At 71.7% G+C, this 114,896-nt stretch carries 97 protein-coding genes and 1 pseudogene (1 of these 98 running past the window's edge); 42 read left to right on the plus strand and 56 right to left on the minus strand.

Annotation, left to right across the window (positions count from 1 at the left end; translation table 11 throughout):
• The coding region (locus tag ACZ4UU_RS33280) for an ABC transporter permease (protein WP_471907101.1) at positions 1-480 on the plus strand (480 nt) is incomplete at its 5' end.
• A gap of 5 nt (positions 481-485) precedes the next feature.
• Entirely contained in the window at positions 486-1,226 is a 741-nt protein-coding gene (locus ACZ4UU_RS33285) for a sirohydrochlorin chelatase (protein WP_471907102.1), read from the plus strand.
• Positions 1,227-1,372: 146 nt separating this feature from the next.
• Here ACZ4UU_RS33285 and ACZ4UU_RS33290 read toward each other — a convergent pair whose 3' ends face one another.
• Positions 1,373-2,389, minus strand: a complete 1,017-nt coding sequence (locus ACZ4UU_RS33290; RefSeq protein ID WP_471907103.1) for a ketopantoate reductase family protein — start codon at positions 2,387-2,389, stop codon at positions 1,373-1,375.
• 67 nt (positions 2,390-2,456) lie between these two features.
• Here ACZ4UU_RS33290 and ACZ4UU_RS33295 point away from each other — a divergent pair, with 67 nt between their 5' ends.
• The gene (locus ACZ4UU_RS33295; RefSeq protein ID WP_471907104.1) at positions 2,457-3,323 is read left to right on the plus strand and encodes a transglutaminase-like domain-containing protein; all 867 of its coding nucleotides are present in this window, start codon (positions 2,457-2,459) and stop codon (positions 3,321-3,323) included.
• Here the strand turns inward: ACZ4UU_RS33295 and ACZ4UU_RS33300 are convergent.
• Together ACZ4UU_RS33300 and ACZ4UU_RS33305 are read right to left on the minus strand one after the other, a co-directional pair.
• Positions 3,304-3,687, minus strand: a complete 384-nt coding sequence (locus ACZ4UU_RS33300; protein WP_471907105.1) for a nuclear transport factor 2 family protein — start codon at positions 3,685-3,687, stop codon at positions 3,304-3,306. The two genes, ACZ4UU_RS33295 and ACZ4UU_RS33300, sit on opposite strands and share 20 nt — an antisense overlap.
• Complete coding sequence (locus tag ACZ4UU_RS33305) at positions 3,680-4,228, minus strand: DUF1697 domain-containing protein (RefSeq protein WP_471907106.1); 549 nt, start codon at positions 4,226-4,228, stop codon at positions 3,680-3,682. Before ACZ4UU_RS33305 ends, ACZ4UU_RS33300 begins: the two co-directional genes overlap by 8 nt.
• A 307-nt stretch (positions 4,229-4,535) precedes the next feature.
• Between ACZ4UU_RS33305 and ACZ4UU_RS33310 the strand changes: the two genes are divergently transcribed.
• Positions 4,536-6,803: an MMPL family transporter gene (locus ACZ4UU_RS33310; protein WP_471907107.1), complete on the plus strand. Its 2,268-nt coding sequence runs from the start codon at positions 4,536-4,538 to the stop codon at positions 6,801-6,803.
• Positions 6,804-6,866: 63 nt separating this feature from the next.
• Here ACZ4UU_RS33310 and ACZ4UU_RS33315 read toward each other — a convergent pair whose 3' ends face one another.
• Entirely contained in the window at positions 6,867-8,075 is a 1,209-nt protein-coding gene (locus ACZ4UU_RS33315; RefSeq protein WP_471907108.1) for an acyltransferase family protein, read from the minus strand.
• Positions 8,076-8,225: 150 nt separating this feature from the next.
• On the opposite strand from ACZ4UU_RS33315, the gene ACZ4UU_RS33320 reads away from it, so the two are divergent.
• Positions 8,226-11,894 carry an nSTAND1 domain-containing NTPase gene (locus ACZ4UU_RS33320; RefSeq protein ID WP_471907109.1) on the plus strand — a complete coding sequence of 1,223 codons (3,669 nt, stop codon included), beginning with the start codon at positions 8,226-8,228 and terminating at the stop codon, positions 11,892-11,894.
• Here the strand turns inward: ACZ4UU_RS33320 and mgt are convergent.
• The 5 genes and pseudogenes from mgt to ACZ4UU_RS33345 form a co-directional block, all read right to left on the minus strand.
• Positions 11,864-13,172, minus strand: a pseudogene (gene mgt / locus ACZ4UU_RS33325) (macrolide-inactivating glycosyltransferase). The gene ACZ4UU_RS33320 and the pseudogene mgt sit on opposite strands and share 31 nt — an antisense overlap.
• Positions 13,169-13,948: an ErmE/ErmH/ErmO/ErmR family 23S rRNA (adenine(2058)-N(6))-methyltransferase gene (erm, locus tag ACZ4UU_RS33330; RefSeq protein WP_471907110.1), complete on the minus strand. Its 780-nt coding sequence runs from the start codon at positions 13,946-13,948 to the stop codon at positions 13,169-13,171. The pseudogene mgt and the gene erm overlap by 4 nt, the downstream one beginning before the upstream one ends.
• Positions 13,949-14,218: 270 nt before the next feature.
• The gene (locus ACZ4UU_RS33335) at positions 14,219-15,502 is read right to left on the minus strand and encodes an ABC transporter substrate-binding protein (protein ID WP_471907111.1); all 1,284 of its coding nucleotides are present in this window, start codon (positions 15,500-15,502) and stop codon (positions 14,219-14,221) included.
• On the minus strand, positions 15,502-16,335 hold the full coding sequence (locus tag ACZ4UU_RS33340; RefSeq protein ID WP_471907112.1) for a carbohydrate ABC transporter permease: 834 nt from the start codon (positions 16,333-16,335) through the stop codon (positions 15,502-15,504). The genes ACZ4UU_RS33335 and ACZ4UU_RS33340 overlap by 1 nt, the downstream gene beginning before the upstream one ends.
• Positions 16,332-17,267, minus strand: a complete 936-nt coding sequence (locus ACZ4UU_RS33345; protein ID WP_471907113.1) for a carbohydrate ABC transporter permease — start codon at positions 17,265-17,267, stop codon at positions 16,332-16,334. The genes ACZ4UU_RS33340 and ACZ4UU_RS33345 overlap by 4 nt, the downstream gene beginning before the upstream one ends.
• A 217-nt stretch (positions 17,268-17,484) precedes the next feature.
• Here ACZ4UU_RS33345 and ACZ4UU_RS33350 point away from each other — a divergent pair, with 217 nt between their 5' ends.
• Positions 17,485-18,348: an aminoglycoside phosphotransferase family protein gene (locus tag ACZ4UU_RS33350; protein WP_471907114.1), complete on the plus strand. Its 864-nt coding sequence runs from the start codon at positions 17,485-17,487 to the stop codon at positions 18,346-18,348.
• Between the two features lie 26 nt (positions 18,349-18,374).
• Here the strand turns inward: ACZ4UU_RS33350 and ACZ4UU_RS33355 are convergent, their stop codons facing one another.
• The gene (locus ACZ4UU_RS33355; RefSeq protein ID WP_471907115.1) at positions 18,375-19,064 is read right to left on the minus strand and encodes a DNA alkylation repair protein; all 690 of its coding nucleotides are present in this window, start codon (positions 19,062-19,064) and stop codon (positions 18,375-18,377) included.
• A gap of 69 nt (positions 19,065-19,133) precedes the next feature.
• The gene (locus ACZ4UU_RS33360) at positions 19,134-20,039 is read right to left on the minus strand and encodes a LysR family transcriptional regulator (protein ID WP_471907116.1); all 906 of its coding nucleotides are present in this window, start codon (positions 20,037-20,039) and stop codon (positions 19,134-19,136) included.
• A 92-nt stretch (positions 20,040-20,131) separates the two neighbouring features.
• On the opposite strand from ACZ4UU_RS33360, the gene ACZ4UU_RS33365 reads away from it, so the two are divergent.
• The gene (locus ACZ4UU_RS33365; RefSeq protein WP_471907117.1) at positions 20,132-21,112 is read left to right on the plus strand and encodes a DMT family transporter; all 981 of its coding nucleotides are present in this window, start codon (positions 20,132-20,134) and stop codon (positions 21,110-21,112) included.
• A complete protein-coding gene (locus ACZ4UU_RS33370; RefSeq protein WP_471907118.1) occupies positions 21,073-21,579 on the plus strand; it encodes a YbaK/EbsC family protein in 507 nt (168 codons plus the stop codon). The genes ACZ4UU_RS33365 and ACZ4UU_RS33370 overlap by 40 nt, the downstream gene beginning before the upstream one ends.
• A gap of 41 nt (positions 21,580-21,620) precedes the next feature.
• Here ACZ4UU_RS33370 and ACZ4UU_RS33375 read toward each other — a convergent pair whose 3' ends face one another.
• The 4 genes from ACZ4UU_RS33375 to ACZ4UU_RS33390 form a co-directional block, all read right to left on the minus strand.
• The gene (locus tag ACZ4UU_RS33375; protein ID WP_471907119.1) at positions 21,621-22,358 is read right to left on the minus strand and encodes an exonuclease domain-containing protein; all 738 of its coding nucleotides are present in this window, start codon (positions 22,356-22,358) and stop codon (positions 21,621-21,623) included.
• Between the two features lie 102 nt (positions 22,359-22,460).
• Positions 22,461-23,729, minus strand: a complete 1,269-nt coding sequence (locus tag ACZ4UU_RS33380) for an SAV2148 family HEPN domain-containing protein (RefSeq protein ID WP_383447089.1) — start codon at positions 23,727-23,729, stop codon at positions 22,461-22,463.
• A 72-nt stretch (positions 23,730-23,801) separates the two neighbouring features.
• Positions 23,802-25,130 (minus strand): copper amine oxidase, encoded by a 1,329-nt coding sequence (locus ACZ4UU_RS33385; RefSeq protein WP_471907120.1) that lies wholly within the window; start codon positions 25,128-25,130, stop codon positions 23,802-23,804.
• Positions 25,131-25,186: 56 nt separating this feature from the next.
• On the minus strand, positions 25,187-25,999 hold the full coding sequence (locus ACZ4UU_RS33390) for a Tat pathway signal sequence domain protein (RefSeq protein WP_471907121.1): 813 nt from the start codon (positions 25,997-25,999) through the stop codon (positions 25,187-25,189).
• 181 nt (positions 26,000-26,180) lie between these two features.
• Here ACZ4UU_RS33390 and glgX point away from each other — a divergent pair, with 181 nt between their 5' ends.
• Positions 26,181-28,310: a glycogen debranching protein GlgX gene (glgX, locus tag ACZ4UU_RS33395; RefSeq protein ID WP_471907122.1), complete on the plus strand. Its 2,130-nt coding sequence runs from the start codon at positions 26,181-26,183 to the stop codon at positions 28,308-28,310.
• Positions 28,311-28,316: 6 nt separating this feature from the next.
• Here glgX and ACZ4UU_RS33400 read toward each other — a convergent pair whose 3' ends face one another.
• Positions 28,317-29,645, minus strand: a complete 1,329-nt coding sequence (locus tag ACZ4UU_RS33400; RefSeq protein ID WP_471907123.1) for an MFS transporter — start codon at positions 29,643-29,645, stop codon at positions 28,317-28,319.
• 81 nt (positions 29,646-29,726) lie between these two features.
• Here ACZ4UU_RS33400 and treY point away from each other — a divergent pair, with 81 nt between their 5' ends.
• Entirely contained in the window at positions 29,727-32,090 is a 2,364-nt protein-coding gene (gene treY, locus ACZ4UU_RS33405; RefSeq protein WP_471907124.1) for a malto-oligosyltrehalose synthase, read from the plus strand.
• A gap of 343 nt (positions 32,091-32,433) precedes the next feature.
• Complete coding sequence (locus ACZ4UU_RS33410; RefSeq protein ID WP_471907125.1) at positions 32,434-33,684, plus strand: M14 family zinc carboxypeptidase; 1,251 nt, start codon at positions 32,434-32,436, stop codon at positions 33,682-33,684.
• Between the two features lie 76 nt (positions 33,685-33,760).
• Here the strand turns inward: ACZ4UU_RS33410 and ACZ4UU_RS33415 are convergent, their stop codons facing one another.
• From ACZ4UU_RS33415 to ACZ4UU_RS33425, 3 genes are all read right to left on the minus strand, one after another.
• Positions 33,761-34,180 carry an SSI family serine proteinase inhibitor gene (locus ACZ4UU_RS33415; protein ID WP_471907126.1) on the minus strand — a complete coding sequence of 140 codons (420 nt, stop codon included), beginning with the start codon at positions 34,178-34,180 and terminating at the stop codon, positions 33,761-33,763.
• On the minus strand, positions 34,177-35,547 hold the full coding sequence (locus ACZ4UU_RS33420) for a M14 family zinc carboxypeptidase (RefSeq protein WP_471907127.1): 1,371 nt from the start codon (positions 35,545-35,547) through the stop codon (positions 34,177-34,179). The genes ACZ4UU_RS33415 and ACZ4UU_RS33420 overlap by 4 nt, the downstream gene beginning before the upstream one ends.
• 138 nt (positions 35,548-35,685) lie before the next feature.
• The gene (locus ACZ4UU_RS33425) at positions 35,686-36,237 is read right to left on the minus strand and encodes an FHA domain-containing protein (protein WP_471907128.1); all 552 of its coding nucleotides are present in this window, start codon (positions 36,235-36,237) and stop codon (positions 35,686-35,688) included.
• Between the two features lie 185 nt (positions 36,238-36,422).
• Between ACZ4UU_RS33425 and treZ the strand changes: the two genes are divergently transcribed.
• The gene (treZ, locus tag ACZ4UU_RS33430) at positions 36,423-38,168 is read left to right on the plus strand and encodes a malto-oligosyltrehalose trehalohydrolase (RefSeq protein ID WP_471907129.1); all 1,746 of its coding nucleotides are present in this window, start codon (positions 36,423-36,425) and stop codon (positions 38,166-38,168) included.
• Between the two features lie 106 nt (positions 38,169-38,274).
• On the opposite strand, the gene ACZ4UU_RS33435 is transcribed toward treZ, so the two are convergent.
• Complete coding sequence (locus ACZ4UU_RS33435) at positions 38,275-39,132, minus strand: hypothetical protein (protein ID WP_471907130.1); 858 nt, start codon at positions 39,130-39,132, stop codon at positions 38,275-38,277.
• 452 nt (positions 39,133-39,584) lie between these two features.
• Between ACZ4UU_RS33435 and ACZ4UU_RS33440 the strand changes: the two genes are divergently transcribed.
• Positions 39,585-40,271: a hypothetical protein gene (locus ACZ4UU_RS33440; protein WP_471907131.1), complete on the plus strand. Its 687-nt coding sequence runs from the start codon at positions 39,585-39,587 to the stop codon at positions 40,269-40,271.
• Between the two features lie 173 nt (positions 40,272-40,444).
• Here ACZ4UU_RS33440 and ACZ4UU_RS33445 read toward each other — a convergent pair whose 3' ends face one another.
• From ACZ4UU_RS33445 to phsA, 5 genes are all read right to left on the minus strand, one after another.
• Positions 40,445-41,392, minus strand: a complete 948-nt coding sequence (locus ACZ4UU_RS33445; protein WP_471907132.1) for an aminoglycoside phosphotransferase family protein — start codon at positions 41,390-41,392, stop codon at positions 40,445-40,447.
• 61 nt (positions 41,393-41,453) lie between these two features.
• A complete protein-coding gene (locus ACZ4UU_RS33450; protein ID WP_471907133.1) occupies positions 41,454-42,617 on the minus strand; it encodes a M24 family metallopeptidase in 1,164 nt (387 codons plus the stop codon).
• A 119-nt stretch (positions 42,618-42,736) separates the two neighbouring features.
• Entirely contained in the window at positions 42,737-43,375 is a 639-nt protein-coding gene (locus ACZ4UU_RS33455) for a LysE family translocator (RefSeq protein WP_471907134.1), read from the minus strand.
• Positions 43,376-43,448: 73 nt separating this feature from the next.
• Positions 43,449-44,054 carry a PDZ domain-containing protein gene (locus tag ACZ4UU_RS33460; protein ID WP_471907135.1) on the minus strand — a complete coding sequence of 202 codons (606 nt, stop codon included), beginning with the start codon at positions 44,052-44,054 and terminating at the stop codon, positions 43,449-43,451.
• Positions 44,055-44,403: 349 nt separating this feature from the next.
• The gene (gene phsA, locus ACZ4UU_RS33465; RefSeq protein WP_471907136.1) at positions 44,404-46,290 is read right to left on the minus strand and encodes an O-aminophenol oxidase PhsA; all 1,887 of its coding nucleotides are present in this window, start codon (positions 46,288-46,290) and stop codon (positions 44,404-44,406) included.
• Between the two features lie 134 nt (positions 46,291-46,424).
• Between phsA and ACZ4UU_RS33470 the strand changes: the two genes are divergently transcribed.
• A complete protein-coding gene (locus ACZ4UU_RS33470; RefSeq protein WP_471907137.1) occupies positions 46,425-46,856 on the plus strand; it encodes a hypothetical protein in 432 nt (143 codons plus the stop codon).
• Here ACZ4UU_RS33470 and cyc2 read toward each other — a convergent pair.
• The 5 genes from cyc2 to ACZ4UU_RS33495 form a co-directional block, all read right to left on the minus strand.
• Positions 46,849-49,008 carry a germacradienol/geosmin synthase Cyc2 gene (gene cyc2 / locus ACZ4UU_RS33475; protein WP_471907138.1) on the minus strand — a complete coding sequence of 720 codons (2,160 nt, stop codon included), beginning with the start codon at positions 49,006-49,008 and terminating at the stop codon, positions 46,849-46,851. The genes ACZ4UU_RS33470 and cyc2 overlap by 8 nt on opposite strands.
• A gap of 163 nt (positions 49,009-49,171) precedes the next feature.
• A complete protein-coding gene (locus tag ACZ4UU_RS33480; RefSeq protein ID WP_471907139.1) occupies positions 49,172-49,921 on the minus strand; it encodes an ABC transporter ATP-binding protein in 750 nt (249 codons plus the stop codon).
• A gap of 37 nt (positions 49,922-49,958) precedes the next feature.
• A complete protein-coding gene (locus ACZ4UU_RS33485; protein ID WP_471907140.1) occupies positions 49,959-50,918 on the minus strand; it encodes an ABC transporter permease in 960 nt (319 codons plus the stop codon).
• A 368-nt stretch (positions 50,919-51,286) separates the two neighbouring features.
• Entirely contained in the window at positions 51,287-52,072 is a 786-nt protein-coding gene (locus tag ACZ4UU_RS33490) for an ABC transporter permease (RefSeq protein WP_471907141.1), read from the minus strand.
• 53 nt (positions 52,073-52,125) lie between these two features.
• On the minus strand, positions 52,126-53,103 hold the full coding sequence (locus tag ACZ4UU_RS33495) for an ABC transporter substrate-binding protein (RefSeq protein WP_471907142.1): 978 nt from the start codon (positions 53,101-53,103) through the stop codon (positions 52,126-52,128).
• Positions 53,104-53,329: 226 nt separating this feature from the next.
• Between ACZ4UU_RS33495 and ACZ4UU_RS33500 the strand changes: the two genes are divergently transcribed.
• A complete protein-coding gene (locus ACZ4UU_RS33500) occupies positions 53,330-54,592 on the plus strand; it encodes a cytochrome P450 (RefSeq protein WP_471907143.1) in 1,263 nt (420 codons plus the stop codon).
• A 48-nt stretch (positions 54,593-54,640) separates the two neighbouring features.
• On the opposite strand, the gene ACZ4UU_RS33505 is transcribed toward ACZ4UU_RS33500, so the two are convergent.
• The 3 genes from ACZ4UU_RS33505 to ACZ4UU_RS33515 all read right to left on the minus strand — a co-directional run bounded on the left by ACZ4UU_RS33505 (position 54,641) and on the right by ACZ4UU_RS33515 (position 57,514).
• Positions 54,641-55,828 (minus strand): damage-control phosphatase ARMT1 family protein, encoded by a 1,188-nt coding sequence (locus ACZ4UU_RS33505; protein WP_471907144.1) that lies wholly within the window; start codon positions 55,826-55,828, stop codon positions 54,641-54,643.
• Between the two features lie 31 nt (positions 55,829-55,859).
• On the minus strand, positions 55,860-56,507 hold the full coding sequence (locus ACZ4UU_RS33510) for a ScbR family autoregulator-binding transcription factor (protein WP_471907145.1): 648 nt from the start codon (positions 56,505-56,507) through the stop codon (positions 55,860-55,862).
• Positions 56,508-56,575: 68 nt separating this feature from the next.
• Positions 56,576-57,514: a ScbA/BarX family gamma-butyrolactone biosynthesis protein gene (locus tag ACZ4UU_RS33515; RefSeq protein ID WP_471907146.1), complete on the minus strand. Its 939-nt coding sequence runs from the start codon at positions 57,512-57,514 to the stop codon at positions 56,576-56,578.
• Between the two features lie 180 nt (positions 57,515-57,694).
• Between ACZ4UU_RS33515 and ACZ4UU_RS33520 the strand changes: the two genes are divergently transcribed.
• Positions 57,695-58,381, plus strand: a complete 687-nt coding sequence (locus tag ACZ4UU_RS33520; protein ID WP_471907147.1) for a ScbR family autoregulator-binding transcription factor — start codon at positions 57,695-57,697, stop codon at positions 58,379-58,381.
• A 196-nt stretch (positions 58,382-58,577) separates the two neighbouring features.
• On the opposite strand, the gene ACZ4UU_RS33525 is transcribed toward ACZ4UU_RS33520, so the two are convergent.
• Positions 58,578-60,389: a S8 family peptidase gene (locus ACZ4UU_RS33525; RefSeq protein WP_471907148.1), complete on the minus strand. Its 1,812-nt coding sequence runs from the start codon at positions 60,387-60,389 to the stop codon at positions 58,578-58,580.
• 408 nt (positions 60,390-60,797) lie between these two features.
• On the opposite strand from ACZ4UU_RS33525, the gene ACZ4UU_RS33530 reads away from it, so the two are divergent.
• Positions 60,798-61,772 (plus strand): lytic polysaccharide monooxygenase auxiliary activity family 9 protein, encoded by a 975-nt coding sequence (locus tag ACZ4UU_RS33530; RefSeq protein WP_471907309.1) that lies wholly within the window; start codon positions 60,798-60,800, stop codon positions 61,770-61,772.
• Between the two features lie 18 nt (positions 61,773-61,790).
• On the opposite strand, the gene ACZ4UU_RS33535 is transcribed toward ACZ4UU_RS33530, so the two are convergent.
• Complete coding sequence (locus tag ACZ4UU_RS33535; RefSeq protein WP_471907149.1) at positions 61,791-62,444, minus strand: Tat pathway signal sequence domain protein; 654 nt, start codon at positions 62,442-62,444, stop codon at positions 61,791-61,793.
• A gap of 622 nt (positions 62,445-63,066) precedes the next feature.
• Here ACZ4UU_RS33535 and ACZ4UU_RS33540 point away from each other — a divergent pair.
• The 9 genes from ACZ4UU_RS33540 to ACZ4UU_RS33580 all read left to right on the plus strand — a co-directional run bounded on the left by ACZ4UU_RS33540 (position 63,067) and on the right by ACZ4UU_RS33580 (position 72,298).
• On the plus strand, positions 63,067-63,735 hold the full coding sequence (locus ACZ4UU_RS33540) for a DUF6230 family protein (protein WP_471907150.1): 669 nt from the start codon (positions 63,067-63,069) through the stop codon (positions 63,733-63,735).
• A complete protein-coding gene (locus ACZ4UU_RS33545; RefSeq protein ID WP_471907151.1) occupies positions 63,735-64,175 on the plus strand; it encodes a DUF6114 domain-containing protein in 441 nt (146 codons plus the stop codon). Before ACZ4UU_RS33540 ends, ACZ4UU_RS33545 begins: the two co-directional genes overlap by 1 nt.
• 644 nt (positions 64,176-64,819) lie before the next feature.
• Positions 64,820-65,623, plus strand: coding sequence for an SAM-dependent methyltransferase (locus ACZ4UU_RS33550; RefSeq protein ID WP_471907152.1), 804 nt, complete (start codon positions 64,820-64,822; stop codon positions 65,621-65,623).
• 230 nt (positions 65,624-65,853) lie between these two features.
• Positions 65,854-66,849: a substrate-binding domain-containing protein gene (locus tag ACZ4UU_RS33555; protein ID WP_471907153.1), complete on the plus strand. Its 996-nt coding sequence runs from the start codon at positions 65,854-65,856 to the stop codon at positions 66,847-66,849.
• 182 nt (positions 66,850-67,031) lie between these two features.
• Positions 67,032-69,422: a sensor histidine kinase gene (locus tag ACZ4UU_RS33560; protein WP_471907154.1), complete on the plus strand. Its 2,391-nt coding sequence runs from the start codon at positions 67,032-67,034 to the stop codon at positions 69,420-69,422.
• Positions 69,423-69,433: 11 nt separating this feature from the next.
• Positions 69,434-69,853 (plus strand): roadblock/LC7 domain-containing protein, encoded by a 420-nt coding sequence (locus ACZ4UU_RS33565; RefSeq protein ID WP_048586515.1) that lies wholly within the window; start codon positions 69,434-69,436, stop codon positions 69,851-69,853.
• On the plus strand, positions 69,834-70,214 hold the full coding sequence (locus ACZ4UU_RS33570) for a DUF742 domain-containing protein (RefSeq protein WP_471907155.1): 381 nt from the start codon (positions 69,834-69,836) through the stop codon (positions 70,212-70,214). Before ACZ4UU_RS33565 ends, ACZ4UU_RS33570 begins: the two co-directional genes overlap by 20 nt.
• The gene (locus ACZ4UU_RS33575; protein ID WP_471907156.1) at positions 70,201-70,788 is read left to right on the plus strand and encodes a GTP-binding protein; all 588 of its coding nucleotides are present in this window, start codon (positions 70,201-70,203) and stop codon (positions 70,786-70,788) included. The genes ACZ4UU_RS33570 and ACZ4UU_RS33575 overlap by 14 nt, the downstream gene beginning before the upstream one ends.
• Positions 70,789-70,918: 130 nt before the next feature.
• Complete coding sequence (locus ACZ4UU_RS33580) at positions 70,919-72,298, plus strand: glycoside hydrolase family 43 protein (RefSeq protein ID WP_471907157.1); 1,380 nt, start codon at positions 70,919-70,921, stop codon at positions 72,296-72,298.
• Between the two features lie 70 nt (positions 72,299-72,368).
• Here ACZ4UU_RS33580 and ACZ4UU_RS33585 read toward each other — a convergent pair whose 3' ends face one another.
• Positions 72,369-73,325, minus strand: a complete 957-nt coding sequence (locus ACZ4UU_RS33585) for an ABC transporter substrate-binding protein (RefSeq protein WP_471907158.1) — start codon at positions 73,323-73,325, stop codon at positions 72,369-72,371.
• 307 nt (positions 73,326-73,632) lie between these two features.
• Between ACZ4UU_RS33585 and ACZ4UU_RS33590 the strand changes: the two genes are divergently transcribed.
• The 5 genes from ACZ4UU_RS33590 to ACZ4UU_RS33610 are packed head-to-tail and all read left to right on the plus strand — an operon-like array spanning position 73,633 to position 78,091.
• On the plus strand, positions 73,633-76,122 hold the full coding sequence (locus tag ACZ4UU_RS33590; RefSeq protein WP_471907159.1) for a sensor histidine kinase: 2,490 nt from the start codon (positions 73,633-73,635) through the stop codon (positions 76,120-76,122).
• Positions 76,119-76,595 carry a roadblock/LC7 domain-containing protein gene (locus tag ACZ4UU_RS33595; RefSeq protein WP_062719686.1) on the plus strand — a complete coding sequence of 159 codons (477 nt, stop codon included), beginning with the start codon at positions 76,119-76,121 and terminating at the stop codon, positions 76,593-76,595. The genes ACZ4UU_RS33590 and ACZ4UU_RS33595 overlap by 4 nt, the downstream gene beginning before the upstream one ends.
• 23 nt (positions 76,596-76,618) lie before the next feature.
• Positions 76,619-77,059, plus strand: coding sequence for a DUF742 domain-containing protein (locus ACZ4UU_RS33600; protein ID WP_471907160.1), 441 nt, complete (start codon positions 76,619-76,621; stop codon positions 77,057-77,059).
• The gene (locus tag ACZ4UU_RS33605) at positions 77,056-77,631 is read left to right on the plus strand and encodes a GTP-binding protein (RefSeq protein ID WP_471907161.1); all 576 of its coding nucleotides are present in this window, start codon (positions 77,056-77,058) and stop codon (positions 77,629-77,631) included. The genes ACZ4UU_RS33600 and ACZ4UU_RS33605 overlap by 4 nt, the downstream gene beginning before the upstream one ends.
• Before the next feature lie 55 nt (positions 77,632-77,686).
• Positions 77,687-78,091, plus strand: a complete 405-nt coding sequence (locus tag ACZ4UU_RS33610; RefSeq protein WP_471907162.1) for a RidA family protein — start codon at positions 77,687-77,689, stop codon at positions 78,089-78,091.
• A gap of 61 nt (positions 78,092-78,152) precedes the next feature.
• On the opposite strand, the gene ACZ4UU_RS33615 is transcribed toward ACZ4UU_RS33610, so the two are convergent.
• The 5 genes from ACZ4UU_RS33615 to ACZ4UU_RS33635 form a co-directional block, all read right to left on the minus strand.
• The gene (locus tag ACZ4UU_RS33615; RefSeq protein WP_471907163.1) at positions 78,153-78,821 is read right to left on the minus strand and encodes an ABC transporter permease; all 669 of its coding nucleotides are present in this window, start codon (positions 78,819-78,821) and stop codon (positions 78,153-78,155) included.
• Complete coding sequence (locus tag ACZ4UU_RS33620; RefSeq protein WP_471907164.1) at positions 78,818-79,507, minus strand: ABC transporter permease; 690 nt, start codon at positions 79,505-79,507, stop codon at positions 78,818-78,820. The genes ACZ4UU_RS33615 and ACZ4UU_RS33620 overlap by 4 nt, the downstream gene beginning before the upstream one ends.
• Positions 79,504-80,673 (minus strand): ABC transporter ATP-binding protein, encoded by a 1,170-nt coding sequence (locus tag ACZ4UU_RS33625; RefSeq protein ID WP_471907165.1) that lies wholly within the window; start codon positions 80,671-80,673, stop codon positions 79,504-79,506. The genes ACZ4UU_RS33620 and ACZ4UU_RS33625 overlap by 4 nt, the downstream gene beginning before the upstream one ends.
• A gap of 72 nt (positions 80,674-80,745) precedes the next feature.
• Entirely contained in the window at positions 80,746-82,221 is a 1,476-nt protein-coding gene (locus ACZ4UU_RS33630; RefSeq protein WP_471907166.1) for a sensor histidine kinase, read from the minus strand.
• The gene (locus ACZ4UU_RS33635) at positions 82,218-82,907 is read right to left on the minus strand and encodes a response regulator transcription factor (protein WP_234763633.1); all 690 of its coding nucleotides are present in this window, start codon (positions 82,905-82,907) and stop codon (positions 82,218-82,220) included. The genes ACZ4UU_RS33630 and ACZ4UU_RS33635 overlap by 4 nt, the downstream gene beginning before the upstream one ends.
• 205 nt (positions 82,908-83,112) lie before the next feature.
• Here ACZ4UU_RS33635 and ACZ4UU_RS33640 point away from each other — a divergent pair, with 205 nt between their 5' ends.
• The 3 genes from ACZ4UU_RS33640 to ACZ4UU_RS33650 are packed head-to-tail and all read left to right on the plus strand — an operon-like array spanning position 83,113 to position 85,874.
• Complete coding sequence (locus ACZ4UU_RS33640; RefSeq protein ID WP_471907310.1) at positions 83,113-84,399, plus strand: ferredoxin reductase family protein; 1,287 nt, start codon at positions 83,113-83,115, stop codon at positions 84,397-84,399.
• Between the two features lie 19 nt (positions 84,400-84,418).
• Positions 84,419-85,114 carry an FMN-binding protein gene (locus ACZ4UU_RS33645; RefSeq protein ID WP_471907167.1) on the plus strand — a complete coding sequence of 232 codons (696 nt, stop codon included), beginning with the start codon at positions 84,419-84,421 and terminating at the stop codon, positions 85,112-85,114.
• A 1-nt stretch (position 85,115) separates the two neighbouring features.
• Positions 85,116-85,874, plus strand: a complete 759-nt coding sequence (locus tag ACZ4UU_RS33650) for an FAD:protein FMN transferase (RefSeq protein ID WP_471907168.1) — start codon at positions 85,116-85,118, stop codon at positions 85,872-85,874.
• Between the two features lie 12 nt (positions 85,875-85,886).
• Here ACZ4UU_RS33650 and ACZ4UU_RS33655 read toward each other — a convergent pair whose 3' ends face one another.
• Positions 85,887-86,738 carry a hypothetical protein gene (locus ACZ4UU_RS33655; RefSeq protein ID WP_471907169.1) on the minus strand — a complete coding sequence of 284 codons (852 nt, stop codon included), beginning with the start codon at positions 86,736-86,738 and terminating at the stop codon, positions 85,887-85,889.
• The gene (locus ACZ4UU_RS33660) at positions 86,735-87,127 is read right to left on the minus strand and encodes a hypothetical protein (protein ID WP_471907311.1); all 393 of its coding nucleotides are present in this window, start codon (positions 87,125-87,127) and stop codon (positions 86,735-86,737) included. Before ACZ4UU_RS33660 ends, ACZ4UU_RS33655 begins: the two co-directional genes overlap by 4 nt.
• 330 nt (positions 87,128-87,457) lie before the next feature.
• On the opposite strand from ACZ4UU_RS33660, the gene ACZ4UU_RS33665 reads away from it, so the two are divergent.
• A complete protein-coding gene (locus ACZ4UU_RS33665; RefSeq protein WP_471907170.1) occupies positions 87,458-88,384 on the plus strand; it encodes a hypothetical protein in 927 nt (308 codons plus the stop codon).
• A 57-nt stretch (positions 88,385-88,441) separates the two neighbouring features.
• The gene (locus tag ACZ4UU_RS33670; protein WP_471907171.1) at positions 88,442-89,149 is read left to right on the plus strand and encodes a DUF2470 domain-containing protein; all 708 of its coding nucleotides are present in this window, start codon (positions 88,442-88,444) and stop codon (positions 89,147-89,149) included.
• 84 nt (positions 89,150-89,233) lie between these two features.
• Here ACZ4UU_RS33670 and ACZ4UU_RS33675 read toward each other — a convergent pair whose 3' ends face one another.
• Genes ACZ4UU_RS33675 through ACZ4UU_RS33720 form a run of 10 tightly spaced genes read right to left on the minus strand, consistent with a single transcriptional unit; the run spans position 89,234 to position 100,408 of the window.
• A complete protein-coding gene (locus ACZ4UU_RS33675) occupies positions 89,234-90,784 on the minus strand; it encodes an ABC transporter ATP-binding protein (RefSeq protein ID WP_471907172.1) in 1,551 nt (516 codons plus the stop codon).
• The gene (locus ACZ4UU_RS33680) at positions 90,781-91,611 is read right to left on the minus strand and encodes an ABC transporter permease (RefSeq protein ID WP_471907173.1); all 831 of its coding nucleotides are present in this window, start codon (positions 91,609-91,611) and stop codon (positions 90,781-90,783) included. The genes ACZ4UU_RS33675 and ACZ4UU_RS33680 overlap by 4 nt, the downstream gene beginning before the upstream one ends.
• The gene (locus tag ACZ4UU_RS33685; protein WP_471907312.1) at positions 91,608-92,594 is read right to left on the minus strand and encodes an ABC transporter permease; all 987 of its coding nucleotides are present in this window, start codon (positions 92,592-92,594) and stop codon (positions 91,608-91,610) included. Before ACZ4UU_RS33685 ends, ACZ4UU_RS33680 begins: the two co-directional genes overlap by 4 nt.
• A 41-nt stretch (positions 92,595-92,635) precedes the next feature.
• Complete coding sequence (locus tag ACZ4UU_RS33690; protein ID WP_471907174.1) at positions 92,636-94,207, minus strand: ABC transporter substrate-binding protein; 1,572 nt, start codon at positions 94,205-94,207, stop codon at positions 92,636-92,638.
• Positions 94,208-94,222: 15 nt separating this feature from the next.
• Entirely contained in the window at positions 94,223-95,005 is a 783-nt protein-coding gene (locus tag ACZ4UU_RS33695; RefSeq protein ID WP_471907175.1) for a class I SAM-dependent methyltransferase, read from the minus strand.
• Positions 95,002-96,204 (minus strand): MFS transporter, encoded by a 1,203-nt coding sequence (locus ACZ4UU_RS33700; protein WP_471907176.1) that lies wholly within the window; start codon positions 96,202-96,204, stop codon positions 95,002-95,004. Before ACZ4UU_RS33700 ends, ACZ4UU_RS33695 begins: the two co-directional genes overlap by 4 nt.
• Positions 96,188-97,237 (minus strand): dipeptide epimerase, encoded by a 1,050-nt coding sequence (locus ACZ4UU_RS33705; protein WP_471907177.1) that lies wholly within the window; start codon positions 97,235-97,237, stop codon positions 96,188-96,190. The genes ACZ4UU_RS33700 and ACZ4UU_RS33705 overlap by 17 nt, the downstream gene beginning before the upstream one ends.
• A complete protein-coding gene (locus ACZ4UU_RS33710; RefSeq protein WP_471907178.1) occupies positions 97,234-98,310 on the minus strand; it encodes a PLP-dependent cysteine synthase family protein in 1,077 nt (358 codons plus the stop codon). The genes ACZ4UU_RS33705 and ACZ4UU_RS33710 overlap by 4 nt, the downstream gene beginning before the upstream one ends.
• A complete protein-coding gene (locus ACZ4UU_RS33715; protein WP_471907179.1) occupies positions 98,307-99,155 on the minus strand; it encodes a Rossmann-like domain-containing protein in 849 nt (282 codons plus the stop codon). Before ACZ4UU_RS33715 ends, ACZ4UU_RS33710 begins: the two co-directional genes overlap by 4 nt.
• The gene (locus ACZ4UU_RS33720) at positions 99,152-100,408 is read right to left on the minus strand and encodes an ATP-grasp domain-containing protein (RefSeq protein ID WP_471907180.1); all 1,257 of its coding nucleotides are present in this window, start codon (positions 100,406-100,408) and stop codon (positions 99,152-99,154) included. Before ACZ4UU_RS33720 ends, ACZ4UU_RS33715 begins: the two co-directional genes overlap by 4 nt.
• A 143-nt stretch (positions 100,409-100,551) precedes the next feature.
• Here ACZ4UU_RS33720 and ACZ4UU_RS33725 point away from each other — a divergent pair, with 143 nt between their 5' ends.
• Complete coding sequence (locus ACZ4UU_RS33725; protein ID WP_471907181.1) at positions 100,552-102,057, plus strand: alpha/beta fold hydrolase; 1,506 nt, start codon at positions 100,552-100,554, stop codon at positions 102,055-102,057.
• Between the two features lie 26 nt (positions 102,058-102,083).
• On the opposite strand, the gene ACZ4UU_RS33730 is transcribed toward ACZ4UU_RS33725, so the two are convergent.
• Positions 102,084-104,990: a SpoIIE family protein phosphatase gene (locus ACZ4UU_RS33730; RefSeq protein ID WP_471907182.1), complete on the minus strand. Its 2,907-nt coding sequence runs from the start codon at positions 104,988-104,990 to the stop codon at positions 102,084-102,086.
• A gap of 172 nt (positions 104,991-105,162) precedes the next feature.
• On the opposite strand from ACZ4UU_RS33730, the gene ACZ4UU_RS33735 reads away from it, so the two are divergent.
• A complete protein-coding gene (locus ACZ4UU_RS33735; protein WP_471907183.1) occupies positions 105,163-106,218 on the plus strand; it encodes an alpha/beta hydrolase family protein in 1,056 nt (351 codons plus the stop codon).
• A 119-nt stretch (positions 106,219-106,337) separates the two neighbouring features.
• Positions 106,338-107,087: a DUF4142 domain-containing protein gene (locus tag ACZ4UU_RS33740; RefSeq protein ID WP_471907184.1), complete on the plus strand. Its 750-nt coding sequence runs from the start codon at positions 106,338-106,340 to the stop codon at positions 107,085-107,087.
• A 38-nt stretch (positions 107,088-107,125) separates the two neighbouring features.
• Here the strand turns inward: ACZ4UU_RS33740 and ACZ4UU_RS33745 are convergent, their stop codons facing one another.
• Entirely contained in the window at positions 107,126-107,707 is a 582-nt protein-coding gene (locus ACZ4UU_RS33745; RefSeq protein ID WP_471907185.1) for an Rv1733c family protein, read from the minus strand.
• Between the two features lie 128 nt (positions 107,708-107,835).
• On the opposite strand from ACZ4UU_RS33745, the gene ACZ4UU_RS33750 reads away from it, so the two are divergent.
• On the plus strand, positions 107,836-110,994 hold the full coding sequence (locus ACZ4UU_RS33750) for a beta-N-acetylglucosaminidase domain-containing protein (protein WP_471907186.1): 3,159 nt from the start codon (positions 107,836-107,838) through the stop codon (positions 110,992-110,994).
• Here the strand turns inward: ACZ4UU_RS33750 and ACZ4UU_RS33755 are convergent, their stop codons facing one another.
• Positions 110,995-111,759 carry a sugar isomerase domain-containing protein gene (locus ACZ4UU_RS33755; protein ID WP_471907187.1) on the minus strand — a complete coding sequence of 255 codons (765 nt, stop codon included), beginning with the start codon at positions 111,757-111,759 and terminating at the stop codon, positions 110,995-110,997. It abuts the gene before it with no gap.
• A gap of 193 nt (positions 111,760-111,952) precedes the next feature.
• Here ACZ4UU_RS33755 and ACZ4UU_RS33760 point away from each other — a divergent pair, with 193 nt between their 5' ends.
• Complete coding sequence (locus tag ACZ4UU_RS33760; RefSeq protein ID WP_062719650.1) at positions 111,953-112,837, plus strand: MurR/RpiR family transcriptional regulator; 885 nt, start codon at positions 111,953-111,955, stop codon at positions 112,835-112,837.
• A gap of 109 nt (positions 112,838-112,946) precedes the next feature.
• On the plus strand, positions 112,947-114,896 hold the 5' portion of the coding sequence (locus ACZ4UU_RS33765; RefSeq protein ID WP_471907188.1) for a glycoside hydrolase family 38 N-terminal domain-containing protein. The gene runs 2,295 nt beyond the window's last position; only the first 1,950 of its 4,245 coding nucleotides appear in the window; it begins with the start codon at positions 112,947-112,949; the stop codon falls past the right edge of the window.

Consider the following 114,896-nt stretch of genomic DNA (forward strand, 5'->3'; position numbering starts at 1 on the left):
TCCCTGCCGTCGGTGGCCTGGGTGCCGCCGGCCGTGATCTGGCTGGGCCTCAACGACTCGATGATGTACGCGGTGATCCTGCTCGGCGCCGTCCCGTCCATCGCCAACGGCCTGGTGTCGGGCGTCGACCAGGTGCCGCCGCTGTTCCTGCGGGCGGGCCGCACGCTGGGCGCGACGGGGCTCAAGGGCACCTGGCACATCGTGATGCCGGCCGCGCTGCCCGGCTATCTGGCCGGTCTGAAGCAGGGCTGGGCCTTCTCGTGGCGGTCCCTGATGGCCGCCGAGATCATCGCCACCTCCCCCGACCTCGGCATCGGGCTGGGGCAACTCCTCGAACAAGGCCGCACCAACAGCAGCATGTCCCAGGTGTTCCTCGCCATCTTCCTGATCCTCGTCGTCGGCATCGCGATCGACCTGCTGATCTTCAGCCCGCTGGAGCGGTGGGTGCTGCGCAGTCGCGGCCTGCTGGCAAGGAGCTGAGTCCTGTGTTCAAGAAGCCGGTTCTTCTCGTCATCGCCCACGGCAGCCGCGACCCGCGGCATGCCGCGACCGTGCATGCCCTGGTACGCCGGGTGCGCTCGCTGCGCCCGGACGTACGGGTGGAGACCGGCTTCCTGGACTTCAACATCCCGTCGGTGCAGGGCGTGCTGGAGTCGCTGGCCGCGGAGGGCGTCCGTGACGTCGTCGCCCTCCCGCTGCTGCTGACGCGCGCCTTCCATGCGAAGGCGGACATCCCGGCGGTGCTGCGGGACGCGCCGCCGCAGCTCCGGATCCGCCAGGCGGAGGTGCTGGGTCCGTCCCCGCTGCTCCTGACCGCTCTGGAACGGCGCCTGTACGAGGCGGGTCTGAGCCCCGCCGGCAAGTCCTCGACCGGGGTCGTCCTGGCCTCGGCGGGGTCCTCCGACCCGGAGGCGAACGCAGTGATCGCAGCAATCGCGCGGGAGTGGCGGCACACCGGTTGGTGCGCCGTGCGACCTGCGTTCGCCTCCGCATCCCTTCCCCGCACCGAGGACGCGGTGCGGGAACTGCGGGAACTCGGCTGCGATCGGGTGGCCGTCGCGCCGTACGTCCTCGCTCCCGGTTTCCTCCCGGACCGCATCGCTCGGGGGGCGGCCGGGGCGGATGTATTGGGGGATGTGCTTGGGGCGGCGCCTGAGGTGGCGCGGGTGTTGGTGGAGCGGTACGAGGCGGCTCGGGTGCCGGTGCTGGCTGCGGTCGGGGCGTGAGCCTCCGACGGTTGGGCGGGGTGCCTGCGGCGGCCCGTTGAGGTGGGTGGGGTTCGCGTAGCGCCTTGCGGTTCGTCGCGGGTCGGGGCCGTGGGCGAGTGCGGGTGTGGGGGGGGGCGCCACGGCGGCATCGGGACTCCTTGCTGTCAGTGCTCGAGGCTCATGGCCTGTTCGGCCAGTCTCAGGAGTTCGGCCACCGGCATCGACCCCGCCGCCCGCCTCTCCCTCGCGAAGGTGTTGGCGAGGCGCTGGAGGAGGTCGTTCAGAGGTGTGGGTACGCCGTGGAGGCGGCCCAGGAGGGTGATCTCGCCGTTGAGGTAGTCGGCCTCGATGGTGCCGGTGCCCCGGGTGAGGGACTGCCAGGAGGAGCCGCCGCCGCGTGGGGTGCCGGGGAGGGGGACGAGGGTGACCTTGTCGCCGCGTACCGCGCGTTGTTCCTCGGCACCGGCGTAGGCGATCCCGGCGGCGTCCAGCACGGTGGCGCCCTCGGCACGCACCCGCTGGAACAGTGCCGCGGCCTCCTCGCTGTCGACGGGGCCGGACACGGCCTCCAGGGCGTTGCCGAGGTTGGCCAGCAGCTTGGCGTACTGCCAGCGGGCCACGTCCGCCACGACCGGTGCCTCGAAGTGCGACTTCTCCAGGTCGGCGGCGATGAGGCGGGCCGTCTCGTCGGTGCCGTGCGGGTGGCGGCCGAGGTGGAGGATGCCGGTGAGAGGGCTGCCGGCCGCGGAGACGACACCGGGTTCGACGTACGTCGACGGGAGCCAGACGCAGACGCCGTAGACCTGTCGGAAGAGGCGCAGGGCGAGGCGCTGGCTCTCTACGCCGTTCTGCGCGCAGACGAGCGGGAGCCGCTCGGCGGCCGTACCGCCGCCCGCGACCGGGGCCGGGCCCCACGTCTGTAGCGCGGCCGCACTGTCCTGGGTCTTGACGGCCAGGACGAGTACGTCGTCGGGGCGGAGCTCCCCGAGGGCGGCGGGGCTTTCGACGACCGGTGGCCGGTAGGTCAGCTCGCCCTCCGGCACCCTGAGCCGCAGCCCGTGGTCCCGTAGGGCCTCGAAGTGCGCGCCACGCGCGACCAGTACGACCTCGTGCCCCGAACCGGCGAGCCGCCCACCGATGACACCGCCGACCGCTCCTGCCCCGATGATGATGTAGCGCATACGACGAGCCTCGCACACCGGTCCACCGGGTTGACCTTGCCCCTGGGGCAGGCTTGAGGGTCCCCGCATGGACGACGACTTCTACTTGCGGCAGACGCCTTACAGCGATCCGGGGGAACTGGACGTCAGTGGGCTGCCGAGCGATCCGCGTCAACTCGCCCGTGTGGTACGGGATGTGATCATCCACCAGGGGGACGGAGCGCGCTTGGGATACGTCATCCCCGAGCGACGGCTGCGCGAGGACGCCGAGTCCCGGTACGTCACCGAGATCCTGCGGATCCTGCGCGAGCGGCGGAACGCCCCGTTGACCGAGGCTCGGCAGCCGGAGGAGCGGTTCGTGGGGACGTGCCGGGACTTCGCGCTGTTGCATGTGTCGCTGTTGCGGGCCACGGGAACGCCCGCCCGAATCCGGGGCGGCTTCGCCACCTACTTCGTGGACGGTTTCCACGAGGACCACTGGGTCAGCGAATACCGGCTTCCGGACGGGAGTTGGCGACTGGTCGACCCCCAGGTCCTGCATCCGGCCTACGGCGATCTCGGCTTCGATCCGCTGGACGTGCCCCGCGACCGGTTTCTCGTGGCGGGCGACGCGTGGCGGGCCTGCCGGGGCGGGGAGGCGGATCCGGAGACCTTCGGGTTCTGGAGTGAGGGGGCGCTGCGCGGGATGTGGTTCGTCCGGGGCAGTCTCGTCCTCGACCTCGCGTGCCGGGGTGGCGTGGAGACACTGCCCTGGGACGGCTGGGAACCACTTGCGGGCTTCGGTGACGTGTCGCTGTCGGACGACGATCTCGCGCTCCTGGACGCCGTGGCCGCCGCGCACACCGACGACGACGTGCGGCGTCTGTGCGCGCGGTCGCGGCTGGCGCCGCCGCGCGAGATCCTCTCCAAGTCGCCCTCCTTCGGTCTGCGCAGGGTCACGCTTCCTCGGGGCTGAACGGTGTCCCCTGGTGGAAGTACATCCGCCATCCGTCGGCCGTCCGGCGCCACAGCGAGCTGCGGTGGGCGTGCCGGCCGCCGTACTCCGTGTCGAAGGTCAGGTGGACGACGTCGGGGGCGAGCCGGACGCCCCGGATCTCGGAGCTGACGACGTAGCGGTCCGCGGGATCCTCCGGATCGGTGTCCGCCGGCAGTCGGGCCATGGTCGACGCCCGGTCCCAGCGCCTCCCCGAGGAACCGAACTCGTGGAAGTCGGGGTGCAGCAGCGCCCCGAGCAGTTCGGCCGAGCTGCGGACTTCGGGGTCCAGCAGCCTCAACTCGCCCTCGATGGCCGCGTGCACGGCGGAGTCATGTTCAGTCACCTGTCATCTCCACGAGCTTCACGACGGTGTTCCAGTTGCGGCTGGTGGCGATCAACCCCTTGTTCAGCCGGGGTCGCGACAGGACTTCGGCGAGCTTGGAGCGGCCCAGGCCGTTCGGGGCGTAGAGGTACAGCGCGCGGTCGCCGAGGCGGAACTCCTCCGGGAGGTGGGCGGGCTGGTCGATCTCGGCGAAGCGGTCGGCGTCGACCGGGGCGGAGAAGTAGGTGACATGGAGCTGCTTGGGCTCCAACTCGGCTGCGGGGAAAGGGCAGTTGTCGGCGACGGCCCGGAGGTAGGCGTGGTCGCGCACGATGACGTCCACGGCGAAGCCGAAGTGCTTGTCGATGGCCGACGTGAGCTCGGCGGCCAGGGAGTCCTCGTCGCCGTGGTCGGTGGTGAAGACCGCCTGGCCGCTCTGGAGGTAGGTGCGTACGCCGCCGTGGCCGAGGCCGGTCAGGAGGGTGCGCAGGTCGGCCATCGGGACTTTTCTGCTGCCGCCCACGTTGATTCCACGCAGCAGCGCCGCATACGTCGTCGTCATCCGGCCACCTTAAGGCGGCCCACTGACAGTGACCGGGCTGTCGTGGCCGTCGTGCCCCGTGGGGGTGGGCACGACGGCCCGGAGCCGTAAGTTACTCACCGGTCAGCACGGAGCACAACCTCGTCGCCCCGATAGATGTAAGGGACCTTCATCCTCCCCAGTGGGGAGAGGGCGGTGCCCGAGCGGATGAGTTACGGCCGTCTCAGTTCACCGGGAAGCACGACGAGATGGCTTTATCCGGCCCATACCTTCGAAACGAAAGGGGGCGGCAGGGGGCCGCCACCGCAATCAAGGGGGCAAGCCCGTCATGGGGAACGGAGACACGCGAGTGCGGGGACTCGCCGCCCGCGCAGGCGGCTGGAGCGCCCGCCATCGATGGGCTGCCGTCGGCATCTGGGTGCTGTTCGTCGTCCTGGCGATGGGGCTCGGTTCGGCGGCGGGCCGGGTCGACGTCAAGGACAGCGACCAGCTGAAGGGCGAGACGCACACCGCCGCCAAGATCGTCGAGGACGCCGGGATCGACGAGCCGGCCGGTGAGACCGTCCTGATCCAGGCGAAGGACGGTGGCCTCAAGGCCACGGACGCCGAGTTCAGGTCTGCGGTCGCCGCGGTCGTGAAGGCGGTCGAGGGCACCGGCGAGGTCACGGACGTGACGTCGCCGTACGACACGCGGACCATCTCGAAGGACGAGCGCAGCGCGCTCGTGCAGTTCGACATGCGCGGCGAGGCGGACACCGCGGGTGAGCGCGTGGAGCCCGTGCTGAAGGCCGTCCAGGACGTCCAGAAGGACCACGAGTCGCTGCGGATCGAGGAGATCGGCGGCGCGAGCATGATGAAGACGTTCGACGACGCGTTCGGGGACGACTTCCAGAAGGCCGAGTACTCGGCGGTGCCGGTGGCCCTCGGCATTCTGCTCATCGCCTTCGGCGCGCTGGTGGCGGCCCTGCTGCCGGTGCTTCTCGCGGTCACCGCGATCATGGCGACGATGGGCCTGATGGGCATCGTCAGCCACGTCATGCCGATGAGCGACACCGCCAACTCCGTGATGCTGCTGGTCGGTCTGGCCGTCGGCGTCGACTACTGCCTGTTCTATCTGCGCCGTGAGCGGGAGGAGCGGGAGGCGGGACGCGATGCGCAGACGGCTCTGCGGGTCGCCGCCGCCACCAGCGGCCGCGCGATCATCGTCTCCGGGGTCACGGTGTGCGTGGCGATGGCGGGCATGCTGTTCACGGGGCTCGCCGAGTTCGAGGCGATGGGCCTGGCCTCGCTGATGGTCGTCGCGGTCGCGATGGTCGGTTCGGTGACCGTCCTGCCGGCGCTGCTGTCGATGCTGGGCGAGCGGGTCGAGAAGGGCAAGATCCCCTTCCTGCACCCGCAGAGCAAGCTCCGTCGCAACCGGGGGCGCGGCAACCGCGAGAGCCGGTTCTGGACGGCCGTACTGAAGGGCGTGCTCGCCCGGCCGGTCGTCTCGGTCGCCGTCGCGGCCGGTGCGCTGCTCGCCATCGCGGCTCCCGCGCTCGGCATGAAGACCGAGCAGCTCACCCTGGACAAGGAGTTCGGCGACTCGCTGCCGATCGTGCAGACGTACAACCGGCTCAACGAGGCCTTCCCCGGGGGTTCCGAGCCGGCCGAGGTGGTCGTCAAGGCGGACGACATCAACGCGCCCGGGGTGAAGTCCGCGCTGGCCGACTTCCGTGAGCGGGCGATCAGTTCGGGTGCCTCGCGCGGCCCGGTGGAGATCAAGCTGCACGACGAGCAGAACATCGCCTTCGTGTACGTCCCGCTGGTCGGCGGCTCCGACCTCGACAAGGCGGGTGTGAGCCTGGACAAGCTGCGCGACGAGGTACGGCCGGCCACGCTCGGCAAGGTCGACGGTGTCGAGGCGCCGATCACCGGGCAGGTCGCCGGTTCGAAGGACTTCAACGACCAGCTGGCCGGAGCCGTCATCCCGGTCTTCGCGTTCGTCGTCGTCTTCGCCTTCGGCCTGATGCTGCTGTCGTTCCGCTCACTGACGGTCGCCGTCACCTCGATCGTGCTGAACCTGCTGTCGGTGGGCGCCGCGTACGGCATCCTCGTCGCGGTCTTCCAGCACGGCTGGGGCGCTTCGCTGGTGGGCGCGGAGGGCGTCGGCGCGATCGTCACCTGGCTGCCGCTGTTCCTCTTCGTGATCCTGTTCGGCCTGTCGATGGACTACCACGTGTTCGTGGTCTCGCGGATCCGCGAGGCGCGGCTGCGGGGCCGTTCGACGAAGGACGCGATCCAGCACGGTGTGGTCACCACGGCCGGGGTCGTCACCAGTGCCGCGGTCATCATGGTCGCCGTGTTCGCGATCTTCGGCACGCTGTCCATGCAGTCCATGAAGCAGATGGGCGTCGGACTCGCGGCGGCTGTGCTGATCGACGCGACGATCATCCGGGGCGTGCTGCTCCCCGCGGTGATGGCGCTGCTGGGCGAGCGCAACTGGTATCTGCCGAAGTGGCTGCACCGGCTGCCGGACCTGACGCACGACGAGGCGCCGGAGGCCGTGACGCCGAAGGCGGCCCGGGACGACGAGGGCGAGCGGGTGCCCGTCTGACCCGTCCGCCCGACGAGCGGGGCCCGTCGACTCCCCCGGGGTCGGCGGGCCCCGCCGCGCATGTCACGGTGGCCGCACGCGGCGCGCCAACCTGCGCCCCCAAGTCTGGCCCGGTACTTCGACGTAGCGGTGGGTCAGCACGCTGAGTGGCAACAGCGCGGCGAAGAAGGCCACTTCGAGCGCGAGATCATCCTGGGGTCGGCGGCCGAGCGTGCTGTCGATCACCGCCAGCAGCACCGGATGCGTCAGATAGACCGAGTAGCTGATCGTGCCCAGTCCGCTCAGCATCCGCGGTATGCGGCGGTGACGCGCCGCCAGTCCGGCGCCGAAGGTCAGCACGGCCAGCAGGAACGCGACGATCCAGCCGCGCCGCGTGAAGTGGCCGCCCTCGCCGTACCGATAGGCGCTGCCCACGGCACAGGCGACCACCACGACCGCCGTGCCCGCCGCGCACCGCCAGGTGCTCTGGCCGTTCACGGCCCGGTGGACGGCTGTGCCGAGGAACATCACCGCGAGGATCACCAGGCCTTCCCAGAGCGGGACCGTGCCGTTGAACGGGACCAGGAAGAGCGCGGTGACCCCACCCAGCACGCCGCCGAACACCCGCAGTACGGGTGACGTGGTGCTCGCACAGCAGAGTGCGACCGCCATGGCCGTCGAGGCGAACGCGATCAGCGGGCCGGTGCCGACCAGTCCGGACAGGGCCGAGGGCGGCATCACGACCCCGGCCGCCACGCTCACGGCGGCGAGCACGGCAAGGAGGACGGCCGTCGCCGCGGACCGACGGTGCAGGCGGACCGTGAACAGAGCGACGACCAGCAGGTAGAAGGACATCTCGTACGAGAGCGTCCACAGGACGAGCAGCAGATTGGGTGTGCCCAACAGCTCCTGAAGCATCGTGGCGTGGGCGACCGCCACCATGACGGGGCTCTGCTGACCGAAGTCGCGCGACTCCGCGACGCCCAGGAGGTCGGCGGCGAGGAGCGCGGCGACGACGGCCGCCCACAGCGGGTACACACGGAAGAGCCGTCCGATCCAGAACGTCCGGACGCAGCCCCGGCGCTCCAGCGAGGCGGGCACGATGTAGCCGCTCACCAGGAAGAACACCATGATGCCGTAGCGGCTGGTGCTGAACTGCGGCATCAGCTCCCGCCGGAAGTCCGCCATGAAGGTGTACGACGAGTGGTCGAACACCACGACGAGTGCGGCGATGCCGCGCAGCGCGTCCAGCCAGCCCAGGCGGGCGGCGGAGACGAGGGGTGGGGATTCCATGCGCGGGCGCGGTCCTGTTCCGTGCGGGCGGGTGCCGGGTTCGGCGTGGGGCGTCTCCGAGTTCAGCGGCCGGCGAATTGTTCGGCAGTACCGTTCTGGCGGCCGAACAATGGCGGGGTACGAACAGGGGTGGCTGGAGGGGGTGCGGGGGTGGCGGGTCGTCGGGAGGCGCCGGTGGATCCGGCGGCGGGGCCGGTGCAGCGGTTCGCGTTCGAGTTGCGCAAGCTGCGGGCGGAGGCGGGCGGGGTCACCTACCGGACGCTGGCCCGGCGGGCGGGCTACTCGGTGACGACGCTGTCGCAGGCCGCGGCGGGCGAGCGGTTGCCGACGCTGCCGGTGGCCCTGGCCTATGCGCAGGCGTGCGGCGCGGATCTGGCGCAGTGGGAGGCGCGGTGGAAGGAGGCGGTGGCGGAGTCCGCCGACGACGGTTCCCGGGACGACGACGGATCAGTGGCTCCGTACCGTGGGCTGGCCCGGTTCGAGACCGGGGACAGCGCCTTGTTCTTCGGCCGGGAACAACTCACCTCGGACCTGGTCGACCTGCTGCGCCGGCGACGGTTCGCGGCGGTCTTCGGCCCCTCCGGCAGCGGCAAGTCCTCGCTGCTGCGCGCCGGACTGGTCCCGGTGCTCCGACAGACCCGGGAGCCGGATTTACGTCCGGCCGGGATCCGGATCCTGACGCCGGGCGCACATCCCGCCCGCACCCATGCGTCCCTCCTCACGCCCGCGGCCCCCGGCGAGGACGGCGCCGGGGCCGACACGTTCGTGATCGTCGACCAGTTCGAGGAGCTCTTCACCCTCTGCCGCGATCCCGCCGAACGGACCCGCTTCCTCGACCTGCTGCTGGCCGCCCGACGGCCGGAGAGCCGATTACGGGTGCTCGTGGCCGTACGCGGCGACTTCTACGGCCGCTGCGCCGAGCACCGCGAACTGGCCGACGCACTGCGCGATGCCAACCTCCTGGCCGGTGCGATGACTTCGGCGGAACTGCGCGACGCCGTCGTCAAGCCGGCCACGGCCGCCGGGCTGATCGTGGAGCGAGCCCTCACCGCCCGGCTGGTCGAGGAGGTCGCCGACGCCCCGGGCGGACTGCCGCTGCTGTCCCACGCGCTGCTGGAGACCTGGCGCCGCCGCCGCGGCAAGACCCTGACGCTGGCGGGCTACGAGGCGGCCGGCCGTCTGGACGGCGCGATCTCGAAAACCGCCGAGGAGGTCTACGGCCGCTTCCCCGAGGCCCGGGCGGCCGCCGCCCGCAGGGTGTTGCTGCGCCTGGTCGCCCCTGGTGACGGCACCCCCGACACCCGCCGTCCCGTGGAGCGCGCGGAACTGTCCGGCATCGGCCGGGAGGACACCTCCGAGGTGCTGGAGGCGTTCGCGGGGGCACGGCTGCTCACCCTCGACGGCGACACCGTCGAGATGGCCCACGAGGCCCTGATCACGGCCTGGCCCCGGCTGCGCGGGTGGATCGAGGACGACCGCGAACGCCTGCGGGTGCACCGGAAGCTGACGGAGGCGGCGCATGCCTGGCGGGAACTGGGCCGGGAGAAGGGCGCGTTGTACCGGGGCAGCCGCCTGGCCGCCGCCCGGGAACACTTCGGCGGGGCGGCCCGCGAGGACCTGACCGACCTGGAGCGTGCCTTCCTGGACGCCGGCCGCGACCACGAGCTGAGGGGCCGTCGCCGGTACCGGCTGACGCTCACCGCGGTCACGACGGCCCTGTGTCTCGCCCTCGTCGCGGCGGGCCTCGCCGTGCGGCAGTGGCAGAGCGCGGTCACCGCCCAGGAGCTGGCGCGGTCCCGGCAACTGGCCGCCCAGTCCGGCGCACGGCTGGAGATCGACCCCGACCGAGCCGCCCTGCTGGCCGTCCAGGCCTACCGCACCAGCCCGACCCGCGAGGCCACCACCGCCCTGTACGCCGCCGCGGCCCTCCCGCTGCGCATGCGCCTGGTCAGTGGCACCGACCCCGTGCACTCCATCGCCCTCAGCCCGGACGGGCGCACCCTCGCCGCGCACGGCGGGGACGGCACCGTGCGGATCTGGGACCTGCCCGAAGGCCGGCTCCGGCACACGTTCGCCGGCCGCGACGTCCGCGAGGTCATGGAGTTCAGCCCCGACGGACGGATGCTCGCTGTCGCCGGCTCGGTCGGCTCGGGTGCGGTGCTGGGCCTGTGGGATCCGGTCACCGGCAGGAAGGTCAGCAGCCTCACCGTGCCCGACGGTTCGGTACGGGGGGTGGACTTCAGCCCCGACGCTCGTATGGTGGCCGTCTCCTCGCTGTCGGCCGTGCGGGTGTGGGAGGTGGCCACAGGTCGCGAGCGGCACACCTTCACCGGCCTCCCCGACCTGGAGGACGTCGCCTTCGGCCCCGACGGACGTACCGTCGCCGCGGTGAGTTTCGACGGGCGGGTGCGGGTGTGGGACATGGCCACCGGCCGCACCCGGAGCACCCATGACAGCCGAGCCGAGGGTGATGCGGTGGTCTTCAGCCCGGACGGACGGACTTACGCGGCTGTCCGCAGCGACGGCTCGGTGCGACTGCGGGAGGTGGCCGACGGCGTCGTCCGGCGCACGATCAAGGACGGACCCAGCAGGTGGGACCAGCCGGCCTTCTCCCCTGACGGGCGGACCCTCGCCGTCCCGGGTCCTCAGGACACGGTGCGCCTGTGGGACACCGTCTCCGGCGCCGCACGGGCCACGGTGACCGCCGGTCACCGCGGACGCGGGGCCATGACGGTGGCCCTCGGCCCGGACGGCCGCACCCTGGTCACCAGCGGCAACCTGGACCCCGCCGTACGCGTGCACCGTCCGACCGGCGATCAGCCGCGGACCACTCTGCGAGGCGGTGCCGGAAGCTCTGTCGCCGATATCGCCTTCAGCCCGGACGGACACACGGTGGCGACGATGGGCCATGATCCGTCCGCCCGCGAGTCGGTGGAGCTCTGGGACGCCGGGACCGGCGGTCGCGAAGCCGCACTGGCACCCGGCACCGACCTGACGTCCCGGGTGGAGGGAATGCCCATCGCGGTGTCCCGCCCCAGGGACGTGGGATTCGCCCCGACCGGGCGTGCCCTGGCCGCCAGGACGGGCAGGAAGGGAGTGATCGAGGTCCGGGACGTCGCCACGGGCCGCCTGCGCCAGAGCCGTGCGTGGGGCGGCGTCGAGGAGGTGGTCCTCAGCCCCGACGGGACGCGGCTGGCCCTCGTCGGCGGCGCGGGGTCGGTGCGGATCTGGCACCTTGCGACCGGCGCGGTCGACACCGTCCGCACCGGCGACGGAAACCCCGTCAGAACGGTGGCGTTCAGCCCGGACGGCCGCACACTCGCCGTAGTGACCATCGAGGGCGGCGACGAACCGGTCACTCTCCTCGACGCCGCGACCGGCCGCACCCAGCACACCATCCGGCCGAGCGCCCGAGGCCCGCTGTCCCTCGTGTTCAGCCCGGACGGGACCACCATGGCCACCACGAGCGGCGGATCCGTGAAGGCGTGGGACGTGCGCACCGGAGACCTCCGGGACGGCTTCACCGCCGGCACGGAGGTCGGGTCGCCGACCTTCAGTCCTGATGGGCGTACCTTGGCCGCGGCCGGCTCCGGAGGTGTGCGCCTCTGGGACCTCGCCACCGGCCGGGCCAGGATCAGCCTGCCGGGCCGGTCACCCGCGGCGGTGGTGTTCAGCCCGGACGGTCGGACCCTTGCCGTCGGCACGGGCGGCTCCGTCGAGTTGTGGGACGTCTACCTGCCGGACCCGGCTCGCGCGATCCGCGCCATCGAGGCGGCCGTCGGCACCACTCACCGGGCGTCCCCCCGCGCCGCAGGTTGAGCCGTCAGCTCGGCCTCGACGAGGTCGGCGGCCCGGCGCGTCCCGCCCTCCCCGGCCATCTCGGCCTGGATGTCCTTCAGACGCCCGGCGACCTCGGGGTCGTCGACCAGCGCGAGGGCCGTCTCGCGCAGGAGCTCGGCGGTGGCCTCGTCCGTCGGGACGTGGCGGGCGACGCCGAGTGCCTGGAGCATGTCGGCGTTGCCGAACTGGTCCGCGGCCTGGGGTACGGCGATCATCGGGGTGGCCGTGGCGAGACCCTCCTGGCTGCCGCCGGCGCCGGCGTGGGTGACGAACAGGTCGGCCTGCTTCAGGATCGTCAACTGCGGGACCCAGGAACGCACTTCGACGTTGGCCGGTAGGTCTCCGAGCTCGGCGGGGTCGACGTGTCGGCCGACCTGGAGGACCAGGTGCCAGCCCGGCAGGTCGCCGAAGGCCCGCACGCACTCCCGGTAGAAGGCCGGCTGCTTGGTGAAGGCCGACCCGAGGGAGACGAGCACGACCTTCTCGGCGCCGGCCGGGCGCTGCCAGTCGCCTTCGGCGGTGCGGTCGGCCTGGCAGGCGCCGACGAAGGAGTACACGGTTTCGTCGACGCGGTCGGCGTTCGGCTGGAGCGCCTTCGGGATCAGGACGAGGGAGCGGTCGGGGCGTCCGGCTGGGGGTCCCCCCTCTGGGGGAGGATCGGGGTGCTGGGTGATGCCGTTCTCCTCCAGCCATGCCTGGAAGCGCTCGTAGTAGGCCCGCCCGCGTTCCGTCTTCTTCGGCTCCTCCCACATCGGCTCGGCCACCTCCTGCTCGTATCCCTCCCAGGCGACCATGCACGGCGAGAGCGAGATCGCGGGGACGCCCCAGCGGTGGGCGAGGACGCGGGCCGGGTACGAGGCGATGTCGTGCAGGACGAGGTCCGGCTCGTCTCCGTCGTACGCCTCGACCAGCTGCGGCAGTGCCTGGATCGCGTCGGCCAGGAACGGCTCGACGTTGTCCAGCAGGGTGCTCCCCCAGGCCTCCGGGTCCGCGTCGGGGCCGGGCAGCGTGGAGTTCCAGAGCTTCGGTTCGGCGCCGGTGCCGGCGACCTTCTCGGCGAAGGCCGGTGGAATCGCGTACGTGACCCGGTGCCCACGCGCCACGAGCTCGCGGATCACTTCGAGGCTGGGGTTCACGTGGCCGTGGGCGGCGATGGAGAACATGGCGATGTGAGCGGGGGTGGTCATGGGAACGACACTAAGCGAGACGATACGTCTCGTGCAAGTTGCTTTCGCGGTGCCGGTCCCCGTGTTTCACGGCGCCAGCACCCCGTGCAGTGCCAGCCACGCCCCCGGCGGCACCTCACCGACCAGCACCCTCGGGTCGAGGCCTGCCGCGCGGAACGCCGCGTCGACCCGCCGCCGCGGGTGGACCCGGCGCAACGACGCGTGCAGGGATCCGCCCACGCCCGAGAACCCCAGCTCCACCAGCTGCCGCCAGCTCGCGTACGCGGCGGTGTCGAGCAGCGGGGTGCGGCGCCGCTCGATCCGTACGATCCCCGCGTCCACGCGCGGCACGGGCCGGAAGCTGTGCCGCCCGACCCGGCCGAGCATCCGCCACTCGTATCGCGGCCAGGTCAGGACGGTCAGCCGGGTCCAGCTGCCGTAGTCGCCCGTGCGTTTGCGGGCGTACTCCAGCTGGGTGAGGAGGGTGGCGTCGGTGAGGGCGGGCGCCCGCAGGCACCAGTCGACGATGGCCGCGGTGCGGGAGAAGGGGACGTTGCCGACGACGGAGAACGGGGTGCTCGGCGGACGTGCGGTGAGGAAGTCCTCGCCGATGACGCGGACTTGGGGGGTGCGCGAGAAACGTGAGCGCAGGGCGGGAAGGAGGCGGGGGTCGATCTCGTATGCGAGGAGGCGTTGGCAGCGCGGGGCGAGGAGCTCGGTCAACGCGCCCTTCCCGGCGCCGACTTCGAGCAGCACAGGCGCCTGGCGCCCCTGCGGTACTGCGAGGCGGGCGAGTCGTCCCGCGGCGGTGCGGTCGGCGAGGAAGTTCTGCGAGAGCGCGCGGGATACGCGGGTGGGGCGGGCCATGGCCTGCGGTCCTTGTCTTCCGTGGAGAGGGAAAGGGCAGACGAAGGCCCTGACCGGAAGACGGGAGAAAAGATGGGGAGCAGTGGCTCCGCGTGGGATCAGCGGGCGTGGTTCCCCGGGCCGGTCAGGGCTCCGGGGCCGCGGCGCATCCGTACGGAGTGCGCGTAGCCCCGGCCGTGACCGGAGATGCAGATCGCGTTGTTCGCTGCCACGGACGGCACGTTAGGCGTGGCCGGGTGCCCCGGACAACCGAATTACCTGGGCCTCGCGTCAGCGCTGGTAGCGGGCGAGCACCAGGTTCCCGTCGTCCTCCAGGCGCTCACGCAGCTCGCGCAGCCCGATGGCTCCGCTGTAGTACTCCTGGAACGCGGGTGTGGCGACCTTGTCCTTCCATTCCGGGTAGCCGCGTACCGACTGGGCGGGTGCCGAGCGCAGGTGTGCGGCGAGGGCGGTACCGGTGGCCCAGTCGTTCTCGGTGGTGTGCAGGGCCGGATCCTTCAGGGCCTGAATGCCGGTGGGCAGCATCCAGTCGCCCAGCGCCAGCCGGACCATGTTCTCGGGGCGCAGCAGGAAGTCGATGAATTCGGCGGCCTCCGCCTGGTGCGGGCTGTCCTCGGCGATGGACAGGGTCTGCGGGCTGACGCCCTGGGTGAGGCCGTCGGCGCCCGCCGGGGCGGGCAGCACCTGCCAGTCGAAGCCCTTCGGCGCCTGCTGCACGATCTGCTGCCGGTAGGAGAAGCCGAGCGGGACCATCGCGTAGCGGCCGCCGAAGAACCCGGGCAGGGTGTCCGAGCCGCCGCTGCCCAGGGTCGTGGGCGACGCGCTGCGGTCGGCGTTGACCTGGTCGTGGACGGTGCGCGGCATCACCTCGTCGGCCGACTCGAAGCGGACGGTGACCTTGCCGTCGGCGCCGCGGTGGAAGAGCTGCCCGCCGGCCGACAGGGACAGGTTGAGGGAGGCGGAGACGGGTTCCTTGAGCGGCCAGGCGACACCGTACTTCCCGTCCCCGCTCAGCTGTTCGGTGACCTTGCGGAACTCCGGCCAGCTCCACGGCCGTTCGGGGGTCGGGATGCGTACGTCCGCCTCTTTCAGCCACTTCGCGTTGGCGATGAGCACCCGCGGCTCCTGGAGGAACGGCACGCCGTAGATCCGGCCGTCGAAGGTCGCCGTGTCCCAACTGCGCTGCGGGATGTCGGACTTGAGCCGCTGCGGCAGCAGGTCGGTCAGGTCCGCGAGGTAGCCGCCGTACGCGAAGTCCGCGAGGTCGTCAGAGGCGTCGTGGATGATGTCCGGGGCCTCACCGCCCTCGAAGGAGGTGAGCAGCTGGTCGTGGACGCTGTCCCAACTGCCCTGGACATACTCGACCTTGACGTCGGGATGGGTCGCGTTCCACTCCGCCACCAGCTCCTTGTTGGCCTCGACGGACTCCTCCTGCCAGGCCAGTGACTGGAAGCGCAGGGTGACGGGTCCGCCGGAACGGCCGTCGTCGCCGCTGCATCCGGCGAGCAGCAGGGCGAGGACGGCCACCAGGGCCGGCAGCATTCTCGTACGCATCAGCTCTTCACCGCCCCGGCGAGCATGCCGCCCGTGATCCGCCGCTGGATGACCGCGAAGACCACCAGCGAGGGCAGCGTCGCGAGGAACGCGGCGGCGGCCAGCGGGCCGAGATCCGCGACGCCTTCCGCGCCGATGAAGTGGGTGAGGACCACCGGCAGGGTCTGCTTCTCGGGGGTCTTCAGCAGCACGAGCGCGAAGAAGAACTCGTTCCAGGCCGTGACGAACGCGAACAGCGCCGTCGCCACGATCCCCGGTGCGAGCAGCGGCGCCGTCACAGACACCAGCGTCCGCACCCGCCCGGCCCCATCGACGGCGGCCGCCTCCTCCAACTCGGGCGGCACCGCGCGGACGTACCCGACGAGCATCCACAGCGCGAACGGCAGTGCCCACACGACGTACACCATGACCAGCCCCGGCACCGAGTTGATCAGCCGCAGGTTCTTCAGGACCAGGAACAGCGGGATGATCACCAGGACGAGCGGGAACGCCTGGCTGACGACCACCCAGCCGGTCGCCGCGCGCGCGAGCCGGGTGCGGTGGCGGGCCATGACGTAGGCCAGCGGCGTCGCGAGGAGTACGGCGATCAGGGCGGCGCCGAGTGCGGCGACCAGGGAGTTGAGGGCGGCGTGCAGCAGGGGCTGTTCGTCGAAGGCCTGGCGGAAGTTGGCGAGGGTGGGGTCCTTCGGGATCCAGGTGGGGTGCAGGCTGCCCAGTTCGCGCGGCGGTTTGAAGGCGGTGGAGATCAGCCAGAGGAAGGGGAAGGCGAGGAAGAGGAGGTAGGCGAGGAGGGCGGCGTACTGGCCGACACGGCCCGCGGCGCTGGTCCTCATGACCGGTCACCTCCCCTGAGCCGGCCGACGAGGACGACGGAGAGGAGGATCGAGATCACCGCGACCATCACGCATCCCATCGCGGCCGCGTAGCCGAACTGCCCGTAGCGGAAGGCCTCTTCGTAGGCGAAGAGCATCGGCAGGCGGGTGCGGCCACCGGGGCCGCCGCTGGTGAGGACGTAGACCAGGGCGAAGGAGTTGAAGTTCCAGATGAGGTTGAGGGCCGTGATGGACAGGGCGACGGGGCGCAGGGCGGGCCAGGTGACCGTGCGAAAGCGGCGCCAGGCGCCGGCGCCGTCCACGGCGGCCGCCTCGTGCAGTTCGCGCGGGGTGTTCTGGAGGCCGGCGAGCAGGGCGACGGTCGTGGTCGGCATCCCCGCCCAGATACCGACCACGATGACGGCGGGCAGGGCGGTGCCCAGCCCGCTGAGCCAGTCGCGGCCGTCGCCGAGGCCGAGGTCGCGGAGTGTCTCGTTGAGGATGCCCGCGTCGGGGTTGTAGACCAGCCGCCACATGACGCCGACGACGACCTCGGGCATGGCCCAGGGGACGATCGCCAGGGCGCGGGCCAGCCAGCGCAGCCGCAGGTCCTGGTTGAGGAGGAGGGCGAGGCCGAGCGCGAGCAGGAACTGTGGCACGGTGACGCCGACGGCCCAGACCAGGCCGATCCGGAACGACTCCCAGAACAGCGTGTCCTGCAGCAGGTCCCGGAAGTTGAGACCGCCGATCCACTGGGTGGGCTGGGTCCGTCCGGACTGGGCGTCGGTGAAGGACAGCAGGATGCCGTAGAGCAGCGGTCCCACGCTCAGGATCAGGATCGGGATCAGCGCGGGGAGGACGAGGAACCAGGCGCCGTGATCCGTGACCCGCCGCTGGTTCCGGTCTTCCGGCGTGCGTCTCACCGACCTCTCCGCCTCGGTCACCGATGTCACGGAATCAGCCCCTTTGCGCGGCTCGGGTGGGCCCCGTCATGGTCGTGAAGGCGCCGTACCCCGTCAAGACCGCGCGCACGCGGTCCGACCTGTGGAAATGCGAGACTGACCGGCGGGTGGCGAGAACTCGACGCCACCGGTACGGATCAACGACACCGTCGATGCGGATCGATCCGTATGGATATGGGACAGGCCGGGCGGGACACGGAGGCGGACGATGGACGAGGCACGGGCGCGGGACGTACTGACCGGCGCGGGAGTCCTGTCCGGCCCGGCGCGGGACGCGCGCCTGCTCGCCCTGGGTGAGAACGCGGTGTTCGCCGCCGGTGACCTGGTCGTCAAGGTGGGCCGCGACGCCCAACTCCTGGACCGGGCCCGGCGCGAACTGGACATCGCGATGTGGCTGGCGGAGGCGGACGTTCCGGCGGTGCGGGCCGCCGAGGCGAAGCCGCTGCTGGTGGAAGGGCACCCGGTCACCGTGTGGTACCGCCTGCCCGACGCCGTACGGCCCGCCGAGCCCCGGGATTTGGCCGAACTGCTACGGGTCGTGCACGCCCTGCCCGCGCCCTCCTTCGCGCTGCCGCCCCGTGAGTTGCTGGGGGGTGTGGAGCGCTGGCTGCGGCTGGCGGGGGACGCGATCGACGCGGCGGACGCGGCGTATCTGCGGCAGCGCCGGGACGGCTTCGCGGCGGCCTCGGCCGCCCTGCCTCCGCATCTGCCGCCGGGTCCGATCCATGGGGACGCGCTGCCGCGCAACGTCCACATCGGGCCGGACGGGCCGGTCCTGGTGGATCTGGAGACCTTCTCGGCCGATCTGCGCGAGCACGACCTGGTGGTCATGGCGCTCTCCCGCGACCGGTACGGGTTGCCCGAGGCGTCCTACCGGTCGTTCGTCGAGGCGTACGGCTGGGATGTGCGGGAGTGGGAGGGGTGCTCGGTGCTGCGGGGGGCGCGGGAGACGGCGAGTTGCGCGTGGGTGGCTCAGCACGCGCCGAGCAATCCGAAGGCGTTGGCCGAGTTCGAGCGGCGGGTGGCGTCGTTGCGGGACGGGGACGAGACGGTGCGGTGGTATCCGTTCTGAGCGTCGGCGCTCCGGCGCGTCGATCCCTAGGTCCTGTCGTTCTTCCGGCGCACCATCTCGGTGATCCAGACCGGCGCGAACGGTGACGTGCAGCCGGGGGACGTCGGGTAGTCCTTGAGCACCTCCAGACGCTCACCGATGGCGAGGGCCCGGGTGCGGTACTCGGCGTGTTCGATCCCGATCTGCGCCAGGCAGTGGTTCATCGCCCACTGGAGCCGGTCCGGGGCGTCCTTCATCTCCGCCTCGACGGTGTCGAGCAGTCCGGGGAGGTCGAGGCCCTCGGGCTTCTTCGCCACGCGTTCCGTGGTCAGCGCCCAGCCGGCGCTCGCGACGACGGGATCGGGGTCGGCGAACCAGGCCACGCGCAGCTCCTCGGCGTGCGGGCTCTTCTTCACCACGTAGTTCACGAGCCAGTCGTGCACCTTGGGGGTGCCCGCGTCGCGCACCATCGTGTCCAGCTCGTCGCGCTCGAACGCCTTCGGGCGGCAGATCAGCAGCGCCAGCAGTCTGGCCGCGGTGTCCTCGGTCGCCCAGAGCCGGCGCGCGAGCTCCTGCTGGGTCTTCAGCCGCTTGGCGAGCGCGCGCAGCTTGCCGAGGTTCACGCCGTGATCGTCGCCGTGCTTCTCGTTCACCGCGCGGATCCTGGGGTCGTCGAGCTCGGCCAGTTCGGCCAGCACCTCGTCCACCGTCGTCTCGGTCAGCGCCGTCTCGGCCACCTCGGTCTCCTGTCCCTCATGCGCGGGATTCAGCCTACGGCGGAAAGCGCCGGCCGCCTCGTGCGGTTCTCATGGCCGCGCGTTCCGGATGGTGCGCGCGGCGTGACGCAGTTCGGTGAGGACGGTACGGACGGCTGTGCGGGCCGTGCGTTCGGGGCGGTAGAGCGCGTCGATGTGGCGCCTGGCCTGGACTCCGCTCAGTGGCTTCAGGACCAGCGCCGGATGCGGGCGCATCGTCCAGCGCGGGATCAGTGCGAGGCCGCCCCCGGCCGCCACGGCCTCGGCCACCACCGCGAACTCGTTGATGCGGTGGGCTAGGTGGGGGCGGCGTCCGGCCGCCGCGGCGATGGCCTCGATGACGGCGAGCACCGGGAAACCGTCGTGCACGGTGATCCATGGTTCGTCGGCCACGTCACGCGGGGTGACTCGGCGCCGCGCGGCCAGCGGATGGTCGGCGGGCATGGCCACATCGAGCGGCTCGCGCAGCAGCGTCGTCGTGGCCACCGTGTCCGGCCAGGGCGGGGCGTGGTCCAGACGGTGGGCGAGAACGACGTCGTATTCCCTGGTCAGGCGTGGGAAGTCCTCCTGCGGTACGTCCTCGTCGGCGAGCCGTGGTACCGGCCGGCCCGGCCCGGCGAGCGCGCGGAGCAGCAGCGGGAAGAAGGCGGAGCCCGCGCTGTGGAACGCCGCCACCGACACCTCCGCGTCCGGCCGCCCGAGGAACTCCTCCACGGTGTGCCGCGCCCGCGCGAGCGCCGTCTCCACCTCCACGGCCGCGCCGGCCAGCGCCTGTCCGGCGTCGGTGAGCACCAGCCGACGGCCCTGCCGCTCGGTGAGCGGCACCGGGATCGCGCGCTGGAGCAGCCGTAGCTGCTGGGAGATCGCCGACGGTGTCACCAGCAGCGCCTCGGCGACGGCCGTGACACTCCCCAGTTCACCGAGCTCCCGCAGGATCCGCAGCTGCCGTTCGTCCATGGCGTCAGTGTAGGGACGATGTAGTGGCGCTAAATGATCGTTTTAGAAAGTGGTACTGGGCTTCATGGATGCATCCGGTGCACCGTAGGCGGGTGTCCGACGTCCGCCGTACCGATGCGGTACTCCTCCTTGTCGCGCTCGTCTGGGGTTCCAGCTATCTGTCCGCCCAGACGGCGACGGCCGCGCTGCCCGTCCTGCTGGTGCTGTTCGTCCGCTACGCCCTCTCCGCGCTCGCCTGTCTCGGTCTGGTCGCCTCCCGGCGGGGCGGGTCGCGCCGGTGGACGCGCGACGAGCTGCGGGCCGGTGTGCCCCTGGGTGTGACCCAGGCGGCGGTCCTGGTCGTGGAGACGTACGGCGTCGCCCACACCAGCGCCGCCAACGCCGGTCTCATCATCAGCCTGACCATCGTCCTCACCCCGCTCCTCGACCGCGGTGGCCACCGCGGCGCGCCGCCTGCCGCGTTCTTCGCCGCGACCGGCCTGTGCGTCCTGGCCGTCGGGCTGCTGATGTCCGGCAACGGCTTCCACGCGCCGCGCCTCGGTGATCTGCTGATGCTCGGCGCCGCGGTGATCCGGGCCGGGCATGTCGTCCTGGTCGGCCGTTTGACCGCCGGCCGGGCGGTCCGCCCGCTCCAGCTGACCACGGTGCAGACCCTCGTCGGCACGGCCCTGTTCCTGCCGCTCGCCGCCCTCGACCTGCCGACGCTGGTCCACGCGGCCCCGGCGACCTGGGCCCAACTGGTCTATCTCGCCCTGTTCTGCAGTGTGTTCGCCTTCCTGGCGCAGACCTGGGCGGTGCAGCGCACGTCCGCCAGCCGCGCCAGTCTGCTACTGGGCACCGAGCCGGTGTGGGCCGTCGCGGTCGGCGTGGCCCTCGGCGGCGACCACCTCACCGCGCCGACCGGTCTCGGAGCGGCTCTGATGGTCGCCGGCACGTACTGGGGGCAGGCGGTGGAACGGGCGCACCGAGCCGCACCCGGATCACAGCTCCCCTCGCCCCGAGCCCTCGACAAAGACGATGCCAAGGACACCGCATGCCAGAGCACACCCATCACGACACCTACGAGCACCTGATCTTGCTGCTCGACTCCTCCTCCGTCGACCACCGCCTCATCGACCACGAGCCCGAAGGCGCCACCGAGGCCGTCTGCGCGCTGCGCGGGCACCCGGCCTCCGAGGCCGCGAAATGCATCGTGCTGCGGGTCAAGCCGGACCGGCGCACGACACGTCACGTCCTCGCGGTAGTCCCCGGGGACCGGCGAGTGGACCTGGACGCGGTCCGGGCGCTGTTCGGCGCGCGCTACGTCGGCTTCAGCGATGCGCAGACCGCCGAGCGGCTGGCCCGTGCGGTCCCCGGCACCGTCCTGCCGTTCAGCTTCGACCCCGACCTCGAACTGGTCGCCGACCCGGACGTCGTGGCCCAGCCGAAGCTGTACTTCAACGCGGCCCGCCTGGACCGCTCCCTGCTCATCTCGGGAGCGGACTACGAGCGGCTGGCCAAGCCCCGCATCGAGCGCATCGCAACACCGGCGTCGGTGTGACTGCCCGGCGGGAGGGCCTGAACCTGCCCGCCCGTCGCTCCTCAGACCGACTCGCCCGCCACCGTCTCTCCGGCCGGCTCCCTCAGCGGCCACGTGCCGTCGACCACCGCCGTCGCGTCGCCCTTGCGGCGCAGGAAGTTCTGGAAGTCCGCCGCCCACTCGGCGTACCACTCGATCTGGCGCAGGTGCAGCTCCGCCGGGCCGAGGGCCGCGATCTTGGGGTGGCGGCCACCTATCGCACAGGCGAGCCGGGCCGCGGCGAGGGCGTCGGCGGAGGCGTCGTGGGCGGCGTCGAGTGCGATGCCGTACTCCCGGCAGACCGCTTCGAGGTTGCGCTTGCCGCGACGGTAGCGGTCGGCCCAGCGGTCGATGGTGTACGGGTCGATGACCGGCGCGGGGTCCAGGCCGCCCAGCCGGTCGCGCAGGGACGGCAGTCCGTACCGCCGCAGTTCGGCGGAGAGCAGGCTCAGGTCGAAGGCCGCGTTGTAGGCGACGACGGGCACGCCCGTCTTCCAGTAGGTCACGAGGACGTCCGCGACGGCGTCCGCGACCTGGTCGGCGGGGCGGCCCTCGGCGGCCGCGCGTTCGTTACTGATGCCGTGGACCGCGACCGCGTCCGCCGGGATCTCGACTCCCGGATCGGCCAGCCACTCCTTGCGCCCTATGGGCTGCCCGTCCCGGACCTCGATCACGGCGGCGGTCACGATGCGCGCCTCGCGCGGATCGGTCCCGGTCGTCTCCAGGTCGAAGCCGATCAGCAGCTCACGGTGCCAGCCCATGGGCGGTCCCCCTTCTTGGTGGTGCGTTCCCCCAGTGGTCTCCACCTTCCCATGGGCCACTGACAATCAGAGGACCGCGTTCCGCTTCGCCCGCGGGACGGTTCAGGACACCGGTCGCGAATCCGCCCACATGAGCTCGAATTCCTCGCGATACGTGGGGAAAAGGCCACCTTCGTCCATCTCGCCCGACTTGACCACCCGGCTCCCGTTGCGCAGCACCAGCACCGGCGCCTCCAGCCCGCGCATCCGGCGCAGATAGGTCTGCACGACCGCGATGCCGTCGGAGCCGTCGCCGTCCACCAGGTAGGCGGTGAAGCGGGGCGTCTCGTCGAAGACCTGGATCTCGAACGCGCCCGGGTCCCGCAGCCGGGACCGGACCCGGCGCATGTGCAGGATGTTCATCTCGACGGCGCGGCTCAGCTCGCCGCGCTTGATACCGAGTTCGCGCTCGCGCCGCTTGACCGCGCTGGAGGCCGGGTTCAGGAACAGCAGCCGCACCCGGCAGCCGGACTCGGCGAGCCGCACGAGCCGGCGGCCCGAGAAGTTCTGCACGAGCAGGTTGAGGCCGATGCCGATGGCGTCGAGCCTGCGGGCGCCGCCGAAGATGTCCTCGGCCGGGAACTGGCGCAGCAGCCGCACCCGGTCGGGGTGCACGGCGACCACGTCGGCGTAACGGTCGCCGACCAGGTCCTCGACGGCGTCGATGGGCAACCGGCGCGCGGAGGGCACGTCGCCGCCCGTGCCGAGGATCTCCAGCAGGCGCGCCGAGGCCCGTTCGGCCTGGTTGAGGACCGCCTCGGACAGGGCGCGGTTGCGGGAGACGACGTTCCGGGTCACTTCGAGCTCGTCCAGGGCGAGTTCGACGTCCCGCCGGTCGTCGACGTACGGCTCGAAGCACGGCCAGTGCTGCACCATCAGCTCGCGCAGCTGGGGCAGCGTGAGGAAGCTGAGGACGTTGTCGTCGGCCGGGTCCAGCAAGTAGCCCTTGCGGCGGCTGACCTCGCGCACGGCGACCGCGCGCTGCACCCACTCCTGGCCGGCCGGTCCCGCCGCCGCGACGACCCAGTCGTCGCCGTGGACGGGCTCGTAGATGGGGCGCACGACAGCGGCCACGACCGCGCGCAGCCGCTGTTCGACGAGGTTCAGCCAGATGTAGGCCCGGCCGGCTCGCTGGGCGCGGGTGCGCACCTCGAGCCAGGCCTCGGTGTCCCAGTCCAGCTCCGGGCCGATGGAGCTGGTCTCCATCGGCCGGGCCAGGGACACCGTGCCGGGCGGGACGTCTGCGGAGTTCCCCTCGTGACCCTCGTCACCAGGGGGCAACTCCAGCCCTCCCGAGCCCACCCGCGCACCGCCTTCCGCTCCCCCGAGCATCCCCGTCCCAACGATCAAGGAAGGGTACTCCGGGAGCGGCGGGCGGTGCAGCCGGATGGACAGGGTCGTTTCTCAACTGTCCCGGCCGACGTGCCCGTTGATGCCCTTGAGGTCCGCCGGAGTGAGCGGATTCATAGCGGTCACGTCACGCGGGGCGATCGAGAAGCCCTGCCAGTGGACCGGCATCGGCTGCTGGTCCTCGTCCCGCACGATGTGGTGGAAGCCCACGTTCATCCAGAGCACGGGGTGGGTGAGGGCCTGCCCGTTGACCCACTTGTCGACGGAGTCGGGGTGCCCGGCGGGGCAGGCGCCCAGGTTGCCGCTGGCGTACTGCTCGCACTTGTTGTACTCGGTGAAGTACACGTCGTGGTTGGTGAAGGGGCGGCCCGGATACTTGGTCTGGGCGCCCGGGACGAGCTCGTACGAGCGCGCGTGGCCGTCCTTGTTCTTGCCCGACTGGCTGACCACCCGCCACCAGCGCATGTTCTTGGCGTCGCCCGCGAGTTCCTTGGTGACCTTCGTGAGCGTCGTCTTGTTGGTCGGACCCCGGTCGCCCGCGGCCGGACTGACCTTCGAGTCGTACTGCTCGACGCGGGTCTTGGAGGAGCCGTCGAGACCGAAGTCGAGCCGCCAGAAGACGTTGTGGCTGTGGCTGTCGGCGTAGTCCTTGGCGCCCTTGCCGATGGGCCAGCCGCGGCCGTCACCGGCGTCGTAGTCCTCCGGGGCGAGGCTGCCGGTCGCGCCGACGTTCATGGTCATGGTGCCGTCGTCCTGGAACCGCCACTCGGTGATGTACTCGTACCAGCTCACCTTGTTGACGGTGTAGAGCAGCAGGTCCTTGCCCTGGGCCTGGTAGGTCTTGCCGATGTTCCCGTTCGGCGGCTCGGTCTGCAGGTGGTACGCGTGGCCGCGCGAACGCGTCGTGGCGCACAGGCCCTTGACGTTCTGCGAGTTGGAGTACATGGGCTCGCGGACCTTGACGGTCTTGATGGTGCCGCCCGGGCATTCGGCGGGCTTCATGTTCAGCAGGCCGTTGCCGAAGTTGTAGTCGGTCACGTCGTTGAACTCGGAGTCGCCGTCGTCGTACGGCACATGGATCTGGGCCAGCTTGGCGCTGTTGAGGACCTTGATCGGCTTGGCCTCGCCGGGCGGCTGGTAGGAGATGTCCTCCAGGGCGACACCGGACGTGCTGTTGAAACGCCAGCACATCCGCCAGGTGGTGCCCGTGGAGAGCTTCTGCTCGATGCGGAAGGCCGCGCTGCAGTTGGGGGCCGGGGCGGCGGCCGCCTTGGGCTGGGCCGCGGCAGGTCCCGCCCCGGTCGTCGCGCCGGCGGCCAGCGCCGCCAGGGACAGACCGAGGGCCGCCCGCCTGCGGGCACGGCTGATTCTGTTGACGCGCATGAAGAGGTGACTCCCTTACAGGAGGTGCGGAGTTGGAAAAGTGAACGGACGCCGGCTCAGCCGAGCCGGATCACCTTGCGGGCGCTCAGGTCGATCACGAAGTCCCGGGCGTCGACCCATGGGCCGTTCTTGACCTTCGGGAACAGCCGGGTGCAGCGGTGCTCACCGCACTTCTCGACGGACGCCGACCCGCCCGGAGCGGCCCGGTACACCATGCTGCTCAGCTGGAGCTGGTTGGGCGAGGTGAGCTCCTTGCCGGTGGCGTCCTTGTAGTCCGCCTTCAGATCGGCGCCCAGCGGGTCGGCGATCAGCAGCTTGGCGGCCTCGGCCTGCTCGGCGAGGCTCAACGGCGGCTGGACGCCACGCTGGGTGGCGGTCCGCTCGACCTTGCCCGTGTCGAGGTTGACGGTCCTGGTGACGAGGGTGTCGTCCTGGTAGTCGTAGACCGTCACGTCGGCGCGCCGGGGCGCGCTCGCGTCGTCGACCTCGTCGGCCTCCGGCTCGGCCAGCTGGACATCGATGCGCTGCGGGCCGCGCGCACCCCTGACGTTCTCACTGCGGTCGACGAGCTGCCGGTTCACCGCGAGCTTCTCGACCCGCGCGATCTCGTCGTCGGTCAGCGGATCGTTGCCCTTGCCCCGGTCGCCCTCGGCCGGCGCCGCCTCGACCACGCCGGGCTGCACGGCCGCGGCGCCGTCCCGCCCCTGGGCCGCCTGCTGGGCCGACCGGCCGCTGCTGTCGGTCCCGCCCGTTGTGTCCGCCCCCGCCGTACCCGGCAGGGTGACTCCGATCATCACGGCGGTTCCCGCCACCGCGATGGCCGCACCCGCCACCACCTTGCCCAGATGGCGGTGCACTATCTCGCGCACATCTTCCCCTTACTCCCCCAACATCCACGGGAGTACGTGTTTGCCCCACTGGTTCGGCATACCGCGTATGCACTGGTCGGCCGGTAAGAGGGACGTAAGTCATAGGTGGTTCCATCACTTTCGGGGAGACTCGACGTCAAGGCGCCCCCGACGGCGCGCTCCAGCTGAAAGAGTCGTGTCCATGCAGGTCTGGCCTGGAGAGGCATACCCACTCGGTGCCACCTACGACGGCGCCGGCACCAACTTCGCGGTCTTCACGGAGGCCGCGGACCGAGTAGAGCTGTGTCTGCTGCACGACGACGGCTCGGAGACGGCGGTGGAACTGCGGGAGAGCGACGCCTTCGTGCGGCACGCGTACGTGCCGGGCGTCATGCCGGGACAGCGCTACGGCTTCCGGGTGCACGGCCCGTACGCCCCGGAGCGCGGTCTGCGCTGCAACTCCGCGAAGCTGCTGCTGGACCCGTACGCCAAGGCGATCAGCGGCGCGATCCGCTGGGGCGAGGAGGTGTACGGCTACCACTTCGACGCACCCGACCGGCGCAACGACCTGGACTCGGCGCCGCACATGATGTCGTCGGTCGTGGTGAACCCGTACTTCGACTGGGGCGACGACCGCCGGCCGCGCACCGAGTACCACCACACGGTGATCTACGAGGCCCATGTGAAGGGCCTGACGATGCGCCACCCGGGGCTGCCGGAGGAGCTGCGCGGCACCTACGCCGCCCTCGCGCACCCGGCGCTCATCGAGCATCTCACCGAGCTGGGGGTGACGGCGCTCGAGCTGATGCCGGTCCACCAGTTCGTCAACGACCACCGGCTGGTCGACATGGGCCTGAACAACTACTGGGGCTACAACACCATCGGCTTCTTCGCCCCGCACAACGCGTACGCCTCCTGGGGCGACCGCGGTCAGCAGGTCCTGGAGTTCAAGTCGGCGGTGCGGGCGCTGCACGAGGCCGGTATCGAGGTGATCCTCGACGTGGTCTACAACCACACCGCCGAGGGCAACCATCTGGGCCCCACGCTGTCCTTCCGGGGACTGGACAATCCGCAGTACTACCGGCTCACCGACGACCCGCGCTACTACATGGACACGACCGGGACCGGGAACTCGCTGCTCATGCGGTCGCCGCACGTCCTGCAGCTGATCATGGACTCGCTGCGGTACTGGGTCACCGAGATGCATGTCGACGGCTTCCGCTTCGACCTCGCGGCCACCCTGGCCCGGCAGTTCCACGAGGTGGACCGGCTGTCGTCGTTCTTCGATCTGGTGCAGCAGGACCCGGTGGTCTCCCAGGTGAAGCTGATCGCCGAGCCGTGGGACGTGGGCGAGGGCGGCTACCAGGTGGGCAACTTCCCGCCGCTGTGGACCGAGTGGAACGGCAAGTACCGCGACACCGTACGGGACCTGTGGCGCGGCGAGCGCCGGGCGCTGGCGGAGTTCGCGTCCCGGCTGACCGGCTCCTCCGACCTGTACCAGGACGACGGCCGGCGCCCGCTGGCCTCCATCAACTTCGTGACCTGCCACGACGGATTCACGCTGCACGACCTCGTCTCGTACAACGACAAGCACAACCATGCCAACGGTGAGGACAACCGGGACGGCGAGAGCCACAACCGGTCCTGGAACTGCGGGGTGGAGGGTGAGACCGACGATCCCGCCGTCCTGGAGCTGCGCGCCCGCCAGATGCGCAACTTCGTCGCCACGCTGATGCTGTCCCAGGGCGTGCCGATGCTGAGCCACGGCGACGAGTTCGCGCGCACGCAGCACGGCAACAACAACGCGTACTGCCAGGACAGCGAGCTGGCCTGGGTGAAGTGGCTCGACTCGGAGGGCCGCGCCGAGGACGGCGACGGCGGGCTGCTCGCCTTCACGCGCGCGATGGTGTGGCTGCGACGGGACCATCCGGTCTTCCGCAGACGGCGCTTCTTCCACGGACGCCCCGTGGAGGGCACGCACGACGACCTGTCGGACATCGCCTGGTTCACCCCGCAGGGCAAGGAGATGGCCCAGCGGGACTGGGACCGGGCGCAGGCGTCGGCGCTGACCGTGTTCCTCAACGGCAACGCGATCTCGGAGCCGGGCCCGCGCGGGGAACGCATCAGCGACGACTCGTTCCTGCTGATGTTCAACGCCTCCCCGAAGACCCTCGACTTCGTCGTGCCGGTCAACCACGGCCGTCAGTGGCAGGTGGTCGTCGACACGGCCCGCACGGACGGAGTACCGCCGGGGACGGGCGCCAAGGTGCAGGCCGGGGAGCGATTGACGCTGGTGGACCGCAGCATGACGGTGTTGCAGCGGCCGGTCTAGACCGGTTCACCCAGCCGGCCGCGCGTCGGGTTCGCGCGTGTGGCGGTCGCTTTCGGCGGTCCGTCCGGTGTACGACTCCGGGCGCGCCGTCAGCGCGATCAGACAGGCGAGCCCGGCGGCGAGGCTGCCCGCGCCGAACGCCGCCGCGGGGCCGTAGGACTCGGCGAGCCGGCCCGTGACGGCGACGGCCAGCGCCTGTCCGCCGACCAGCGCGCTCGTCGCCACCGCCATCGCCTCGGCCAGCCGCGCGGGTGGCACCACGCGCTCGGTGAGCCCGAACGCCGTGATGAGGTGCGGGGCGTAGGCGACGCCCAGGACGACGACGGTGGCGTAGAGGGCGGCGAGGCCCTCCGTCCACAGCAGCGGGAGCGACAGCACGCATGCGGCCGCGGTGGCCGCCCGCCAACGCGTGGTCAGTCCGACACGGGCGGGCACCGCGGCCATGGAGAGCCCGGCGACCGCGCTCATCACTCCCATGGCGGCGTACACGAGCCCCGCCTGGTCGGGCTGTCCGAGGCGCTCGGTGAGGGCGGTGATGCCGGCTTGGCATGCGCCGAACATGGCGCCTTGGAGGGCGAGGGCTGCTCGGAGGGGGTGGACGGAGCGGTGGATGCGGGGTGGGGTGGGGGTGGGTTGTCCTGTCGGGGGCGGTGGGACGGCACCGGACCGTCGTTCCGCCACCGGGGCCACGGACGTGGGCCGTGTCGCCACCGCCGTCCGATGCAGCGCGAACCCCGCGCCGCACGAGGCCACGAGCACCGCGGCCCCTCCCAGAGCGAACCCCGGATGCGCGGTGACCGCCGCCAGCCCGACCAGGGCGGGCCCCAGGACGAAGGAGATCTCGTCCAGCGTGCTCTCGAAGGAGAGCGCGGCACTCACCGTGGAGTCGCGAGCCCCGCCACCGCGCGCGAGGGCGACGAGGCGAGCGCGGGCCATGGGTCCGATCTGCGGCACCGTCGCCCCGGCCGCCGCCCCCAGCACGGCCAGTACCGCCGTGGGCAGCCCCGCGAGCGCCCCGGCGACCAACCCGGCGATCGCGAGGGCGTTGGCCAGACAGAAGGTGAGGACGACCGTGCGCTGGCCGTGACGGTCGGCGAGCCGGCCCACCAGCGGACCGCAGGCCACCTGGCCGACGGCGAGCGCACCGCCGGTGAGGCCGGCGGCGGCCAGGGAGCCGCTGGTCCGTGCGACGAGCAGGACGCTGCCGAACTGGATCGTGGCGGTCGGCAGCCGGGCGAGGAAGGACATGACCGGCAGCAGCGGCCCGGTCAGGCCGATCACCTCACGGTATGCCGCCGATGTGCCACGCCCTGCGGTGCTCCCCGTCTTGCCCATCGCTCGAAGCTAGGCGCGCGCGTGGGCCCACGTGGAGGGGACGATGACACGAAGGGCGGCGGGGCGGGTACGTAGGTTTCCATGACACCTGAGCGACCTGACCCGATGGTGCCGACCGCCACCTACCGGCTGCAGCTGCAGCCCGCGTTCCCGTTCGAGGCCGCGGCGGCGGCCGTGCCGTACCTGGCCTCGCTCGGCGTCTCGCATCTGCATCTGTCCCCGGTCCTGGAGGCGGTTCCGGGGTCGGGGCACGGCTATGACGTCGTGGACCACGCGCGCGTGCGTGAGGAACTGGGCGGTGAGGAGGGGCTGCGCGCGCTCGCGCGGACCGCGCGTGAACACGGTCTGGGCCTGGTGGTGGACATCGTGCCGAACCACATGGCCATGGCCCCGCGCCACAACAGCGCCCTGTGGGAGGTGCTGCGCGAGGGCCCCAAGTCGCCGTACGCGCGATGGTTCGACATCGACTGGGAGGCGCAGGGCGGCCGGGTGCTGCTGCCGGTGCTGGGGCGGCCGCTGGGCGAGGAGTTCGCTCACCTGGGGGTGGACGGTGACGTCCTGCGCTACTACGACCATGTGTTCCCGCTGCGCGAGGGCACCGAGGAACTGCCGCTGCCGCAGCTCCTGGACGCCCAGTGGTACCGCCTGGCGTGGTGGCGACTGGCCCGTACGGAGCTCAACTACCGGCGGTTCTTCAGCATCTCGGAGCTGATCGGGGTGCGGGTCGAGGACCCGGAGGTGTTCGACGCCACCCACGCCAAGGTCCTCGGCCTCCTCCACGAGGGCGTGATCGACGGGCTGCGCATCGACCATCCCGACGGCCTCGCCGACCCCGACGGCTACCTTCAGCGCCTTCACGAGGCGACCGGCGGGCGCTGGACGGTCGTGGAGAAGATCCTGGCGGACGGCGAGCACCTGCCGGCCTCCTGGCCCGTCGCGGGCACCACCGGCTACGACGCCCTGCGCTACGTCGACGGCCTGTTCACCGACCCGGCCGGGTTCGGGGAACTCCTCGGCCAGTACCGGCGGTTCGCGGCCCCGCAGACGGACCGGGGCGGCGACTGGGAGGCGACGGTGCGGCGGGCGGCGTACAAGGTGCTCACGCACGAGCTGGCCACGGAGGTGGACCGGCTGACGCGGGTGGCCGGCCGCCTGTGCGCCACGTCGCCGGAACCCGCGCTGCGCGACCGGGCGCCTTGGGCCCTGCGCACCGCCCTTCTGGAACTCCTCGTCCGGCTGGAGGTCTACCGGCCGTACGCCTCCGGTGACGCGGCCCGCGTGGTCACCGAGGAGGCCGCCGCCGAGGCCCGGCTCGCGTTCGTGGTGCCCGAGGAGGCGGGCGCGGTCGACGTCGTGCGCGACCTGGTGCTCGGGCGGGCCGGTGACGGGCCGGAGCACGTGGAGTTCCGGACGCGGTTCGCGCAGACGGCGTCGGCGCTGCGGGCCAAGTCCGTGGAGGACACGGCGTTCTACCGCCATGTGCCGCTGCTGTCGGCGACCGAGGTGGGCGGCGACCCGGGGAGCCCCGCGGTCTCGCCGGACGAGTTCCACGCGTACTGCGCGCGCGTGCAGCGCGACTGGCCCGGGACCGGGACGGTCGTGTCGACGCACGACACCAAGCGCAGTGCCGACGTACGGGCCGCGCTGGCCGTGCTCACGCAGTGCCCGGAGCGGTGGGCGGACGTGCTGACCGAGGTGACGCGGGACGGGGAGGGCGTGCCGGACGCGCAGCTGGCGTGGGCCGCGTGGCAGACGGTGTTCGGGCTGGGCGAGGCGGACGTCGAGCGGGTGCAGGGGGCGCTGTTGAAGCATGTGCGCGAGGCGGGGTTGTTCACCAGCTGGACGGAGCAGGAGCCGCCCTACGAGGAGGCGGTGGCGGCCTTCGTCGCGGCGGGGCCGTGCGGTGCGCCCGGAGAGCGCGTGATCGACTTCCGGAACCGTCTGGGGCCGCACGTGCGGGCGAACGTGCTGGGCATGGCCCTGGCCCAGTTGACCATGCCGGGTGTGCCGGACGTCTATCAGGGCACGGAGGGCGAGTACCGGGCTCTGGTGGACCCGGACAACCGCCGGGCCGCCCGGTTCCCGCACGAGGACCCGGGTGAGAAGGGCGCGGTGACGACGGCCGCGCTCAGGCTGCGCAGGCGGCGCCCGGAGGTGTTCGGGGACTCGGCGTCGTACGCGCCCTTGGCCGCCGAGGGCCCGTCGGCCGCCCACTGTGTGGCCTTCGCGCGCTCCGGAGAGGTGGTCTCCGCCGTGACCCGGCTGTCGCTGCGGCTGGCACGGTCGGGTGGCTGGCGCGACACCGTGCTGCCGTTGCCGCCGGGGCGATGGGCCGATGTGCTCGCTCCGGAGCGGGAGTTCACCGGGCACGCGCGCGTGGAGGAGTTGTTCGGGCGGCTGCCGGTGGCGTTGCTCGAACGGGTCGGCGGTGAGGCGGCGGGGTGAGGCGGGCGCGCTGACGGGGCGTACGGCCGTGTGGCGCGCGGTGGCCTCGTGCCCGCGACCGGCTCGGGCCCGCGTGCGCTCCGGGGGCTCGGGTACGGCGGCCGGCGCGTGGTGACCAGCGTCGAGGTCCGCCGCCCGCCCGGGTTCCCGGCAGGCATCGGTGCAGGAAACGGGTGGGCGACGGCACGGCAGTACGGACCCGGTACCCCCGCCGACGGTGACCGCCCCACCGTCCGGCGGTCAATGCAACCGGGCGCCCTCGGGAGCCTCCCCCGTGGACTCCTTGACAGGTAAACCAGACCGTGGGGTACTGCGGATTGCGAGCCGGGCGGACGTAACGGGGGTGAGTCTCCTGCCGGAGCCGCGCTACCCCACCCTGACCGAACTAGTCCTGTCCGCGCGCGCACTGGCCGCTCACCGGGCGGGCCTGTGCACGCTGAGACAGGTGGGGGCCTCCCGGGCGGGCAGACCCCTCCACCTGCTGTCCATCGGTCACGCCCGACGTGCCGTCCTGGTGGTCGCCGGAGCGCATTCCAACGAGCCCACGGGCGGCCCCACGCTCCTGGCGGTCGCCGAACGTGTGCTGCACGACCGTGAGTTGCGGGCCGACATCTCCTGGCACTTCCTGCTGTGCGCGGATCCCGACGGGGCGAGCCTGCATGTCACGCCGGCGCCTCGCACCCTGTTCGACTACCACCGCGGCTTCTTCCGGCCGGCGGCCCCGGAGCAGCCGGAGTGGGCGCCGGCCGCACTGCCGCCCGACCGGTTGCCGCCCGAGACGCGGGCGCTGACCCGGGTCATCGACGAACTGCGCCCCTACCTCCAGGTGACGCTGCACGGGACGGATCTGGGTGGCAGCTGGGTGCAGTTGACGAAGGACGTGCCCGGGCTCGCCGAGCCGTTCGCGAAATCGGCGGCGCAGCTGCACATCCCGGTGGAGACCGGTGCCTCGGACGCGGCGGGCTGGCCCGCGTCCGGGCCCGGTGTGCACGTGATGCCGGCGCCGGGCGCGGGGGCGGCGTATCCGAGCATGCCGGACGACGCGCGCAGCAGCACCTGGTACCGCGTGCACCGGTACGGCGGGCTGACCGCGGTCGTGGAGGTGCCGATGTGGGCGAGCGACCTGGTGGACGACCCGGCGCCGCATCCGGCGCCGGCCAGGGCGATGCGGCGGCTGGCGGCCCGGCTGCTGCGGGACTCGCTGGAGGTGGAGCGGGTGCTCGCCGAGGCGCTCCCCCGTCTGGAGGGGGTCGACGGACCTCTGCTGCGGGCGTCGAAGTGGGCGCTGGAGCTGGTGCCGGGCCTTGCCGCCGACTGGACGCACACACCGCCCGCCGACAACTCCATGGCGTACGTCGGGAGCGTGGACGCCTTCGGGCGCCGGCTGCCGTTGCGGGCGGCGGCCATGCTGCTGCGCGTACTTCAGGAGGCCGACGACCGTGGGGCGCAGCGTCTCGAACATCTCGTGGCGAGCTGGAGCGACGCCTTCGCCGAACGCTTCCGCGCCCGCTGGGTGCCCCTGGAGCACCAGGTCGAGCACCAGTCCCGCACGGTCGTCGCGGCAGCCCTGCACGCGCGCGACGGAGCGGCGTGAGCCGTGCCGGCCCGGATCACCGGGCGGCGCGAGCCGTGCCGCGGTACGCGCGCGTGCGGCCGTGTGGCCCACGGCGTCAGCCGTCCAGCGCGAACACCGACCCCGTCCGCGCCCCCATCGCACACCCGTTGGCGAAGGTCTCGCGATACTCGACCGGCCGGCCGTTCCACTCCCCGCGCGCGTGGACGGTAACCGGCGCGTAGATCATCGGGCAGAACGCGTCCACCGTGCGGAGCCTGCTGATGTCACCGCCCACCCGCTCCAGGTCGGCGCAGGCCTCGGCCGCCTTCCCGTGGCCCTGCGGCGGGTCGCACAGCAGCAGCGTGCCGTGCGGGTCGCCGTGACGGGCGTCGCCCCGGGTGACCGTCAGGTAGAGCCAGCTTCCCGGCTGGGGGTCCTGGACCACCGCCCGCGCGGGAGCCGCGCCGAGGACGAGCATGGCGGCCGTCGCCAGCAGGCCGCCCCGTACCGCTTTCGCCGTGAATGAATGCGTCATTCCCGATGCATCGGCACGGCGGCCCCGGCATTCCAGCCCGACTCACCCGAACGGGAGCACGCGGGCGCGTGCCGCCCGGCGAGCTCGAACGCGGCGAGCACGATCCGCGCCTGGTACTCCACCTGGCGGGCGACCGGTATCCAGCGCGCCCCGCAGCCGTCGCGGTAGTCCTCGCACCACTCCTCGATGAGCCGGTCCAGCTCGGGCAGCGCGCCGGCCGGGTCGCGCCCGGCGCCCGTCACGAGCTGGTGCAGCAGCCCCGCGGTCCGCAGCGCCAGGCGCCGCCCGGCGATGCGCAGGGCGGCCAGGTGGGCGGTGCTGAGCGGGGGAAGGGGGTGTACGCCGACCGGGTCCGTGACGTCGGGGTCCCAGGTGTCGGCGAGCCCGGGGCAGACCAGTAAATAGTCGTCGACCGGGGCGAGCAGCCGGGCCGTCTCGGGTCCGGCGGGGAGGTGTGGCCGCAGGCGTTCCAGCAGCCCGTTCAGGACGCCGGTGTCGTGCCGCAGGGTGTGGCTCACCCTGCGCAGGACCGTTTCCTCATCGGCGTGCGGGGCGCCGTCCTCCACACCGGCCACACCCCACATGGGCGCCTCGACGACCGCCGTGACCGTGCCGTGCCGGTACGGGTGGAACCACGTCGACTCGACGGCCGCCTCGGTGATGGCGGCGGCCAGGTCGCCGCGGCGGGGCCTGGGGATCCGGTAGACGGCGGGTCCCAGTTCCGGCCAGTACAGGGTGTCGTAGGGGCCGAGCTCGCGGGGGATACCGAGGCGGGCGGCGGTGTGCGCGACGCGCTGGGCGAGGCCCGGCAGGTCGTGAGTCAGCTCGACGAAGCCGCCGCCGACGTCGACGCCGTGCAGGGAGCACTGCAGAAAGGGCCGCAGTTCGTCCTGGAGTTCGAGCAGCGCGCGGGTCTCGGGCAGGGTGGCCCGGTCCGCGCCGTCCGGCAGCCATTCGGGCTGCTCCAGGAAGCCGGGCCGGAAGAAGTGCCGGAAGTAGGCGGAGAGGGCGTAGGGACCGTGCAGCCAGCCCTCGTTCCGGCGCAGGCCGTCGGGGTCGAGACACAGCAGCAGGTTCCAGGTGGCGTCGGCGCCCTCGTGCAGTCGCGGATCGGCGAGCACTCGTTCGGCCAGCCGGAGCACGGTGGCGCCGCCGACCGGCTCATTGGCGTGCGGACCGGCCACGACGAGGGCCTGACGGCTTCCGTGGCCGACGGACAACAGCCACAGGGGCGTCCCCCCGCGGGACGTCCCGACGCGGCGCAGACGCGCGTCGTGGGGGCGGCGGGCGACGAGCGCGGCCGCCCGGGCGCCCAGCTCGTCGACGCTCGGGTAGCGGAGGAGTGGCGGCAGGGCACACCTCCACAATGCGGTGCCGTCGGTTCACCTGATGTGCATGGTGTACGCACAGTCAGTCACGAGTTGACGACCACGTCAACACCACAGAGGGCAAAGGGACTTGAGTCAACACTTCAACCAAGGGGCAGGCCAGAGCCGGGGCAGGGCTCAGTTCGCGGCGAGCCGGAACGACATCCGGCCGAAGCCGACCTGGTCGCCCTCGCGGACCACGACGGCACCGATGACGCGCCGGCCGTTCACCGTGGTGCCGTTGGTGGAGCCGAGGTCGCGCAGGACCCACAGACCGCCCTGGTGGCTCAGTTCGGCGTGCACCCGGGAGACCGTCTCATGGGTCAGCCGCAGCCCGTTGAGGGGGTCGCGGCCGATGCGCAGCGGGTGACCGGCCGAGGGGTGGGGCAGCAGCAGTTTGGGCAGTCGCTCGGCCTGCCATGCCCTGCGCAGCCGTACGGTGAAGCCGGAGACCGCCTCGACGGTGCCGAACACCAGACGCGACAGACGGCTCTCGCAGGGCAGGTCGGCGGTGAGCGCGGCGAGCTCGTCCGCGCGGCGGGCGGAGAGAGCGAGTTCCATGCGCCGTACGAACGTGTCGTGGGACAGCCGGCCCATGGCGACGCCGTCACGGAGCACCTTCAGCGCCTTGTCGCGCTCCACGTCGGAAAGCCGCGCGGGGTACGTGTTGAACTCGAAGGACGACGTCACGTCGCTGATTGTCGGTCAGCGAACCCCCGGTGTCCAGAAAACGGGGAAACGGCCAGCACGCGCGCGTGATCGACGGGACCGGTCACGACACCTGCCGCAAAAGGGAAGATTCAAAAGCGGATTGATCTCGTTTGAAGCACCATGGACGGGCTACATCACGGTGAGCAGACGAAGGGGAACCGTCCGTGAAGTTCGAGGTGTGGGCACCGCAGGCCGACCGTGTGACGCTCCATTGCGAGGGTGCCACGCGCGCGTTGGAGCGCGATCCCGATCGCGCGGGATGGTGGCGGGGGGACGCCGAGGCGCGGGACGGCACACGGTACGGCTTCGCGCTCGACGACGGCCCCGTGCTGCCCGATCCGCGCTCGCGCCGGCAGCCGGACGGCCCGGACGGGCTGAGCGCGGTCGTCGACCACGGGCGGTTCGAGTGGCGTACCGAGTGGGCGGGACGGTCGCTGCCCGGCGCCGTGCTGTACGAGCTGCACGTGGGCACCTACACGCGTGAGGGCACGCTGGACGCGGCCGCCGAGCGGCTCGGGCATCTCGTCGAACTGGGTGTCACCCATGTCGAGTTGATGCCGCTGTGCCCCTTCCCCGGGCGGCACGGCTGGGGATACGAGGGCGTCTCGCTGTGGGCCGTGCACGAGCCGTACGGCGGCCCCGAGGCACTGAAGCGCTTTGTCGACCGGGCGCACGGTCTCGGCCTGGGCGTGGTCCTGGACGTCGTGCACAACCACTTCGGCCCGTCGGGCAACCATCTGCCCGCCTTCGGCCCCTACCTCACGGACAAGCACCACACACCCTGGGGTTCCGCCGTCAACCTGGACGCGCCCGGCTCCGACGAGGTGCGGGCGTACCTCCTTCAGAGCTCGCTGGCCTGGCTGCGGGACTACCGGCTCGACGGGCTGCGTCTGGACGCGGTGCACGCGCTGAAGGACACGCGCGCGTGCCATTTCCTGGAGGAGTTGTCGACGGCTGTCGACGCCCTCTCCGCCGACCTGGGCCGACCGCTGTCCCTGATCGCCGAGTCGGACCTGAACGACCCCCGGCTCATCGCCGCGCGCGAGGAGGGCGGCCTCGGTCTGCACGCGCAGTGGAACGACGACTTCCACCACACCCTGCACACCGCGCTGACCGGGGAGTCCCAGGGCTACTACGCCGACTTCGCGCGCGCCCCCATGGCGGGCCTCGCCAAGACCCTCACCGGCGGCTACTTCCACGACGGCACCTATTCGAGCTTCCGGGGCCGGCGCCACGGGCGGCCCCTGGACCGTACGCGCGTGGGTGCGCACCGCCTCCTCGGCTACGGCCAGACCCACGACCAGGTCGGCAACCGCGCCCAGGGCGACCGGCTCGCCGCCCTGCTCTCCCCCGGCCTGCTGGCCTGCGCGGCCACGCTGACGCTGACCGCGCCGTTCACGCCGATGCTCTTCATGGGTGAGGAGTGGGCCGCGGGCACGCCCTGGCAGTTCTTCACCGACCACACCGATCCGGAGCTCGCCCAGGCCGTACGGCGGGGCAGGCGGCGGGAGTTCGCGGAGCACGGCTGGGCCGAGGAGGACGTGCCCGACCCGCAGGACCCGGCGACCCGGGACCGCTCCTGCCTCGACTGGTCCGAGCTCGACAGTGAGCCTCACGCGCGCGTGCTGGACTGGTACCGCCGTCTCATCACCCTGCGCCACGACCAGCCCGATCTCACCGATCCGGACCTCGCCGACACCAAGGTGGCCTACGACGAGCGGGAGCGCTGGCTCGCCTTCCGCCGCGGTGACGTACGCGTGGCCGTCAACCTCGCCAAGGAGGCGGCGGCCATCCCACTGGGACCGCGCCGGGCCACCGTACTGGCGGCGTGGGAGCCGGTGGAGGCGCCGGGTGCGGACGGGGTGCTCCATGTGCCCGGGGAGTCGGGCGTGGTGCTGTTGCAGGGCTGAGCGGGGCGGGGCGGGGACGCCGGACACCTCGCATCGACATGCGCGAAACCGTCCGCCGCGACAAGGGCCTTGCCGCGGCGGACGGTTGAGGGATCAGAGAACAGGCTCAGTCCGTGGGGACGGGCGCGCAGACCGCGTACACGTCGAAGGTGGTCGAGGCGTCGCCGCCGTTGAATACGGTTCCCGTCCAGCCGGTTGGGGAAAGGGGCGCTCCCAGGGGGAACGTCTCGACCAACCTCAGGTCGTCGCTGCCCGCGCTGACTCCGCCGCCGAGCGGCCTCTTGCCCGCGGGACAGTCCACGGCCGCGCTAGCGGTGGCTCCGACGGCCACCGGCACGTTGCCGACCCCGACCACCTCATAGCCTTCCCCAGGGCTGACGCGCGCGCAGATCACGTACACGTCCATGACGGACTCAAAGCCGCTGCCGTTGAACACGGCTCCCGCCCACCGGCGCGAGCTCGTGGGGAACGATTCGACCACCCTCATGTCGTCGTCGCCGGTATATACCCCGCCACCGAGTGGCCTCTTGCCCGCGGGACAGCGCATGGCCGCGCTGCCGGTGGTTCCGACGGCCACCGGCACGTTGGTGACTCCGACCGCCTCATAGTCCGCCTCAGGGCTGACGCGCGCGCAGACCGCGTACACGTCGAACACGGAGTCGGTGCCGCCGTTGAACACAGCTCCCAGCCAGCCGGTCACGTCGCCGGCCCCTCCCAAGGGGAACGACTCGATCAGCCTCATGTCGTCGTTCCCCGTATGGACTCCGCCACCGACCGGCCTCTTGCCCTCGGGGCAGTCCACCCCCGTGGCTCCGGTGGCTCCCGCAGCCACCGGCACGGTGGCGCTGACCACCTCGTAGCCGGACAGCGGGAAGACAACCGCATCCGCCTGTGCCGTCGGCGCGGTCATCTCGCCGACCACCAGCACAAGCAACGCCCCCAACGCAGTCAGCAGACGCTTCATTCGGTCTCCTTCGATGGGCCAGGCGTCCCACCTCCATCGGTGGTGACCGACTCATCGTCCTGCTGCTGCGCGCCGTGCTCGCGGCGCGGATGGGCTGTGCACCCGTCCGTGGTATCCCGTCCGAAGGCCAACGGTGATTGTTCGAACGCTTCACCCGCCTCGACGCCGCACGCGCCCCCTGGCAGATGACCCCTCACCGCCTGCCGCCCCACCTGCCTCGGCCACAAGCTCACCGCGCTCGACCCGTGGTGGAACCGCCCTGGCCGCTCACCCGGCAACGGGTAACGGGCAACAAGAGTTGGCGGTCATCGTGGCGGGCCGGCCGCACACCAACCCGACCCTGCATGGGTGCGCGAGCAACTCTCCCGTTCCGCGCGGTCGGGACGCAGCCGAGGTTGAAAGAGCAGCCGGATTCGTGGTGTCTCGAACGGTGCGCTGGATAGGTTGCTGTGATGAAGCTGCCTGCGTACTGGACGACGCGTCCCGCTCCACCCCCGGACCACACCACGTCGGCATCCTTCGACCGACTGCTGGAGCAAGCGCTCGCGAACGGTCCCGATGAGCCCATCGACTACCGGCTCGAGGCGCCGAAATGGCAGTTCCTCTGCCATGCCGCAGACCGCGGCAGACTGCTGTTGCACGGCTCGGGCGACCCGGAGATCAGCCGCTTCGAACCCCGGCAGCCGGACGACAGCAGCGAGTTCGGCAACCGGCGCGCGGTCTTCGCCGCCGGCGACGGGCTCTGGCCGATGTACTACGCGATCCTGGACCGGGCCCGCCATCCGATGTCGTTGATCAATGGCTGCGCCCGCCTCGCCAACGGCAGCGAGCGGCTCGGCGAGCCGCACTACTACTTCTCCATCAGCGCGCAGGCGCTGAAGCAGCAGCCCTGGCGTCCCGGCACGGTGTACCTGCTGCCCGTCGGCACCTTTGAGCTGCAGCCGCGGATGCGGGTCGGTGACGTCTCGGTGCAGCCGGCCCAATGGGCAAGTCTCGTACCCGTGACCCCTGTCGCCAAACTGGCCGTGCAGCCGGAGGACTTCCCGTTCCTGGACCAGATCCGCGGTCATGACGACGAGCGGGTCTGGGCTCGTGCCGCCGCGGACCCCGATGGCTTCCCCTGGCATGAGGAGGCGTGACGCATGCGCCGCGGCGCGGCTGAGGCCCGCTTCGGTCGCTGGGCCCTGAGTCCGGCGTCTTCCCAGGCGGACACGCGGGGCAAGCCCTCCCGGCCCGCTCCGAAGCCATGATCCACGTCGTCTACGAAACAATCCCCCTGTTCCGGGATAGAACGCAGGGAGAACACGACCTCTTAGAGGTCGTCGGCCTCGTCGTCGTCCTCCCTGAGCTCGGTCACGCGTTCCAGCAGGATCGCCTCCCACGCGTTCCGCAGCTGTGCCCTCAGCGACGGGAGCGGCGTCTCGCCCTTGCCGTCGAGGCGGTCCGCGAGGCGGACGAGCGCGTCGCAGCGGGCGAGCCAGAGGCCGCGCAGGCAGGGGCGGGCGCCGTAGCCGGCGAGGGTGGCGGCGCGGACGGCGGCCGGGGAGCCCACGGCGAGGGCGAGGCCCGCGATGTCCTCGGCGGGGTCGCCGAGCACGGTGTCGGCCCAGCCGAGGACGCCGCGCACCCGGCCGTCGGCGCTGACGACGAGGTGGTCGCCCGTGAGGGCATGGTGGACGAGGACGGCGGTGCCGGGCTGGGCGGCGAGCTGGACGGCGGCCGGCTGGGTGAGCTGGCGCAGCCGGGCGGCGTCGAACTCGTCGGCGTCGGCGAGGCGCGCGGCGGGGCGTTCGGCGGCGCGGCGCAGGGCCTCCAGGGAGCGCGGTGCGGTGCGCGGCACACCGAGCGTCTCGGCCTGCCGTGCCGGTACCTCGCGCAGCCCCGTGAGCAGCCCTGCCAGGTCGGCCTCGCCCAGGGCGGACACGTCGTGCTCCCCGCCCGCCCCGCCGGGCAACTTCGTGTCCAGGGTGTAGGGCAGCCCGGGCGCCCACTCCCCGTGCGCGACGCTCGTCGGCACCGTGACCGGGACATGCGGGCGGACGAGGTCACGCAGCCGCAGTTCGCGGCGCTGCCGCACGGCGGCCCGCCGGTCGGGGGCGAGGCGCAGCACATGGCGGGTGCCGACCAGCCAGGTGGCGGGTTCGGCGCCCGGGGCGGCGGGCCGGACCTCGGGTCCGGCCGAGTCGTCCACGCCGTTCTTCAGCAGGGAACGGACCAGTCGGCGGACGGTGTCCGCGGTGGGTGTCGGTGCCTGGGTCATGGTCGCGCCGTTGTCGCTCGGGGGTCTACGGGGTCTCCTCGCTCCGGTGCCGGTCACCGGGTCAGTCCACTATGACCATCTCGCGGGTCGTGTCGTTGAGACGCCGGCCGCCGTCCTCGGTGACGGTGACGATGTCCTCGATGCGCACTCCGAAGCGGCCCGGCAGATAGACGCCGGGCTCCACGGAGAAGCACATGCCGGGCACGAGGGGCTGCTCCTCTCCCTCGATCATGTACGGCGGCTCGTGCGTGGTGACGCCGATGCCGTGCCCGGTGCGGTGGATGAAGTACTCGCCGTACCCGGCGTCGGCGATGACCGCGCGGGCGGCCCGGTCGACCTCCTGGCAGGCGACTCCGGGCCGTACTGCCCGGAAGCCGGCCTCCTGGGCCTCGCGTACGAGGTCGTGGACCCGGCGCTCCTCGTCGGTGGGTTCGCCGACGTGGACCGTGCGGGAGGTGTCGGAGCCGTAGCCGTCCTTCAGGCCGCCGAAGTCGAGGACGACCATGTCGCCGCGTTCGATGACACGGTCGCCCACCTCATGGTGCGGGTTGGCGCCGTTGGGGCCGGAGGCGACGATGGTGAAGTCGACCTGGGAGTGGCCGAAGCGGCGCAGCAGGTCGGCGAGGTCGGCGGCGACCTCGGACTCGTGACGTCCGCCGAAGGGAACCTTCCGGATCTCCTCGAACGTTGCGTCAGCGGCCGCACCCGCGGCCGCCAACAGCTCCAGCTCGGCCGCGTCCTTGACGGCCCGGAGCATCGGCAGGGCGTCGGTGAGGGAGGCGTACGTGGTGGCGGGCAGTGCCCGCTGGAGGGCGAGCAGATGCATCGCCCAGGCGTTGTCGCTGATGCCGAACCGGCCGAGCGGCTCCGGGAACGCACCCGCGCTTCCCCGGAGCCGCTCGTCGAGCAGGGCGGCGGTGGCGGCGTAGGGGTCCTTGCCGTCGGTCCAGTCGCACAGGGTCAGTCCGGGCGCGCCGGCGGCCTTCGCGGCGTCCGGGGCCTCCAGGGCCGGGACGACGAGGACGGGGTCCTGGCCGGGGGCGAGGACCAGCAGGGTGAGCCGCTCGGTCTCCGCGGTGGGCGCGTAGCCGGTGAGCCACACCAGGTCCGGGCCGGGTGCCACCAGCAGCCCGGCGAGGCCGGCGTCCGTGGCCGCCCGCGCGGCACGTTCCATCCGGGCCTTGTAGTCGTCGGCGGTGAAGGGCGCGGGTGCGGTGCCGGTCATCCGGGCCTCCCTGGGCACGTGAAGGGCTACGGGCAGCATCCTGCCCGGACAGAGGGGGCGGCGCGAGCCGGTCGACGGGTCTTGTCGGCGGACTTCGCAACGCCGCTCCGATCGCGGCGTCAGCTGTCCAGTGCCATACGGACGCCGAGGAGCAGCAGTACGCCGCCGGAGACCTGTTCCAGGCGCCGACGCACGCCCGCGCGGGACAGCACGGTCTTCATACGGCCGACGAACCACACGTACAGGCCGTAGTACCCGACCTCGTAGACCGCCCAGAGCGCGGCGAGGCCGACCATGGTCGGCAGGTGCGGGGCGCCCTGCGGAACGAACTGCGGGAGGAAGGACAGGGCGAAGACGGCCGCCTTGGGGTTGGCGAGGTTGAGCAGCAGCCCGCCGCGGTAGGAGGCCCAGCCGTTCTTCCGCGTGCCCTCCCAGACGGGTTCCGCCGCGCCCTGCGCGCCCTCCGCCTGCTTCGTGCGGCGCGCCTGCCGGAGGGTCTGGACGCCGAAGCCGACGAGGACGACCGCGCCGACGATCCGCATCACGTCGTACGCGACCTCGGAGGCCGTCAGCAGCGCGGTCAGGCCGAACGCGGCGGCCACGCCCCAGATGAAGACGCCGGTCTCGTTGCCCAGCACGGTCAGGAAGCCGGAGCGCCTGCTGTGCAGCGACTGCTTGATGATCAGCACCGTGCTGGGCCCCGGCGAGGCGGCGACGAGCGTGCAGGCTCCCAGGAAGGCGATGAGGGTGGTCGGCATGGGGCTCATCGTGGCCTGGCCGGCCGGAGGTGGCCAGTGGTTTTCGCGTGTTCCTGCAGGGGCTGCCCGGCGGTCAGGTGACGACCCCCGGGATCACGGTCAGCTGTTGGTGACCGCCGCCGCGATGGCGCACCGTCAGGGTCGCCTCGTCACCCGGGCGGGCTTCGGCGACGGCACGCGCGAGGTCGGCGGCCGAGTCGATGCGGGTCTTGTCGAACGCGAGAATCACGTCGCTCCTGACCAGGCCGGCCGAGTACCCGGGTCCGGGAACGTGGACGCCGATCACCAGGGCGCCCGGCCTCCTGGCGTCCACGGCCTCGACGCCGAGGGTGGCAACGGCCGCGCGAGCCGGCGAGTGGGCGGGCGTCGGGGACACCGGGGCGGAGGAACCGGGGTGTGCCGACTCGGCCGGGCTTCCCGGGGCGCCGGTCGGCCGGCCCGCCTGTCGCTGGAACTCGGCGACCTTGCTCATGCCGATCACCGTGGCCCCCAGCGTGCCGAGTCCGACCCCGGACAGAACCAGGACCGCCCCGACCAGCAGGGCGCACAGCACGGTCGTGAGCCGTCGGCCGCGCGGGTGGGGCGCGGCGTGCGGGCGAGGTGCGCCGGGGGCCGGCCTGGTGCCGTCGCCGGGGCTCTGACCTGGCATGGGCTTGGGTCGCAACGCAGTCTGTTCCATCGGATCGCCTCCGGCTGGTGACTACCCTGCGCACCGGCGCACAACGAGCCACGATCGAGTGAGACTGACCGGGGGTCAAGAACGGGAAGCCATCCGCGTCCGGACGGCGACCGCCCCGTGCGTGGTCAGGTCCGTTCGAGCAACGCCTCCGCGACGGCCGCCCCCGCTCCCCGGGCAGGCCCGCCCTCCGCTCACGCCAGTACTGTCCGGCCTACGACACGCGGTCGCGCGACAGGTACGGCGACCGTGTGCGCACTGACCCGGGTCGCCGGCTCGCGGCCGGGAAGGCTCCCACGCGCGCGTGGCGTCCACACGTCGGTGACACGCCACGCGCGCGTGCGTGTCTGCGTCAGCCGGTGTGTCCCTCCCCGTGGCCGTCGTGCCCGCCGTGGCCGGCGCCGTGGTCGAACTTCAGGGCCTCCGCAGGCATGACTACGAAGGGCCGCATCATGCCCATGTCCTCGTGCTCCAGCAGGTGGCAGTGGTACATGAACCGGCCGTACGCGCCGTCGAACTTGCCCATGACGCGGAGCATCTGGTTCCCCGGCACCCGGAAGACGTCCTTGTATCCGAGCTCGTTGGGCGCCAGTGGGATGGCGGTGCCGGCGTCGTACCGGATCGGGCCGCGGGTGCCGCCGACCAGCGGGTCGAAGCCGGAGACGTCGTAGGCGTCCCGGCCCAGCAGCTGGAAGTCGGCCAGGTGGATGTGCATGGGGTGGACGATCGGGGCGAGGTTGAGGAAGCTCCACTGCTCGTGGCTGCCCTCGGCGATGGTGAAGCCCAGGCCGTCGTTGAACGTCCGGGCCGTGCGCCGGTAGGTCTTCGTCCTCCCGTCCGGTCCGGTCACCTGGATGACGCCCTCGGTGGGGATCTGGATGTCACCCGGGTCCTCGACCTCGGTCATCTCCCAGATCTCCGGGTGACCGCCGCCTCCCCTGGTGGCGGGCGGGGTGAGCACGATCAGCCGGTGGCCGTGCTCGATGTCGTGCGTGAGCCGGCGGAAGGAGCCGGAGAGCACCTCGGGCAGTTCGAAGGTGTCCGTCTCGCAGCTCTCCCGGACCCGGAACTCCATGACCGCCGGATAGCGCACGTCGCCCGCCGGGTCGGGCACGCCGGGCGGCTGGTTGCGGCCCTTGTTGACCAGGCGGAGCTTTTGGCCCGCGAGACCGCGGAAGTCGACGAGCAGGTCGAAGCGCTCGGCGGGCGCCGCGGTCAGCGTGGGCAGCGTGCCGTCGAAGTCGATCGGCACCGGGCGCGGCAGCAGCCCGCCGTCGCTGCCGATCTGGTGGACGACGCCCGGGACGGGGTTGTCGTCCTCGTCGACCAGGACGAGGTTGTAGATGCGCGCGTTGGACGCGTTGACCAGCCGGAAGCGGTACCAGCCGTCGTCCACCTCGGCATACGGCCAGATGCGGCCGTTGACGGTGGTGTACGGGCCGCTGAACGGGATGGAGACCGGCTTGCCCGTCTCCGGGTTCTTCTCCTGGACGATCACCGTCTTGTGCAGCAGCCGTCCGTTGAGCCGGCCGTCCTCGTCGGTGTCGAGGTTGCGGTCGGCGAGCAGCAGCGGGATCTCCCGCTCCCCGCGCGGCAGACGCAGGGCGTCCTCCTCGTCGTCCCGGACGAGGTACGTGCCGTACAGGCCCGCCATCACGTTCCACCGCGTGATGTTCATCGCGTGGTCGTGGTACCACCACTGCACCGCCTGGTGGTCGTTCGGGTACTCGGACAGCTGGGCGTCGCCGAAGCCGACCGCGTTGTCCGCCCAGCCGTCGTTGCCGCCGCCGGTCTGGGCGCCGTGCAGATGGGTCACCGACCAGGCGGGCAGGGCGGCGACGTCCTTGTTCGGCTCGACGCCCTCGCGGCCGGGCTCGGTGGTGGCGGGCGGGCGGCCGTCCGTGCGCAGCGGCACCTCCACCGAGGTGACCGGGTACTCGCCGGCCTTGGGAATGCGGTTGGTCCAGGCGATTCGGACGCGCTGCCCGCGCCGCACCTCGATGGTCGGGCCCGGCACCTGTCCGTCGTACCCCCACATCAGGGTCGGCGGCAGCTGCGGGTGCAGCCGCACCCAGGTCGGGCGCAGGGCGATCTCGGTCTCGCGTAAGACGTCCTCGGAAGCGGGCCGCAGGACGGTGGGGACGGGCAGTGGGGCCAGGTACGGCGTGAGCTCGCCGGTCTCGGCCTTGCTGTCGCTGCCGCCGTCGCCGTGCGTGACCCTCTCGATGATGTCGGTCAAGGTCGAACACCCCCGTGTGTTCTCGTTGTCTGTTCCCCTCACCCCAGAGGACTCCCGGCGCACCGCCCAAGTTCCCTGAATATCCCGTTCCGTACGAAAATTTTCGGAAACCGCATCCGGAGTACCGAAGTCCGTTGTCAGTGGTCGCTGTTACGTTCTGTGAAGAACTGGGCGACCGCACCCAGGCGCTGCGCGCCCAGCGTCTGTACACCGCCTTGCAGGAGAAGGCGTGGGACCGGATCTCGGCCCGTCTCGACCAGGCCGGTCTGGAGCGTGCGGACGGACAACTGACCCAGGCGGTACGGAGTCTGGAGGCTTTGCGCGAGGTCCTGGCGGCTCCCGGAGACGACTCCCTGCGTCACTGGCGGCGCGTGAACTTCGGTCGGTTCATCGCCGAGGAGCACTACCGTCTCACCCGCTCCCTGGCCGACGCGAACCTCCCCGAGGAGGCCCGTGCGCTCTTCAGGGCGGCGGACGCGATACTCGGCGAGCTCTCGGAGAACACCGCGAACGGGGTACGAGAGCTCGCCGAGGGGACGGCGGCACGGGTGCGGGAGATCAGCTGAGGACGGGTGCCGCCGGGGCACGGTCCGGCATGAAGCCGTGCGCGCGGCGGGCCAGGTACTCCGCCTTGTAGCGGTCGACCGCGCGGTGCCAGTTCAGGATGCCGGCCATCCAGTTCTGGAGGTCGACCACATAGTTCCGCATGATCTGGCGGGCCTCGTCCGAGAGCTCGAAGTCGTCGTACACGACAGGCAGTTCGTGTGCGACCACGTGCTCGAACTGCTGCATGCGCTGGGTCATCAGGTCGTGTACGACCGAGAGCGCGGTCGGGTAGTCGATGCCGAAGAAGTTCTGCACGACGAGGATCGCGTTGTGGATCTCGCCCTCGTACTCGATCTCCTTCTGGTAGGAGAAGACGTCGTTGAGGAGGCAGGCGTAGTCGATGGCGGCGTTCTCCAGCGAGCGGACGGGTCCGCTGCGGTACACCTCCGGTGGGACGGCCGGGCCGTGGCCCATCCGGCACAGACTGAGGGTGAGGTCGGAGCCGAAGGTGGACCGGCGCATCTCCAGATAGTCGACCGGGTCGGGGACCCGGTTCTGGAGCTGGTTGGACAGCTCCCACACCCAGCTCTCGGTCATGACGTTCACCGCGTCCTTGAGGAAGCTCCGCTGTTCGGAAGTCATGGCCGCCGTCGTACGCGCCCACAGGTCGATCAGGCCGCGTTCCATGGCGTTGAGCGGGAGGGTGGCCTGCTCGCCGTCGAGGGGCATGCAGGCCGAGAGGCGCTGGGTGGTGAGCCGGGCGGCGGCGAGGTCGCGGCGGTGGCCGAAGACGAGCGGGTAGTAGTCGTCGCCGTAGGTGCCCCAGGCGAGCCACTGCGAGCTGAGGTCGAGGGCCTCGGGCGTGGCGTCCGGGTCGAGGCCGGCCGCGCACAGCGGGAGGTCGGCGGCGGCGAGCTTGTCCTCGTCCCAGACGCCCTCCTGGAGGATGCCCATCCGGTGCGACCACTCGGTCAGGCGGTGGCGGGCGGTGTCGAGGTGCGGGCTGAGCTCCAGTTGGAACGGCATGTGGAAATCGGGGAGCCGGGACGGGCCGACCTTCTGGTACGGCATGTGCGTGTAAGCACGCAGGCGTTCGGCGCCTGCGGCCGCGAGCAGCGCGCCGACGTCGGCGGCGAAGGTGCCGGGGCCGGTCGGGGTCCGCCAGGGTGCGGTGGGCTCGGCGCGCTTGTTCATGTACCTGCTGGAGCGCATGTGCCATTCGTGGCCGCCGGACTGCCAGTCCTGCAGCCCCTGGGTGTACGCGGCGACCGCGGCGACCTCCTGGGGGGTGAGCCCCTTCTCCAGCGCGACGGCCGGAACCTCGGTGAGGGCGGTGTGCTCGAACTGGTGGAGCCGGGACGTGAGGACGTCGTTGACGGTGTCGGCGGCCTCCTGGGTGGTGCAGCCGAAGAAGGTCTCCAGGACCAGGACGCCGTTGCTGAGTTCGCCCTCGTCCTCGACCTCGCGCTGGTAGGAGAACAGGTCGTTGCGCAGGTGCACGGCGTCCGAGAAGGTCTCCATCAGGACCCTCAGCGGCCTCGACTCGGCGACGGACGCGGGCACTTCGGAGGTCGCGTACTCCACCAGGCCCGACGACCAGGGGGCGCCGCCCACCTTGCGGCGCATCTCGATGTACTCGACCGGGTTGGCGACCCGGCCCTCGTTGATGTTGGACAGCTCCCACAGGGACTCGTTGAGGAGGTGTTCGGTCGCGACGGAGAAGCGGCGGCGCCAGTCGGCCGACATCTTGGGCACGGTGCGCGTCCACAGGTCGGCGAGGCCCGCCTCGACCGGGTTCTGCGGCTCGGGCATCGGGGTCGACAGGTCCATCGGCATGAACAGGGGCAGCCGGTCCAGGTAGGCCTTGCCGCCGACACGGTCCTGAGTGCGCTTGAAGATCTCCAGGAAGTGGTCGTCGAAGAAGAAGACCCACACGTACCAGTCGGTGATGAGGGAGAGCGCGGGACCGTCGCATTCGGGGTGGGTGTAGGCGCAGAGCAGGCCGTAGTCGTGCGCGTCCAGGTCGGCCTGCTCCCAGACCCCGGACCCTTCCAGCATGCCCATCTCGCGCGCCCATTCGGTCGAGTGGGCGCGCGCCTCGTCGACGTGCGGGTTCAGCCGCGCGGGATACGGCATGTAGAAGTGCGGGAGTTCGAAGGGCTGCTGCGTCATGGCCGGGCCCTACCCCTGGTGCCCAAGTGGCATCCGCGGCGCGGCACATGATCACACCATCGCGTGAATCGCGGGTGAATCCGGGAGTTCTCGGCGGCCCCTGTGGCGTTCGTCTCTGTGGCTGAATGGCCTGGACCGGTGCTGAGAAGCGGTCCGGGCCCTGCTATCTCTTGCGCACCGCCCTCCCTACCTCCGACCTCAGGGCGACGAACTCCGCCAGGCCCCGGGTCGTGATCTGGTCGCGGGTGTCGGGGAGGTCGACGGGCAGGTCGAGGAGGATCTTGGCGCCGGGGCCCGGGGAGAGGACGACGACGCGGTCGCCCAGGTAGACGCTTTCGTCGATGTCATGGGTGACGAAGACGATGGTGGCGCCGTCCGTGCGGTGGACTTCGAGGAGGAGGTCCTCCAGGTCCTCGCGGGTCTGGGCGTCCAGGGAGCCGAAGGGTTCGTCCATGAGGAGGAGGGAGGGGCGGCAGACCAGGGCGCGGGCGATGGCCACGCGTTGCTGCATGCCGCCCGACAGTTGCCAGGGGTGGCGGCGGGCCGCGTCGGTGAGGCCGACCCGGGCCAGGATGCGGTCGGCCTCGGCCCGCCGCTCCGCTCTCGGCAGCCCTCTGCGGCGCAGCGGGAGGGCCACGTTGTCGCGGACGGTGAGCCACGGGTAGAGGGAGCGGGCGTAGTCCTGGAAGACGACGGCCAGGTTGTCGGGGACGCCACGCACGGGCGTGTCGTCCAGTGTGATCGTGCCGTCGTACGCCGGGAGCAGGCCCGCGATGGTGCGCAGAAGTGTGGACTTGCCACAGCCGGACGGGCCCACGACGCACAGGAGTTGGCCGTCCGGCACGATGAGGGTGATGTCGTGCAGTACCTGGTGGTCGCCGTAGTGCTGGCCGACCGCGGCTAGGCGGAGCATGTGTGTCCCTGGGCGGAGGTGGCGGGGGGCGTACGGGTCATACGGTCGTGGTCCTTTCCTTGCCCACGAGCCGCTTCTCGACCGCCAGCAGGCCGTTGTTGAGGAGGTGGCCGATGGCGCCGAGCAGGACCAGCGCCGCCCAGACGGTGAGCAGGTCGGAACGGGACTGGGCGTCGGTGAGCGTGAAGCCGATGCCGTTGGCGGTGCCCGGGAGCAGTTCCGAGAACACCATGAGGATGAGGGAGAGGGAGAGGCTCAGGCGCAGTCCGGCGAAGATGCGGGGCAGCGCGGAGGGGAGGATCAGGAAGCGGAGCCGTTCGAGCGGGGTGAGGCGCAGGACCGCGGCGACCTCCAGACGCAGCGGATCGGTGTTGCCGGCCCCGTCGGCCGTGTTGATCAGCACCGGCCAGACGGCGCTGAAGACGATCGACGCGATCTGCATCGGCGTACCGAAGTCGAGGATCACGATGAAGACGGGGACCAGCGCGGGCGGCGGGATGGCGCGGGCGAACTGCAGGACGGGGTCGCAGAGGGCGTACACGCGTCGCGATCGGCCGATCGCCACGCCGAGCGCTGTCCCGGCGACGGCGGCGATCCCGAATCCGGCGGCCATCCTGCCGAGGCTGGGCAGGATGTCCGCGACGGCGGCCTCGGTGAGGAACAGATGCCCGGCCGGACCCGAGAACCACAGGTCACGGGCGTGCCCCGCGATCTCGGCGGGCGGCGGGAAGTAGACGCTGCCATGAGCCCGGGCGGCCACCTGCCAGGCCGCCACGGCGAGAGCGAGGACGAGCCAGCGGAGCAGGGCGTTTCTTACGGTGGCCGGGGCGGTGAGGCGGGCCTGGCGCGTGAATGGGAGGGCTGTGGCCTGGCGCAGGACGGTCGGGGCGGTCGCCCGTCGGTCGGGCGTCCGGTCGGGTTCGGAGGCGGGGGTGCGGCCGGGTTCGGAGGCGGGGGTGCGGCCGGGTTCGGAGGCAGGGGTGCGGGGGTGGTTCATTCAGCGCTCCTCGCGGCGTGCGGCGCGGGAGGAGGGCTCGCGGCGGGTGCGGAAGCCGTACGCCGTGGAGCGGCAGTCCACGGGCGTGTCATGGGCGTGCCCCGCCCGGACACCCGCCTCGGCGTCGGGCGGCCCGCTCGACGCCGAACATCGCGCACCCAAGTCACGCGCACGGCCCCACCCACCCCGCCCGTCGCGACCCCGCGTCCCCCGACTCGCCCTCCGAAGCGCGTCACGAGCCACCACCGCAGCCCCTCCCGTCCCCTGCCCGCCCGCACACGCACAACTCACCACGCCCCGGCTCCCCGCACCCAGGCCACCTGCCTCCCCACCGCCGGCCCTCCGTCCTCCGCCCGAACTCCACCTCGTCACCCGGTCCCCCGCCGCCCCGGCACCCACGGAAACAATTTCCGCTCGCCCCAGACCAGCATCCCGTTGATCACCAGCCCCAACACCCCCGCCCACACAACCCCCGCCAGCACATCCCGTGTCCCGTCCGTGGCCAGTCCCGACTGGGCGATGAAGATCCCGAGGCCGTCGCCGAAGCCCGAGAGGATCTCCGTGGCGACGGCCAGGATGAGGGCGACAGACGCCGAGATGCGGAGGCCGGCGGCGATGAAGGGGGCGGTGGCGGGGAGTTCGACCCGTAGGAGGACGGCGAGGCGGCCGAAGCCGAAGGCGCGCAGGGTGTCCTTGGCCAGGGGGTCGGTCTCGCCGAGGCCGTAGATGGTGTTGAAGAGGATCGGCCAGACGGAGGCGTATGTCACCAGCGCGACCTTGGTCTCGGTGCCCGACCCGAGGAGGAGGGAGACCAGGGGGATCAGCGCGACGGACGGCAGCGGGCGCAGGAACTCGACGATCGCGCGTACGGCGGCGTCGACGACCGGCACGCTGCCCAGGAGGAGGCCGAGCGGGACGGCGACGGCACAGGCGAGCGCGAGCCCCAGCGCCCAGGCTCGTAGCGTGGCGGCGATGCCGTCGAGGAAGACGGCGTCGCCCGCCAACTCCGCTGCACGGGCGAGCACTTCGGAGGCAGGCGGAAGGTAGCTGCGCCGCACGATGCCCGCGCGGGAGACGGCCTCGCAGGCGCCGAAGGCCAGCAGCACACCCGTAGCGCCGAGCAGCAGCTGTTCCCGGCGGCGGCCGCCCTTCACGTCACCACGTCACTCGACCGGAGGCCGCTTGACCCACACCACTTGGGCACACGTCACTCGACCATCAGCGTCGCCGGATCGATCGGCTTCTTCAGCATGCCCTGCTTCTTCATCAGGTCGGCGAGCCGGGTGAGTTGCGCGGCGTCCATGGCGGGCGGGAAAAGGGGCAGATCGATCGACTCGGCCTGCTGTTCGGTGACCTTGGTGTAGGTCGGCAGAACGGCGCGTACGACGGACGGGTCCTCCTCAGCGATCCGTACGGCCGCCTTGATGGCCCGCTGGAACGCGGCGAGGGTCTTCTTGCCGTCGCCGTCGGCGTAGTCGCTCGTGCTGATGTAGCCGCTCAGCGGTATGGACTCCACCGGCGCGGTCGAGCCGTCGACGAGAACCCTTGCCTTCAACTCGTCCTGGATGGAGCTGTCGTAGGGCTCCACCGCGTGTACGGCGTCGACCTGTCCCTTGTCCAGGGCGGCGCCCATCTGGGGGAAGGGGATCGCCCGGTAGACGGGGCGGTCGACGCCCTGTTGGTCCAGGATCTCGTTGAAGGTGAGGGACTGGACGTTGTTCAGGACGTTGACCGCGAGCTCCTTGCCCGCGAGGTCGGCGACGCTCTTGATGTCCGAGTCCTCGGGCACCAGGACCTCCATCATCCGCGGCGCGGCCCTGATCGCCTCGGCGACGATCCGGATGTCGAGGGTGCCCTGCTCATGGGCCTGGAGGTAGGTGACGTAGTTCGCGCTCGCGACCATGTCGATCTGGCCCTTGGCCAGCGCCGGCAGCGCCTGGAGGCTCTGCTGGATCTGCTGGACGCGGACGTCGAGGCCCTCCTTCTCGAACAGGCCTCGGTCCCGCGCGATATAGAGGGCGGCACAGTCGATCAGGGGCAGCGCGGCCACTCGGACGGTCTGCCGACCGCCGGCCCCGGACGAGGAGTCCCCGTCACCGCCGCAGGCCGGGACCGTCACCAGCAGGAGGGCCGTCCCAGCGGCGGCGACCGCCCTCGTTCCCGAGCGCAATGGACGTAACGGCATGACGACATGACTAGCAAGAAATTGTCATGATCACCACATGCGATGGCGATACAGCACACCGACCGGGACCCGTCAATCTGTCGGTCTCCACCGATATGGGCCACCTTGGTCGCATGACCTCCTTCTCGATCCCGCCCCTGCGGGGCGACAACGCGGGCGACACGGACGGCGCGGACAGCACGGACAGCACGGACAGCACCGGCCACGTCGGCGAAGGCGAGCGGGCGTGACCGTCCACGACGCGCCTCCCGTCCCCGATGTCTTCGACCCCCGGCAGTACGCGGCCGGCGTGCCCCACGAGGCCTATCGCGTCCTGCGCGACCATCACCCGGTGGTCCGGCAGGAGGAGTACGAGGTGCTGGGCTGGCCGGCCGGGCCCGGGTTCTGGGCGGTGACCCGGCACGCGGACGTCGTGCGCGTGCTCAAGGACTCGGCGACCTACTCCTCGTACGTCGGCGCGACCCAGATCCGGGATCCCGACCCCGACGACCTGCCGTTCATCCGCCGCATGATGCTCAATCAGGATCCGCCGGGGCACGGCCGGTTGAGACGGCTCGTGAGCCGGGCCTTCACCCCCGGCCGCGTCGACCGTTTCGCCAGGATCGCCGAGCAGCGGGCCCGCACCCTTTTCGCGCAGGCCCAGGAGACGGCCCGCGCGACGGACGGCACCATCGATCTCGTCACCGCCGTGACCGACGACTACGCGCTGCTCAACCTCGCGGACCTGCTCGGCGTGCCGGAGGCGGACCGCAGGCTGCTGCTGCACTGGACGCAGCGGGTGATCGGCTACCAGGACCCCGACGAGGCGGGTCCCCCGGTACTGGACACGCAGGGCAGACCGGTCAATCCGCGGTCGCCCGCGATGCTCCGGGACATGTTCGCGTACGCCCGTCAACTGGCCGCGCACAAACGGCGGTTCCCCGACGACGACGTGATGACGACCCTCGCGCACGATGCCGAACTCGCCGGGCCGGAGCTGGAGATGTTCTTCTTCCTGCTCACGGTCGCGGGCAACGACACTGTCCGCAGCGCGGCTCCGGGCGGGCTGCTGACACTGGCCGAGCACCCGGAGTCGTACGAGCGACTACGCACCGGAGACGTTCAACTCCGGCCCGCCGTCGATGAGTTGCTGCGCTGGCATCCACCCGTTCTCACCTTCCGGCGCACCGCCGCGCAGGGCACGGAGCTGGCGGGTCGGCGTATCCGCGCGGGCGACAAGGTGGTCGTCTACCACGCCTCGGCCAACCGCGACGAACGGGTCTTCAGCGAACCGGACCGGCTGGATCTGTCCCGCGCCCCGAACCCGCATGTCTCGTTCGGCGACGGTCCGCACGTCTGCCTGGGCGCGCACTTCGCACGGCTCCAGCTGCGCGTGCTCTACCGGGAGGCCCTGCGGGTACTGCCGGAGCTACGGACGGCCGGGCCGCCCAAGCGGCTGGTGTCGAACTTCATCAACGGGCTCAAGTCGCTGCCGGTGCACATGACTTGAGCCTGTCCAGGGCCAGGCTGCTCACGGGTTGCCGGCCCGGCCCATCGGTCACCTCCGCACCTGGATCAGCGCGTGCGTGCCGCCCGTCCGCCACCGCTGTCCCTCCGCCGCCACCAGCGTCGCCTCGGTTCCGCTGTCGAGGCCGGTGATCACGTCGGACTTGAGGGTGCGCAGGGCGGCGACCGGGCCGGGGAAGTAGGCGGTGACGTCGGTGAACGGCGTGGTCGGCGGCCAGAGCCGGTCGCCGACCAGGCGGCGGTAGTTGAGGTCGCCCTTGAGGAGGGTGAGGGTGGCGGCGGCGAGTTCGTCGCGCAGGTCGCCGGGCATCTCGGCATACGGCAGCGGGGCGCAGGAGAAGGGGTGGGCGCGGACGGTGAGGCGGCCGTCCGTCAGCGCCGTCCAGAGGGTGCGGCCGTAGGTCGCGGTGGCGCCCGGGGCCGCCGTCAGCCGGCGCACGGCGTCCAGTACGTCGGTGTGCGTGGCGTCGGAGACGTAGTACGGGTACGGCTTGACGTGGAGGACAGCCCGCGCGATGCGCCCCTGGGTGAGGAGGTGGGCGATGAGGAGCAGGTCGGGGACGAGTTCGCGGCCCGCGTTGTCGGCGATCAGGCACAGGGTGGCCGAGCCGGAGGGCGGGAGCAGCGACCAGAGGGTCTCGCTGTCGTCGGCGACCAGGGGCGGGGTCTCCGAGGAGGTCTCGCCGTGCGCGGCCGACAACCGGAAGCCGAGGTCGGCCCGGTTGCCCCAGAGGGAGCCGTGCAGCAGCGCCCGGTCCTGCTCGCCCACGGGCCGGTCGGCGAGGGTGTCGAGGGCGGAGAGTTCCTCGTCCGTTTCCGGGGCGTCGAGTTCGGTGGTCTTGGAGGGGCGGAACGGGTCGATGCCCTGCCAGGGTCCGGGGGTGAAGTAGCCGACGGCTTCGAGGAGTTGGCGGTAGAAGTAGCTCTCCGACCACAGCCACGGCACGTCGAACCAGGACCGGCCGGCGTATGCGTCGGCGCCCCAGGCCGTCCAGCGGCCGCGGTCGTGCGCGTCGGCGGGGAGGGGTTCGACGACGCCCTTGGTGCAGTTCGCGAGGAGCGCGTCCAGCGCGCGGTGCTGCTCGGGACCGTACGGGAAGGAGTCCCGTACCTGCTGGATGATCGCGGGATGCCGTTCGGCGAGGACGCTGTGCGGGAACGAGCCGGGTTCGTTCCCGAGGAGCACGGGCGGGGGCGCGGTGTCTGACCTCTCGGGCATGCGCCTCACGGTACCCCGCGCGTCACACGGCTCATACGGCTCTGATCTCCCGCTCCAACTGTGTCGCGAGCGTGAGATAGCGGGCCCGGCGCGGTACCGGGACCAGGCCGCGGATCATGATGTGCCACATCTCGGCCAGCCGACGGGGCTGGCGTGCGACGGGTTCGAGGGAGCGGCCGACGACGCGGGTGCCGACGAAGAAGCAGACGACGGAGTGCGCGGCGGCCTCGGCGTCGACGTCCGGGTGGATGTCGGACTCCTTGGCGGCGCCGAGGAGTTTGCGGGTGGTGATGTCCAGCAACTCGGTGTACGGGTGCCGCAGCGGCGGCCGTATCACCACTCCCCCGGTGGCCAGGCGCAGGCCGGCCCGGGGGATCGGGCCCTCGACGGAGAGCCGCACGATGCCGAACGTCGTGCGTATCAGGGACTCCAGCGAGGTGTAGCCCCGGCCGTTCATCTCGTTCGCGACCTGCCGGGACGCACGGGACTGCAGCTCCATGATGGCCTGGGCGAGGTCTTCCTTGGCCGCGAAGTGGAAGTACAGGGCGCCCTTGGTGACCTGGGCCTGCTCGACGATGTCGCTGAGACTGGTCGATTCATAGCCGTGACGGTCGAACAGTTCGGCGGCGGCTGTGAGGATCGTGGTGCGGGTCTGTTCGGCGCGTAACTGCCTCGCCATCAGCTGGACTCTCCTGTGACGGAAAAGAACGGGTCGTGCCGTTTGTTTCTTGCTCCCCACACGATATCTCAGCGCTCTTCGATACCCACCCCGCACTCGAAGACCGTCGACTCCCCCTGGCGTCCGACGACTTGCACATCGGTGCCGTGCGCACCTTCCCGGCCCTCGGCCTCTATCCAAAGGGGCAGGTCAAGTTCGGCGTACTGATGGAAGACGGCATGGAACGAAACCGCTGTGCGGCGGGTGCTCCGGGCGCCTGCCCGGACGGCCTGGCGGGCCGCCTCCAGCAGAAGCATGCCGGGGACGTGGTCGAGCGGGTGATCGAAGAAAACAGCATGTCCGGTATCGACTCGCAGCTGCCAGCCGTCGGAGCGTCCGGCCGGGGCGAGGACCACGTCCGCGGGCAGGGCGCGGCCCACGGCGGCGGGCGGCAGACCGGGCGGGGCGGGCAACGCGGACACGGTGGCCGCGGTGCGGCCGCCGCGCAGACGGCGGTAGACGGCCGCGCTGGTCCAGGTGGCGGCCACGTGCGCGGTCCCGACGAGTTCCTCGCCGAGCCGTATCTCCACGTCGTAGCGGAATCCGGCCGGACGGCCGCCGCGCCGGGTGACGTCGCAGACCTCGATGTGCAGGACTGGTTCGGCGGGGGTGGCGCCCATGACGAGGTGCTCGGGACTCGTGGTGATCCGCAGCTCCTGGAGCACGAACTGGTGGCCCAGGGGGACCTCGTAGGCGGTGTGCGCGATGAGAGTGCCGGACTGGCGGACGGTTTCCGCGACGAGCAGCGGTTCATAGGCCGACCGGTCCGGCGACACGTGTAACTGATGGGCGCGCGGCCACTCGGCGAAGACCGTGAACCGGTCGGTGTCGATGCTGGTCGCGCCCGTGAGAAACGTTTCCGCGACCGAAGCGCGGTGGACGAGCTGGCGCGGTACGGTGGCGGTCAGGCCGTCCGGTACCGGGGTCTCGGCGAGCAGGGTCGTGGCGAGTGGCCGCGGGTAAGGCATGTCCCCTCCTTGGGTACCCCCGTGTGTGCGCTGACAGACGGCGAGGTGCCCGTGCCGCGAGCGTTAGAGTACGAGCCGACCGGTTTGTTTTCAATGCGGACCTGGGTCGCCCGGCTGTGCCCGAACCGCTCCGGCGCACGCCCGGCGCACGGGCCGACTCGGTGCAGCGGAGGGGCTGTTATGGCGAGGCAGGAGCGCGCCATCAGAACGCGGAGGGTGATTCTCGAGGCCGCCGGCGCGGTCTTCGACGAGCACGGGTACACCGCGACGACCATCTCGATGGTCCTGGAGCGGGCCGAAGTGACGAAGGGCGCCCTGTATTTCCACTTCTCCTCGAAGGAATCCCTCGCCCAGGCCGTGCTGGACGAGCAGGTGCCCTTCGGAGCGGTGCCGCCGCAGCCGTGCAAGCTCCAGGAACTCGTCGACATGACCTTCGTGTTCGGGCAGCGGCTGCTCGGGAACTCGCTGCTCAAGGGCAGCGTGCGGCTGGCGGTGGATCAGAGCGCACCGTCGGGAGCCGACCACTCCGGCCCGTTCCGGCAGTGGGCGGACCATCTGGTCGTGCTGCTCGAACGGGCTCGTGACCAGGGCGAGTTGCTGCCCACCGTGGTGCCGAGGCAGACGGTTGAGCTGCTGGTCGGGGCGTTCGCGGGGATCCAGCTGATGTCCCGGGCGCTGACCGACCGGGCCGATCTGGCGGAGCGGATCTCGGTCCTGTGGGGACATGTCCTGCCGAGCATCGCGGTGCCGGGTCTGCTGCCCGGGATCGACCGGGAGCCCGATCGCGGCGCTCGTGTGCTGGCCGCCCTCGACGCGGCCGACGCCGAGCGGGTCGGGCGGGTCGCGGTGGACGCGTCAGGCCGCTGAAACGAACGCGAAGCCGACCGGAGCGACGGTTTCCGCCCCGGCCGGCAGCACTCGCGACACACGACGGGCCGGCCGATGCCCCATCCGCACCGGCCGGCCCGCCCGTTCGTGTACGCGCCCGTCGAGGGCACGGTTCAGTTGTCGACCGGAAGGCCGGTCACACAGGGTCGGTCACACAAGTCGGTGACGAGACCGGTCAGAAGGTCAGCTTCCAGCTGTTGAGCCGGCCCGTGTCCTGGGCCGCCGTGTCCTGGACGCGCAGCTTCCAGGTGCCGTTGGCGGTCTCGCTGGAGGCGTTCACCGTGTAGGTGGTGTTGATGTTGTCCGCGGAGTCCGAGGAGCTGGACTTGAGGCGGTACGTCGAACCGTCCGGCGCCACCAGGTCGATGACCAGGTCACCGCGGTAGGTGTGGGTGATGTCCACGCCGACCTGGAGGGCCGACGGGGCGTTGCCGCTGCGGCCGCTGACCGCGATGGAGGACTCGATCGCGGAGCTGTTGTCCGGGATGGCGACGGCGGAGGTGCTGGTGAAGGTGGTGCCCCCCGTGGAGCCGCCGGAGTTGCCGCTCACCGCCTGCACGGTCTTCGCCGCGTCCGCCAGACCCGCGCCGCAGCCGCCGGAGCAGGTGCCGGGCAGGGTGCGGGCGTTGGACTTGATGGCCGACTCGATCTGCGCCGGGGTCAGGGACGCGTTGGCCGACTTCATCAGCGCGGCCAGGCCCGCGATGTGCGGCGCGGCCATGCTGGTGCCCTGGTAGAACTTGTACGACTCGCTCGACGGGCCCCGCGTGCCGGTGTTCAGCGTGGACAGGATGCCGTTGGCGGTCGTGCTGTTGGTCTCGCCGCCCGGGGCCGCGATGTCCACGATCGAGCCGAAGTTGGAGTAGTAGGACCGGTTCCCGCTGCGGTCGGTGGCGGCGACGGTGATGACGTTGTTGCAGTTGGCGGGCGAGGAGTTGGCGGCGTTCTGGTTCTCGTTGCCCGCCGCGACGACCACCGTGGTGCCCCGGTTCACGGCGCCGTTGATGGCACTCTGGGTGGCGGCGGAGCAGGCGCCGCCCCCGCCGAGGCTCATGTTGATGACCTTGGCGACGTTGGCGTTGGCCGGGACGCCGGAGACGGAACCGCCGGACGCCCAGGTGATGGCGTCGATGATGTCGGAGTCGTAGCCGCCGCACTGGCCGAGGACGCGCAGCGGGGAGACCTTCGCACCGTACGCGATGCCCGCGATGCCCTTGCTGTTGTTGGTGACGGCGGCGATGGTGCCCGCGACGTGGGTGCCGTGCCAGGAGGACGTGGTGGCCGTCCAGTCGCTGCTGCACTGGCCGTCGGTGGTCCAGTCGCCCGTGTCGGCCGGGTTGCTGTCACGGCCGTTGCCGTCGTTGGAGACCGCGGTGTCGGAGATGAAGTCGTAGCCGCCGACGATGTTGGCCCCGAGGTCGGAGTGGGTGACGTAGCCGGTGTCGATGACGGCCACGGTGACCCCGCTGCCGTCCGTGACGTCCCAGGCGGCCGGCACGTTCATGCCGGCGGTGGCCTCGGACAGGTCCCACTGCTTGCCGTACTCGGTGTCGTTGGGCGTGGCCAGCGGCTTGTTCAGCCGGTCCGGTACGACGTAGGCGACCTGCGGGTCGGCCTGGTACTCGGCGACGACGTCGGCGACGTCGCTCTTGGTGAGGCCCTCGCCCAGGTCGACGAGGGCGGCGCCGGAGCCGAGGCGGCGCTGGAAGTCGAGGTTCTCGCCGGCCTCCTTGCCCTTGGCGGCGGCGTCGGCCTCGGCGGCCTTGTTCGACCTGGCCTCGGAGGCGCCGGACTTGTAGCCGACGATGAGGCGTTCGGCCGGGGTGCCGGGGGCGGCCTCGGTCTGGGCCGCCGGGACGGGGGCGGCGGCTTCCTGGGCCGAGGAGTCCTGGGCCACGGCGACCGAGGTGGTGGCGGCCGTGAAGAGCGCGGCGGAGACCGCGGCGGCGGATATCAGCTTCCGTCTGGTGGACGCAGAGGTACGCAAGGGTGTGCCCTTTCGTGGCCTGCCGTACTCCGGGCAGCGCGGAGCGGCGGTCGATTCGCTTCGTCCTCGAAGCGGCGGGGGGGTATGCCGAGAAGGCGGGTGGGGCAGTGCGGGGAACGCATGTGGGGCAGTGCGAACTGCGGGGCGCGGCGGCCGGCCTGGCGCGAGCTACGACCCGTTCGGGGTTACCTGTGGGTCGGCTGTGGTCGAACGATAGGCAAAGAGAAGGTCATCGGGATACAGGGGAAACCCTTGATCGGGCCGGAAACCCACCCTCTACGTCGGGCGGTTGACCGGTAATGCCGGACTTTGCCCGGCTCGTCGCGCGCTGAACGCGCCGGGTCGTGTGCCCGTACTGCACGGGGACCCTTTCCCGCGTCGGCCGAGGAGACGTTCCGGATGTCCCGGATGCCCTGGATGAGATCGCATCGCACCGCCCTGGCGACCACCGCCGTCGCACCCCTGCTGCTCACGATGTGGGCGGCGGGCCCCGCCCGTGCGCACGGTGCGCCGACGGATCCGGTCAGCCGGGTGTACGCCTGCTCTCCCGACGGCGGTGGCGCGTCCCGGTCCGCGGCCTGCCGGGCGGCGGTCACGTCGAACGGGGCACCCTTCACCGCCTGGGACAACCTTCGGATCGCGAACGTGAACGGCCGCGACCGACAGGTCGTGCCCGACGGGCAGTTGTGCAGTGGCGGACTGCCCGCCTACCGGGGACTCGACCTCGCCCGCGCCGACTGGCCGTCGACCCGGCTCACGCCGGGTGCCGACCTGACCATGCGGTACGTCTCGACGATCCCGCACACCGGCACGTTCAAGCTGTACCTCACCAAGCCCGGCTATGACCCGGCGAAGCCGCTGTCCTGGTCCGACCTCGCGGAGAAGCCGTTCGCGGAGGCCAAGGATCCCGCGTTGACCAACGGGGCGTACCGGATCAGGGCGACGCTGCCGTCCGACCGGACCGGACGGCATGTGCTGTACACGATCTGGCAGAACAGCAGTACGCCGGACACGTACTACTCGTGCTCCGACGTGGTGTTCCCGGCGGGCGAAGACGGGAGCGGGGACGCGGGCGCCGAGGCGAGCGGCGGCGGGCGTACGGCTTCCGCCGTCGACGGCGACGCGGGCCGGGACGACGGCCGTACGACCGCGAGCCCTTCACCGGCGGCCGAGCCGCGCAAGTCCGTCTCACCGACGCCTTCCGCCCCCGTCGGCGCCGAGGGCCGCCGTCCGCAGACCGCCGCCGCGCCCGACAGCACGCCGGTGGCGAACAGCGGGGGCGCCGGTGCCGGACCCTCGACACCGATGCTCGCGGGCGGCGCCGCCGCGGTGCTGGTGCTCACCGGGGGCGCCGCCCTTGCGCTACGGCTGCGCAGGAGGTGAACTCCGGCGCGGTGGAGGTCAGTTGACGTAGACCGCCTCGCCGTCGGCGGTCACCGGGGCGTACTTGGCGGTGAAGTAGCCGTTGGCGAAGCAGAGGGACGAGCCGGAGACCTTGGTGAACTGGGCGCCGGCGAAGTTGATGGTGTTGTCGTCGTTGCTCGCCGTGCCGGACAGGCTGGGGGCCTGGTAGACGCAGTTGATGCTGCCCAGCAGGGTCCGCAGGACGACCGTCGTCTGGATGGTGGAGCCCTCGGCGGGCGTGACGGTGACGGTGCCGTCGGAGGACACGGCGGCGCTGTACGGCAGGTTGTTGACCGTGATGCTGGTGACGCCGAGCACGCCGAGCACGTTGGTGGTGCAGCTGGCGGCGTCGAAGGTGTGCGCGGAGACCGACTCCGTCGCGCTGCCGGGCGCACTCGGGTTGTCCGTCACGGTGGCCGTGAACTGCGACGACGTGCAGGAGATACCGCTCGTACCAGTCGCGCTGGAGTAGAACGTGGCGGCGGTGCCGCTCGCCAGCGGCGCGGTGAGGACCTCACCGGCCGCGACGGCCGTACCGCCGACGGAGCCGGTGGTGAGGACGGTGCCGTCGGCCGCGGACGCGGGGCCGGCCAGGGGGAGGGTGAGGGCGGCGACGGTGCCGGCGAGGGTGAGGAGGGTGCGGGTGCGCATGGGGGTGTACCTCGGCTTTCGTTGCGGGTGTGCCCTGAGGCCCATGGGGCTCAGGGGGATCGGGGAGATCAGGGAGTTCAGAGGGTCGAGAAGTGGGGGCGAGTTCGGGTGTGCCGTCGCCGGTCCGTGACGCCTTCTCCGTACGTCACGGACCGGCAACGGCGAGGGACGGCCGGCACGGACCGAGGGGGATGCGACCGTGACGGCGCCGTGGAATGAACTCGCGGAAATGTGAAGGACATCAGTCCGGGAACGCGGGCAGAGGCCACGCGGGCGGCGGATCCGGCGCCACGGATCCAGGGGGGAGCCAGGGGCAGTTGTAGACCTGAGAGTCAGTCAACGTCAAGGCATCGTAGGGGAGTTGATGTTGGCATCGGGTCCCGCGCCGCGTCCAGGAGCGCCCCTGAGTCACAGGTGACACACAACCAACACCCTTTTTCCACAACTACCTTGACCCTGAAGTGTAACCACCGGTAACTTCCCGGTCTGGCTACTGCGGAGTACGAGAAAGCCCTTGCATCCGCCGGGAGTTGTGAGGAGACGTACGCCGTGGGCGCTGTCCGCGCCAGGACAACGTGCCGCTGATGCCCTACCCGCACTTTCTCTGCACCTGGGAGCAGTTATGGCCTTGTCCGAGAATCCGGAAAGCGGTTCCGTGACCGAAGCGTACGAAGCGTCCGAAACCCCCGACGGTCCCGCGAGACGCGGGCGGGTCCGGGCGCGCCGGGCCGCCGTGATGGCGGTACCGGCCACCCTCGTCGCCGGCACCCTCGCGGTGCTCACTGCCGAGGGGGCGCTGGGCGTGCAGTTCGCGATCTCCGGCATGCCCTTCACCGTCACCGCGACCGAGCTCAACGGCACCGGGTTCGAGCAGTTCGGCGGGCTCGACGAGATGGCGCCGGGCAGTCCCAACGCGGGGGACACCGGTGGGCAGGTGCTGGTGGTCACGTCCGCGATCAAGAACGCGACGCTCACGAAGCTGTGCCAGAGCGTGGATCTGGGTGGGACGAACCTGCTCATCACCGCGGGCGGTGGGGCGGAGAAGGTGACCGCGAGCGATCTGACCACCGACTCGACGGAATTGTCGGGTGACGCCGCGTTCAACAACATCGAGATCGGCAATGACGCGAGTACGTTGACCAAGGCTGGGGTGAAGGGACCGATCGGTGTCTTCAGTCAGCAGGCGGACACCGTGCGCATCGCCAATCTGCGGCAGACCAACTATGCGACGACTGCGGGGGTGTTCAAGCTTCCCGGACTGAAACTCAGTTTCAGCAGTAAGGGTTGCTGATGAGTTCGCGTACGGGTTTCCGGTCGGCCTTCCGTCGTTGGCGGGCCGATCGGCCGTTCTGGGGCGGGGTGTTGCTCGCGCTGGGCGGGGCGGAGGTTCTGCTCACCATGAAGGCGTCCGTGAAGGTCATGCTGCATGCCGGTATGCAGGGGCTGGCCGGGTATCTGTTGCCGACGCTGATGGTGTTGCTCGGTCTGCTGATCCTTTTCAATCCCGGGCAGCGGCTCTTCTATTCGATCACCGGGGTGTTGGTGACGCTGGGGACCTGGCTCACCTCGAATCTGGGCGGGTTCTTTGTGGGGCTGCTGCTCGGGGTCGTGGGGAGTTGCCTTGCTTTCGGGTGGCTTCCGGATCAGGAGCCTCGGCGTCGGCGCCGACGGCGGCGGCGGGACAAGGGCGTTGCCGCGACGGTTGGCCAGAAGGTCGGGGAGCCCGCCTGAACCGGGTTCCCGCCCGAGCGTCGTGGGGGGGCGGGAGCGTTCGGCGAGTGCGGGTGTGCGGGGGCTGGTCGCGCAGTTCCCCGCGCCCCTGGGTGGGTGCGGTGAGCGTCGGTGGTCCAGCGGACCGCGATCGACATGCCGTCCCACCGGCGTACCGCACCTCTGCGCCGGCATGCCGACTCTCCCTGCCCCGCGTCCCCGGGTGGGCCTGTTGACCCTCCGGCACCTGGCGCATGACACCCGCCCTCACCAGCATCCCCTCGCCCCCATCAGCAGGCCGGCCCCCAACCGCCGCCCCGCCCACACCCCACGCATCACACCAACCCCACCAACGCCCCCGCCCCTCAATCAGCAGCCCGGCCCTCAATGCCCCCACACCCCCAGGCAGGCACACCAAACCCCACTCCCCCGCACCCCGGAGACCTCGCGACCCCCGACCCTCCAACACGCCACGCGTGACACCCGCCCCCGGCTACTTCCCGTCGCCCCAGGCGGCACGCCGACCCGCAGCTCGCCCAAGCTGATCGCCGGACCGGGGGGCGCGCTTCTCGGCGGAAGTGGGATGTCGGGGATCGACAACTTCCCGTTGATGCGGGCCAGTTGCCAGACTGGGCTGGGTCCGATGTCCAGTCTCCGGAGGCCTCATGTCCGTCGACCCCGTTGACGCCGAGACCGCCCATTCCGCTCGTATCTATGACTACATCCTCGGCGGCAAGGACTACTACCCCGCTGATCAGGAGGCGGGCGATGCGATGGTTCGGGAATGGCCTGCGCTGCCTGTCCATATGCGGGCCAATCGGGACTTCATGCATCGGGCTGTGCGGTATCTCGCGGAGGAGGCGGGGGTGCGGCAGTTTCTGGATGTGGGGACCGGGGTGCCGACCTCGCCCAATGTCCATGAGATCGCCCAGTCGGTGCTGCCCGAAGCGCGGGTCGTGTACGTGGACAACGATCCGCTGGTACTCGCGCTCAGTCAGGGGTCGTTGGGCGGTGGAGCCCGGGGCAGGACAGCGTATGTCGAGGGTGACATGCGTGACCCCTCGACCATTCTCGACGCCCCGGAACTGCGGGAGACCCTCGATCCGGCGGAGCCGGTCGCGCTGGCTGTCATCGCCATCGTGCACTTCATGCTGGACGAGGACGACGCCGTGGGGATCGTACGGCGGTTGCTCGAACCGTTGCCGGTGGGCAGTTACCTGGCGATGTCCATCGGCACCGCCGACTTCGCGCCGGACGAGGTAGGGCGGGTCGCCCGGGAGTACGCGGCTCGGGGTATGCCGATGCGGTTGCGCAGCCTCAGCGAGGCCGGGGAGTTCTTCACCGGTCTGGACCTCGTCGAGCCCGGCATCGTCCAGGTGCACAAGTGGCGTCCGGACGGTACGGGTGCCGAGGTGGTCCGGGACGAGGACGTCGCGATGTACGGGGCGGTCGCGCGCAAACCGAGTTGAGGCCCGGTCGGGTATGTTTGCGAGTGCGGCGGTCCGGCCTCCGGCCAGCGTTCATCACGATGTGGCAGCGACGACTCACACCGCGTGGTTGCACACTTGACTACCGGTGGTCACACGCGATTGGCTCCGCCCCAGCGAGAGTTCACCAGGTCGGGGACCTCCCCGTTCGACTCCGGCCGTGCTCTCGTTCGTTCCTCCGGCTCGGCCGCACAGCGAGGTGCCGCACCCTCATGAAGACCCCACCCCCCTCCTTCGTTCTCACTCGCGCCGCGGTCGTCACGGCCGCGTCCTGTCTGCTGCTGGCCGGCTGCTCCGCCGTCGGCGCGACCGACGACGCGTCGGGCACGGACGCGGCGGACACCGCACGGCTGAAAGTCGCCCTCATCACTCACGGAGGCGAGGGGGACGCCTTCTGGGAGCTGGTGCGGAAGGGCGCCCAGGCGGCGGCCGCCAAGGACAGGATCGAGCTGACCTTCGCGAACGACTCCGAGCCCGCGGGCCAGGCGGAGTTGATGCGGGACGCGATCCGGAAGAAGGTCGACGGCATCGCGGTGACCCTGGCCAAGCCGACGGCGATGGCCGGTCCGGTCGCCGAGGCGCGGGCGGCCGGCATACCCGTGGTCGGCCTCAACTCTGGTATAGACGATTGGCAGTCGGCTGGTCTCCTCGGGTACTTCGGCCAGGACGAGAGCGTCGCGGGCCGGGCCGTCGGCGACAAGCTGGACGACCTCAAGGCCAAGCACGCCCTGTGCGTCATCCACGAGCGCGGCAACGTCGCCCTGGAGGCACGCTGTGCGGGCGTGAAGAAGGCGTTCGGCGGCGAGACCGACAACCTCTACGTGGACGGCACCGACATGGACGCGGTCACCGCCACCATCGCGGCGCGGCTCTCCCAGGATTCGAGCTTCGACGAAGTCGTCACCAACGGCGCGCAGTTCGCGCTGGCCGCGGTGAAGTCGGCCCAGGAGGCCGACAGCAAGGCCCGTGTCGCGACCTTCGACCTCAACAAGGACTTGGCCCAGGCGGTCCAGGACGGCGACGTGCAGTTCGCCGTGGACCAGCAGCCGTATCTCCAGGGCTATCTCGCGGTGGACTCGCTCTGGCTCTACCGGACCAACGGCAACACGCTCGGCGGTGGGGAGGCGCCCGTCCTCACCGGACCGGCGTTCGTCACCAAGGCGAACGTCGCCTCGGTCGCGGAGCTCGCCGCCAACGGAACCCGCTGACCGGACAGTTCCCCGGACGGTGTCCTCAAAGATTCGGTCACGCGTGACGCGTACGCTCACTTGTACGGATAGCATCCTGGGCACCCCCTGTGACATCCCGGACACGCGGCCACCCCCCGCGCTCGTCCCCCTTCCGCTCCCGCCCTTCGCTCCCACCCTCCGCTGATCGCCCTAGGACAACAATGTCTCCACGGACAGGTCCCCGGCGCCGCCTCGGCTCCATCCGTCTCTCCCTGATCCTCCTGGCGCTGGTGCCCAGCGTCATGCTCGCCGCCGTCTGGAGCGTGACGACGATCCAGATGTTCTCGGAGGGGCTGCGGCTGCGGTCGCAGACCGGGCTGAGCAGGTCGACCGGGGCCATGGGCACCGAGGCCACGCTCGCGTTGCAGCAGGAGCGCAGCTACTCGGCCGTTTGGCTGGCCTCGCGGCAGGAGGAGGCGCGTACCGCGCTGGACGCGCAGCGCGCCAAGACCGACAAGGCGGTCGCCAAGCTGCTGGCGCAGTCCGAGGAGATCCAGCGGGCGCCCTCGCGGATCAAGGACCGGCTGTACTCGGTCGTGGCGTCCGTGAGCAGCCTGGAGTACTACCGGGGGCAGGTGGACAACCCCACCGACATCCCCGCCGTGCAGGCGCTGGGCCAGTACACGTCGATCATCGACGACCAGATCCACGCCTTCCAGGAGCTCTCCCAGGTCGACGACGGCGACCTCACCTCGCAGGCGGGCCCGCTCGTGGCGCTGGAGCACGCGGCCGAGCTGATGTCCCGGGAGGACGCGCTGCTGACGCTGGCCTCGCCGTCGAAGAAGATGGACGAGAAGACGTGGACCGAGTTCGCCGAGCTGGTGAACACGCGGCGGTGGCTGGTCAGCGACCAGATCCTGCCCGCGCTCACCGGGAACGCCAAGGCGGAGACCGAGCGGATCCTGGGGAGCCCGCGGTGGCGGACCCTGGAGCAGGTCGAGGACCGGGTGCTCGCGGCGCGGGCGGCGGCGGGTGCCGAGGGGGACATCGCCGTTCCGGACGCGCAGAAGGAGTGGCGGGCCGCGCTGGTCAAGGTCTCCGACGAGTACGAGGTGCTGATCCGGCAGCAGACGACCGCGCTGCTCCAGCGCAGCGGCGACGAGGCGCGCGGTCTGCTGATCAAGGCGGCGTCGCTGAGCGCCGGCGGTCTTGTCGCGCTGCTGCTGTGCGTGTGGATGTCCTGGCGGATCACGCGCTCGCTGTCCCGGCGGCTGCGCGGACTGCGCGAGGCGACGCTCGGTCTGGCGCAGGACCGGCTGCCGGACGTGGTGGCCCGGCTGGAGCGGGGCGAGACGGTCGACGTGGAGCTGGCGACGCCGCCGCTGGACTACGGCCATGACGAACTCGGCCAGGTGGCCAAGGCGTTCAACACCGCGCAGCGCACCGCCGTGCACACCGCCGTGGAACTCGCCGACACCCGGCGCGGCTTCCAGAAGGTCATCCTCGGCATCGCCCGGCAGAGCCAGAACCTGGTCAACCTCCAGCTCACCAAGCTGGACGCGCTGGAGCGAGCGCACCAGGACCCGGAGGTCCTCAAGGGCCTGTACGAACTGGACTCCACCGCCAGCCAGTTGCGCCGCTACGAGGAGAACCTCGTCATCATCAGCGGCGAGCGGCCGGGCCGCAGCTGGAGCGAGCCGGTCGCGCTGATCGACATCCTGCGCAGTGCCGTCGGCGAGGTCGCCGAGTACCAGCGGGTGGAGGTGCACACCGAGGAGGAGGTGCATCTCGCGCCGCCCGCCGTGGCGGACGTGATCCATCTGCTGGCCGAGCTGATCGAGAACGCCACCCTGTACTCCCCCGCGCCCGCGCCGGTCGGGGTGCGGGCCGCGATGGTGGCCAAGGGGCTGGCCGTGGAGGTCGAGGACCGCGGCCTCGGGCTGCCCGAGGAGGACTACGCCTCGTTCAACGCCCAGTTGGCCGAGCCGCCGCAGTTCGACGTGGTGGCGCTCGCCGACGACCTGCGGCTCGGCATGTTCGTGATCGCGCGGCTCGCCCAGCGGCACGGCATCGCGGTCACGCTGCGCTCGTCGCCGTACGGCGGCACGACGGCGATCGTGCTGATCCCGCACGACGTCGTGGTGCGGGACGTGGCCGTCCCGGACCGGGACGAGGTGGAGCACGCGGGGGCGGCCGAACCGGAGGAGCCCGTACGGGAGTCCCGTCCGGTCGTGCCGGCCCGCCCCGCGTCCGAGCGGGCCGCCGCGCCCGCGGCCCGTGACGGCCTGTCCCCCCTCCCCCGGCGGGTGCCGCAGACCAGCCTGGCCGCCGAGCTGCGTGAGGAGACCCCGTCCACCGAAGAGGAGGACCACCCCGACGACTTCACCGCCGAACACGCCGCCTCCTCCCTCGCCTGTTTCCAGCGGGGGACGCTCCAGGCCCGCGACGAAAGCGACCATGAGGCCCCGCACGCGCCCAAGGCCGAGGACCAGCGGGTCCCGGCCACTCGGGGGGCGCGTGACGACGGTGCCGGCGAGGGGCCGTCCGCGGCCGGCCCGGCCCGTTCCGCCTCCTCCCCCACGTCCTCCACTCCGCCCGCCGACCGTTCATGAAGGACATCGCCATGACACGCCCCACGCCCGCCACGGACACCCAGCTCGACCAGTTGCTCACCGGACTCGTGGAGCGGGTCGCCGACGTCAACCACGCCGTCGTGCTCTCCGAGGACGGTCTGGTGGTGAGCAAGTCCACCGGGTTCCTGCGCGACGACGCCGAGCGGCTGGCGGCGACGGCGTCCGGGCTGATGAGCCTGAGCAAGGGCGTCAGCCTGGACTTCAGAGGCGGGCCGGTGCGGCAGGCGCTGATCGAGATGGCCAACAGCTATCTGATCCTGACCTCGGCCGGGCCCGGCGCCCATCTCGTCGTCCTCACCAACCAGGGCGCGGACGTCGGTGTGGTGGCGTACCAGATGAACATGCTGGTGAAGAAGATCGGCGAGCATCTCTCGGCGGCACCGCGGGCCCATGTCGGCCCTGGCGCGTGAGGTGAGCGGAGACGATACGGCGGGCCGGCTGGTCCGTCCCTTCACGCTGACCGGCGGCCGGACCCGGCCCAGCCGCTCCGACTTCACCCTGATCACGACGGTGACGGCGGTGGATCCGCCGCCGCAGCGGGCGCCGCGTCCGCAGCCGGAGCAGACGCGGATCCTGCGGTACTGCGCCCGGCCGATCGCGGTGGCGGAGCTCGCGGCCCATCTCGACCTTCCGGTGAGCGTGGTCGCCATCATGCTCTGCGATCTGCTGGAGGCGGGTCTGATCACCGTGCACCCGCCGCACCCCGTCACTCCCCGCACCCCGGACCTGGACCTGCTGCAGAAAGTGAGGGACGGCCTTGGCCGGCTCTGACACCGCCCTGGAGGCGGTCGCGCCTCCCGACACGGTCAAGATACTCATCGCCGGCGGCTTCGGCGTCGGCAAGACGACCATGGTCGGGTCGGTCAGCGAGATCGCCCCGCTGCGCACCGAGGAGCCCCTGACGGCCGCGGGTCTGGGCATCGACGACCTCAACGGCATCGAGGAGAAGCGGGCCACCACGGTGGCCCTGGACTTCGGCCGCATCACCATCAGCCGGGAGCTGGTGCTGTACCTGTTCGGTACGCCCGGGCAGCAGCGGTTCTGGTTCATGTGGAACGACCTGGCGATCGGCGCGCTCGGGGCGGTCGTCCTGGTGGACGTCCGCCGGCCGGAGTCCAGTTTCGCGGCGATCGACTTCTTCGAGCGCCGTGGCATCCCGTTCGTCGTCGGCGTCAACGGCTTCCACGGTGCGCACCCGTACCCGGCCGAGGAGATCAGGGACGCGCTCGCCCTGCCGGAGCATGTACGGGTGTTGCTGTGCGACGCGCGGGAGCGCGAGTCGTGCCGGGATGTGCTGATCGCCCTGATGGACCAGCTGATCGCGGACGCCCGTCAGGCGAGTTGAGCCGGGAGCGGGCGTATCCGGGTGGCGGGAAACCGCCAAGGGCGCCCCTGTGATTGACGCGCCCTCAACCCTCTCCTACTTTCTGGTCGATTCACCGAACTTCGTTCGAGATATCGACCAGGAGAGCCGCATGACCAACCCCTCACGCAGACAGTTCCTCGGCATGGCCGCCACCGTCCCGCTCGCCGCGACAGGTGCGCTGGCCCTCGGTGCCGGGACCGCCCACGCCGCCGACTCGGCGTACGCGATGGTCTACTTCACCGAGTCCAACACCATGCTGGAGGCGGACTACAACCTCCATCTGGCCGTCAGCACCGACGGCCTGCGCTGGACGCCGCTCAACCAGAACAACCCGGTCGCCACCCCCACCCTCGGCGCCGGCGGTCTGCGCGACCCCTTCCTGCTGCGCAAGCAGGACGGCACGTTCGTCGTCCTCGCGACCGACCTGAGCGGCACGGACTGGACCCGCAACAGCGTCTACATCCACGTCTGGGACTCCACCGACCTGCGCACCTTCACCGGCTACCGGCTGCTGAAGCTGCACGACATGACGGGCACGCACAGCTGGGCACCGGAGGCCTTCTGGGACGCCTCACGCGGCCAGTACGGCATCCTCTACTCGTCGGTGAACAGCAGCGGCCACAACGTCATCATGGTCAGCTACACCACCGACTTCCGTACGACGACCAGCCCCCAGGTCTTCTTCGACCCCGGCTACGACGTCATCGACGGCAACCTCACCGTCGGTGTGAACGGCGTCAACTACCTCTACTTCAAGCGGAACGGCACCCTGGTCGGCGCCCGCTCGACGAGCCTGAACCCGGGCAGCTTCACCCCGTTCAGCACGGCCGTGAACCACGGCGGCACCGAGGCGCCCACGGTGGTCAAATCCCTGACCGGCAACAACTGGCACCTCTGGGGCGACACCTACACACCGAACGGCGTCTTCTACGTCTGGCAGACGACGAACCTGGCCGCCGGCACCTGGACGGCCCTGGACCAGAAGCTCTACACGCAGCCGCTCAACTCCAAGCACTGCGGCATCCACCCGATCACGTCGACGGAGTACAACAACCTGCTCGCCAGATGGGGTGCCCCCGCCTGGAACCGGCTGAAGTCCTACAACTACCCGGCCCGCTACGTCCGCCACAGCGGCTTCGTCGGCCGGATCGACGCCTACCCCTTCGACCCGTTCCCCGACTCGCAGTGGAAGCTGGTGCCGGGGCTCGCCGACTCCTCCGGCGTCTCCTTCCAGTCGGTCAACTACCCGGCCCGCTATCTGCGGCACTACAACTACGCCCTGCGCCTGGACGAGAACGACGGCACGTCGACGTTCGCCGGGGACGCCACCTTCCACCGTACGGCGGGGCTCGCGGACGCCTCCTGGGCCTCGTTCCGCTCGCACAACAACCCGACCCGCTACCTCAGGCACTCCGACTACGCCCTGCGCATCGACCCGATATCGACGACCACCGAACGCCAGGACGCCACCTTCCAGGTCGGCTACTGAGCGACAGCACAGCGGGGTTGTGACGGCGGCCCGTCACAACCCCGCGAAAGCCTGCCGGGTGCGCCCTGCGTCAGCCGAGGCCGACCGACTTCAGCCAGGCCTTGGCGACGTCCAGCGGGTCCTTGTTCTCCAGCTGCACCTGGGAGTCCAGATCGAGGAGGGTCTTGGTGTCCAGCTTGGCCGAGACCGCGTTGAGCGCGTCGACGCCCTCCTGGGAGAGACCGCTCTTGTAGACCAGCGGGGTCACGTTGGCGAAGCCGAAGAGGTTCTTCGGGTCCTTCAGGACGACGAAGCCCTCCTTGGTGATGCTCGGGTCGGTGGTGAAGACGTCCGCGGCCTGCACGGTGTTCTTCGCCAGCGCCGCCCGGGTCAGCGGGCCGCCCGCGTCCAGCGCCTTGAAGGACTTGAACTCCAGGCCGTACTCGGACTCCAGGCCCTTCAGGCCCTGCTGGCGGGTCTGGAACTCGGGCGAGCCGCCGATCACCAGGTCCGGGGCGATGTCCTTGAGGTCATCGAGGGTGGAGTCGGAGGTCAGGTCGTACTTCTTCGCCGTCTGAGCGTTGAGGGCGACGGAGTCCTTGTCCTCGGCGGGCGACGACTCCAGCAGCGTCAGCTTCGCGTCCAGCTTGGTCTTCACCGCGGCGTTCACGGCTTCGGAGGACTTCTGCTCCGCCTTGGGGTCGAGGTAGGCCAGCAGCGAGCCGTTGTACTCCGGCAGCACGGTGACGGAGCCGTTGCGGAGCTGACCGTAGGTCACCTCGCGGCTGCCGATGTTGGGCTGGTAGCTGACCTCGATGCCCTTGGCCTTGAGCGCCTCGCCGTAGATGTCGGCGAGCAGGGTGCTCTCGGGGAAGTTGTTGGAGCCGACGACGACGGTGTCGCCGCTCGGCTTGTCCCCGGCGAGCGGGTCGGACTTGTCGTCGGAGGAGGAACATCCCGCCAGCAGCGCCGCCGTGGCGGCGAGCGCGACGGCTGCCGTGCCGGGATGGTTCCTGAGGGACCTGCTGCGTGTGGCGGTGAAAGTCACGATTCCCGTTCCGGATTCAGGGGGTTGGGAGAGCTCTTCCACTGATCCAATCCAGCCGCTTCTCGGTCAGTCAAGTGCGGTCAGGTCACCGATTGGCCTCAAAAATCGGAAGGTAACGGGCAGTTGCGCTCCGATGTGAAGGAGGGACGGTTGGGGTGCAGGGGGTCGTAATGGATTCTTGACGTACAGTTCCGGTCACGGAGATCCAGGGGCGGTACCGTCCCCGGCGGAAAGCCGTTTCATACTCGATCAACACCGGTCATGTGCGACCCTTCGCGCGCCGTGTGACGCCCACGAAGGAGGCAGGGTGGCCACTGATGAAGTGGGCGTGCCCCGTCCGCGTCGCATACGTGGCTTCGCCGACCGCTGGCCGTTCCGGCGCAAGCTCAACCTCCTGGTCGGCGTGCCGCTGACGGTGGTCGCGGCCCTGCTCGCCCATCTCATCGCCGACCAGACCGCGCAGTCGCGCGACGCCGCGGACGCCGCCCGGCTGGTCCGGGAGAGCGTCGAGGTCGCGACCCTCGTGGACCGGCTGGCCGCCGAGCACCAGCAGGCGATCCTGCTCTCCGTGCGCCACGAGGCAGCCCGGGGCGGCGAGCCCTCGTCCGCCGCCTACCGCACGGCGCAATCCCGCGTGAACTCCCAGGTCCAGCGGGTACGCGACGCCTTCGGGGAGGGGCTGCCGGAGACCGAGGCGCAGGCGCTGCGCGGGGTCGAGGGCCTGAGCAGCCTGCGGGACACCGTGGAGCAGGGCTATCTGCCCGCCAGCAACATCGACCCGGCCTACACCCACGCCGCCAAGGGGCTGATCGACGGCCTCGGCCTGGACCGCAACCCCGATCTCGCGACCTCCTTCACCGGCAGCATGCTCGACTCGCTGCTGCGTGCGGGCGCCGCCCACAGCGCCTTCGAGACCGGCGTGTTCTCCGCGTCGACCGGTGACTCCAACGCGCTGATCGAGTTCATCGGCGCGATCGGCGCCTACGACGAGTACACCCACCAGTCCGAGCGTTTCGCCCGGTTCGCCACCGAGGCACAGGCCGAGACCCTCGAAGGGATCAAGTACACCCGCGCGCAGACCACCATCAGCCGGCAGTACTCCGAGCTGCAGATCGACCCGGGCGCGGTGCAGGCCGACTCGCCCGCCGAGATCCGCAGGTCGCTCGCGGAGGCGCTCGACTCCTACGGCGCCTACCGCGACCAGGCCAGGACCCGGCTGGCGATCACCACCTCGCTCATCGGGCAGATCGCCGACGAGGCGGAGAGCGCCTCCGACACGGCGGCGTGGCGCGCGCTGCTGCTGCTGGGGCTCGCCCTGTTCGGCTTCGCCGTCTGGCTGGCCCTCGCCATGCTGGTCCGCCGTTCGGTGGTCCGTCCGGTGCAGGCCCTCACGGGCGCGGCACGACAGGTCGCCGAGGTCGCCGAGCGCGAGCTGGCCCGGGTGGCCGACGACGACGCCGAGGACGACGGCCCGCCCCGGCTGGGCGAGATGCCGGTCACCGCGCGCGACGAGATCGGTGAACTCGCCGAGACCTTCAACCAGGTGCAGACGACAGCGGCCGCGCTGCTGGAGCGGCAGGTGCTCAGTCGGCGCAACGTCGCCGAGATGTTCGGCAACGTGGGCCGCAGGGTCAGCAACCTGACCACACGCCAGCTGTCCCTGATCGACGTGGTGGAGCGGGGCGAGACGGACCCCGCCCTGCTGGAGCGGCTCTACTCCATCGACCACATCGCGGTCCGGCTGCGCCGCAACGCCGACAGCCTGATGCTGCTCGCCGGCATCCACGAGCCGGTCCTGGACTCCGGTCCCAGCCCGCTGACCACCGTCGTGCGCGCCGCGCTCGGCCAGATCGAGGGCTACCAGCGGGTGGAGCTGCGCGCGCGGACCGAGGCCGTGGTGGAGCCGGAGGTCATCGGCGACCTGACGCTGATGGTGGCCGAACTGCTGGAGAACGCGGTGTCGTTCTCGCCGGAGGACAGCCCGGTCGAGGTGAGCGTGGCGACCTCCGGCGACGACGCGGTGATCGTCGTCACCGACCACGGCCTCGGCATGACGCCCGAACGCCTCGACGAGGAGAACGCGCGGCTGATCCGCCGCGAGCGACTGGACGTCGTGCCGACGAAGGTCCTCGGCCTGTTCGTGGTCGGCACGCTGGCGCGCCGCTGGCACATCACGGTCACGTTGTCGCGGACGCCGGGCGGCGGTGTGACGGCCGAGGTGACGGTGCCGTCGTCGCTGTTGGTGACGGGGAGCACGACGGGGTCGGCCGCCACCGCGGCCCTGGCGGCGGTCCGCGCCGCGACGACGCCGGCCGCCGCGCCGCCGGCGGCCGGGACGCCTTCGGCCCCCTCCGCGGGGCCCCGGCCCTCGGCCACGGTGCCGACGGATCCCGTACGGCCGGACGGTGACGGTCACGGAGACGGTGACGGTGACGCCCTGCGGCCGCTGCCCCGGCGCGTCGCGCACCGTGAGCCGGCGCCCGTCGACCATGCCCGGGCCGACCAGCCGGAACCGGCCGTCGGCGCGACCCGGCCGCTGCGTCGCCGGGTCCGTGGCGCGACCCTGCGGACGACCGCCGAGCCCTCCGAGCGGCAGTCGGCGCCGCGGCAGGAGGCGCGGACGCTCGACGCGGAGGCCGTGCGGGCCGCGCTCGACGAGTTCGAGGCCGGCGTGGAACGCGCGCACCGCGACAGCCGGTCCGGCGACACCGGGGAACACCCCGCCCCCGTCACGACCACTACCACGACCCCCCGTGAGCAGGACCAGAACGACTCCCCGGAAGGAGCGGAGCAGTGAGCACGTCGACAGGTGGCACCCCGGTGGGAGGCTCCACGCCGGCCGAACTTCAGGCCGCCGCGGCCGACTTCACCTGGCTGCTGAATCGGTTCGCGAAGGAGACGGCCGGTGTGGTGGACGCCATCGCCGTCTCGTCGGACGGCCTGCTCATCGCCGTGTCCGAGCTGCGTGAGCACGCCGACTCCGAGCGGCTCGCCGCGATCGTCTCCGGCATCACCAGCCTGGCAGCCGGCGCCTCCGGCAACTACGGCCTCGGCGGCCTCAACAAGGTCATCATCGACCTGGAGGGCGGCCACGTCCTGGTCTCCGCGATCGGCAGCGGCGCCGTGCTCGGCGTGGTCACCGACAAGGAGGCCAAGCTGGGCAACATCGCCTACGAGATGACCGTGTTCGCCAACCGCGCCGGCTCCTCCCTCAGCCCGCAGCTCGTGCTGGAGCTGAAGAACAGCGTCGGCGCCGCGTCGGCCCGCTGACGCCGAGAAGGACGGACACCGCCATGGCGGACGGCACCCCACCACCGGACCCTGCCGGTCCGGAGCCCGGCCCCGAAGGGCAGCCGGACCCGGTCGGGCCCGCCCCCGCCGTGCGGCCGTTCCTGGTGACCGCCGGGCGGGTGGTGGGGGATGCCGATGGCCGGTCGATGCCGGTCGAAACGCAGGTGGTGGCCACCACCGACGGGATCGACGCGCTCGACCGGCTGGCCTTCGAGCGGCACGACATCGTCGCCGTATGCCGACTGCCGCAGTCCATCGCGGAGATCGCGGCCCTGCTGCGGCTGCACCTCAACGTGGTGCGTGTCCTCGCCGAGGACCTGCGCGCCGCGGGGCAGTTGACGGTGCACGTGCCCGACTCCGGCGTCGTCCACGACGCATCCGTACTGCGCAGGGTCATCGACGGCCTGCGCGCCATCCCCGACTCACGAGGGGTCACTCCATGACGAGGACTGAACCGGCCACCGTAAGACCGCCGCTGCCGGTCAAGATGGTGATCGCGGGCGGCTTCGGCGTGGGCAAGACCACCGCCGTGGGCTCGATCTCCGAGATCGAGCCGCTGACCACCGAGGCCGCCATCACGGAGGTCGCGGCGGGCGTGGACGACCTCACGCACACCCCGCTCAAGACCACGACCACCGTGGCCATGGACTTCGGCTGCCTCACCATCGACCCCACCCTGAAGCTGTATCTGTTCGGCACACCCGGCCAGGAGCGGTTCGGGTTCATGTGGGACGACATCGTCGAGGGTGCCGTCGGCGGACTCGTCATCGTCGACACGCGGCGGCTCGACGACTGCTACGCCGCCGTCGACTACTTCGAGCACCGGGACATCCCCTTCGCGGTGGCCGCCAACGCCTTCGACGGCAGGGTGGAGCACACCCTGGAGGAGATCCGCTGGGCGCTCGACGTCACCGACGGCGTCCCGGTCGTCGTCTTCGACGCCCGCGAGCGCGGCTCGGTCCGCGACGCCCTGCTGGTCGTACTGGAACTGGCGCTGGCCCGCACGGAGGGATGACGGGAGGGGCGCGAGGCGCGGAATGCCCGCGCACACAACGGCGTTGGTGTCCGTCATGAGTACCGACGAGCGCACCATCACCAACCCGCCCGCCCTGCACGACCCGACCCCGTTCGGCTACAGCCACGCCGTCTCGGCGCCCGGCGAACTCGTCTTCATCAGCGGCCAGTACGCCTCCGACGCCACCGGCGCACCCGTGCCCGGCGACTTCGCCACCCAGGTGGAGCTGGCCTTCGACCGTCTGCGTTCGGCGTTGGAGGGCGTCGGCCTCGGCTACGAGCACGTGGTCCGGCTCGGCACCTTCATCGTGGATCACGACCTGTCCAGGCTGGAGGCGCTCGGCAAGGCGCTGCACGCCCGCTTCGGCACCCGTCTGCCGGCCCAGACCCTGAGTGGCGTGGCCTCGCTCGCGCTGCCGGGGATGCTGTTCGAGGTCGAGGCGGTGGCCGTACGGCCGTAGCCGCACAGAGGTGCTCGGGGCCGCCGTCCCGCTCGGTGCGGGGGACGGCGGCCCCGTCGCGTCACGTCCGCCTGCGCACCCCGGGCGACACCGTGAGCCGCCCCACCGCCCAGAACACCGCGAGCGTCGCCAGTGCCATGGCGGCGACGAGCGTGGCGCCGCCCACGACCTTCTCGTAGTTCCGCTGGTAGAGGCCGTCGATGATGTAGCGGCCGAGGCCGCCGAAGCTGACGTAGGCGGCGATGGTGGCCGTGGAGACGATCTGGATGGCCGCCGAGCGCAGGCCGCTGAGGATCAGCGGGAGGGCGACGGGGAGTTCGACGCGGAAGAGGACCGCGGTCTCGGCCATGCCCATGCCGCGGGCGGCGTCCACCGGGGCGGGGTCGACGGAGCGCATCGCCTCGTAGGTGGTGACGAGGATGGGCGGGATGGCGAGCACGACCAGCGGGATCATCACCGGGGCCATGCCCAGGCCCAGCAGGATGAACATCAGCACCATCAGGCCGAAGCTGGGCAGCGCCCGGGCGGAGGTGGCGATGAGGGCGAGCGTGTTGCCGCCGCGCCCGGTGTGGCCGGTGAGCAGGCCGACCGGCAGGCCGACGGCGGCGGCGATGGCGAGGGCGGTCAGCGTGTACTGGATGTGCTCGCCGAGGCGGGTCGGGATGCCGTCGTAGCCCTGCCAGTGGGCGTTGTCGCTGAAGAAGGAGCTGATGAAGTTCAGGACGTTCACCGGGCGGCCTCCTTCACGGCGGGCGTGCGGGTGTTGTTCCTGCGGGTGGCGCGCGGCATCCAGGGTGTCAGCAGGACACGGAGGCCGATCAGCGCGGCGTCGACGAGGAGGGCGAGGACGGCCGTGCCCAGCACGGAGAGCCAGATCAGGCGGGGCTGGTTGTAGGTCAGGCCGCTGTTGAGCAGGTTGCCGAGGGCGCCCTCGTTGCCGATCAGCATGCCGACGCTGACGAGGGAGATGCTCGACACGGACGCCACCCGCAGCCCGGCGATGATCGCGGGTGCCGCGATCGGCAACTGCACCTGGACGTAGCGCCGTACGGGCCCGAAGCCCATGGCGGTGGCGGCGGCCAGCGTCTCCCGCGGCACCGACCGTACGCCGTCCACGATCGCGGGGACGAGCACGACCAGGCTGTAGACGGCCAGCGGGATCATCACCGTGAGCTCGCTCAGCCCGGTGTAGTCGATGAGGATGACGAAGAAGGCGAGCGAGGGAACCGCGTACAGCACGGTCGTCACCCACAGCACGGGCGCGTACAGCCAGCGCACCCGCACACACAGCTGGGCGACGGGAAGGGCGACGAGCAGCCCGACGAGGACCGGGATGAGGGCTTCGCGCAGATGGAGGGCGACCAGGCCGAAGTAGCTGTTCTGGAGGTCGCTGGGCAGGTCGAAGAGTTCGCTCATGGCGCGACCTTCTGGGCCTTGCCGTCCTCGTCCGGCTCCGCGTCCCGCGCCGCGTCCGCACCGCTTTGGGCGTGCGCGCCCCGGATGGCCTCGCCGATGGCCTGCTGCGAGACGACCCCGGTGGCCCGGCCCGACGCGTCCACGGCGACGGCCCATCCGGTGGGCGAGAGCACGGCACAGTCGAGGGCGGCCCGCAGCGAGTCGGTCTCGGCGACGAACGGGCGCCCGTAGGGAAGGAGCCGGCCGGCCGTGATCGCCCCGGCGGTGACGTCCCGCGGCTCGCTCCAGCCGAGGGGCTTGCCGTCGGCGTCGGTGACGAGGAGATATGGGGTGTCGGCGGCGCAGGCCGCGGTGATCTGTTCGGCACCGGCGTCCACGGCGACGATCGGCTCGGTCAGCAGGTCAAGGCCCGCCGACGGGAAGAACGACAGCCGCCGGATACCGCGGTCGGCACCGAGGAAGTCCTCCACGAACGCGTCGGCCGGCCGGGACAGCAGCTCGGCGGGCGGCGCGAACTGGGCGAGCTTGCCGCCCGTGCGCATCACGGCGACCGTCGTGCCGAGCTTGACGGCCTCGTCGATGTCATGGGTGACGAAGACGATGGTCTTTCCCAACTCGTCCTGGATGCGCAGGAGCTCGTCCTGCAGCCCCTTGCGCACCACGGGGTCGACGGCCGAGAACGGCTCGTCCATCAGCAGCACCGGCGGGTCCGCCGCGAGCGCCCGTGCCACGCCGACGCGCTGCTGCTGGCCGCCGGAGAGCTGGTACGGGTACCGCTTGGCCAGCGTCCCGTCGAGGCCGACCCGCTCCATCAGCTCCCGTGCCCGGGCCCGGGACTTCTCCTTGCCCCAGCCGAGCATGCGGGGCACGGTGGCGATGTTGTCGAGGATCGTGCGGTGCTGGAAGAGACCGGCGTTCTGGATGACGTATCCCATGGACCGGCGCAGTGTGTTGACCGGCTGCTGCCGGCTGTCGACGCCGTCGATGAGGATGGTGCCCTCGCTGGGCTCGACCATCCGGTTGATCATCCGCAGCGTGGTGGTCTTCCCGCAGCCCGACGGCCCCACGAGAACGGTGATCGAGCGGTCGGGTATCTCCAACGAGAGCCGATCGACCGCCACCGTGCCGTCCGGGTATCGCTTGGTGACTGAGTCTATGCGTATCAAAACGCCGAATACCCTTCGGGTTTGACGGGTTTCGCCCGCTTCTGACCGCGGGCGCCGGGCCGTTGGAAGAGTCTAGACGTGTTGTGTTGCGGGGTTGTGGGCCGGAGGAGCCGCTCCGGTCAGCGGAATCGTCACCGTGAACACCGTCGCCCCCGGCTCGCTGGTCAGGTCGATGCGGCCGCCGTGGGCCCGGACCAGTGACTGGGCGACCGCCAGGCCCAGGCCGCTGCCGCCCCGGTCGCGGCTGCGGGCCTTGTCGACGCGGTAGAAGCGGTCGAAGACCCGGGCCCGGTCGGCGGGCGGGATGCCGGGGCCGGCGTCGGCGATCCGGGCCTGGGCCGCGCCGTTCACCATCGACACCGCCACCGAGACCTGGGTGCCGGCCGGGGTGTGCATCGCCGCGTTGGTGAGCAGGTTGTCCAGGACCTGGCGGATGCGCTGGGGGTCCAGGGTCAGCTTCAGGGAACCGGGGCCGGGGGCCACTGTCAGCGAGTGGTCGGCGTGGGTGACCCGGAACGCGTCCGCCGCCTGTTCGACGAGTTCCACCAGGTCCGCCTCCCGCAGCCGCAGCGGTGTCTCCACCTCGGCGGCGTCCAGGCGGGCGAGCAGCAGCAGGTCGTCGAGGAGGAAGCCCATCCGGGCGGCCTCGGAGCGCAGACGGGCCAGGTGCTTGTCCCGCTCCTCGGGGGCGTTGGCGGCGGCGTACTGGAAGAGATCGGCGTAGCCCCGTACCGACATCAGGGGGGTACGCAGTTCGTGGGAGGCGTCCGCCACGAAGCGGCGCAGCCGCTGTTCCGCCTCCGCGCGCACCGCGAGGGAGTCGTCGATGTGCTCCAGCATGGTGTTGAAGGCGGTGCGCAGCTCCTCGACCTCGGGGCCGCCGCTGCGCTTGTCGTGCCGGACCGGCAGTCGCGCCGAGTCCGTCAGATCGTGCGAGGTGATCCCGCGGGCGGTGTGCGCCATGTCGCTCAGCGGCTTCAGACCGCGCCGCAGCATGCCCCGCCCGACCACCACCAGGGTCATCAGCGCCAGGCCGAAGGTGACCGCCTGGATGGCGATCAGCTGGCCCACGGTGTCCTCGATGTCGTCCATGGGCGCGGCGCTGACCAGCACCACCCCGGGCTCGACCTCGCACGCGCGCAGCCGGTACTCGCCCTTGCCCCGCAGGTGCTCGGTGCGCAGCAGCTCGGTGCGCGCGGTGCTCTGCGCCAGGGCGAGCGCGGTGAAGTCGTCGACGTCCTCCGGCAGGTCGGCGGGGTCCTCGGGCCTGCGCAGCTCGGGCGTGCCGTCGGCCACGTCGTAGACGGCGTAGAACCAGCTGTAGTACTTCTTGCCGGTCAGCGTGCCGTAGTCCGCGATGCTCTTGGACTGGGCGATCTGGCCCTGCGCGAGCTGGGTGTCCAGCTGGGCCGACAGGTAGTCGCGCATGTACGTCGTCAGGGCCGTGCCGACGACTCCGAAGACGACCAGGGACAGCACGCCGAGGCCCAGCGCGAGCCGGGTGCCGAGCCGCATCCGGCGGTAGGTCCGCCGCAACCGCCCGATCACTCGGCCGCCTGCCGGATCACGTACCCGAAGCCCCGCACGGTGTGGATCAGCGGCGTGCCGGTGTCGTCGAGCTTGCGGCGCAGCCGGCTGACGACCAGCTCGACGACGTTCGAGCGGCCACCGAAGCCGTACTCCCACACGTGGTCGAGGATCTGCGCCTTGGTGAGCACGGTCGGTGACTTGCGCATGAGGTAGCGCAGCACCTCGTACTCGGTCGGCGTGAGCGTGAGCAGTTTGTCGCCGCGGCGCACCTCGCGGGTGTCCTCGTCCATCATCAGGTCGGCCACCCGAAGGACGGAACGCTGGAAGCCGGGCCCGGCGCTGCGCCGCAGCACGGTCCGCAGCCGGGCCATCAGCTCCTCCACGGCGAACGGTTTCACCAGGTAGTCGTCGCCGCCCCGGGTCAGTCCGGCCACCCGGTCGGCGACTCCGTCGCGGGCGGTTAGGAACACCACGGGCACCATCGTCCCGGCGCCGCGCAGCCGGTCCAGGACGCCGAACCCGTCCACGTCGGGCAGCATCAGATCCAGCACCACGATGTCCGGATGGAACTCGGCGGCCAGCCGCAGCGCCTCCTCGCCGGAGTTCGCGGTGATCGCCTGCCAGCCCTCGTAGCGGGCGACCGTCGCGACGAGGTCGGCGATGGGCGGGTCGTCGTCCACGACCAGAAGGCGTACTTTCTCCACCCGTTCATAGTGCGGCACCGGGGGCCGCTCCTCGGGTGCGGGTCGGGTACCGCGACCACATCGATAAGCACCTGAAAGATGTACGACAGCTTTTCGACAGCTGCGGCCGGACAAGCTCGGTATCCACAGACGAGATCAAGGAGCTGTCGCCGTGACGACGACCGTCCAATCACCCCCTGCGCCTCCCACGGCGATACGCCCCAGGGTGGTCGCCCGCACGGGCCTGTACGCCCTGCTCGCCGCGAACGTGGCCGTGGTCCTCTACTTCTTCTTCGCCGCCGGCTTCGCCTCGAACACCCTCATCGTGCTCGGCCGCCTCACCGGTCTGTTCGGCGCGCTCCTCATGGCCTTCCAGCTGCTGCTGGTGGCCCGGCTGCCCTGGCTGGACCGCCGGATCGGCATGGACCGGCTGACCTCCTGGCACCGCTGGACCGGCTTCAGCGTCCTGTGGGCCCTCCTCGCGCACGCCGTGTTCATCACCTTCGGTTACGCCGAGTCGTCCTCGCTGGACCCGGTGAACCAGCTGGTCGACCTCGCGGAGACGGTCGAGGGCGTGCTGCGTGCCGTGGTCGCGCTGGGGATCATCATCGTGATCGGCGTGGTGTCGGCCCGGTTCGCGCGACGCCGGCTGGCGTACGAGACGTGGCACTTCATCCACCTGTACACCTACGTCGCGGTGGCCCTGGCGTTCACGCACCAGGTCGCGGTCGGCACGTCCTTCACCTCGTCCTCCGCCGCCACGGCGTACTGGTACGGGGTGTGGGGTGTGGCCCTCGCCTCCGTCCTCGTCGGCCGGCTGGTCCTGCCGCTGTGGCGGAACTGGCGCCACCAGCTGCGTGTCTCCGCCGTCGTCGCCGAGTCCGACAACGTCGTCTCGGTCTACGTCACCGGCCGTGACCTGGACAGGCTGCCGGCGCGGGCCGGTCAGTTCTTCCTGTGGCGGTTCCTGACGAAGGACCGCTGGTGGCAGGCCAACCCGTTCTCCCTGTCGGCGGCGCCCGACGGCAACCAGCTGCGGCTCACCGCCAAGGCGGCCGGCGCCGGCTCGGCGGGCCTGAGGCACATCGAGGTCGGCACGCGCGTCTTCGCCGAGGGCCCGTACGGCGCGTTCACCACGATGCACCGCACCCGGCCGGAGGCCGTGCTCATCGCGGGCGGCGTCGGCGTCACCCCCATCCGCGCGCTGCTGGAGGAGCTGCACGGCCACGCGGTCGTGATCTACCGGGTCGCCTCGGACCGGGACGCCGTCCTGTACGGCGAGCTGGTGGAGCTCGCCCACGCCAAGGGCGCGGAGCTGCACCTGGTGACCGGCCCGCCCGTCCCGGACAAGCTGGCCCCGGCGGAGCTGACGCGGCTGGTGCCGGACATCACCGACCGGGACGTGTTCCTGTGCGGCCCGCCGCCGATGATGAACGCGTTGATCGGCAGCCTGCGCGAGCTGGGCGTGCCCAAGCAGCAGGTCCACTTCGAGCGCTTCAGCCTGGCCGGCTGAGAGGGACGGGAAAGACATCGTGAAGCGAGCAATACCTGTCCTGGTCCTGAGCGCCGTGGGCCTGATCCCGGTCTGGCGCTACGAGCCGTCCCTCGGCACCGCCACCACGGAGGCCGCCACGTCGGCCTCGACGCCCTCGGCGGCGGCCGGATCCGGGAACACGGTCGTGAAGGGCTCGACCGTGCAGACCGAGAAGGGGCCCGTGCAGGTCCAGGTGACCTTCCAGGGGTCCAAGATCACGGCTGTGAGGATGCTCCAGCAGCCGAACCACCCCCAGACCACGGCGGCCGTGCCGCAGCTGATCTCCGAGACCCTCGAAGCCCAGAGCGCGGACATCGACACCGTCTCCGGCGCCACGATCACCAGCGACGGCTACAAGGAGTCCCTCCAGGCCGCCATCGACGCGAACGCGAAGTCGTCCTCCGCGTCCCCCTCGGCGTCCGCCGCCTCGCGGACGCAGACGGTCGACGGCCCGACGGTGAACACCGACAAGGGCCCCGTCCAGGTCCAGGTGACCTTCGAGGGCGACAAGATCTCGGCCGCGAAGATGCTCCAGCAGCCGAACCACCCCCAGACCACGGCGGCCGTGCCGCAGCTGATCTCCGAGACCCTCGAAGCCCAGAGCGCGGACATCGACACCGTCTCCGGCGCCACGATCACCAGCGACGGCTACCGGGAGTCCCTCCAGGCCGCCATCGACGCGAAGGACGCCTGACGTGCACCGCGTCGAGCACGTGATGGGGTTCCCGGTCTCGCTGCGGGTCGACGACGCGCACGTCGGCGAGGAGACGGCCGACGCCGTCTTCGCGTGGCTGCGCGAGGTCGACGCGCGGTTCAGCCCGTTCAAGGCGGACAGCGAGGTCTGCCGGCTGGACCGGGGGGAGATCGCGCGCGGCGACGTCAGCGCGGACCTCGACGAGGTGCTGGGCCTGTGCGAGGAGTACCGGGTCGCCACCGGCGGCGCCTTCGACGTACGGCTGCCGGGACGCGGGCTCGACCCGTGCGCGGTGGTCAAGGGCTGGTCGGTGCAGCGGGCGGCCGAGCTGCTGACGGCCGCGGGAGCGCGGCGCTTCGTCCTGAACGCCGGTGGTGACGTCGTCGCCTCCGGCGGGCCCTGGCGGGTAGGGGTACGCCACCCCGAGCAGGCCGACAGGGTGTGCACGGTGGCCGAGCTCACCGACGGGGCGATCGCGACCTCCGCACGCTACGAACGCGGCGACCACATCGTCGACGGCCGCACCGGACGTCCGGCGACCGGACTGCTCTCGCTGAGCGTCGTGGCGTCCTCCCTGACCGTCGCGGACACCGTGGCGACCGCCGCGTTCGCGATGGGCGCGGAGGGCGTCGGGTGGGCGGCCGGCCGGACGGGCTGCGAGGTGTTCGCGGTGGACGCCGAGCGGCGCGTCTTCCGTACGGAGGGCTTTCCGGTGGCGTCGACGGGGACGCCTACGGAGGCCCGACTGACGGGAACATAAGCGGCAGTTCGGTCAGCCCATCCCTTCCGGCAGGACCACGGTCCCGTCGTAGGGGCCCTCGGTCCGCTCGGTCACCTCCTGTTCGTAGCGGATGTGCTGTCCGTCGTAGGGGATGCGGAAGCCGCACTTGAAGGTGTGCGCGGTGATCCGGTACGTGGAGGGGTCGAGGACGAGGGTCTCCTCGACGCTCTCGACGGTGATCGCGCTCTCGGGGGCGGTGACGCCTGCCGCGCGCAACTGCCGCAGGGTCGGGGCGAGTTCATCGAGGGCCTTCTGCACGACGACCTCGTCCCGTACGCCGGGCAGGGGGGCGGTCGTCGTACGGACGCGCAGTTCGACCCGGTCGGCGGGCGTGGCGAGGGTGACCTCGGCGCCGTATCCGCGGAACGCGTCGAGCGCGGCGAGCGGGTCCTCGACCTTGGCCGCGAACTCCGGGTCGGTGAGGGGCCCGTGTTCCCAGTCGGCCGTGCCCTTCCTGACGTGGGCCGTCCCGTCGGTGACGTAGATCTCCTCGGGCTTGCTCACGCCCTTGCTGAGGGTGGTGCCGGTGGAGTGCAGCGCCCATGGGTCGTCCGTCGTCCGGCGCACGGTGGCCGTGTAGGTGGCGGCGTTCTCCTGGCCCTGGAGCACCAGGCCCTCGCGGCCCTTCACCTCGAACGTCCAGCCCTTCCGCCCGGCCATCGCCTGCTCGGCACGGGCGAGGAACTCGGCGGCGGTACGGGGCTCGGGTTCGGCGGGGGCGGCCTGGGGGCCGGGGGCGGTGGGCTGTGTGGAGTCGGCGGGCCGTGCGCCGTCCGCCGGGTCCGCGCAGGCGGTCAGGGCGGCGGCGAGGAGCAGCGCCGTCGCGGCCAGGGGCCTTCTCATGCGGCGGCCCTCCTGACCCGACCGTGCAGGGTCAGATAGAAGGTCTGGAGCGACTCGCCGGGCCCGCCGAGGTCGAAGCGGTTGCGGACCTTGCCGATCGGGTTCCAGACCCGGCCGTCCGGCATCCGCACGCCGACCGGCTGGCCGAAGTAGGCGCGCTGGTCGGCGTCGAAGTCCACCCACTGCGCGCCGGCGCGGCGCACGAGCACCTCACCGACGTAGGCCCCGAGCCCGAACAGAGTGTCCCGCACCTGTTCCCATCCGGCGCCGCCCTTGCGCAGCCCGTCGATCAGGAAGTCCACGAGCCGCAGGCTGGCCACGGAGTAGTCCAGCGGCAGCCGGCCCCGGACGGTGACGCGTACGACGAACTCCGCGGCGCACGCCCGCATGTACTCGGCGACCGTGCCAGGTCTTTCCGCTGGACTCAATGGGACCCCCAACCCTTCGCTCGATGGCCGGCAGAAGCTGCGGCCGGCACTCCTGATCGATCAAGCGGATGTCGCATCAGGAACATCACGGGTCACGGGCGTGTCGATGCCCACACAAGCAAGTCACAGCGGACGTACAACCTTTGGCATCCGCCATGCGTCGGCGGAGCCGGCTTTGGTGCTGTTTGTCCGTGCGTTGGCGTCGGGCGCGCCCCCTGCTGTACAACCGCCCCGCTTCGACGGCCTCGTCCGTCCTGGCCGCCCCATCCGCCCTACCACCAGGGAGACTTCATGAGAACGCGTGCCCGGAAGAGCACGTACACCCGCATCGCCACCGGCCTCGCCACGACGCTGGCCCTCACGGCCGTTTCCTCGGGCCTGCTGGGTGGCGCCACGGCGCAGGCCTACGAGGTCGAGACCGGAACCTTCGCCTTCAGCGGCGACGCGGGCGAGTACATCAGCGCCGGACAGTCGTACTCCTACTCCGACGCGGCGGGCTCGCAGGACGTCATCACCGTCCAGGGCTACAGCACGAACGGCGTTCCGGGGACCGACCTCAGCGTGTTCGTCGACGGCGCGGGCGACGACACCTGGGCGCTGCATCTCGCCGCACCGTGGGGGCAGCCCCAGTCGCTGACACCCGGCACCTACACCGGCGCCAAGGCGAATCCGAGCCCCGACGAGCCCAGGCTCGAACTCCGGGGCAACGGCCGGGACTGCCTCGCCGAGGGCAGCTTCACGATTCGCTCCGTGGAGTTCGGACCGTACGGATACGTCAAGGATCTCGACGCCTCCTTCGAACAGCACTGCCCGGGAGTCACGGCAGCGCTGCGCGGCGAGGTGCGCGTCCACAATCCGGAGCCGCCCGCCGCGACCGTGCTGGGGCTGGGGGTCGCGGCCACCGGCACCGCCGACAAGCGCAGCGGAAAGGCTGTCGTCCACGGCACGGTGACCTGCAACTCGCCCGTCACGGTCGACTCGTACGGCACGGTCAGCCAGACGGTCGACGGCACCACCGTCCGCGGCTCGTACCGCACGCAGGTGCCGTGCGTACCCGGCGAACCCGTTCCGTGGACCGCCGAGGCCACCCCCACGGGCAGCGCGCCCTTCAAGCCGGGTGCGGCCTCGGTGATCGCCCGCGCCACCGGCAAGGACCCGTTCTACGGCCAGACGATCACGTCCGACTACAGCGGTTCACTCGATCTCGACAAGAAGTGACGGCGAGAGGCACCGGACATGAGTTAAGGTTAGGCTTACCTAACTCGAAAGGTTCCCATGTCTGCTGCCTCCTGCCCCGAGCCGTCGCCCGCCGAGCGTGCCCGCTCGGTGCTGGCGGCGGCCGGTTCGCTGACCGTCACCACGCAGGGCCACCGCATCGAGCTGATCGGCCTGCACACCGTCGACGCCGCCTCGCGACTGCTCCTGCACAACCTGCCGGACGGCCACCTCGCCGCCGAGTTGGCGATGGCGCCGCACGGTGACCTCGCCACCCTCGTGGAGTTCACCGACATCGCCCCCGTCGCCGTACGCGAGCGGGTGCGCGCCCGGCTGACGCTCGGCGGCGGGCTCACCGCCCTCGGGCCGAAGGCCCTGGTGTTCAACCCGGCCCGTGCGGTGCTCACCGACGACGACGGCACGATCGTCATCGGCCTCGACGAACTGACCCTCGCCTCCCCCGACCCGCTCGCCACGCACGAGGCGGAGATGCTGGCCCGGCTGGACGCGGCGCACGCGCACACGGTGGCCCCGCTCGCCGGGCTGCTCCCCGCCCGGGAGCGACTCGGCGCGACCGGCGTACGGCCGCTGCGGCTCGACCGGCACGGCCTGGTGCTCCGGCTGGAGACACCGGACGCCCATCACGACGTCCGGCTGCCCTTCGCCACCGCCGCCACGCACCCGGGGGAGGCGGTGCGCCAGATCCACGCCCTGCTCGCCGAGGCCACCGCCCGCCGGCGGCGCCGTCGCCTGCCGACCAGATCGTAGGCGAGGGCCCCCCGAAACCGCCGACCTCCGGGCCACCCGCCGAGGCCTTCCCGTCTCCTCCGCGAACCGCCCGGAGGTCGGCTCTCACAACCGGGTACCTGTCTCCAGGCGCTCCGTGGTCCGCATGAGAGCGATCGTGAACGGGTGCTGAGGATCAGTCAGGATCTGTTGCGCCGGTCCCTGTTCGACGATCTCCCCCGCGTCCAGTACGGCGACGCGATGGGCCAGGCGTGCGGTGTCCAGGTCGTGGGTGACGAGGACGAGGGACAGCTCGTCGTCCTCGCCGACCAGGCCCGCGAGGACGTCGAGGATGCTTCGCCGGGTGACGGTGTCCAGGCCGGAGGTGACCTCGTCGCAGATCAGCACCCGCGGGCGGGCGAGCAGCGCCCGGGCGAGGGCGGCGCGCTGGAGTTCGCCGCCGGAGAGTTCGCCGGGGCGGCGGTGCGCCAGGCGCTCGGGCAGACCGAGACGGTTCAGGGTCGCCGACGCCTCGGCCGTGGCCGCCCGTTCGTCGAGGCCACGCAGGCGTACGGCCGTGCGGGCCACCTGGGGCAGCACGGGCCGGTGTTCGTCGAAGGCGGCGCGGGCGTCCTGGAAGACGTACTGCACGGCGGCGAGTTGGGTCCGGTCGCGGCGGCGGAGGCTGCGGGGGAGGGACGTGCCGTCGAGCAGGATGTCGCCGTCGTGGTCGCTGTGCAGGCCCGCCAGGCAGCGGGCGAGCGTGGTCTTGCCGCTGCCGGAACGGCCGACGACGGCCACGCATTCGCCCGGGTGCAGAGCGAGGTGCGGGGCGCGCAGAACTGCGGTCCGGCGGTCGTGCACGGCAGTCAGGTCCCGTACCTCCAGGACGGGTTGACCGGTCTCGGCGGCCGCCCCGTCCCGCGGTGCCGAGCGCTGTTCGTCGAGCAGCCGGCGGGTCCACTCGTGCCGGGGTGCCGTCCACAGCCGTTCCACCGGGCCCGACTCCACGACCCGCCCCTCGCGCATGACGAGAACCTCGTCGGCGAGGGCGTGCACCACGTCCAGGTCATGACTGAGCAGGACGACCGCGATGCCGCGCGCCGCGACGGCGGCGAGCTGCTCGACGATACGGCTCTTGGTCAACGCGTCCTGGCCGGTGGTGGGTTCGTCGGCGACGATGACGCGGGCGCCGAGCAGCAGCGCCTGGGCGAGGACGACGCGTTGCTGCTGTCCGCCGGAGAGCTGGTGCGGATACCGGCGCAACAAAACTTGTGCGTCCGGGAGCTGGGCGTCCTCCAGGGCCCGTAGGACCAGTGCGCGGGCCGCCTCGCGGCGTTCCGCGCGGGGCAGGTGGCGGACCTGGGGGCGGGCGATGTCGTCGAGGAGGGCGCTGACGCGGCGGGCCGGGTTGAGGACCGCCGCCGGGTGCTGGGGCACATAGCCCACCGGGCCGTCTCCCGGCCGCCGCACCTCGCCCGTGACCAGCGCGCCGGCCGGGTACTCCCCCAGCAGCGCCAGGCCGGTCGTGGTCTTGCCGCTGCCCGAGGCGCCGACCAGGGCGGTCACCTTCCCGGGCGGTACGCGCAGACGCACACCGTCCACGAGGGGGCGGCCGTCGATCTCGACGCGCAGGTCGCGGATCTCGGCGACCGCCGCCTGCGTTGCTGGGCTCACCGGCGTCGTCCCTTCTTCTCCCGGGCGGCACCCGCCGCCGGCACGGCCTTCTTCTCCAGTGCGGCGTCGAAGAGGAGGTTCGTCCCCGTCGTCAGCGCCACGATCAGCAGCGCGGGCACCACCACGGCCCAGGGCTGCACCAGCAGACCGGTGCGGTTGCGGTCGACCATGACCGCCCAGTCGGCGGCGTCCGGCGCGACACCGACGCCGAGGAACGCGGCCGTCGACACCAGGTACAGCACACCCGTCAGCCGGATCCCGGCGTCGGCGGCGAGGGTGCGCAGCGCCGACCGGCCGACGTAGCCGACGGCGATCCGCCACCAGGTCTCCCCCTGCATCCGCAGCGCCTCGACGGCGGGACGTGCCGCGGCCTCCCCCGCCGCCGCCCGCACGATCCGCGCCGCGTCGGGCACGTTCACCAGCGCCACGAGCAGCGCGAGCCCGACGGCGCCCGGCGAGAACACGGAGGCCACGAGCAGGATCAGCAGCAGCGACGGTACGGCGAGCAGCACGTCCAGCGGCCGCATCAGCAGCTCCTCCAGCGGGCGGACGCGGGTCAGCGCGCTGACGAGCGCGACCGGGACGGCGACGAGATACGCGAGCGCGGTGGCGGCGAGCGCGGTGAGCACGACCGTACGGCCGCCCAGCAGGACCTGGTGCCAGACATCACGGCCCACGAAGTCGGTGCCGAGCCAGTGGTCGCCGCCGAGGGTGAAGGAGACGGCCCGGGGGCCGGGGTCACCCACGAACAGCGGCCCGAGCAGGGCCAGGACGAGGGGCACGGCGACGACGGTGACACCGAGCGCGAAACGGCGGTACGTCGTCATGCGGCCACCCCCGCACGCGGGGTCAGCCGGTGCGCCACCAGGTCGGCCCCGAGGTTGAGCAGCACCGTCAGCACACCGAACACCACGGCCAGCCCCTGCACGACGGGTACGTCCCGTTCGGCCACGGCGTTGAGGAGGACCGTGCCCAGGCCCGGGATCACGAAGAGCGCCTCCACCACGATCACCCCGCACAGCAGCCAGTCGACGGTACGGGCGAGTTGCTGCGCGGCCGGGGCGAGGGCGTTCGGCAGGGCGTGGGCGTAGCGGACGCGGGCGCCGGGGACGCCGTAGCGGCGGGCGTGGGCGGCGTACGGGGAGGCCAGGGCGTCGACCATGCCGGCCCGGACCAGGCGGGACAGGGAGCACACCGGGCGGGACAGCAGGACCAGCACCGGCAGGACCAGGGCGGCCGGGTGGCCCAGCAGGTCGGTGCCGTAGCCGACCGCCGTCGGCGGCAGCCAGGCCAGTTTCAGGGCGAGGACCGTCACCAGCAGCACGCCGAGGGCGAACTCGGGGACGGCGTACACGGCCAGCGTGACCGAGCTGACCACCCGGTCGACGAGGCGTCCCTCGTGGCGGGCCGCGAGCACGCCCAGGCCGAAGCCGAGCGGGACGAGGAGGGCCAGTGTCAGCGCGGCCAGCAGCAGGGTGGGGCCGAATGCGTCGGTGATGTACTGGGTGACCGGGCGGCCGGAGGCGAGGGACGTGCCGAAGTCGCCGTGCAGCAGGCCTGCCGCCCAGTCGGCCAGCCGCTCGGGTGCGGGACGGTCGAGGTCCATCGCCTCGCGGATCGCGGCGATGCGGGCGGGGTCCGGCTGGTCGCCGGCGAGGGCGACCGCCGCGTCGCCCGGCAGCGCTTCCGTCAGGGCGAAGACCAGGAGCACGACCGCCACGGTCTGGGCCGCGCCGAGCAGGAGGCGCCTGGTGACGAAGGGGAGATGGGCCGTCGGGCGGGTGCTGCGCCGTCGTGGCTGGTCGGGCAGCTCTCCGCGCCCCTTGGGGGCGCTGCCGCCCCACCATCTCGTCACGCCAGCCACACCCTGTCGAAGCGGGCCCAGTCCAGGGTGTTGGCGGGAGCCTTTGTCGCAACCCCCCTCACCGTGCGCGCCGTTCCGATGATCCAGTCGGCGAAGCCCCAGATGAGGAAGCCGCCCTCGGCGTACAGGCGGCGCTGCATGCGCTCGTACACCGCTGCCCGTTCCGTCTTGTCGCGAGTGGACTGGGCCTGCTGGTAGAGGGCGTCGAAGTCCTTGTGCCGCCACTTGGTGGCGTTGGTGGTGGAGTCGGTGAGCAGGCGCTGGGAGAAGTGGGCCTCGATGGGCATGGCGCCGGAGCGGTAGCAGCACAGGGTGCCGTTGTCGAGGATGTCGCTCCAGTAGGAGTCCTTGCTGCCCATCTTCACGTCGATGGTGACGCCGGCCTTGGCGGCCTGGTCGCGGAAGATGCCGGCGGCCTCGGTGAACCCGGCGGCGACGGCCGAGGTGTCCAGGGTGACCTTCAGCTTCTCGGCGCCGGCCTTCTTCAGCAGGGCGCGGGCCTTGTCGAGGTCCTGCTCGCGCTGCGGCAGGTCGGCCGCGTAGTACTCGTAGCCCTTGCCGAACAGGTCGTTGCCGACCTCGCCCGCGCCGGACAGGGCGCCGTCGACGAGTTCCTTCCGGTCGGCGATCAGGAAGAAGGCCTCGCGGACCCGCTTGTCGTCGAACGGCGCCCGGTCGGTCTTCATGCAGAACGCCTGCATGGCGCTGTTGCGCAGCCGCACGATCTCGATCTGGCCTCCGGCCTCGTGGGCGCGGGCCGTGGTCGGGTTGAGCTCGTGGGCGTACTCGACCTGGCCGCCGAGGAGGGCGTTGACACGGGCGGACTCCTCGTTGGCGACGACGAACTCGATCTCGTCGAGGTGCGGGGCGCCGTCCCAGTAGTCGTCGTTGCGGCGGAACACGGCGGAGCGGCCGGGGGCGAAGGAGACGAACCGGAAGGGGCCGGAGCCCACCGGCTTCTTGTCGAAGTCGGTGCCGGTGGCGTTCTCGGGGACGATGTACGCGCCGAACGCGGCCAGGATGTTGGGGAACTCGGCGGTGGGCCGCTTGAGGACGAACTCGACGGACCGCTCGCCGGTGGCGCGGCTGGCGTCGAGGTCGACGGGTTCCAGCGATGCCTTGGCGCGGAACGCCTGCTCGGGGTCGGCGATACGGCGGTAGCTGTAGAGGACGTCCTTGGCGGTGACCGGCCTGCCGTCATGGAACGTGGCCTGACGCAGCGTCACCTGCCAGCGGTCCAGTGTCTTGTTGGACTCCCACTTCTCGGCGAGGCGGGGCTGGGCGGAGAGGTCGGCGCCGTAGTCGGCGAGCTTGTCGTAGAGCGCCTTGGCGCGGGCGACGTCGGCGAAGAGGTTGGCCAGATGCGGATCGAGGGTCTCGCTCGCACCGCCCCCGGCGAACGCGGCGCGCAGCCGCCCGCCACGCTTGGGGGTGCCGGAGGTGCTCTCCGTCTTGTCGTCCGTGCCGCCTGAGCAGCCGACGAGGGCGAGGGCGGCGGCGCCCGAGGTGGCGGCGAGGAAGCCGCGTCGGCGCAGGCCGGGGAAACGTTCGTCGTACATGAGTGGTCCTTGGTGTCAGAGGGTGTGCAGGCGCGCGACGAGGTGCAGCCGGTCCGCGTCGGTGGTGGCCCCGGGCAACTCGCCCTCCTGCCAGGGAGGTTCGGTGCGTGGTCCGGGTCCGTCGTGCAGTTCGAGCACCTCGAAGCCGTGGGCGGTGAGGAAGCGGCGCAGCTCGTGCGGGAACAACAGCCGCCAGGCGGACCGCTGTTCGACGGGCCGTGATCCGTCGTCGGCGGTCCATACGCGGGTGCGGCGCAGGAGTTGGGCGGTGCGGTCGACGGTCAGGGTGGTGCGGGACCGGTAGGCGGTGCCCTGCCAGGTGAAGGAGTCGACCTTCGGGCTGTCCAGGAGGTCCGTACGGCCCAGGAAGTACGCCCCGTTGCGCATCTCCGCGACCAGCAGCCCGCCCGGGGCGAGGGCCTCCCGGCAGGAGGCGAGGAAGCCGTCGAGCTGGTCGTTGGTGTGGCAGTACAGCAGGGAGCTGTCCAGACAGACGACGGCGTCGAACCCGCCCAGGTCGAAGCCGTGCAGGTCGGCCTGGACGTACTCGGGGCCGGGATGCCGGGCACGGGCGTACGCCAGCATCGCCTCGGAGATGTCGGCGCCGGTGACCACGCGGCCGGCGGCATGCAGGTGCGCGGCGTCGCGGCCGGTGCCGCAGCCCATGTCGAGGAGGCGCGGCCCGGCGTCGTACCGGCGCAGACAGTCCTCCGCCCAGCGCCCGGCGAGCCGGTCGGCGTCGGGGAAGCGGGCCTCGTAGAGGGCTGGGTTGTCGGTGAGGAGGTTGGCGTCGGTCATGCGCGTGCCCTCTCGCGCACGGGCTCCGCCTGAGCCGGCAGCGCCCCACGGCGATGCAGCCACGCGACCGCGCCCGCCGATGCCAGTCCCACGGCGGCGCAGCACATCCAGGGCAGGTTCTCCCCGGCGTCCATGGCCCAGCCGACGACCGCGTTGCCGACGGCGGCGGCGATGCCGGAGACGACGTAGAAGATCCCGAAGTACGTGCCGGTCAGCTCGGAGCGGCCGAAGCCGGGGATGAGCTCCATCACGAACGGGGAGGCCATCATGATGCCGAGGTAGAGCAGGAGGGCGCTGAGCAGTACCAGTGGTGCGCCGAGCAGGGGTGGCAGGAAGGCCAGCCCCATCACGGCGAGCCCCGTGGCGATCCAACGCGGTCTGGAGCCTCGGGACTTGAGCGAGCGGGTTATGCGCAGCTGGAGCGCGAGGTTGGCCACCGTACCGATCAGGAACACCAGTCCGGCCGCCCCGTCCCACCCGGTGGCCTCCCGGGCCCCTGCGGGCAGCAGCAGGTAGAGCTGGTTCTCCAGGGTGAACATGCCGACCATGGCGAGCGCGAAGGCGAGGAAGGCCCGGTTGCCGAGCACCTCGCGCCAGTCCCCCAGGACGCCGCTGCCGGTCGGCTCGACCTTGCGCGCGGGCAGGACGAGGGCCTGGGCGACGGTGAGGACCGCGAAGATGCCGGCGGCGGTCAGCGCGGACGTACGGAAGTCGACGAGGAGCAGGGCGCTGCCGAGCAGCGGCCCGATGAGCGCGCCGGTCGTGGCGAACACGTTGAACAGCGCGAACGCCTCCGCCTTGCGCTCCCCCGCCTCCTGCGCGAGATAGGCCCGCACGGCCGGGTTGAACAGCGCCCCCGCGAGCCCGCTGAGCACGGACGCCGCGAGCAGCACCGGCAGGCCGTCGCCCAGCGCGAACAGTCCGAAGCCGACGGTCCGCAGCGCGCATCCGGCGATGATCACGCCCCGCGCCCCGAGCCGGTCCGACGCCGAGCCGCCGATGATGAACAGGCCCTGCTGGCTGAGGTTGCGCACGCCGAGCACGATGCCGACGACGGCCGCCGACATGCCCAGGTTCTCGCCGAGGTGGGTGGCGAGGTACGGGATGAGGAGGTAGAAGCCGGTGTTGACGCCGAGCTGGTTGACGAGGAGGAGTTGGACGGCGAGCGGGAAGGCCCGCATCTCACGCCACGTCTTCATGGGCGGTCTCCACCTCCTCGACTCCCAGTCCGGGAAGGGAACTTGTGCGTACGACGCCGTCGTCGCCGCCTATCCCCCGCCACGGGTCGCGGGCCAGCAGCAGGTGTCCGTCGAGGTCGGTCCAGCGGGCGCGGCCGGCCAGGTGGACGGCGGGTGCGATGCCGAGGGTGCTGGCGGTGAGGCAGCCGAGCATCAGCTCGGTCCCGCTGCCCTCGATCGACTCGGCGATCCGCAGGGCCGCCCGGACGCCCCCGCACTTGGCGAGCTTGACGTTGACGCCGTGGACGCGTCCGGCCAGCCGGCGGACGTCGTCCAGTGACACGGCGTCCTCGTCGGCGATGACCGGCAGCGGCGACTTCTCGGCGAGGGCGCCCAGCGCGTCCGGGTCGCCGGGCGCGAGGGGCTGCTCGACGGCCTCGACGCCGAGGTCGGCGTACCGGGGCAGCAGCGCGGAGGCCTGTGCGGTGGTCCAGGCGCCGTTGGGGTCGAGGAGCAGCCGGACCCGGGGCGCGGCGTCGCGGATGACCCGTACGCGTTCGATGTCGTCCTCGGGGTCGGGGGTGCCCGCCTTGACCTTGACGATCTCGAAGCCGCTCGCGGCCAGCCGGCGGGCCTCGGCGGCCGCGCGGGTGGGCGAGGTGATGCCGATGGTGCGCGCGGTGGCGGCCACGGGAGCTGCCTGCGCGCCGAGCAGGCGGTGGACGGGGACGCCGGCGCGCTTGCCGACCAGGTCGAGGAGCGCGGATTCCACGGCGGCGGTGACGGCGGGCGGAACGCCTGGAGCGGTGCCGGAGGACAGGGCCTCCAGCGCGCTCTCGGGATCGGCGAACCGTTCCAGGTCGACCGACGAGATCAGCCGCACGAGCGTGTCGGCGTCCAGGCCGTAGTACACGCTGCTGACGGCCTCGCCGTGTCCGGTCACCCCGTCGTGCTCGACGCCCAGCCACACGGCGTCGCGGGCGGTCATCGTGGAGCGGGAGATGCGCAGCGGCTCGGCGAGTTCGAGGCGTACGGTGCGCAGACGGGCCTTCATTCGGTCCTTCCGGAGGAGAGTGGATCGGTGACCCGCGTGCACCGCGCCCAGCCGGTCGCCTCGACGGCGTACGGACGCGGTATCTCCACGGGCCGGGTGGCGGCACCCGCGAGGTCGAGGCCGTGGGCGGTGAGGAAGTCGTCGTCGTAGACGGTGCCGAGGTAGCGGTGCGGCCCGTCGGGGAAGACGGTGGCGACGACCGCGCCCGGGTGCACGCGGGCCGCCCAGGCGGCGACCCGCGCCACGGCGCCCGTGCTCCAGCCGCCGCTGACGAAGCTGCCCCGGGCGAGCCTGCGGCAGCTGTCCACGGCCTCGGCGGGGCCGATCCAGTGGACCTCGTCGAAGGCGTCGTAGGCGACGTTGCGCGGGTGGATGCTGCTGCCGAGGCCGCGCATGAGGCGGGGGCGGGCGGGCTGGCCGAAGATCGTGGAGCCGGTGGCGTCGACACCGATGAGCCGGAGGGCGGGCCAGTGCCGGCGCAGCGGGCCGATGATCCCGGCGCTGTGGCCGCCCGTGCCGACGCTGCACACCAGGACGTCCAAGTGGTCCAGCTGCACGACGAGTTCGGCGGCCAGGGAGGCGTAGCCGGTCGTGTTGTCGGGGTTGTTGTACTGGTCGGGCCAGTAGGCGCCGGGCAGTTCGGCGAGCAGTGCGCGCAGCCGGTCGAGCCGTGCGGCCTGCCAGCCGCCCTGCGGTGCCGGGCGGTCGACGAGCTCCAGGCGGACGCCGTGCGCGCGCAGCAACTGCCGCATGGACGGCTCCAGTTCGCTGTCGCCGACCAGTACGACGGGGTGGCCGAGCGCCTGCCCGGCGAAGGCCAGCCCGACGCCGAGCGTGCCGGAGGTGGACTCCACGACCGGGGCACCGGGCAGCAGTTCGCCGCGCTCGCGGGCGCCGAGCAGCATCGACACGGCGGCCCGCGCCTTCATGCCGCCCGCCGCGAGTCCTTCGAGTTTGGCCCAGAAGCCGGGGTGGGGGCCCGGCAGGTCGGCGGTGACACGGACGACGGGCGTGCGGCCGAGCAGGGTGAGCAACTCCGGGCGGGCGGTGGACCGTACGGCGGTGGCGGTCATCGCACACCACCCCCGGCACAGCGGTAGCGGTGGACGATCCCGGGTCCGCCGTCGAGCCAGAAGAAGGGGTACGGCTCCGCGCACACCGCGCTCACACCGTGCCCCAGGAAGCGGGGCAGCACCGCGCTGCCGGTCTGCGCGAACATCACCAGCTGCTTGCCGTGCCGCAGCGCGTGCTCCCGCAGGGGCTCGAAGGTGCCGTTGCCCAGGGTCATCCCGGACACCAGCAGCGCGTCACAGCCCTCGGCCGCGGCGAGGGCGTCCGCCACGACCGGCTCTCCCCACTCCGTCGCCCCGCCCTTGAGGTCGCACGGGACATAGCCGAGTCCACGCGAACGCAGGGCGCCCAGCAGGGAGTTGACGACTCCGACGACGAGCACCGTGGCCCCGGCCGACAGATCCAGCAGCTCGACCACGGCTCTCGCCCTGGCCTCGGACTTCTCCAACGAGGACCCGGCGGGCAGCGCGACGGGCAGCGCCCCGTGGTCCGGTGTGTGCGGGGTGACGTGCATCAGGTAGGCATCGAGGGCGGCCACCCGCACCGCGGCCAGCGGGTGGTCCAGCAGCCCTGCCACGTCGGCGCCGACGCAGTCGTCGAGTGCGCTGTCCGGCAGCTCCCCGGGCTCGACGGCGCACGACCCGACGGCCGCGGCGAGCCGCAGGCTGAGCACCTCGTTGCGGTAGCCGGTGCCGCGCCCGTCGTGCCGTACGGCCTGCCGGGTGGTGAAGGCGACGGCGACGCGCTGGGTGCGGGGGTCGGGGCCGAGGGCGCCCGCGCGGACCTGGTCGACGAGATCGCCGTACGTCCGGCTGGGCGCCGTGGGCCGGATGCCGACCGGGGTCATCGGATCACCATCCCGGCGCGCAGGTCGGCCAGCAGGCCCTCGACGCGGTCGCGGGCGCCGGGCCCGTCGGGATCGCCTGCCATGACGTGGCCCAGGTACTCGTTGTTGCTGCCCGCCGCCTTCACGGCCTTGCCGGGTTCGGCGAGCTGCACTTCCAACACGCCTGTTTCGTCGGCGAGCTGAGCGGCGTCGAGCGCTTCGAGCGTGCCCGCGCGGTCCGGGACGAGGAAGCCGACGGCGGCGCTGCGCAGGCCGGTGTCCGTGCGCCTGAGGTCGGGGCGGCGGCCGAGGGCCACGTCCACGAAGGCGGCGGCGAGGTCGATTCCGGTGACGTGGCGGACGAGCTCGGTGATGCGGTTGCCGGCGGGCCGGGGGTTGACCTCGACGACCCGGGGTCCGGCGGAGGTCAGCTTGATCTCGGTGTGCGCCACGACCCCGTCGGTCAGCCCGAGGGCCTTGAGCGCGCCGAGGGCGGTCTGCTCGGCGGCGTCGAGGTCGGCGAGCGGCAGCGCGGCCGGGAACATGTGGCCGGTCTCGATGAAGGCGGGCGCTCCGCCGATGCTCTTGTCGGTGACGCCGACCATGTGCACGGCGCCCGCGTACGACACGGTCTCGACGCTCACCTCGGGGCCGTCGAGGAGCTCTTCGAGGAGGACCGCGGAGGTACGGCGCTGGCCGCGGGCGTTGACCGGGAAGTCGGCCAGGGCTCGTACCAGGTCTGCCAGTTGTGCCTCGTCGTCGACGCGCCGCACATACATGCCCGCGCACAGGTCGACCGGCTTGGCGACGAGCGGGTAGCCGATCTCCCTGGCGGCCCGCGCGAGGTCGGCCCACTCCTCGTGCACGGCGAAGCGCGGTCCGGGCAGGCCGGCGTCGGCGAGGACGCGGCGGGTGGCGTCCTTGCGGCAGGCGTTCTCCACGGCCTCGGGGCCGGGGCCGGGCAGGCCGAGGTGCCCGGCGATGCGGGCTACCGCCGGCAGGTAGTAGTCGCACGAGGTGATCACCCCGTCGAAGGCGAGCACCGAGTGCAGCCGTGCCACCTCGGGCAGCAGGGAGTCGAGGTCGTTGGTGTCGGTCGTGATCACGTTGCGGGCGCCGAGCAGCGGGTGCGCCGCCCCCTCGGGCGCCGAGCGCAGGTAGTGATGCAGGTCACGGGTGAGGAAGGTGAACTCGTGTCCGCCCTCCCGGATCGCCCGTGGCAGCAGCCTGCTCATCGACCCGACCCAGCTCTCTACCACCAGCAGATGAGCCACAACTCCCCTTTTCGTGCCGTGAGTTCAGACGTCAAGGCAGCCCGGGGCGCCCCTCGGTCGGAGAGGTGCCGGACTTGACGCGCACACGTTAGCGATAATCATTTTCATTTGCTAGCCCGTTCTTACTCAATCTGGGAGTGCCCTTGTCCATCCCGCCCCGGCCCGCCGCCCTGCTGTGCGCCCTCACAGCCGCCGCGGCCCTGCTTCCCGCGGCCGTCCCCGCCTCCGCCTCCGCCCGCGCCACGGGCACCCTCACCTTCGGCGCCTGCCCGGATTCCGTACCGGCCCCACCCGCACCGGACCGCGTGGAGTGCGGGCGCCTCACCGTCCCGCTGGACTGGAAGCGACCGTCCGGCCCGCGCATCGAGGTCGCCGTCTCCCGCGTCCCCGCCTCCGGCGCCCCGGCCGAACGGCGCGGCATCCTGCTGGTGAACCCCGGCGGCCCGGGCGGCTCCGGGCTCCCCTACGCGGTGACCAAGCGCGCCAAACTCCCTGCGAGCGTGCGGCGCGCGTACGACGTCATCGGCTTCGACCCCCGCGGCGTCGGCCACAGCACGCCGGTCGACTGCGGCGCGATGGGCGGCCTGTTCACCGCTGCGGGCACGGACCCGGTACCGGTGGGCCCGCGCGCCGAGCGGGCGTACCTCGACTCACAGCGCCGTCTGGCCGACGACTGCGCGACGGGCGCGGGCACGGAGGTGCTGCCGTACCTCTCCACCGAGCAGACGGCGTACGACATGGACGCCGTCCGCTCCGCGCTGGGCGAGCGGCGGACGAGCTTCCTGGGTGTCTCGTACGGCACCTACCTGGGCGCTGCCTACGCCGCTCACTTCCCGCACCGGGTGGGTCGTATGGTGCTGGACAGCGTGGTCGGCCCTTGGGACTGGTACCACTTCGACGTGCTCCAGGCCCGGGCCCTGCTCCGTGCCCGCGACACGTTCTTCGCCTGGACCGCCGCGCACCGGGAGCGCTTCGGCCTGGGCAACCAGGCGGAAGCGGTACGGCGTTCGTATCTGCACGTACGTCAAAGCCTCGCCGCCCGCCCGGTGAGCGGCTTCGGCCCCGCGGAGTTCGACCGGGCCGTCTACCGCGCCCTCGGCCGCACCGAACGCTGGACGGGCCTGGCCGACGGGCTGCGCAAATACCTGACGGACGGCAGCGTGGCCGGTCTCCGTCCCGCCTCCGCCTTCGACAGCCCCGAATCCCGCAACTACGAGGCGGCCAACCGGATCGTGAAGTGCGCGGACGGCCCGGGCCCGACGCCGCGCGAGATCGTGGCGGACATCCGCCGCATACGGCGGCTGGACCCGCGGCCGGTCCTGACCGGCCTTGAGGCCTCGGCCTGCGCGTACTGGCACCACCGCCCGGCCGGCCGGACATCGCTGGGCAGCCCGGCCGGCCCGCCCGTCCTGCTGGTCGCGTCCGCGCACGACCCGGTGACACCCGTCGAGGGCGCCCGGCGACTGCGGGAGGTGCTGCCCGGTTCCCGGCTGGTGGTCCTCGACGACGACTACTCCCACGGCGTGTTCGCCAGCCGGGGGAACGGGTGCGTGGACGGCACGGTCGCCGCGTATCTCGTCGACGGCGTGGTGCCGGAGGCGGACACTCGGTGCGAGGGGCCGGGACTGCCGACGCCGGGGAAGCCGTAGCGCCCCCGACTCCCCCGGCGGCAGCGTCACGGCAACGGCTGTTCCGTCCAGATGATCTTGCCGTTGGGGGTGTACCGCGTCCCCCAGCGCTCGGTGAGCTGGGCGACGAGGAACAGGCCCCGGCCGCCCTCGTCCGTGCTGCGTGCGCGGCGCAGGCGGGGTGAGGTGCCGCTGCCGTCGGAGACCTCGCAGATCAGGGCGCGGTCGCGGAGCAGTCGAAGCTGGACGGGGCCGGTGGCGTGGCGGATGGCGTTGGTGACGAGTTCGCTGGCGATGAGTTCGGTGGTGAAGGCCAGGTCGTCCAGGCCCCAGGCAGCGAGTCGTTCGGTGACCGCGGCGCGGGAGCGGGAGACGACCGCCGGGTCGCTGGGCAGGTCCCACTGGGCCACGCGGTCGGCGCCCAGGGTGCGGGTGCGGGCGACGAGCAGGGCGACGTCGTCACCGGGGCGGGCCGGGAGGAGGGCGTCGAGGACGGCCTCGCAGGTCTCCTCGGGAGGGCGGTCGGCATGGGCCAGGACCGTCCGCAGCCGGTCGAGGCCGGCGTCGATGTCTCGGTGGCGGTCCTCGACCAGCCCGTCGGTGTACAGCACGAGCTGGCTGCCCTCGGCCAGTTCCAGCTCGACCGTCTCGAAGGGCAGGCCGCCCAGGCCGAGGGGCGGGCCCGAGGGCAGCTCGAGGAACTCGACGGTGCCGTCGGGCGCGACGAGCGCGGGCAAGGGGTGCCCGGCGCGGGTGAGGGTGCAGCGCCGGGACACCGGATCGTAGACGGCGAAGAGACAGGTGGCCCCGACGATGCCGGCGTCGGGCGTGCCCTCCGCCGCCCAACCCTCGCCCCGGTCGAGCCGACCGACCAGGTCGTCGAGGTGGGTGAGGAGGTCGTCGGGCGACAGGTCGAGGGAGCAGAAGTTGTGCACGGCGGTGCGCAGCCGGCCCATCGTGGCCGCGGCGTGCAGACCGTGCCCGACGACGTCGCCCACGACCAGCGCGACGCGGGCGCCGGACAGCGGGATGACGTCGAACCAGTCGCCGCCGACGCCGGCCTGCGCGGGCAGATAGCGGTAGGCGACCTCGACGGCGCTCTGTTGGGGGCGGCCCCGCGGCAACAGGCTGCGCTGGAGGGCGAGTGCCGTGTTGTGTTCGCGGGTGTAGCGGCGGGCGTTGTCGATGCAGATCGCGGCGCGGCCGGCCAGTTCCTGGGCGAGGGAGAGGTCGTCGTCCTCGAAGGAGGCGGGGCGCAGGGAGCGGTAGAAGCTGACCACGCCGAGGGTCGTGCCCCGCGCCCGCAGCGGCACGGTGATCAGGGAGTGGATCCCGGCCGCGAGCACCCTTTCCAGCCGTTCCGGGTCCTGCGCGAGCCAGCCGGACGCCTCGGACAGGACGGGTTCCAGCACGGACTGCCTGGTCTCCAGGGAGCGGGCCTGCGGCGTGGACGGCACGTACTCGACGAGGTCGCCGACGTCGTACAGATGGTGGGGGTCCTTGCGTACGGCGCGGATGGCGACCCGGCGCAGCGCGGTCCGGCCGCCGAGCGCCTCCGGTTCCTCACCGCGCAGCACCGAGTCGGGCAGGTCGACGGCGACGAAGTCGGCGAACCGGGGGACGGTCACCTCGGCGAGTTCCTCGGCGGTGCGGGTGACGTCCAGGGTGGTGCCGATCCGCACGCTCGCGTCGTGCAGCAACTCCAGGCGCCGCCGCGCCAGCAGGGCCAGCCGGCCGACCCCGGGCTCACCGACGAGCAGCAGCCTGCCTTGGGCACCCTGCCCGTCGGGGCGGGGCGGGGCGTCCACGCTGCCGCCGACGTCGGGCCCGGACCCGGGGTACGGCTGGGGTGCGGAGGGCGACGGCACGACGGAGCGCCGGGCGGCGGGCGGGGCGGTGGTGGGCGGCGCGGGCGGTGCCGGCGTGCTCGACGGGAGAGTGCCGCGCACAGGCGGCGGGGCAAGAGCCGGTACGGCGGAGGCGAGCGGGGCGGTCCGCGTGGCCGACGGCGACGACGTGAGATGGCGCAGCTGCGGGCCGCCGAGGACGCGGGCCTCGACCGCCACGCCGACCTCCCCGTCCTCGCCCGTGACCTGGCGGCGCAGCAGGGTGGCGGTGCGGCCGCTGGGCAATGCGACCTCGTCGAGGGTGCGGTGCGGCGAGGCGAGGAGTTCCTCGGCCTTCTCCCGCAGCACGACCAGATCGAGCCGGGGCAGGGCACCGACGCCCCCGTCCGGGCCGTGCGGCAGGTCCGCGGGCTGTTTCGGCCAGTCCTCCGGATGGCCGCCGGCCCGCCGGTAAGCGGCGAGCAGCGCGCGCTCCCGGCGAGTGGCCTGGTCCAGCAGCCGGGCCTCGATGCTCCGGGCGGCTTCCCGGACCATCCGCATCATGGCCGGATCGCCCTGGTCGCGCAGACAGGTGAGGTCGAGGACGGCCTCGATACGGCCGCTGAGCGGATCACGGACGGGTGCGCCCGCGCAGGCGAAGGGTTGCAGACAGTCGGCGAAGTGCTCGCGGCCGGCGACGTAGACGGGTCCGCGCTCGGCCAGCGCGGTGCCGACGCCGTTGGTGCCCACGACCGGTTCCGAGGCGTCGAAGCCGGGAGCGAACTGCACCTCGTCGAGGCGCTCGCGCAGCCGTGGGTCACCGCCGAGCCGCCGCACCATGCGGCCCTGTGCGTCGCAGAGCGCGATGGCCATGCCCACGTCGGCGAGGGACGCGATCAGGTTCTCCAGGACCGGGTCGGCGGCGCGCAGGAACCGGTCGTCGAGCGTCACGTCGGCGCTGTAGGGGACCAGCAGCCGATGCGGCTCGAGCCCGGCGGAGCGGCAGCGCTTCCAGGAGTCGAGCACCGAGTCCCTGACGTCCGACTCGATGAGGGAGCCGGCCAGGAAACGTTCATGGGCATCGACGAGGCCGCCGATGTCGTCCCAGGCGACGGACAACCGGATCACTTCCTCACCCGGAGCCGCCCCGGCCACGCACCGCCACCCGGCCGACGGCCCGGCGCGGGCCTCCAGGCCATATCACCCTAGACCTGCGTGATGCACATCACAATAGGATGCTTCCGGCACCCCGCGTGGGCGCCAACGCGTCCGCGGGAGACAGCCGAGCGATACTTGGCCCATGCGGTTCCCGCGGGACGCTGCCCGTGTCGCCGCCGGGCTGGTACTGGCGGTCGCCGTCGGCTGCACCGGAGGTGGCGGCGGCGACGGGACGGCGCGTACGGATCCGCCGGCGTCGACACGGGCGGCCGGCCCGACCCCTGGCACGACGAGCGCGACGCCGGCCCCGACGCCCACCCCCACACCCTCCGACCCCGTCTCCCTCCCGGCCCTGATCCAGCGCGAGCACCACGGTTCCGGCCTCCGCCTCGGCGCCGTCCGCCTGCGCACCGACGCCTACACGCAGTACGCCGTCACGTACCGGTCCAACGGGCTGACCATCTCCGGGATCATGAACGTCCCGCGGGGCGAGGGCCCCTTCCCGGCGCTGGTCCTGGCGCACGGCTATATCGACCCGGACGTGTACACGACCGGCCGCGGCATGCCCAGGGAGCAGGACCTGCTCGCCCGCGACGGTTATGTCGTCCTGCACACCGACTACCGCAACCACGCCGGGTCCGACGACGACCCGGACAACGACGTCAATCTGCGGCTCGGTTACACGGAGGACGTCATCAACGCCGTGCAGGCCCTGCGGTCCGCCGCCCGGCCGAACGTCGACGACGAGCGGATCGGGCTGGTGGGGCGGTCGATGGGTGGTGGGGTCGTGTACAACGCGCTGGTCGTGGCGCCCGGCCTCGTCGACGCGGCGGTCGTGTTCGCGCCGGTCAGCTCGCGCCCTGAGGAGAACATCGACCGGTTCCAGCGGCCCGAAGGGGACCCGCTCGTCGACGACATCGAGGAGGCGCACGGCACACCGGAGGAGAACCCCGAGTTCTGGCGGCAGGTCTCGCCGGTCACCTATGCCGACCGGGTCACCGAGCCCCTGCTGATCCACCACGGCACCGCCGACGACACCTGCCCCCTGGCCTGGTCGAAGGCGACCGCCGCCGCGTTCGAGGCGGCGGGGAAGGACGTGGAGCTGCGGACGTGGGAGGGCGAGGGGCACAGCTTCGGGCCGCGGTGGGGGGAGTCGATGGACGTGACGACGGCGTTCCTCGAGCGTCACCTGGGCTGAGTTCGCGCCTGTGACGCACCACGCACGGGCAGCCGGAAGTTTTTTCCCTCGGCGGTGATTGTTTCGCGCGCCCTGTCCGTACCTCCTGAAGTACTGAGCCGTTCGTCTCTGGAGGCACGATGCCCGTCTCGCGCCGCATGGTAGGAACCTTCTTCGTGGGAGGCGCCCTCGTCCTGACCCTCTCCGCCCTCGCCTACCCCGCCATGCTGGGCGTGGAGAACACCTCCGCCAACCAGGACCGTGTCGTCGCCAACACCCAGTACGGTCCGCTGACCGAGGCCGACCGGGACTTCGTGGTGAAGGTCCGCGCGGCCGGACTCTGGGAGCATCCGCTGGGCATGATGGCGATGCAGCGCGGCACGACCCCGGAGATGAAGGAGGCCGGCGAGCACCTGGTCGTGGGGCACGCCCGGCTCGACCTCGCCTGCCGCAAGGCCGCGGCCGAGCTGAACATCACGCTGCCCAACCAGGCCAGCCCGCAGCAACAGCAGTTCGTGGCGACCGTGGACTCAAAGACGGGCAAGGAGTTCGACGCCACCGGGGTGGCGATCATGCGCGTGACGCACGGGCAGATCTTCCCGGTCATCGCGAAGGTCCGGGCCAACACGCAGAACACCTTGGTCCGTCAGCTGGCCGACCTGGCGAACGACACCGTGCTCGACCACATCACGGTGCTGGAGAAGACCGGACTGGTGAACTTCGACGCGAACAACTTCCAGCAGACCACCCCGCCGAAGCTGCCGAAGGAACAGCTCACCCCGCCCGCGCCGCAGCCGGGCGCGCCGGTCCTCACGCTCGCCATCCCCAAGGGCCTGGAAGACCTCAACACCGCGTCCCCGTCAGCGCTGCCGAGCGCGGACGTCAAGTGACGGCGGACGTCGACTGACCGAGGCGGTGGGCCGCCGTTTCAACCCGTCTTCCACCCCCACGGCGTGTCCAGCCGCTCCCACTCCGCGGCCCACTGCTCCAGCCTCCGTCGCTCCATCCCCAGCCGTACCACCCAGGCGGACCCCAGCACGAGACCGGCTGTGGCCGCGCCGGCCAGGATGCCTCCGGCGACCGAGTGCAGCGCCATCTCACCCTCGGAGAGCGGCTCGTTGGCGATGACGCCGTTGCGGTCCGTCCACACCTCGACCTTGCTGCCCGCGTGTGTGCTGGGCGGCACGCGTGCCTCGTCCGTGTGCGTCGTGCCGTCCGGGTCCGTCCAGCGGACGGTGGACCACACGAGATGGTCGGTGGTGACCCGCGAGGCCCCCGGGTCCTCCGCATTCTTCACGAGAACGGCCGTCACCTTGTCACTGCGGGCCCGCTGCTCCTGCGCGGAGGCGATCACCGCGTCGGCCGCCGCCCGGCCCGCGAACACGGCACCGACCAGCGCCAACAGCCAGGCGCACAGCACCACCCAGGCCTCGATGACGTCACTGCGCCGCCTCAGCGGGCTGCGCCGCCACCGCCACAACCGCACCCTCGGACACCCGGACGCAGCCATGCCGACACCCCCTTGAGCACCGACAGCACACCTCCAGTGTGCGCCCACCTGCCGTCGGGCGCGCGTGCTTCCGGCCATGGAATTCCCGCACCATTGAATGAAGTATTCAGCATCTCTAGCATCTCCCGATGGATACATTCATCCGGTCCCCGGGAGGACCCGTGCGTCCTGTGCTTCCTGTGCTGCCCGTGCTTCCAGTTGTCCGTCTCAGACGCCCCCGCCGCCCGCTGATATCGGCCGCCGCCGCCCTGCTACTGACCCTCGGCCTCACCGCCCCGGCCACGGCCGCCACCGCACCCGAGCCCCACGGCCGGATTCCGCAGGTGTGGCCGACGCCGAAGAGCGTGCACGCGGGCCCGGGACGGCTCACCGTGCCGGACAGGGTCGTCGAGGTCGTCGGCCCGCGCACCGATCCCGCCGCCCGACGCCTGGTCGAATCCGTCCTGCGCGAGGCCGGCGCCGAGCACATCGTCACCGTGCCGGCGAGCGAGCGGTCGCCCGCCTCCGGCCTCACGGTGTACGTCGGCGGCCCCGCGGAGAACGCCGCCACCGCGGCGGCCCTGCGGGAACTGCGCGCCAAGTCCCCGACCGGACTGCCCTCCGGCGGCTACGCCCTCGCCGCCGGACACTCCCACGGCCGCGCCCTCCTCGCCCTCTCCGGCAGCGACACCACCGGCACCTTCTACGCCGCCCAGACCCTGCGCCAACTCGTCACCGGCGACCGGATGCCCAGCGTGACCGTCCGCGACTGGCCCACCGCCGGCCTGCGCGGCGTCATCGAGGGCTTCTACGGCACCCCCTGGTCGCACGCCGAACGCCTCGCCCAGCTGGACTTCTACGGCCGTACGAAACAGAACGTCTACGTCTACTCCCCCAAGGACGACGACTACCTGCGCGCCCGCTGGCGCGACCCGTACCCGCCCGCCGAACTGGCGCGGCTGAGGGAACTGGTCGATCGCGCCCGCGCCAACCACGTCCGCTTCACCTACGCCCTCTCCCCCGGCCTCTCGGTCTGCTATTCCTCCGACGCCGACATCAAGGCGCTCACCGCCAAGTTCGACTCGCTGTACGACATCGGCGTGCGCTCCTTCGCGATCCCGCTGGACGACATCAGCTACACGAAGTGGAACTGCGCCGCCGACGAGGCGGAGTTCGGGACGGGCGGCGGTGCGGCGGGCGCCGCGCAGGCGCATCTGCTCAACACGGTGTGGCGGGAGTTCACCGCCGGGCACCCGGACCTGAAGCCCCTGGAAATGGTCCCCACCGAGTACTCCGACCTCGCCGACTCCCCCTACAAGAAGGCGCTGCGGGAGAAGCTCGACCCGTCCGTGGTCGTCGAGTGGACCGGCGTCGGCGTGATCGCGCCGACCATCACCGCCGAACAGGTGAAGCGGGCACGTGAGGTGTACGGCCACCCGATCCTGGTCTGGGACAACTATCCGGTCAACGACTACGTCACCAGCCGTCTCCTGCTCGGCCCCTACACCGGCCGCGAGCCCGGCGTGGCGAGCGCGTCGACGGGGGTGACCGCCAACCCGATGGTGCAGGCAGAGGCGAGCCGGATCGCCCTGTTCACCTCTGCGGCCCATCTGTGGAACCCGGACGCGTACGACCCCCGGGCCGCCTTCCTCGCCTCCGTACGGGATCTCGCCGGGCCCGGCGCCGCCCGCTGGCTGCGGATCTTCGCCGAGAACAACTACTCCTCCCAGCTCGACCCCACCGAGGCCCCGACGCTCACCCCGCTGATCGCCGCCTTCCGCAAGGCCTACGAGCAGGACAGCGGCCTCGGCCGGGCCGCCGCCGAGCTCAGGGGCTACTTCGCCGACATGGCCGCCACCCCGGCCCGGTTGCGGGCCCTGTTCGACAACCCCGGGTTCCTGGACGAGACCTCGGCCTGGCTGGACAAGCTCGGCCGCTACGGCCGCGCGGGCGAGACCGCCGTGGACCTGCTGCTGGCGCACAAGGACGGCGACGCGGAAGCCGTCACCCGGTACTGGACCGAGCTCCGGGCCGAGCGCAAGGCGCTGGACGCCGTGCCGGAGCAGGTCTCGCCCGGGGTGATGGACCAGTTCCTCTACACGACGATGCTGAAGACCGCCCCCGACCCCGGCGTCGACGCCTCCTTCTCCCCCGACTCGCTGTCACTGCGGCCGGGGGCCTCCGCCACTGTCACCCTGGACCTGTCCGACGCGCGGGACGAGACCGTCGGCTGGCAGCTCGACGTGCCCGAGGGCATCACCGCCACGCCCGCCGAAGGCACGGTCACCGGACCGGCATCGGTCAGCGTCACCCTCACCGCCGACGCCGCAGCCACCGCAGGCGTCCACTCGGTCCTCGTGTCGGGCTCGGGACTCCTGGACCGCGCGCTTCCCGTCCAGGTCACCGACGGCAGCGGTACTCCGCGAGCACTGACGGCCAACTTCAGTGGCGCCTCGGTGAGTTCCATCGACCTGTCCACCGGGACGACCGAGAACATCGCGGTCGGCGCCAACCCGGGCGAAGTCGTCGTGAGCGCCGACGGCCGTACCGCGTACGTCGCCGGCCAGGGTTCGAACACGGTCAGCGTGCTCGACGTGGCGCGCGGCACGGTCACCGCCACGGTGGCCGTCGGCCGGGTCCCCGCCGGTCTCGCGCTCACCCCGGACGGCGGGACGCTGTGGGTGGCCAACTACACGGACGGCACGGTGCAGCCCGTGGACACCGGCACGCTCGAGGGGGGTGCGCCGGTCCGGGTCGGCGACGGGCCGGAGAACCTGGCGGTCACGCCGGACGGCAGGACGCTGTACGTGGCCAACATCCACGACGACACGGTCAGCCCCGTCGACCTCGCCACCGGCACCGCGGGCAGCCCGATCGCGGTCGGGCCGAGGCCCTTCAACGTGGTCGCCGCGCCCGACGGGAAGACGGTGTACGTGTCCAACTCCGGTGCCTCGACGGTGACTCCGATCGACACGGCGACCAACGAGACCGAACCGACGCTGCTGGTCACCGGCCAGGCCTACGGCCTCGGGCTGTCCCCGGACGGCCGGACGCTGTGGGTCAGCCCCAGCACCGGGGACCGGGTCACCCCCGTCGACACGGTGACCGGCGCGCCCGGCGCCGCGGTCACGGTCGGCAGGTCCGCCTTCGACGTCGGCCTGGACTGGGACGGCGGTACGGCCTACGTCGCCACGGCGGACGCAAACGCCCTGGTGCCGGTCGACACCGCGGCGGGCACGGCCGGGTCCCCGCTGACGACCGGCGCGTATCCGCTGGCCGTCGCGCTGACGCCGGTACCCGTGGAGTGATCAGCTCGCGGTGCGCCGGATCCGTCCGGCGTACCGCTTCTCCAGTTCCAGGTTGCCCTCGAAGCCGCCGGGCACATTGGCGGAGACGTACACCGGCGGTCGCTCCCCGGCGGCGAGGAGGATTCCCGAGGCTTCGGCGACGGCCATCTGCACCAGCATCACGCCGGTGAGCGTGGACAGGGCGCACACCGCGCCGCCTCCGGGCAGCTCCAGCAGCGCGTCGCCGGGCGGGGCCGCGTTGTCGAGGACGACGTCCGCGAGGTCGGCGAGCTTCTTGCCGCCGGCGTGTCCCGCGGGGACGGCCCGGGTGTGGGCGAGGGAGGTGAGGGCGAGGATCCGGTGGCCCTGCTCCCTGGCGTGCAGGGCCATCTCGACGATGACGTTGTTGACGCCGGAGTTGGAGATGATGACGAAGAGGTCCTGGGGGTGCGGGGCGGCCAGGTCGTAGAGGCGGGCGGCGACGCCGGGCTCGCGCTCCAGGAGCGGGTCGTCGAGGACGCTCGGCGCGGCACCGCCGTACAGGACGAGGTCGGCGATGCTGAGCCGGTTGGTGGGGACCAGCCCGCCCGCCCGGCCGGCGACTTCGAGGACCATCGCCTGGGAGTGACCGGTGCCGAAGGCCTGGATCACCCCGTCCGCCCGTACGCACTCGGCGATGAGTTCGGCGGCGCGGGCCACGTCCTCGCGGGCGGACTCGGTCAGGCGGTCGAGGACGGCCATGCCCTCGCGCGCGAAGCGCCGGGCGCTCACAGACTCGTCGGACACAGGTCACTCCCCACTGACGGGCCCACTGAGGGCCTGACGGCTTGAGCCTGATGGATTGAACCACCCTGTACTCCTACATCGATGAATCAATAAATCACACACCGAGCGGTACGGGCAACGAGCCCGCTCGGGGCGTTGGGTTCGGTCCTGGTATTCAACCTGGGGGGCAAACGGTGGCTGGTACCTTCTCCCCATGCCCCCGACGGACGTCACCACACTGATCCGCACCGAACTGCCCCGGCTGGCCGGATCCCTGCGCAAGGTAGGCGAGCTGATCCTGGAGGATCCGGCCGCCGTCACCCACTGTTCGGCCGCCGAGCTGGGCCGCCGCACCGGCACCTCCCAGGCGACGGTGACCCGGTTCTGCCGAGCCATCGGGCTCGACTCCTACCAGCATCTGCTGATCGAGCTGGCCCAGGAACGCGGCCGGGGCGAGGTCTCCGACTGGGGCAGCGCCGAGATCGGCCCCGACATCTCGCCGGACGACAGCCTGGAGCGTGTCGTGCAGGTCGTCGGCAGCGCGGATCTGCGGGCGATCCAGCAGACCATCGAGCGCATCGACCTCGACGCCCTCGAACGCGCCGCCCAGGCCCTGGCCCGGGCCCGCCGTATCGACGTGTACGGCGTCGGCGGCAGCGGCGCCGTGGCCCAGGAGACGGAGACCCGGCTGTTCCGCATCGGCTGCCAGGTCCGCGGCTGGACCGAGGTGCACGGCGCGGCCACCTCCGCCGCCCTGCTCACCCCCGCCGACGTGGCCATCGGCATCTCCCACTCGGGCGCCACCCGGGAGACCCTCGAACCCTTCGAGATGGCCAAGGAGCGCGGCGCGACCACCATCGCCATCACCACCGATCCGCGTTCCCCGCTGGCCAAGGCCGCCGACATCCGGCTCATCTCGGCCACCTCGGAGACCAGCTTCCGCACCGGCAGCATCGGCGGCCGGCACTCCGTCCTGATGATCGTGGACTGTCTCTACGTCCGGGTCGGCCAGGTCTCCTACCAGCGCGCCAGCGCCTCGCTCGCCCTGACGGACCACATCACCCCGCGGCACGCGGTGAAGAACCGCCGGACTCGCTGAAACCCGGCTCGCGATGTATGGATCAACCACCTGATTACCTTGAGGGCGGTTGTTTGAATCATCCAGTTGCGCCAGGATGGGGCTCCCCACGAGCACTCGTAGGAGCCCCATGCGCGTCATCTCTGTCGAGTCGACCGAGCTCTTCGTCGGTTCCGAGGACCATCCGCTGCAGGTGGTGGCCGTGGAGATCGGCGAGGCCCCCGGCCGGACGGTCCGCCTCACCGTCGAGGGCCCGGGTGTCCACGGCACCGTCGAGGCGACCGCGGGGGACGACGGCACGGTACGCGCCGAGATACCGGTGACGACCGACCTGGCTCCCGGCGACCGCACGCACATGAGGGTCACGGCAAAGGACGCCGGCGACCCGGCCCGCACGGCGGAGCGGTCCGCCGCGTTCACGGCGGCCGAGCCCGGCTGGACCATGTTCATGGTCAGCCACTTCCACTACGACCCGGTCTGGTGGAACACCCAGGCCGCCTACACCGAGACCTGGGACGTCGCCGACGACCCCGCCGGCACCGGACTGCCCGCCCGCACCTTCGACTCGCGCGGCCAGTCCGGGATGAGCCTGGTCCGCGCGCACTGCGATCTGGCGCGGCGCGATGCGGCGTACACCTTCGTGCTCGCGGAGGTCGACTACCTCAAGCCCTACTGGGACGCCTTCCCGGAGGAGCGCGCCTTCCTGCGCCAGCTGATCCGCACCGGCCGCGTCGAGATCATGGGCGGCACCTACAACGAGCCGAACACCAACCTCACCGGCGCCGAGGCGACCGTGCGCAACGCCCTGTACGGCGACGGCTTCCAGCGCGGGATCATCGGAGCATCACCGGAGACGGCCTGGCAGCTGGACGCGTTCGGGCACGACCCGCAGTTCCCCGGCCTGATGGCGGACGCGGGGGTCAGCTCCAGTTCCTGGGCGCGCGGGCCCTTCCACCAGTGGGGGCCGACCCTCTCCGTGTTCGGCGAGGAGCCGCGCGATCCGAACCGGATGCAGTTCCCGGCGGAGTTCAGCTGGATCGCCCCGTCCGGGCGCGGGCTGCTGACGGCGTACATGGTCAACCACTACGGCGCCGGCTGGGCGATCGACAACGCGCCGACCCTGCCGGAGGCGGAGGCGGCGGCGTTCAAGCTGTTCAAGGGGCTCAAGCAGGTCGCGCTCACCCGTAACGTCCTGCTGCCCGTCGGCGGTGACTACGCGCCGCCGTGCCGCTGGGTGATGGGCATCCACCGGGACTGGAACGACCGTTACGTCTGGCCGCGCTTCGTCAGCGGAATCCCGCGGGACTTCTTCGCCGCCGTGCGCGCGGAGCTGGACGCCGAGGGCCGCAAGGCCTCCCCGCAGACGCGGGACATGAACCCCGTCTACACCGGCAAGGACGTCTCCTACATCGACACCAAGCAGGCCCAGCGCCACGGTGAGACGCTCCTCGCCGACGCGGAGGCCTGGGCGACGCTCGCCTCGCTGGTGACCGGGCACCCGTATCCGGACGCGGCGCTCGACAAGGCCTGGCGGCAGCTGATCTACGGCGCCCACCACGACGCCATCACCGGCTCGGAGTCCGACCAGGTCTACATCGACCTGCTCACCGGCTGGCGAGAGCTGTACGACCTGGCCGAGACCGTGCACGCGGACGCGACGGATGCCCTGGCGGGCAGAGTGGCCCAACTACCGGGCGGAACACCGGACCTGGTGGTCTTCAACGCGGCGAGCTGGGAGCGCCGGGACGTCCTCGCGGTGGCGGACCCTGGTCTCGTCCCACTGGACGACACCGGTCTGCCCCTGCCCGCCGTACGGGAGGACGGCGAACTCCGCGTCGTCGTCCCGGAGGTGCCCGGCATGGGCCTCAAGGCGCTCCCGCTCGCCGATGGGACGGTCCCCGAGTGGACGCGCGGCGACGGCACGACGATCCGCAACGAGTTCTACGAGGTGACGGTCGACCCCGCGCGCGGCGGCACCGTCAGCGGCCTGCGGGCCCTGACGGAGGCCGGCCGGGAACTCCTGCGCCCCGGCGACATCGGCAACGAGCTGGTCGTACAGGAGGAGTACCCGAGGCACCCG

The sequence above is a fragment of the Streptomyces sp. NPDC028907 genome (genome assembly GCF_055564995.1).

Bases quoted from the DNA above. Each gene is read 5' to 3' on its own strand.
- ACZ4UU_RS33290 (WP_471907103.1), bottom strand. From the start codon at position 2,389: ATGCGCTACATCATCATCGGGGCAGGAGCGGTCGGCGGTGTCATCGGT.
- ACZ4UU_RS33295 (WP_471907104.1), top strand. From the start codon at position 2,457: ATGGACGACGACTTCTACTTGCGGCAGACGCCTTACAGCGATCCGGGG.
- ACZ4UU_RS33305 (WP_471907106.1), bottom strand. From the start codon at position 4,228: ATGACGACGACGTATGCGGCGCTGCTGCGTGGAATCAACGTGGGCGGC.
- ACZ4UU_RS33310 (WP_471907107.1), top strand. From the start codon at position 4,536: ATGGGGAACGGAGACACGCGAGTGCGGGGACTCGCCGCCCGCGCAGGC.
- ACZ4UU_RS33315 (WP_471907108.1), bottom strand. From the start codon at position 8,075: ATGGAATCCCCACCCCTCGTCTCCGCCGCCCGCCTGGGCTGGCTGGAC.
- erm (WP_471907110.1), bottom strand. From the start codon at position 13,948: ATGGCCCGCCCCACCCGCGTATCCCGCGCGCTCTCGCAGAACTTCCTC.
- ACZ4UU_RS33335 (WP_471907111.1), bottom strand. From the start codon at position 15,502: ATGCGTACGAGAATGCTGCCGGCCCTGGTGGCCGTCCTCGCCCTGCTG.
- ACZ4UU_RS33340 (WP_471907112.1), bottom strand. From the start codon at position 16,335: ATGAGGACCAGCGCCGCGGGCCGTGTCGGCCAGTACGCCGCCCTCCTC.
- ACZ4UU_RS33350 (WP_471907114.1), top strand. From the start codon at position 17,485: ATGGACGAGGCACGGGCGCGGGACGTACTGACCGGCGCGGGAGTCCTG.
- ACZ4UU_RS33360 (WP_471907116.1), bottom strand. From the start codon at position 20,039: ATGGACGAACGGCAGCTGCGGATCCTGCGGGAGCTCGGTGAACTGGGG.
- ACZ4UU_RS33370 (WP_471907118.1), top strand. From the start codon at position 21,073: ATGCCAGAGCACACCCATCACGACACCTACGAGCACCTGATCTTGCTG.
- ACZ4UU_RS33375 (WP_471907119.1), bottom strand. From the start codon at position 22,358: ATGGGCTGGCACCGTGAGCTGCTGATCGGCTTCGACCTGGAGACGACC.
- ACZ4UU_RS33380 (WP_383447089.1), bottom strand. From the start codon at position 23,729: ATGCTCGGGGGAGCGGAAGGCGGTGCGCGGGTGGGCTCGGGAGGGCTG.
- ACZ4UU_RS33385 (WP_471907120.1), bottom strand. From the start codon at position 25,130: ATGCGCGTCAACAGAATCAGCCGTGCCCGCAGGCGGGCGGCCCTCGGT.
- glgX (WP_471907122.1), top strand. From the start codon at position 26,181: ATGCAGGTCTGGCCTGGAGAGGCATACCCACTCGGTGCCACCTACGAC.
- ACZ4UU_RS33400 (WP_471907123.1), bottom strand. From the start codon at position 29,645: ATGGGCAAGACGGGGAGCACCGCAGGGCGTGGCACATCGGCGGCATAC.
- treY (WP_471907124.1), top strand. From the start codon at position 29,727: ATGACACCTGAGCGACCTGACCCGATGGTGCCGACCGCCACCTACCGG.
- ACZ4UU_RS33415 (WP_471907126.1), bottom strand. From the start codon at position 34,180: ATGACGCATTCATTCACGGCGAAAGCGGTACGGGGCGGCCTGCTGGCG.
- ACZ4UU_RS33435 (WP_471907130.1), bottom strand. From the start codon at position 39,132: ATGAAGCGTCTGCTGACTGCGTTGGGGGCGTTGCTTGTGCTGGTGGTC.
- ACZ4UU_RS33440 (WP_471907131.1), top strand. From the start codon at position 39,585: ATGAAGCTGCCTGCGTACTGGACGACGCGTCCCGCTCCACCCCCGGAC.
- ACZ4UU_RS33445 (WP_471907132.1), bottom strand. From the start codon at position 41,392: ATGACCCAGGCACCGACACCCACCGCGGACACCGTCCGCCGACTGGTC.
- ACZ4UU_RS33450 (WP_471907133.1), bottom strand. From the start codon at position 42,617: ATGACCGGCACCGCACCCGCGCCCTTCACCGCCGACGACTACAAGGCC.
- ACZ4UU_RS33455 (WP_471907134.1), bottom strand. From the start codon at position 43,375: ATGCCGACCACCCTCATCGCCTTCCTGGGAGCCTGCACGCTCGTCGCC.
- ACZ4UU_RS33460 (WP_471907135.1), bottom strand. From the start codon at position 44,054: ATGGAACAGACTGCGTTGCGACCCAAGCCCATGCCAGGTCAGAGCCCC.
- cyc2 (WP_471907138.1), bottom strand. From the start codon at position 49,008: ATGACGCAGCAGCCCTTCGAACTCCCGCACTTCTACATGCCGTATCCC.
- ACZ4UU_RS33480 (WP_471907139.1), bottom strand. From the start codon at position 49,921: ATGCTCCGCCTAGCCGCGGTCGGCCAGCACTACGGCGACCACCAGGTA.
- ACZ4UU_RS33485 (WP_471907140.1), bottom strand. From the start codon at position 50,918: ATGAACCACCCCCGCACCCCTGCCTCCGAACCCGGCCGCACCCCCGCC.
- ACZ4UU_RS33495 (WP_471907142.1), bottom strand. From the start codon at position 53,103: ATGCCGTTACGTCCATTGCGCTCGGGAACGAGGGCGGTCGCCGCCGCT.
- ACZ4UU_RS33505 (WP_471907144.1), bottom strand. From the start codon at position 55,828: ATGCCCGAGAGGTCAGACACCGCGCCCCCGCCCGTGCTCCTCGGGAAC.
- ACZ4UU_RS33510 (WP_471907145.1), bottom strand. From the start codon at position 56,507: ATGGCGAGGCAGTTACGCGCCGAACAGACCCGCACCACGATCCTCACA.
- ACZ4UU_RS33515 (WP_471907146.1), bottom strand. From the start codon at position 57,514: ATGCCTTACCCGCGGCCACTCGCCACGACCCTGCTCGCCGAGACCCCG.
- ACZ4UU_RS33520 (WP_471907147.1), top strand. From the start codon at position 57,695: ATGGCGAGGCAGGAGCGCGCCATCAGAACGCGGAGGGTGATTCTCGAG.
- ACZ4UU_RS33530 (WP_471907309.1), top strand. From the start codon at position 60,798: ATGCCCTGGATGAGATCGCATCGCACCGCCCTGGCGACCACCGCCGTC.
- ACZ4UU_RS33535 (WP_471907149.1), bottom strand. From the start codon at position 62,444: ATGCGCACCCGCACCCTCCTCACCCTCGCCGGCACCGTCGCCGCCCTC.
- ACZ4UU_RS33540 (WP_471907150.1), top strand. From the start codon at position 63,067: ATGGCCTTGTCCGAGAATCCGGAAAGCGGTTCCGTGACCGAAGCGTAC.
- ACZ4UU_RS33545 (WP_471907151.1), top strand. From the start codon at position 63,735: ATGAGTTCGCGTACGGGTTTCCGGTCGGCCTTCCGTCGTTGGCGGGCC.
- ACZ4UU_RS33550 (WP_471907152.1), top strand. From the start codon at position 64,820: ATGTCCGTCGACCCCGTTGACGCCGAGACCGCCCATTCCGCTCGTATC.
- ACZ4UU_RS33555 (WP_471907153.1), top strand. From the start codon at position 65,854: ATGAAGACCCCACCCCCCTCCTTCGTTCTCACTCGCGCCGCGGTCGTC.
- ACZ4UU_RS33560 (WP_471907154.1), top strand. From the start codon at position 67,032: ATGTCTCCACGGACAGGTCCCCGGCGCCGCCTCGGCTCCATCCGTCTC.
- ACZ4UU_RS33565 (WP_048586515.1), top strand. From the start codon at position 69,434: ATGACACGCCCCACGCCCGCCACGGACACCCAGCTCGACCAGTTGCTC.
- ACZ4UU_RS33570 (WP_471907155.1), top strand. From the start codon at position 69,834: ATGTCGGCCCTGGCGCGTGAGGTGAGCGGAGACGATACGGCGGGCCGG.
- ACZ4UU_RS33580 (WP_471907157.1), top strand. From the start codon at position 70,919: ATGACCAACCCCTCACGCAGACAGTTCCTCGGCATGGCCGCCACCGTC.
- ACZ4UU_RS33600 (WP_471907160.1), top strand. From the start codon at position 76,619: ATGGCGGACGGCACCCCACCACCGGACCCTGCCGGTCCGGAGCCCGGC.
- ACZ4UU_RS33605 (WP_471907161.1), top strand. From the start codon at position 77,056: ATGACGAGGACTGAACCGGCCACCGTAAGACCGCCGCTGCCGGTCAAG.
- ACZ4UU_RS33610 (WP_471907162.1), top strand. From the start codon at position 77,687: ATGAGTACCGACGAGCGCACCATCACCAACCCGCCCGCCCTGCACGAC.
- ACZ4UU_RS33620 (WP_471907164.1), bottom strand. From the start codon at position 79,507: ATGAGCGAACTCTTCGACCTGCCCAGCGACCTCCAGAACAGCTACTTC.
- ACZ4UU_RS33655 (WP_471907169.1), bottom strand. From the start codon at position 86,738: ATGAGAAGGCCCCTGGCCGCGACGGCGCTGCTCCTCGCCGCCGCCCTG.
- ACZ4UU_RS33660 (WP_471907311.1), bottom strand. From the start codon at position 87,127: ATGCGGGCGTGCGCCGCGGAGTTCGTCGTACGCGTCACCGTCCGGGGC.
- ACZ4UU_RS33665 (WP_471907170.1), top strand. From the start codon at position 87,458: ATGAGAACGCGTGCCCGGAAGAGCACGTACACCCGCATCGCCACCGGC.
- ACZ4UU_RS33670 (WP_471907171.1), top strand. From the start codon at position 88,442: ATGTCTGCTGCCTCCTGCCCCGAGCCGTCGCCCGCCGAGCGTGCCCGC.
- ACZ4UU_RS33680 (WP_471907173.1), bottom strand. From the start codon at position 91,611: ATGACGACGTACCGCCGTTTCGCGCTCGGTGTCACCGTCGTCGCCGTG.
- ACZ4UU_RS33690 (WP_471907174.1), bottom strand. From the start codon at position 94,207: ATGTACGACGAACGTTTCCCCGGCCTGCGCCGACGCGGCTTCCTCGCC.
- ACZ4UU_RS33695 (WP_471907175.1), bottom strand. From the start codon at position 95,005: ATGACCGACGCCAACCTCCTCACCGACAACCCAGCCCTCTACGAGGCC.
- ACZ4UU_RS33700 (WP_471907176.1), bottom strand. From the start codon at position 96,204: ATGAAGACGTGGCGTGAGATGCGGGCCTTCCCGCTCGCCGTCCAACTC.
- ACZ4UU_RS33705 (WP_471907177.1), bottom strand. From the start codon at position 97,237: ATGAAGGCCCGTCTGCGCACCGTACGCCTCGAACTCGCCGAGCCGCTG.
- ACZ4UU_RS33710 (WP_471907178.1), bottom strand. From the start codon at position 98,310: ATGACCGCCACCGCCGTACGGTCCACCGCCCGCCCGGAGTTGCTCACC.
- ACZ4UU_RS33715 (WP_471907179.1), bottom strand. From the start codon at position 99,155: ATGACCCCGGTCGGCATCCGGCCCACGGCGCCCAGCCGGACGTACGGC.
- ACZ4UU_RS33735 (WP_471907183.1), top strand. From the start codon at position 105,163: ATGCGGTTCCCGCGGGACGCTGCCCGTGTCGCCGCCGGGCTGGTACTG.
- ACZ4UU_RS33740 (WP_471907184.1), top strand. From the start codon at position 106,338: ATGCCCGTCTCGCGCCGCATGGTAGGAACCTTCTTCGTGGGAGGCGCC.
- ACZ4UU_RS33745 (WP_471907185.1), bottom strand. From the start codon at position 107,707: ATGGCTGCGTCCGGGTGTCCGAGGGTGCGGTTGTGGCGGTGGCGGCGC.
- ACZ4UU_RS33750 (WP_471907186.1), top strand. From the start codon at position 107,836: ATGGATACATTCATCCGGTCCCCGGGAGGACCCGTGCGTCCTGTGCTT.
- ACZ4UU_RS33760 (WP_062719650.1), top strand. From the start codon at position 111,953: ATGCCCCCGACGGACGTCACCACACTGATCCGCACCGAACTGCCCCGG.